The organism is Ruegeria sp. D6 (assembly GCF_056534365.1).
This window is the reverse complement of record NZ_JBQFPH010000006.1, coordinates 1-114,117: the sequence shown is the minus strand read 5'-3', so window position 1 is coordinate 114,117 and position 114,117 is coordinate 1. Positions and strand designations below refer to the sequence as shown.

108 protein-coding genes, 2 tRNA genes, 1 pseudogene and 1 riboswitch (1 of these 112 only partly in view) are annotated in these 114,117 nt (G+C 58.2%); of the genes and pseudogenes, 60 read left to right on the top strand and 51 right to left on the bottom strand.

Features of this window, described 5'->3' with window-relative positions:
* On the top strand, positions 1–545 hold the 3' portion of the coding sequence (locus tag ACR0A1_RS18400) for an NAD(P)-dependent oxidoreductase (protein WP_480459897.1). The gene continues 382 nt to the left of window position 1, outside the view; the window shows 545 of its 927 coding nt (coding positions 383–927); the start codon falls outside the window, past its left edge; it ends in the stop codon at positions 543–545.
* 104 nt (positions 546–649) lie between these two features.
* Entirely contained in the window at positions 650–3,715 is a 3,066-nt protein-coding gene (locus ACR0A1_RS18395; RefSeq protein WP_480868711.1) for an aminotransferase class III-fold pyridoxal phosphate-dependent enzyme, read from the top strand.
* Positions 3,716–3,761: 46 nt separating this feature from the next.
* Here the strand turns inward: ACR0A1_RS18395 and ACR0A1_RS18390 are convergent, their stop codons facing one another.
* Positions 3,762–4,238, bottom strand: a complete 477-nt coding sequence (locus ACR0A1_RS18390) for a hypothetical protein (RefSeq protein ID WP_170408198.1) — start codon at positions 4,236–4,238, stop codon at positions 3,762–3,764.
* The gene (hemP, locus tag ACR0A1_RS18385) at positions 4,235–4,402 is read right to left on the bottom strand and encodes a hemin uptake protein HemP (RefSeq protein ID WP_170398358.1); all 168 of its coding nucleotides are present in this window, start codon (positions 4,400–4,402) and stop codon (positions 4,235–4,237) included. The genes ACR0A1_RS18390 and hemP overlap by 4 nt, the downstream gene beginning before the upstream one ends.
* Positions 4,403–4,627: 225 nt before the next feature.
* Between hemP and gph the strand changes: the two genes are divergently transcribed.
* A complete protein-coding gene (gph, locus tag ACR0A1_RS18380; protein ID WP_170595145.1) occupies positions 4,628–5,290 on the top strand; it encodes a phosphoglycolate phosphatase in 663 nt (220 codons plus the stop codon).
* Between the two features lie 213 nt (positions 5,291–5,503).
* Here gph and ACR0A1_RS18375 read toward each other — a convergent pair whose 3' ends face one another.
* The 3 genes from ACR0A1_RS18375 to ACR0A1_RS18365 all read right to left on the bottom strand — a co-directional run bounded on the left by ACR0A1_RS18375 (position 5,504) and on the right by ACR0A1_RS18365 (position 9,405).
* Positions 5,504–6,676, bottom strand: a complete 1,173-nt coding sequence (locus ACR0A1_RS18375; protein ID WP_480868708.1) for an acetate/propionate family kinase — start codon at positions 6,674–6,676, stop codon at positions 5,504–5,506.
* Complete coding sequence (locus tag ACR0A1_RS18370) at positions 6,676–8,061, bottom strand: bifunctional enoyl-CoA hydratase/phosphate acetyltransferase (protein WP_480868707.1); 1,386 nt, start codon at positions 8,059–8,061, stop codon at positions 6,676–6,678. The genes ACR0A1_RS18375 and ACR0A1_RS18370 overlap by 1 nt, the downstream gene beginning before the upstream one ends.
* 75 nt (positions 8,062–8,136) lie before the next feature.
* Positions 8,137–9,405: a cytochrome-c peroxidase gene (locus ACR0A1_RS18365; RefSeq protein WP_480868705.1), complete on the bottom strand. Its 1,269-nt coding sequence runs from the start codon at positions 9,403–9,405 to the stop codon at positions 8,137–8,139.
* A gap of 15 nt (positions 9,406–9,420) precedes the next feature.
* On the opposite strand from ACR0A1_RS18365, the gene ACR0A1_RS18360 reads away from it, so the two are divergent.
* Complete coding sequence (locus ACR0A1_RS18360) at positions 9,421–9,891, top strand: tetratricopeptide repeat protein (RefSeq protein WP_170513715.1); 471 nt, start codon at positions 9,421–9,423, stop codon at positions 9,889–9,891.
* A gap of 30 nt (positions 9,892–9,921) precedes the next feature.
* On the opposite strand, the gene ACR0A1_RS18355 is transcribed toward ACR0A1_RS18360, so the two are convergent.
* Genes ACR0A1_RS18355 through ACR0A1_RS18330 form a run of 6 tightly spaced genes read right to left on the bottom strand, consistent with a single transcriptional unit; the run spans position 9,922 to position 15,499 of the window.
* Positions 9,922–10,983 carry a TRAP transporter substrate-binding protein gene (locus ACR0A1_RS18355; RefSeq protein WP_170408182.1) on the bottom strand — a complete coding sequence of 354 codons (1,062 nt, stop codon included), beginning with the start codon at positions 10,981–10,983 and terminating at the stop codon, positions 9,922–9,924.
* A gap of 25 nt (positions 10,984–11,008) precedes the next feature.
* On the bottom strand, positions 11,009–12,298 hold the full coding sequence (locus ACR0A1_RS18350; RefSeq protein WP_170398321.1) for a TRAP transporter large permease: 1,290 nt from the start codon (positions 12,296–12,298) through the stop codon (positions 11,009–11,011).
* Positions 12,299–12,886 carry a TRAP transporter small permease gene (locus ACR0A1_RS18345; protein ID WP_170398319.1) on the bottom strand — a complete coding sequence of 196 codons (588 nt, stop codon included), beginning with the start codon at positions 12,884–12,886 and terminating at the stop codon, positions 12,299–12,301. It abuts the gene before it with no gap.
* Between the two features lie 53 nt (positions 12,887–12,939).
* A complete protein-coding gene (locus ACR0A1_RS18340) occupies positions 12,940–13,455 on the bottom strand; it encodes a flavin reductase family protein (protein ID WP_170408253.1) in 516 nt (171 codons plus the stop codon).
* Positions 13,455–14,345 (bottom strand): aldo/keto reductase, encoded by an 891-nt coding sequence (locus ACR0A1_RS18335; protein ID WP_480868703.1) that lies wholly within the window; start codon positions 14,343–14,345, stop codon positions 13,455–13,457. Before ACR0A1_RS18335 ends, ACR0A1_RS18340 begins: the two co-directional genes overlap by 1 nt.
* Positions 14,345–15,499, bottom strand: coding sequence for an LLM class flavin-dependent oxidoreductase (locus tag ACR0A1_RS18330; protein WP_480761925.1), 1,155 nt, complete (start codon positions 15,497–15,499; stop codon positions 14,345–14,347). The genes ACR0A1_RS18335 and ACR0A1_RS18330 overlap by 1 nt, the downstream gene beginning before the upstream one ends.
* Positions 15,500–15,604: 105 nt before the next feature.
* On the opposite strand from ACR0A1_RS18330, the gene ACR0A1_RS18325 reads away from it, so the two are divergent.
* Positions 15,605–16,315, top strand: coding sequence for a GntR family transcriptional regulator (locus tag ACR0A1_RS18325; RefSeq protein WP_170398311.1), 711 nt, complete (start codon positions 15,605–15,607; stop codon positions 16,313–16,315).
* A 12-nt stretch (positions 16,316–16,327) separates the two neighbouring features.
* Positions 16,328–17,428: a Gfo/Idh/MocA family protein gene (locus ACR0A1_RS18320; RefSeq protein WP_480868701.1), complete on the top strand. Its 1,101-nt coding sequence runs from the start codon at positions 16,328–16,330 to the stop codon at positions 17,426–17,428.
* A 9-nt stretch (positions 17,429–17,437) separates the two neighbouring features.
* Here ACR0A1_RS18320 and ACR0A1_RS18315 read toward each other — a convergent pair whose 3' ends face one another.
* From ACR0A1_RS18315 to ACR0A1_RS18305, 3 genes and pseudogenes are all read right to left on the bottom strand, one after another.
* Entirely contained in the window at positions 17,438–19,294 is a 1,857-nt protein-coding gene (locus ACR0A1_RS18315; protein WP_170398548.1) for an SLC13 family permease, read from the bottom strand.
* A 131-nt stretch (positions 19,295–19,425) separates the two neighbouring features.
* Positions 19,426–19,893: pseudogene (locus ACR0A1_RS18310) on the bottom strand (cephalosporin hydroxylase family protein); the annotation flags it as partial.
* Between the two features lie 460 nt (positions 19,894–20,353).
* A tRNA-Lys gene (locus tag ACR0A1_RS18305) sits at positions 20,354–20,429 on the bottom strand.
* Between the two features lie 209 nt (positions 20,430–20,638).
* On the opposite strand from ACR0A1_RS18305, the gene dapF reads away from it, so the two are divergent.
* Both dapF and mtaB read left to right on the top strand, forming a co-directional pair.
* Positions 20,639–21,481, top strand: coding sequence for a diaminopimelate epimerase (gene dapF / locus ACR0A1_RS18300; RefSeq protein WP_480868700.1), 843 nt, complete (start codon positions 20,639–20,641; stop codon positions 21,479–21,481).
* The gene (mtaB, locus tag ACR0A1_RS18295) at positions 21,478–22,734 is read left to right on the top strand and encodes a tRNA (N(6)-L-threonylcarbamoyladenosine(37)-C(2))-methylthiotransferase MtaB (RefSeq protein WP_480868698.1); all 1,257 of its coding nucleotides are present in this window, start codon (positions 21,478–21,480) and stop codon (positions 22,732–22,734) included. Before dapF ends, mtaB begins: the two co-directional genes overlap by 4 nt.
* A 144-nt stretch (positions 22,735–22,878) precedes the next feature.
* Here mtaB and ACR0A1_RS18290 read toward each other — a convergent pair whose 3' ends face one another.
* From ACR0A1_RS18290 to petA, 3 genes are read right to left on the bottom strand one after another with little or no spacing between them, the layout of a single operon-like run.
* Complete coding sequence (locus tag ACR0A1_RS18290; RefSeq protein WP_480868696.1) at positions 22,879–23,664, bottom strand: cytochrome c1; 786 nt, start codon at positions 23,662–23,664, stop codon at positions 22,879–22,881.
* A gap of 17 nt (positions 23,665–23,681) precedes the next feature.
* Entirely contained in the window at positions 23,682–25,013 is a 1,332-nt protein-coding gene (gene petB / locus ACR0A1_RS18285; RefSeq protein ID WP_170398296.1) for a cytochrome b, read from the bottom strand.
* 14 nt (positions 25,014–25,027) lie between these two features.
* Positions 25,028–25,612: a ubiquinol-cytochrome c reductase iron-sulfur subunit gene (gene petA / locus ACR0A1_RS18280; protein WP_170398293.1), complete on the bottom strand. Its 585-nt coding sequence runs from the start codon at positions 25,610–25,612 to the stop codon at positions 25,028–25,030.
* Positions 25,613–26,097: 485 nt separating this feature from the next.
* Here petA and ACR0A1_RS18275 point away from each other — a divergent pair, with 485 nt between their 5' ends.
* On the top strand, positions 26,098–26,544 hold the full coding sequence (locus ACR0A1_RS18275) for a c-type cytochrome (protein WP_170425585.1): 447 nt from the start codon (positions 26,098–26,100) through the stop codon (positions 26,542–26,544).
* 22 nt (positions 26,545–26,566) lie between these two features.
* On the opposite strand, the gene ACR0A1_RS18270 is transcribed toward ACR0A1_RS18275, so the two are convergent.
* The gene (locus ACR0A1_RS18270) at positions 26,567–27,181 is read right to left on the bottom strand and encodes an FMN-binding negative transcriptional regulator (protein WP_170425582.1); all 615 of its coding nucleotides are present in this window, start codon (positions 27,179–27,181) and stop codon (positions 26,567–26,569) included.
* A 55-nt stretch (positions 27,182–27,236) separates the two neighbouring features.
* Positions 27,237–27,383: riboswitch (FMN riboswitch) on the top strand.
* 72 nt (positions 27,384–27,455) lie between these two features.
* Between ACR0A1_RS18270 and ACR0A1_RS18265 the strand changes: the two genes are divergently transcribed.
* The 5 genes from ACR0A1_RS18265 (at position 27,456) to cobO (ending at position 31,402) form a co-directional block, all read left to right on the top strand.
* Entirely contained in the window at positions 27,456–27,896 is a 441-nt protein-coding gene (locus ACR0A1_RS18265) for a 6,7-dimethyl-8-ribityllumazine synthase (RefSeq protein ID WP_170613155.1), read from the top strand.
* A 111-nt stretch (positions 27,897–28,007) separates the two neighbouring features.
* On the top strand, positions 28,008–29,108 hold the full coding sequence (aroC, locus tag ACR0A1_RS18260) for a chorismate synthase (RefSeq protein WP_170636649.1): 1,101 nt from the start codon (positions 28,008–28,010) through the stop codon (positions 29,106–29,108).
* Positions 29,092–29,754 carry an HD domain-containing protein gene (locus ACR0A1_RS18255; protein ID WP_170636648.1) on the top strand — a complete coding sequence of 221 codons (663 nt, stop codon included), beginning with the start codon at positions 29,092–29,094 and terminating at the stop codon, positions 29,752–29,754. Before aroC ends, ACR0A1_RS18255 begins: the two co-directional genes overlap by 17 nt.
* 54 nt (positions 29,755–29,808) lie before the next feature.
* On the top strand, positions 29,809–30,744 hold the full coding sequence (locus tag ACR0A1_RS18250; protein WP_170398226.1) for a DMT family transporter: 936 nt from the start codon (positions 29,809–29,811) through the stop codon (positions 30,742–30,744).
* 58 nt (positions 30,745–30,802) lie between these two features.
* Positions 30,803–31,402: a cob(I)yrinic acid a,c-diamide adenosyltransferase gene (gene cobO, locus ACR0A1_RS18245; protein WP_170398223.1), complete on the top strand. Its 600-nt coding sequence runs from the start codon at positions 30,803–30,805 to the stop codon at positions 31,400–31,402.
* On the opposite strand, the gene ACR0A1_RS18240 is transcribed toward cobO, so the two are convergent.
* From ACR0A1_RS18240 to ACR0A1_RS18225, 4 genes are all read right to left on the bottom strand, one after another.
* Entirely contained in the window at positions 31,399–31,608 is a 210-nt protein-coding gene (locus ACR0A1_RS18240; RefSeq protein ID WP_480868692.1) for a hypothetical protein, read from the bottom strand. The genes cobO and ACR0A1_RS18240 overlap by 4 nt on opposite strands.
* A 268-nt stretch (positions 31,609–31,876) precedes the next feature.
* Positions 31,877–32,242, bottom strand: a complete 366-nt coding sequence (locus ACR0A1_RS18235; RefSeq protein ID WP_170408134.1) for an SPW repeat domain-containing protein — start codon at positions 32,240–32,242, stop codon at positions 31,877–31,879.
* A gap of 111 nt (positions 32,243–32,353) precedes the next feature.
* On the bottom strand, positions 32,354–33,304 hold the full coding sequence (locus ACR0A1_RS18230; RefSeq protein ID WP_170408132.1) for an AraC family transcriptional regulator: 951 nt from the start codon (positions 33,302–33,304) through the stop codon (positions 32,354–32,356).
* A gap of 116 nt (positions 33,305–33,420) precedes the next feature.
* The gene (locus ACR0A1_RS18225; RefSeq protein ID WP_170398212.1) at positions 33,421–34,287 is read right to left on the bottom strand and encodes a branched-chain amino acid aminotransferase; all 867 of its coding nucleotides are present in this window, start codon (positions 34,285–34,287) and stop codon (positions 33,421–33,423) included.
* 158 nt (positions 34,288–34,445) lie between these two features.
* Here ACR0A1_RS18225 and ACR0A1_RS18220 point away from each other — a divergent pair, with 158 nt between their 5' ends.
* The 14 genes from ACR0A1_RS18220 (at position 34,446) to ACR0A1_RS18155 (ending at position 46,321) form a co-directional block, all read left to right on the top strand.
* Positions 34,446–34,958 carry a MarR family winged helix-turn-helix transcriptional regulator gene (locus ACR0A1_RS18220; protein ID WP_170398209.1) on the top strand — a complete coding sequence of 171 codons (513 nt, stop codon included), beginning with the start codon at positions 34,446–34,448 and terminating at the stop codon, positions 34,956–34,958.
* A complete protein-coding gene (locus ACR0A1_RS18215) occupies positions 34,955–35,656 on the top strand; it encodes a response regulator (protein ID WP_170513633.1) in 702 nt (233 codons plus the stop codon). The genes ACR0A1_RS18220 and ACR0A1_RS18215 overlap by 4 nt, the downstream gene beginning before the upstream one ends.
* A 69-nt stretch (positions 35,657–35,725) precedes the next feature.
* Positions 35,726–36,652: a histone deacetylase family protein gene (locus ACR0A1_RS18210; protein WP_480868690.1), complete on the top strand. Its 927-nt coding sequence runs from the start codon at positions 35,726–35,728 to the stop codon at positions 36,650–36,652.
* On the top strand, positions 36,649–36,891 hold the full coding sequence (locus ACR0A1_RS18205; RefSeq protein ID WP_170613140.1) for an exodeoxyribonuclease VII small subunit: 243 nt from the start codon (positions 36,649–36,651) through the stop codon (positions 36,889–36,891). Before ACR0A1_RS18210 ends, ACR0A1_RS18205 begins: the two co-directional genes overlap by 4 nt.
* Complete coding sequence (locus ACR0A1_RS18200) at positions 36,892–37,758, top strand: polyprenyl synthetase family protein (RefSeq protein WP_480868688.1); 867 nt, start codon at positions 36,892–36,894, stop codon at positions 37,756–37,758.
* 14 nt (positions 37,759–37,772) lie between these two features.
* Positions 37,773–39,701 carry a 1-deoxy-D-xylulose-5-phosphate synthase gene (gene dxs, locus ACR0A1_RS18195; protein ID WP_170819095.1) on the top strand — a complete coding sequence of 643 codons (1,929 nt, stop codon included), beginning with the start codon at positions 37,773–37,775 and terminating at the stop codon, positions 39,699–39,701.
* A gap of 140 nt (positions 39,702–39,841) precedes the next feature.
* Positions 39,842–40,351, top strand: a complete 510-nt coding sequence (gene napF, locus ACR0A1_RS18190; RefSeq protein WP_480868686.1) for a ferredoxin-type protein NapF — start codon at positions 39,842–39,844, stop codon at positions 40,349–40,351.
* The gene (locus ACR0A1_RS18185; protein ID WP_480868684.1) at positions 40,348–40,620 is read left to right on the top strand and encodes a chaperone NapD; all 273 of its coding nucleotides are present in this window, start codon (positions 40,348–40,350) and stop codon (positions 40,618–40,620) included. Before napF ends, ACR0A1_RS18185 begins: the two co-directional genes overlap by 4 nt.
* A 17-nt stretch (positions 40,621–40,637) precedes the next feature.
* Positions 40,638–43,130 carry a nitrate reductase catalytic subunit NapA gene (gene napA, locus ACR0A1_RS18180; protein ID WP_170636638.1) on the top strand — a complete coding sequence of 831 codons (2,493 nt, stop codon included), beginning with the start codon at positions 40,638–40,640 and terminating at the stop codon, positions 43,128–43,130.
* A 27-nt stretch (positions 43,131–43,157) separates the two neighbouring features.
* Complete coding sequence (gene napG, locus ACR0A1_RS18175; protein WP_480868682.1) at positions 43,158–43,976, top strand: ferredoxin-type protein NapG; 819 nt, start codon at positions 43,158–43,160, stop codon at positions 43,974–43,976.
* On the top strand, positions 43,973–44,884 hold the full coding sequence (gene napH / locus ACR0A1_RS18170; RefSeq protein WP_480754795.1) for a quinol dehydrogenase ferredoxin subunit NapH: 912 nt from the start codon (positions 43,973–43,975) through the stop codon (positions 44,882–44,884). Before napG ends, napH begins: the two co-directional genes overlap by 4 nt.
* A 12-nt stretch (positions 44,885–44,896) precedes the next feature.
* Positions 44,897–45,331 (top strand): nitrate reductase cytochrome c-type subunit, encoded by a 435-nt coding sequence (locus ACR0A1_RS18165; RefSeq protein WP_170398181.1) that lies wholly within the window; start codon positions 44,897–44,899, stop codon positions 45,329–45,331.
* 26 nt (positions 45,332–45,357) lie between these two features.
* Positions 45,358–46,062, top strand: a complete 705-nt coding sequence (locus tag ACR0A1_RS18160; protein WP_170398176.1) for a NapC/NirT family cytochrome c — start codon at positions 45,358–45,360, stop codon at positions 46,060–46,062.
* Between the two features lies 1 nt (position 46,063).
* Positions 46,064–46,321: a hypothetical protein gene (locus ACR0A1_RS18155; RefSeq protein WP_170408114.1), complete on the top strand. Its 258-nt coding sequence runs from the start codon at positions 46,064–46,066 to the stop codon at positions 46,319–46,321.
* A gap of 33 nt (positions 46,322–46,354) precedes the next feature.
* Here the strand turns inward: ACR0A1_RS18155 and ACR0A1_RS18150 are convergent, their stop codons facing one another.
* Positions 46,355–47,056, bottom strand: a complete 702-nt coding sequence (locus tag ACR0A1_RS18150) for a Crp/Fnr family transcriptional regulator (RefSeq protein WP_170398170.1) — start codon at positions 47,054–47,056, stop codon at positions 46,355–46,357.
* Between the two features lie 185 nt (positions 47,057–47,241).
* Between ACR0A1_RS18150 and hemA the strand changes: the two genes are divergently transcribed.
* Positions 47,242–48,465 carry a 5-aminolevulinate synthase gene (hemA, locus tag ACR0A1_RS18145; RefSeq protein WP_170425552.1) on the top strand — a complete coding sequence of 408 codons (1,224 nt, stop codon included), beginning with the start codon at positions 47,242–47,244 and terminating at the stop codon, positions 48,463–48,465.
* 60 nt (positions 48,466–48,525) lie between these two features.
* Here the strand turns inward: hemA and ACR0A1_RS18140 are convergent, their stop codons facing one another.
* The 6 genes from ACR0A1_RS18140 to ACR0A1_RS18115 are packed head-to-tail and all read right to left on the bottom strand — an operon-like array spanning position 48,526 to position 53,944.
* Positions 48,526–48,813: a cytochrome C oxidase subunit IV family protein gene (locus ACR0A1_RS18140; protein WP_480459885.1), complete on the bottom strand. Its 288-nt coding sequence runs from the start codon at positions 48,811–48,813 to the stop codon at positions 48,526–48,528.
* 5 nt (positions 48,814–48,818) lie between these two features.
* Positions 48,819–49,367, bottom strand: coding sequence for a cytochrome c oxidase subunit 3 (locus ACR0A1_RS18135; protein ID WP_480868679.1), 549 nt, complete (start codon positions 49,365–49,367; stop codon positions 48,819–48,821).
* Positions 49,364–51,286, bottom strand: a complete 1,923-nt coding sequence (locus ACR0A1_RS18130) for a nitric oxide reductase activation protein NorD (protein ID WP_480868677.1) — start codon at positions 51,284–51,286, stop codon at positions 49,364–49,366. The genes ACR0A1_RS18135 and ACR0A1_RS18130 overlap by 4 nt, the downstream gene beginning before the upstream one ends.
* A 9-nt stretch (positions 51,287–51,295) precedes the next feature.
* Entirely contained in the window at positions 51,296–52,105 is an 810-nt protein-coding gene (locus ACR0A1_RS18125) for a CbbQ/NirQ/NorQ/GpvN family protein (protein WP_170398158.1), read from the bottom strand.
* Between the two features lie 5 nt (positions 52,106–52,110).
* Positions 52,111–53,478, bottom strand: a complete 1,368-nt coding sequence (locus tag ACR0A1_RS18120; RefSeq protein ID WP_170398155.1) for a cbb3-type cytochrome c oxidase subunit I — start codon at positions 53,476–53,478, stop codon at positions 52,111–52,113.
* Positions 53,479–53,494: 16 nt separating this feature from the next.
* Positions 53,495–53,944, bottom strand: a complete 450-nt coding sequence (locus tag ACR0A1_RS18115) for a c-type cytochrome (RefSeq protein WP_170398152.1) — start codon at positions 53,942–53,944, stop codon at positions 53,495–53,497.
* A gap of 272 nt (positions 53,945–54,216) precedes the next feature.
* On the opposite strand from ACR0A1_RS18115, the gene ACR0A1_RS18110 reads away from it, so the two are divergent.
* Positions 54,217–55,329, top strand: a complete 1,113-nt coding sequence (locus tag ACR0A1_RS18110; protein ID WP_480754806.1) for a Hint domain-containing protein — start codon at positions 54,217–54,219, stop codon at positions 55,327–55,329.
* A gap of 15 nt (positions 55,330–55,344) precedes the next feature.
* Here ACR0A1_RS18110 and ACR0A1_RS18105 read toward each other — a convergent pair whose 3' ends face one another.
* On the bottom strand, positions 55,345–56,535 hold the full coding sequence (locus tag ACR0A1_RS18105) for an NnrS family protein (RefSeq protein ID WP_170398149.1): 1,191 nt from the start codon (positions 56,533–56,535) through the stop codon (positions 55,345–55,347).
* 242 nt (positions 56,536–56,777) lie between these two features.
* Here ACR0A1_RS18105 and ACR0A1_RS18100 point away from each other — a divergent pair, with 242 nt between their 5' ends.
* From ACR0A1_RS18100 to ACR0A1_RS18005, 20 genes are all read left to right on the top strand, one after another.
* Positions 56,778–58,454 (top strand): cytochrome D1 domain-containing protein, encoded by a 1,677-nt coding sequence (locus tag ACR0A1_RS18100; RefSeq protein WP_170398146.1) that lies wholly within the window; start codon positions 56,778–56,780, stop codon positions 58,452–58,454.
* A 125-nt stretch (positions 58,455–58,579) separates the two neighbouring features.
* Positions 58,580–60,364 (top strand): NapC/NirT family cytochrome c, encoded by a 1,785-nt coding sequence (locus ACR0A1_RS18095; RefSeq protein WP_170398143.1) that lies wholly within the window; start codon positions 58,580–58,582, stop codon positions 60,362–60,364.
* Positions 60,365–60,418: 54 nt separating this feature from the next.
* Complete coding sequence (locus ACR0A1_RS18090; protein ID WP_170733819.1) at positions 60,419–60,820, top strand: plastocyanin/azurin family copper-binding protein; 402 nt, start codon at positions 60,419–60,421, stop codon at positions 60,818–60,820.
* A gap of 189 nt (positions 60,821–61,009) precedes the next feature.
* Positions 61,010–61,771, top strand: coding sequence for a uroporphyrinogen-III C-methyltransferase (cobA, locus tag ACR0A1_RS18085; protein WP_170566650.1), 762 nt, complete (start codon positions 61,010–61,012; stop codon positions 61,769–61,771).
* Positions 61,764–62,135 (top strand): c-type cytochrome, encoded by a 372-nt coding sequence (locus tag ACR0A1_RS18080; protein ID WP_170566648.1) that lies wholly within the window; start codon positions 61,764–61,766, stop codon positions 62,133–62,135. The genes cobA and ACR0A1_RS18080 overlap by 8 nt, the downstream gene beginning before the upstream one ends.
* Positions 62,132–63,277, top strand: a complete 1,146-nt coding sequence (locus ACR0A1_RS18075; protein ID WP_480868673.1) for a cytochrome D1 domain-containing protein — start codon at positions 62,132–62,134, stop codon at positions 63,275–63,277. The genes ACR0A1_RS18080 and ACR0A1_RS18075 overlap by 4 nt, the downstream gene beginning before the upstream one ends.
* Before the next feature lies 1 nt (position 63,278).
* Complete coding sequence (gene ahbB, locus ACR0A1_RS18070; RefSeq protein WP_170398130.1) at positions 63,279–64,268, top strand: siroheme decarboxylase subunit beta; 990 nt, start codon at positions 63,279–63,281, stop codon at positions 64,266–64,268.
* Complete coding sequence (locus tag ACR0A1_RS18065) at positions 64,265–64,714, top strand: AsnC family transcriptional regulator (RefSeq protein WP_170648296.1); 450 nt, start codon at positions 64,265–64,267, stop codon at positions 64,712–64,714. The genes ahbB (ACR0A1_RS18070) and ACR0A1_RS18065 overlap by 4 nt, the downstream gene beginning before the upstream one ends.
* On the top strand, positions 64,711–65,193 hold the full coding sequence (gene ahbB, locus ACR0A1_RS18060; protein ID WP_170513573.1) for a siroheme decarboxylase subunit beta: 483 nt from the start codon (positions 64,711–64,713) through the stop codon (positions 65,191–65,193). The genes ACR0A1_RS18065 and ahbB (ACR0A1_RS18060) overlap by 4 nt, the downstream gene beginning before the upstream one ends.
* A 3-nt stretch (positions 65,194–65,196) precedes the next feature.
* Positions 65,197–66,411 carry a heme d1 biosynthesis radical SAM protein NirJ gene (gene nirJ / locus ACR0A1_RS18055; RefSeq protein WP_480868671.1) on the top strand — a complete coding sequence of 405 codons (1,215 nt, stop codon included), beginning with the start codon at positions 65,197–65,199 and terminating at the stop codon, positions 66,409–66,411.
* Positions 66,386–67,939 carry a cytochrome D1 domain-containing protein gene (locus tag ACR0A1_RS18050; protein WP_480868669.1) on the top strand — a complete coding sequence of 518 codons (1,554 nt, stop codon included), beginning with the start codon at positions 66,386–66,388 and terminating at the stop codon, positions 67,937–67,939. Before nirJ ends, ACR0A1_RS18050 begins: the two co-directional genes overlap by 26 nt.
* The gene (locus ACR0A1_RS18045; RefSeq protein WP_170398115.1) at positions 67,896–68,159 is read left to right on the top strand and encodes a hypothetical protein; all 264 of its coding nucleotides are present in this window, start codon (positions 67,896–67,898) and stop codon (positions 68,157–68,159) included. The genes ACR0A1_RS18050 and ACR0A1_RS18045 overlap by 44 nt, the downstream gene beginning before the upstream one ends.
* 102 nt (positions 68,160–68,261) lie before the next feature.
* The gene (locus ACR0A1_RS18040) at positions 68,262–68,726 is read left to right on the top strand and encodes a DUF2946 family protein (RefSeq protein WP_170398112.1); all 465 of its coding nucleotides are present in this window, start codon (positions 68,262–68,264) and stop codon (positions 68,724–68,726) included.
* Between the two features lie 17 nt (positions 68,727–68,743).
* Positions 68,744–70,894, top strand: coding sequence for a 4Fe-4S binding protein (locus tag ACR0A1_RS18035; protein WP_480868768.1), 2,151 nt, complete (start codon positions 68,744–68,746; stop codon positions 70,892–70,894).
* A 15-nt stretch (positions 70,895–70,909) separates the two neighbouring features.
* The gene (gene nosZ, locus ACR0A1_RS18030; RefSeq protein ID WP_170466506.1) at positions 70,910–72,817 is read left to right on the top strand and encodes a TAT-dependent nitrous-oxide reductase; all 1,908 of its coding nucleotides are present in this window, start codon (positions 70,910–70,912) and stop codon (positions 72,815–72,817) included.
* Between the two features lie 2 nt (positions 72,818–72,819).
* Positions 72,820–74,076, top strand: a complete 1,257-nt coding sequence (locus tag ACR0A1_RS18025; protein ID WP_170466503.1) for a nitrous oxide reductase family maturation protein NosD — start codon at positions 72,820–72,822, stop codon at positions 74,074–74,076.
* A complete protein-coding gene (locus tag ACR0A1_RS18020) occupies positions 74,066–74,959 on the top strand; it encodes an ABC transporter ATP-binding protein (protein WP_170398101.1) in 894 nt (297 codons plus the stop codon). Before ACR0A1_RS18025 ends, ACR0A1_RS18020 begins: the two co-directional genes overlap by 11 nt.
* Positions 74,956–75,777: an ABC transporter permease gene (locus ACR0A1_RS18015; RefSeq protein WP_480868667.1), complete on the top strand. Its 822-nt coding sequence runs from the start codon at positions 74,956–74,958 to the stop codon at positions 75,775–75,777. The genes ACR0A1_RS18020 and ACR0A1_RS18015 overlap by 4 nt, the downstream gene beginning before the upstream one ends.
* Complete coding sequence (locus ACR0A1_RS18010) at positions 75,774–76,289, top strand: nitrous oxide reductase accessory protein NosL (RefSeq protein WP_170595018.1); 516 nt, start codon at positions 75,774–75,776, stop codon at positions 76,287–76,289. Before ACR0A1_RS18015 ends, ACR0A1_RS18010 begins: the two co-directional genes overlap by 4 nt.
* On the top strand, positions 76,286–77,182 hold the full coding sequence (locus ACR0A1_RS18005) for an FAD:protein FMN transferase (protein ID WP_480868664.1): 897 nt from the start codon (positions 76,286–76,288) through the stop codon (positions 77,180–77,182). The genes ACR0A1_RS18010 and ACR0A1_RS18005 overlap by 4 nt, the downstream gene beginning before the upstream one ends.
* Before the next feature lie 27 nt (positions 77,183–77,209).
* Here the strand turns inward: ACR0A1_RS18005 and ACR0A1_RS18000 are convergent.
* A tRNA-Thr gene (locus ACR0A1_RS18000) sits at positions 77,210–77,285 on the bottom strand.
* A 160-nt stretch (positions 77,286–77,445) separates the two neighbouring features.
* Between ACR0A1_RS18000 and ACR0A1_RS17995 the strand changes: the two genes are divergently transcribed.
* From ACR0A1_RS17995 to ACR0A1_RS17980, 4 genes are all read left to right on the top strand, one after another.
* Positions 77,446–78,639, top strand: a complete 1,194-nt coding sequence (locus ACR0A1_RS17995) for a YcaO-like family protein (protein WP_170514659.1) — start codon at positions 77,446–77,448, stop codon at positions 78,637–78,639.
* On the top strand, positions 78,636–79,973 hold the full coding sequence (locus ACR0A1_RS17990; RefSeq protein ID WP_480868663.1) for a TfuA-like protein: 1,338 nt from the start codon (positions 78,636–78,638) through the stop codon (positions 79,971–79,973). Before ACR0A1_RS17995 ends, ACR0A1_RS17990 begins: the two co-directional genes overlap by 4 nt.
* 12 nt (positions 79,974–79,985) lie before the next feature.
* On the top strand, positions 79,986–81,296 hold the full coding sequence (locus tag ACR0A1_RS17985) for a gluzincin family metallopeptidase (protein WP_170397993.1): 1,311 nt from the start codon (positions 79,986–79,988) through the stop codon (positions 81,294–81,296).
* 137 nt (positions 81,297–81,433) lie between these two features.
* Complete coding sequence (locus ACR0A1_RS17980; protein WP_170397991.1) at positions 81,434–82,354, top strand: pentapeptide repeat-containing protein; 921 nt, start codon at positions 81,434–81,436, stop codon at positions 82,352–82,354.
* A 101-nt stretch (positions 82,355–82,455) separates the two neighbouring features.
* Here ACR0A1_RS17980 and ACR0A1_RS17975 read toward each other — a convergent pair whose 3' ends face one another.
* Positions 82,456–83,220, bottom strand: coding sequence for a nuclear transport factor 2 family protein (locus ACR0A1_RS17975; protein ID WP_170425438.1), 765 nt, complete (start codon positions 83,218–83,220; stop codon positions 82,456–82,458).
* Between the two features lie 85 nt (positions 83,221–83,305).
* Here ACR0A1_RS17975 and ACR0A1_RS17970 point away from each other — a divergent pair, with 85 nt between their 5' ends.
* Complete coding sequence (locus ACR0A1_RS17970) at positions 83,306–83,779, top strand: winged helix-turn-helix transcriptional regulator (protein ID WP_480868661.1); 474 nt, start codon at positions 83,306–83,308, stop codon at positions 83,777–83,779.
* A gap of 27 nt (positions 83,780–83,806) precedes the next feature.
* Here the strand turns inward: ACR0A1_RS17970 and ACR0A1_RS17965 are convergent, their stop codons facing one another.
* The 12 genes from ACR0A1_RS17965 to ACR0A1_RS17910 form a co-directional block, all read right to left on the bottom strand.
* The gene (locus ACR0A1_RS17965) at positions 83,807–85,576 is read right to left on the bottom strand and encodes an adenylate/guanylate cyclase domain-containing protein (RefSeq protein ID WP_170407986.1); all 1,770 of its coding nucleotides are present in this window, start codon (positions 85,574–85,576) and stop codon (positions 83,807–83,809) included.
* Between the two features lie 78 nt (positions 85,577–85,654).
* Positions 85,655–86,290, bottom strand: a complete 636-nt coding sequence (locus ACR0A1_RS17960; protein WP_170514276.1) for a GNAT family N-acetyltransferase — start codon at positions 86,288–86,290, stop codon at positions 85,655–85,657.
* 175 nt (positions 86,291–86,465) lie between these two features.
* On the bottom strand, positions 86,466–86,765 hold the full coding sequence (locus ACR0A1_RS17955; RefSeq protein ID WP_039542759.1) for a lipid-A-disaccharide synthase N-terminal domain-containing protein: 300 nt from the start codon (positions 86,763–86,765) through the stop codon (positions 86,466–86,468).
* Positions 86,762–87,523, bottom strand: a complete 762-nt coding sequence (locus ACR0A1_RS17950; protein WP_170407982.1) for a glycosyltransferase family 2 protein — start codon at positions 87,521–87,523, stop codon at positions 86,762–86,764. Before ACR0A1_RS17950 ends, ACR0A1_RS17955 begins: the two co-directional genes overlap by 4 nt.
* Positions 87,524–87,664: 141 nt before the next feature.
* Entirely contained in the window at positions 87,665–89,149 is a 1,485-nt protein-coding gene (locus tag ACR0A1_RS17945; RefSeq protein ID WP_480868658.1) for an ArnT family glycosyltransferase, read from the bottom strand.
* Positions 89,150–89,287: 138 nt separating this feature from the next.
* On the bottom strand, positions 89,288–90,277 hold the full coding sequence (locus tag ACR0A1_RS17940) for a C45 family autoproteolytic acyltransferase/hydolase (protein ID WP_480754841.1): 990 nt from the start codon (positions 90,275–90,277) through the stop codon (positions 89,288–89,290).
* Positions 90,278–90,285: 8 nt separating this feature from the next.
* On the bottom strand, positions 90,286–91,734 hold the full coding sequence (locus ACR0A1_RS17935) for a biotin carboxylase (protein ID WP_480868657.1): 1,449 nt from the start codon (positions 91,732–91,734) through the stop codon (positions 90,286–90,288).
* Positions 91,735–91,756: 22 nt separating this feature from the next.
* Complete coding sequence (locus ACR0A1_RS17930; protein ID WP_480868655.1) at positions 91,757–94,489, bottom strand: aminotransferase class I/II-fold pyridoxal phosphate-dependent enzyme; 2,733 nt, start codon at positions 94,487–94,489, stop codon at positions 91,757–91,759.
* A gap of 42 nt (positions 94,490–94,531) precedes the next feature.
* Positions 94,532–95,500: a carbon-nitrogen hydrolase family protein gene (locus ACR0A1_RS17925; RefSeq protein WP_170407972.1), complete on the bottom strand. Its 969-nt coding sequence runs from the start codon at positions 95,498–95,500 to the stop codon at positions 94,532–94,534.
* 130 nt (positions 95,501–95,630) lie between these two features.
* Positions 95,631–95,981, bottom strand: a complete 351-nt coding sequence (locus ACR0A1_RS17920) for a hypothetical protein (protein ID WP_170397963.1) — start codon at positions 95,979–95,981, stop codon at positions 95,631–95,633.
* Entirely contained in the window at positions 95,978–96,451 is a 474-nt protein-coding gene (locus ACR0A1_RS17915; protein WP_480868653.1) for a VOC family protein, read from the bottom strand. The genes ACR0A1_RS17920 and ACR0A1_RS17915 overlap by 4 nt, the downstream gene beginning before the upstream one ends.
* 137 nt (positions 96,452–96,588) lie before the next feature.
* Positions 96,589–97,155, bottom strand: a complete 567-nt coding sequence (locus ACR0A1_RS17910; RefSeq protein WP_170425413.1) for a cupin domain-containing protein — start codon at positions 97,153–97,155, stop codon at positions 96,589–96,591.
* Positions 97,156–97,304: 149 nt separating this feature from the next.
* Here ACR0A1_RS17910 and ACR0A1_RS17905 point away from each other — a divergent pair, with 149 nt between their 5' ends.
* On the top strand, positions 97,305–98,582 hold the full coding sequence (locus tag ACR0A1_RS17905; RefSeq protein ID WP_480868651.1) for a 4-aminobutyrate--2-oxoglutarate transaminase: 1,278 nt from the start codon (positions 97,305–97,307) through the stop codon (positions 98,580–98,582).
* Positions 98,583–98,584: 2 nt separating this feature from the next.
* On the top strand, positions 98,585–100,060 hold the full coding sequence (locus ACR0A1_RS17900) for an NAD-dependent succinate-semialdehyde dehydrogenase (RefSeq protein WP_170609187.1): 1,476 nt from the start codon (positions 98,585–98,587) through the stop codon (positions 100,058–100,060).
* Between the two features lie 59 nt (positions 100,061–100,119).
* Here the strand turns inward: ACR0A1_RS17900 and ACR0A1_RS17895 are convergent, their stop codons facing one another.
* From ACR0A1_RS17895 to ACR0A1_RS17875, 5 genes are all read right to left on the bottom strand, one after another.
* The gene (locus ACR0A1_RS17895; RefSeq protein WP_480868649.1) at positions 100,120–101,325 is read right to left on the bottom strand and encodes an MFS transporter; all 1,206 of its coding nucleotides are present in this window, start codon (positions 101,323–101,325) and stop codon (positions 100,120–100,122) included.
* An 86-nt stretch (positions 101,326–101,411) separates the two neighbouring features.
* Positions 101,412–103,163: a gamma-glutamyltransferase gene (gene ggt, locus ACR0A1_RS17890; protein WP_480868647.1), complete on the bottom strand. Its 1,752-nt coding sequence runs from the start codon at positions 103,161–103,163 to the stop codon at positions 101,412–101,414.
* 84 nt (positions 103,164–103,247) lie between these two features.
* On the bottom strand, positions 103,248–103,679 hold the full coding sequence (locus tag ACR0A1_RS17885) for a universal stress protein (RefSeq protein ID WP_480615813.1): 432 nt from the start codon (positions 103,677–103,679) through the stop codon (positions 103,248–103,250).
* On the bottom strand, positions 103,676–106,285 hold the full coding sequence (locus ACR0A1_RS17880; protein WP_170397940.1) for a TRAP transporter permease: 2,610 nt from the start codon (positions 106,283–106,285) through the stop codon (positions 103,676–103,678). Before ACR0A1_RS17880 ends, ACR0A1_RS17885 begins: the two co-directional genes overlap by 4 nt.
* A 107-nt stretch (positions 106,286–106,392) precedes the next feature.
* A complete protein-coding gene (locus ACR0A1_RS17875) occupies positions 106,393–107,355 on the bottom strand; it encodes a TAXI family TRAP transporter solute-binding subunit (RefSeq protein ID WP_170397937.1) in 963 nt (320 codons plus the stop codon).
* Positions 107,356–107,597: 242 nt separating this feature from the next.
* Here ACR0A1_RS17875 and ACR0A1_RS17870 point away from each other — a divergent pair, with 242 nt between their 5' ends.
* Genes ACR0A1_RS17870 through ACR0A1_RS17860 form a run of 3 tightly spaced genes read left to right on the top strand, consistent with a single transcriptional unit; the run spans position 107,598 to position 111,348 of the window.
* Positions 107,598–109,988, top strand: coding sequence for an ATP-binding protein (locus ACR0A1_RS17870; protein WP_170397935.1), 2,391 nt, complete (start codon positions 107,598–107,600; stop codon positions 109,986–109,988).
* A complete protein-coding gene (locus tag ACR0A1_RS17865; RefSeq protein WP_170397932.1) occupies positions 109,985–110,602 on the top strand; it encodes a response regulator transcription factor in 618 nt (205 codons plus the stop codon). The genes ACR0A1_RS17870 and ACR0A1_RS17865 overlap by 4 nt, the downstream gene beginning before the upstream one ends.
* Positions 110,599–111,348 carry a phosphate/phosphite/phosphonate ABC transporter substrate-binding protein gene (locus tag ACR0A1_RS17860; RefSeq protein ID WP_480763820.1) on the top strand — a complete coding sequence of 250 codons (750 nt, stop codon included), beginning with the start codon at positions 110,599–110,601 and terminating at the stop codon, positions 111,346–111,348. Before ACR0A1_RS17865 ends, ACR0A1_RS17860 begins: the two co-directional genes overlap by 4 nt.
* Positions 111,349–111,475: 127 nt before the next feature.
* Here ACR0A1_RS17860 and ACR0A1_RS17855 read toward each other — a convergent pair whose 3' ends face one another.
* Together ACR0A1_RS17855 and ACR0A1_RS17850 are read right to left on the bottom strand one after the other, a co-directional pair.
* On the bottom strand, positions 111,476–112,987 hold the full coding sequence (locus tag ACR0A1_RS17855; protein WP_480868644.1) for a heme biosynthesis HemY N-terminal domain-containing protein: 1,512 nt from the start codon (positions 112,985–112,987) through the stop codon (positions 111,476–111,478).
* A gap of 10 nt (positions 112,988–112,997) precedes the next feature.
* A partial coding sequence (locus tag ACR0A1_RS17850) for a COG4223 family protein (protein WP_480868642.1) occupies positions 112,998–114,117 on the bottom strand: 1,120 nt, incomplete at its 5' end.

Below are 114,117 nucleotides of genomic sequence, written 5' to 3'. Positions count from 1 at the left end.
GCAAGACACAGGGGGTTGCTTTTGTGGACGCCCCGATCTCGGGCGGTCAGGCGGGAGCCGAAAATGGTGTGCTATCGATCATGTGCGGCGGTGACATGGACGCTTATCGTGCTGCTGAGCCGGTGATGCAGGTCTATTCCAAAATCTGCCGCCGCATTGGAGACAGCGGCGCGGGTCAAATGACCAAAATGTGCAACCAGATCGCGATTGCCGGGCTGGTGCAGGGCCTGAGCGAAGCATTACATTTTGCCGAGAAGGCCGGGCTTGATGGCCGAGCTGTGGTCGAAGTGATCAGTCAGGGCGCGGCTGGCAGCTGGCAGATGGCCAACCGGTATGAAACCATGCTGGATGACCATTTTGAGCATGGCTTTGCAGTCGACTGGATGCGCAAGGATCTGGGAATCTGTCTGGATACCGCCAATGAGACCGGGGCTTCACTGCCAGTGACGGCGCTGGTCGACCAGTTCTACAAAGACGTGCAGAAACTTGGCGGGGGCCGGTGGGATACGTCCTCGTTGTTCAAACGGTTGCGAGCACTGGACTGAGCAAAGGGGGGGCTGTCTGCCCCATCGCGCCAGGGCGCGACTCCGCCCGAAGATATTTTTGGCCAGATGAAGAGGATCACCGTGGCAGTTGCAAGAGATAGCGCATGAGCGACATGAACACTTTCTGGGCTGGTCGCCTGCGTGAACACTGGGGTCTGGACGCCCGTCTGACGCGTCTGGATGGGGAGTACGACCTCAACTTTCTGGTCAAAGCCACCAACGGGCAGGATTATGTGCTCAAGGTGATGCGCGCGGGGTGCGATGCGGCATTGGTCGATCTGCAGATCAAGACGCTGGAACATCTCAGCGCAGCAGCGCCCGGATTGCCCTTTCCTGCTGTTTATCCCGATTTGAACGGGATGATGTTGCCTGAGATTGCCGACGCGCATGGGCAACCGCGACAGGTCTGGCTGCAGGAACGACTGCCGGGGGCATGCTATGCAAGCAGCGCGCCCAAGACCGAAGACCTGATACTAAAACTGGGCCGTGTTCTGGGCGCAACCGACCGGGCGCTGGAGGGGTTCACCCACGAGGGCTTGCATCGCGCGGATTTCAAATGGGATTTGACGCGGGCGAGTTGGATCGTCGACCAACTAGAGGCCATCTCTGATCCGGCAAGACGCGCGCGCGTTCAACAAATCGCTGAGGATTTTGAGGCAATCTCTGATCAACTGGGTGCATTGCCAAAGCAGGCGATTCACAATGATGCCAATGATTACAATATCCTTGTCGAAGGCAATCTGGGCGAACGACGCAGCATCTCGGGTCTGATCGATCTTGGCGACATGTGCGCGGCGCCGCGTGTTTGCGATCTGGCTATTGCCGGGGCCTATGTCGTTCTGGACCACCCTAAACCCGAGCGCGCATTGGCTGCGCTGGTACGCGGTTATCACGCCGCCAATCGGTTGCGCCCGGATGAGATCGACCTGATCTGGCCTTTGTTGCAAGCACGTTTGGCGGTGTCCGTGGTGAATTCGACCCTGATGGCGATTGAGAACCCGGATGATCCGTATGTCACGATCAGCCAGGCCCCGGCGTGGCGGTTGATCGAAAATGGGGCAATCAATGGCGCGCTCATGCCCGCACGATTGCGCGCAGCGTGTGGCTTGCCCGTTGTGGACGGGGCCGAGCGCATTCACGCCTACCTGTCCGGCCATCGCGGACAATTCGCGCAGATGTTCGGGCAGAATCTGAGCGACGCACCGATGGGCTCACTGTCGGTGGAAAACTCAACCTGGCCTCAAAACCCGTTCCAAATGCCGCTGGACGAGGCGGCGCGGGTTGGTGAGGAGTTTGGGGATGGTCCCTGGCTTGGGTATTACAGCGAGCCACGCCTGATCTATGCTGAGCCGGGGTTTCGCATGGGACCGTGGAAAGCGTCGGATCGGCGCACAGTGCATCTGGCCGTGGATGTGTTTGCACCCGCCGGAACAGTGCTGCATGCACCTCTCAGCGGTCGGGTCGAAGCGGTTGAAAACAGGGACGCGCATCTCGACTATGGCGGGGTTGTGATCCTGCACCACGAAACGCCCGAAGGGGATGCATTCTACACGCTTTATGGCCATCTGGACCCTGAGGTGAGTGAGCGTTTGAAACCAGGTGACCCGGTGGCTCAGGGTGCAGCTTTTGCCCGTCTGGGCGATGCCAGTCAGAATGGCGGATGGGCCCCGCATGTGCATTTCCAACTGGCGCTGACGACCGACGGTATGCAGGCCGACTGGCCGGGCGTAGCGGATCCTGATGAGCTCGAGCTTTGGCACGCGGTCTGCCCCAACCCCGCAGCACTGTTGAACTTGCCTGATGAAAAGGTTTTCTATCGACCAACCGACAAGCAGGCGATTCTACAGGACAGGCGCGAACACTTCGGCGGCAATCTCAGCCTGACATACGACGACCCGGTCATGCTGGTGCGTGGCTGGAGGCATCACCTGTTCGATGAATGGGGGCGACCCTATCTGGATGCCTACAACAACGTTCCGCATGTAGGCCATGCGCATCCGCGTATTCAGGCGGTTGCAGCGGATCAGCTGAAGCGCATGAATTCGAACACACGCTATCTGCACCCGGCGCAAACCGCTTTTGCCGACAAGGTATTGTCGAAACTGCCGGATCACCTTGAAGTCTGTTTCTTCGTCAACTCAGGGACAGAGGCCAACGAATTGGCTCTGCGTCTGGCGCGCGCGCACACCGGGGCAAAAGGGATCGTGACGCCCGATCACGGCTATCACGGCAACACAAACGCTGCGGTGGCGATCTCGGCCTACAAATTCAACAAACCTGGCGGTATTGGGCAGGCAGATTGGGTGGAACTGATTGAGGTCGCGGATGACTATCGCGGCTCGTTCCGGCGTGATGACCCCGAGCGCGCACGGAAGTTTGCTGACCTGATTGATCCGGCGATTTCGGCATTACAGGCAAAAGGGCAAGGCCTAGCTGGGTTCATCGCTGAAACATTCCCCTCGGTCGGGGGACAGATCATTCCACCAGAAGGCTATCTGTCTGCGGTCTATGAAAAAATCCGCGCCGCCGGAGGGGTCTGCATTGCCGATGAAGTCCAGACCGGCCTCGGGCGCCTGGGCGACTATTACTTCGGCTTTGAACATCAGGGCGCGCTGCCTGATATAGTGGTAATGGGGAAGCCCATCGGCAACGGCCACCCGCTGGGTGTGCTGGTCACTACCAAAGAGATCGCCGAAAGCTTCGACAACGGGATCGAGTTTTTCTCGACCTTCGGCGGCTCAACCCTGTCCTGCAGAATCGGGAAAGAGGTGTTGGACATCGTCGATGATGAAGGTTTGCAAGAGAACGCCCGTGTGATGGGGGCTCACCTGCTGGATGGCCTCAAACAGATCGAAGCTGACTTTGGCTGTGTCGGCGATGTGCGCGGTATCGGCCTCTTCTTGGGTGTGGAACTGATTAACCCGGATGGCTCGGAAAGCAGTGAGGTTTGCAGCTACGTCAAGAATCGGATGCGCGATCATCGCATTCTGATCGGTAGCGAGGGACCCAAGGACAATATCCTGAAAATCCGGCCACCGCTAACCATCGAAGCAGAGGACGTCGACATGATTCTTTGGGCGATGCGGGAGGTTCTTGGCGAAGTGGGTGACTACAGCCCTGCCCCCATGTGCGATCACGATCATCATCATGCGGGCTGCGGCTGCTGCTAAGAAACACAAAACCCCAGCGAAATTGCTGGGGTTTTGTCGCCGTCGATCAGTGGAGCACTGAATGTGGGGGGTGGTGCCCGGTCGTCGGCAAAGGGATCGAAACGGTCATCCGGCGTAACGCCAAGCCCAGTTCCTCGGACAACGAGGCCAGTGCCGGGGCGAAATCGGGCCGTACGATCAGCGAGGCCATCATCATTGCATCTTCACGCGCCCCTTCAGAGGCGGCACCAATCATCTGGGCAAAACAATTCTCATCAGCGCCCAGACATGCACATCCCAGCCCATGACGCACCAGCGGACGGCGACCGTGATGTGCACAAAGTGAACACAGCCGGTCCAGCGTCAGCATCGTGGCGCGTCCCTGATCTGCACCCAGCGCGATGTCAAAATCGCTTGCGGCATTTGCCCGGCCTTCGACCCCATCACCCCAAAGCCGCAGATACATGACGGCTCCGGCCTCAATGGGGTTCAGGTCAGCCAGACGGCCAACAGCCGCCCCGCCACGCGAAGAAGGTGCGCTCATTTTGTCAGGATCAGTTTGCCTGCGCGGGTGATACGCAGCGTATAAAGCTGATCGCCCAGCTCGATATGGGCCAAATTGCCGCCATTGGTGAGGTCTTCCGCCTTGTGGGCCGGAAGCATCGAAACAGCGTAGCTAAGGGTCGAGGTAGGGGTTTGCGCGTTCATTGGGGCATCTCCAGAGCATCTGTGGCACTTGGCCTTGTCTGTCTTCGTTTCGCTTGATCTGGCTGACCCTGTTTTGGGCTGGCTATCTGTTCGTGTGATTAATCTGATAAAAATAGTAAGGTTTGTCAAGCTGCTGTTTTTTCAATCGCTCCCACGGGTCTCTATTGCGCCGTCGCACAGCACGACCTAGGCATTGGACATCAACAAACAAAGGCGGATTCGCAGATGGCAGCAGTTGTCGTATTTGATCTGGATGGCACCCTGATAGACAGCCTTGCCGACCTTGCAGCTGCGGTAAACCGAATGCTGCACGATCAGGGGCACCCCGCCTTGCCTCAGGATACGATCCGGGGATTCGTCGGGAACGGATTACCCAAGCTGGTCGAGCGGGCGATGATGCATTGCGGGCTGGAGCCAACGCTTCACAAGGACCTGACACAGCTTACTCTGAAGCACTACAATGCAGGCGCCTGCGATCAGACCGTAGTTTATCCCGGCGTGATCCAGGCGCTGGATGAGCTTCGCGATATGGGCTGTGCGCTTGGGGTCTGCACCAACAAACCCGAAGCCCCTGCCCGGCATGTGCTGGGCGAACTTGGCCTGCTACCCTATTTCAACACGGTCTTTGGTGGAGACACGCTGGATATACGCAAACCCGATCCAGAGCACTTGCACGCCTGTTTCAAGACCCTTCAAGCCGCAGGCCCACAGATCTTCGTTGGCGACAGTGAGGTTGATGCCGAAACTGCGCAACGGGCTCAGGTTCCGTTTTTGCTGTTTGAACAGGGATATCGAAAGTCGCCGGTTTCGGACATGCCGCACACGCTCAGCTATGATAACAGTACCGCACTGCCTGCACTTGTTCGGAAAATCCTGACGCAGGCATAGACCCCAAAAAAGGTCGAGGGGCCGGCCAAGGGGGTAAGAAGCCAGCCCCTCATCGGGGGAAATTAGTGAAAGTGGATTGGGCGCACTGGCCCGGTAGTTAGTGAAAAGTTAACGCACCTGCGCGGATCGCGAAATTGGGGGATTCCCGTAGTGCTGCGATTTTTTTCCCGATCCCCCAAATTATTTTGCGCGCAGAAGCCTAAAAACTGGGATTTATGCGGCTTTCTCAGCCGCGGCACGCGCGATCACCAGTTCCTCGTTCGTCGGAATGACCATCAGTTTCACACGTGACAGGTCGGTCGAGATGACGCGCAGATTGTCCGCGTTTGCATCGTGGTCCAGCTCAAGACCCAACCACCCCATGTCAGTGCAGATACGGTCGCGGATATAGGTCGAGTTCTCACCGATCCCGCCGGTAAACACGACGGCGTCCAGACCTCCCAACACGGCGGCCAAAGCGCCCAGCTCGCGGCGTATCCGGAACGTGTAGTAGTTGATGGCATTGCGTGCACCCGGCGTATTCGAGGCCTCAAGCGTACGCATATCATTGGTCATTCCGGAAAGGCCAAGCAACCCGGATTTACAATACAGAAGATCCGAAATCTCATCCGCATTCATGCCTTGCTGATCCATCAGATACAGCACAACGCCCGGATCCAGCTGGCCACAACGCGTTCCCATCGGCAAACCATCCATGGCCGAGAACCCCATGCTTGAACCGACCGAGCGACCTCCGATCATGGCGCACATCGAGGCACCGTTGCCAAGATGCGCCACAACCACCCGTCCGCCATGTATCAGCGGCGCAGTCTTGGCCAGATGGTCCGAGATGTAATCATAGCTCAGACCGTGGAAGCCATAGCGCCGAACGCCCATATCGTAATACTCGGTCGGCAATGCGAAGGTGTCATTGACCCAAGGGTGGTGGCGGTGAAAAGCGGTATCGAAACAGGCAACCTGCTTGGCATTGGGGAACCTGTCCATCGCAGTACGTGCGCCCTGCAGATTGTAAGGTTGGTGCAAGGGCGCAAAAGGCTCGAGTTTTTCCAGCATCTGCAAGCTTTCGGGGGTCAGCAGAATGGGCCTGTCATTATCCGGGCCGCCATGCACGATGCGGTGTCCAACCGCGGTCACGCCCGCCGACGGAAACTGCCGTTCCAGCAAATCCAAAATATAGTCCAAGGCGCTGGCCTGATCGCACAGCGCTTCAGAAGCGGTATCGGCAAGCACGCGGCCATCCGTGGTCTCTGCTTTGATGCGCGCCGCGCGGCTGCCGATGCGTTCCACCTCTCCCGAACAGACCAGGATCGGATCTGCTTCGCCTGCGGAGAACAACCCAAACTTCAGCGAGGACGAGCCTGAATTCAGTGTGATGATATGGTCCATCAGATCTTACCCGACATCCGCGCCGCATGCAGGGCCGCGACGGCACAGGAAACGAGCCGTGCCTTTTCGCCATCTGCGCGACTGGTCAGAATAATCGGTACGCGCGCGCCCAGCACCACCCCGGCAGCCTCGGCGTGCGCGATATACGTCAGTTGCTTGGCTAGCATGTTGCCTGCGTCCAGATTGGGTACGACAAGAATGTCTGCCCGTCCGGCCACCTCGGACACGATCCCTTTGGTGCGCGCCGCGGCCAGGCTGACCGCGTTGTCCATGGCAAGCGGCCCATCGACCAAGCCACCCCTGATCTGTCCCCGCTCGGCCATCTTCGACAGCAATGCGGCATCAATCGACGACCGGATTGCTGGATTCACCGTCTCGACCGCCGACAGAACACCCACTTTCGGAGCGCCAATTCCGATTGAGATTGCCAGATCGATCGCGTTCTGCGTGATGTCGATCTTGGTTTCCAGATCCGGCTCGATATTGATGGCCGCATCGGTCACCAGCAAGGGATGCGGCTGGCCGGGTATATCCATGACGAAGACATGAGTAAAACGGCGCCCCGCGCGAAGTCCACGATCCCGCCGCAACGCCGCCCGTAGCAGTTCGTCCGTATGAAGATGCCCCTTCATCAATGCTTCAGCATGTCCTTCGACAACCAGATCAACCGCTTTGTTAGCGGCGTCCAGATGGTCCTTAACAGGAACGATCTCAACGTCACCCAAGGGCAACTCAATCTCACGCGCTGCTGCAGCAATCTTGTCGGGGTCACCTATCAGGACCGGCTTGATGATGGTTTCACGCGCCGCCAATAAGGCCCCCCCCAGCGAGTTGGGCTCTTCTGGGGCGACAACTGCCGTGGGGATCGGAGGCAGCGGGCGCGAGCGATCGAGCAGTGCATCAAAATGCCGGTGCCGCTCGACGACCAGACCAGGCACTTCAATCTCATTGAATGACAGTTCTTTCTCCGGAGCGATCACGACCGCGATGCCGGACACGATCAGCGCCTCATCACTAGGGCGCATCACCTGAGTTTTCAGAACTACCTCGCGGTTATCGCGTTTTTCGATAACCGTAACTCTGGCCAGCAGTTCTTCACCCGCATATGCCCGGGCGCAAAAATCCAAGCTTTGCGACTTATACAGCGTACCCGCGCCCGGCAGGATATTCCCCAAAACGGCCGAGATCAGAGCCCCAAGAAACATCTCGGGCGCGATCGCCTCGTTTATGTTATCACCGTCCCCATCTTCGTCGGCCAGGTTCAAAGGGTTATGGTTGCCGGAATTCGATGCGAAGACATAAAAATCATCCTCTGTGCAGAACCGGGTCAACTCGGCGGTTTCTCCGATCTGAAGCTGATCAAAGGGCTTGTTGTGATACTGCATTGAAACTCTCGGCGGCTGTTTTGCACCGATCATTATGAGATTTCAGGTAAATTTCCAATGACGTTCGGTGGGTTTCTAGGGCTCAAACCCATCTGGCACACCAAACAGTGGCGCATCCAGTGTGGTCCCGGTCAATGCACCCATGAACGCCACCAGATCTGCGACCTGGGCATCGGTCAGTTCCAGCGGTTCGATGTCAATTTTCTGGCGATGACGCTCCATCTCGAACCGGTCCTGCCAGACGATGAAATCAACATTCTCAAGCCACGGCACGTTGGGCAGCCCGGCCAAATCAGGGGTCCAGGCAGCGAGGCTCTGAGATGGGTTCAAGTGGTGGCGAATAATGCCTTCCAGATCGGGAAAGGCACCGTTGTGACCATAGGGCGCCGTCTCTGTCACATTGCGCAGCATCGGTGTGCGGAAACGATAGGCGTCCTCAAGACGGTTGCTTTCACCCATATGACCCACGTCGCGGGCATAGGGGTCCCATTGGCGGGTCTTGCCCGGTCCAAATGGCGGCAGGCTCAGCGAGTGGAATTTTTGATCCGATAGCAACGGGCCGGAATGGCAGTTTGCGCAACCTGCCTCACCATAAAACAGGGTCATGCCGTCCTTTTGCCGAGGCGTCAGGGCGGTGTTATCTCCGGCCAGATATTGATCGAACGGGCTGTCCATGCTGCGCCATTCCAGCGCCATGAATGCCGCCAGCGCGTTGGCTACTTGGGTGATCGTGATGTCCTCGGTCGTGTCGATGTCATCGAATGCCTTGACCATGGCAGGCCCATAGCGCGGATCAGTGCGCACGCGTTTGGCGAGGATCGGCCAGCCCTTGTCGATGCGGTCATGCACCGCGCCGGTGACTTGATTTTCGGCCACATTTCCGGCCATCTCGAATTGCGAGGTCAGCGGGAAAAGTGCCTGCGCGGCCAGCAGTGAATTCAACCCCTCCGGCAGCCATTCCTGCGCGGGCGAATTGAAGCCGTTACCGTAGACGTCAGAGATACTTAGGCGACCGTCATGGAAGACCGTGTGAAGATCCTTTGCCCCAAGGTTCCAAAGCCCCGGCGAATTGCGGGGAATACGCTTGCGGATTTTGTCCGCTCCGGTGCCCGGCGTGCGATCTGGGCCAAGCCCCTGCCCGCCCTCGCCAATGCCCAGCGACAACCCGTCCGAGGTGCCAAAATCCGGGTGGTGGCAGTGGGCACAGCTGATGTTCTGGTTGCCCGACAAGATCGGATCGTAAAACAGTTGATGACCGATGGCGGCCTGTTCCATATCAAAGGGGATGAAATCGTCATCCGTCAGCGGGCGCGGCAGATCCTGAGCTGCCGCAGCCCCTGCCAAAAGGAAAGCAACCCCATGCGCCAGTTTGTATTTGCCCTTTGCCTTCTCGCGACCCCAGCGCTGGCTGAACTGGAACAAGCACGCGATCTGATGGAGGCCGGAGAGTTTGAGGCTGCGCGCGAAGAGTTGATGCCAGCAGCGCGGTCCGGCAATGCCGAAGCCGAGGAATTGATCGGTGTGATGTACGGGTTGGGACTTGGAGTCGAACAGGACTATGAACGCGCGTTTGAATGGTACTTGCGCGCCTCGATGAAAGGTCATCCCGGGGCGCAATCCGGTATCGGTTGGTACTACGAGCTGGGTCTGGGCATGCCCGCGCCTGATCTGGTTCGAGCGTACATGTGGTACACGCTCAGCGCCATTGGCGGCGATCCCGATGCGGCGATCAGCCTTGAAGAAGTGGTCAAAAAAATGTCGCCGGAGCAGATCGAGAAGGCGCATGTTCTGGTCAACGACTACAAAGGGTGGATGTATCCGTTTCGGTGAGGGCCGGACCCCACGGCCCGGCCCAGCAATTCAGTTCAGATCCGCATCACGTGAGGCATTAACATCCGCCTCGGCTGCTGCCACAGCGTCAGTCAACGCTACAAAGATCTCATCACCACGTGCCACATTGGACTGGAACCAGTCATAGACCGGGGTTGCGGCTTCTTTGAAAGCAGCTTTCTGGTCGGGTGTAAGGACATAAAGGTCACCACCGCCGGCAACGAAATCCTCATACGCCTGGATCGACTTGCGCTTGGGTGAGGCAAAGGTCGCCTGCTGCAGCGCATAAAACCCGTCGACTACCACGCGGCGCATATCTTCTGGCATCTCCTGGAACTTGGCGTTGTTCATCCACCACAGCGCACCCATATAAGCGTGCCCGTCCAGCGTTACATATTGCAGGCCTGCATCCGGGAACTTCATGCCCATGATGTCCGTGATGCCGTTTTTCGAGCCCTCAACCACGCCGGTCTGGAAGCTGGTGAACAGTTCTGGCCACGGGATCGGGGTCGGTGATGCACCCAGTGCTTTGACCAGCTCCTGCGGCAGGTCGGCAACCACGGTGCGGATTTTCAGACCTTCCATGTCAGCCGGCTCAGCAACACGGCGTTGTGTATTGGCGAAGTTGCGCCAGCCACCTGTATTGCCGATTGTCATCAGACGGATCGCACCGCCGGAATCCTCCAGCGCCATGTCGCGCATCTGCCGGGTGAAATCACCAGATAGGACATGTTCGGCAATGCGGTCATCGGCCATCAGGTAAGGCAGGTCCAGAACCTGCACGTAAGGGAAGATGCCCGAGGCCCCTCCAGAGGTTGAGATGTAGATGTCGATCGTACCGTCTGCCACGCCCTGCAGACACTCAGCACCGTTCGAGCAGAGCTGCGTACCTATGAACAGCTCAACCTCAATGGCTCCGTTCGAGGCCGCCTCAACGTAGTTCTTGAAAACGACCAGACCGTCATAATCTTCGTCGTTTTCATTCGAGTTTGCTGTGGCGCGTAGCGTGTAGTCGGCGGCTGCCGCGGCAATCGCAGACGCGGCCACTAGCGACGTGGCCACCGCTGCGGTTTTGATAAATCTTCTGAGCATGCGTTTCCTCCCTGTGATACTCAGTTCAGTTTGCAAATCCCGTTATCCTCGGGATCGTCATGGATAGTGCGGGGATGTATGTGATCAAGAAGATCACGATGATTTCGACCGCCAGAAACGGCAGGATTGCCTTGGCGATGGTTTCAACCCGTTCCCGAGACACGGCGGCGGCTACGAACAGCACCAGCCCCATGGGCGGGGTGGCCAGACCGACAGTCAGGTTGACGCTCATGATAATGGCAAAATGGATCGGGTCTACACCGAGGCTGGTGAAGATCGGACCGAGGATCGGGCCAAGGATGATAATAGCGGGGCCTGCATCCAGGAACATTCCGACGATGAACAGCAGCAGGTTGATCAGGAACAGCAGGATCAGCGGGTTTTCCGACAGGCTGAGGATTAGCGAGGCCAGCTGCTCCGGCGCATGGCTGAGGCTGACCACCGTCTTGAAAGCCATTGCCGCCCCGACCAACAACAGGACGACAGCGGAGGTCATACCTGCATTACTGAGCACCTCGGGGACTTCTTTCCACGTCAATGTGCGCAGGACGAAGAAACCGATGATAAAGGCATACCCTACGGCGACAGCGGCCGCTTCGGTCGGGGTAAAGATGCCACCCAGTATTCCGCCCAAGATGATCACAGGGGTCATCAGTGGGAAGAACGCTTTTAGGCTGGCCTGACGGCGTTCTGGCCAAGTATATTTACGGCTGGCGACCGGGAAGTCGTATCGATCCGCCATAAGCTTGATCATGAGCATCAAACCGACACCGACCATGACCCCAGGCACGATGCCAGCGAGAAAGAGTGCAGCCACACTTTCACCCATGACATAGGCATAGATGATCATGATGCCCGAGGGCGGGATGATCGGCCCGATCACCGAACTGGCTGCCGTGATCGCTGCGGCAAATTTGCGGGTATAGCCTTGCTTCTCCATCGCCGGGATCAGCATCGACCCAAGCGCCGAAGTATCAGCGACAGCGGACCCTGAAAGGCCCGCGAACAGGATCGAGCTGAGGACGTTCACATGCGCAAGGCCGCCCCGCAGGTGGCCCATCAGGGCCTGGCTGAACTCCACAAGTCGGATGGTGATGCCGCCCCGGTTCATCAGTTCTCCGGCCAGCATGAAGAAAGGGATCGCCATCAGCGGGAAGCTATCCATACCGTTATAGACATTGCGATAGAGCAGCGTAATGTCGTTGGTCTGACCGCTGAGCCATAGCAGAATGCCGGGCGCTGCCAGCAGTGCGAAAAAGACCGGCAGGCCGATCAGCAGGAAAATCAGGAAGGTGGGCAGGAACCAAATCAGCATTTATTCAGCCCCCACCGCAGCTTCGGGAATTTCAGGCAAAAGATGTGCTCCGCCCAACATGGTTACTATCGACCGCAAGATCAGTTCGATATTGACCGAGATCAGCAAGATGATCCCAACCAGCAGCGAGGCCATCATCCAACTGCGCGGAATACGGTACCATTCATCGAACCCGAAAGAGGTAGGCAGGTACAACGCCGCAGTGGCGAACCGGCCACCAAAGCCCGTAACCTCAGACCAGCCGATATTGACCGCAACAAGCAGCACGGCCAGCGAGATCAGCAGTAGGAACAAATTGAGCGATTGACCAAGCACGCGCGGCAGGAAACGTGCAAGCATATCGATAGCGACGAACCCTCCGCGACGGAAAGCTGTGGGGGCCATCAGGCCCGTCATCCAGAGCATGCAGAACCGGGCAGCCTCATCCGGCCATGGCAGGGCGTTGCCCAAGACATATCGGAAGAACACCTGAATCAGGATCGCGATAACCATAACTGCAATCGCAACAACACCGACCGCGCGGCCCAGACGCAGCACGGTTTCGTTCACGAATGCAATCGGCGTCAACGCCGATGCCAGTCCGCCCATGCGGATCCTCCCACTGTCAGCTGCGGGTTTGACCCGCAGTCTTCATATCGCGCTTAGCTCTGCGCGAATTGGCCGAGTTTTCCGGCAAAGAACGTCAGCGCGTCTCCATCCGCCATGCTGACTTTCAGAACTTTGCCCACCACGATCACATGATCGCCTGCATCGTGATAAGCATGCTGCTCGCATTCGAACCGGGCAAGACTACCCGGCAACAACGGGGTGCCGTTTTCACAACGGTCATGTTCGATATCACGCAGCGCATGGGCGTCTTTTGAACAGCCAAAGCACAGCTCGGCCTGTTCAGCAGACAGAACATGCACACTGAAATGACGCGCCGCGTGAAAATAACGAAACCGGCGCGAATTGCGGTCGCCCGCCCACATCACCAGCGGCGGATCCAGCGACAGGGACGAAAAGCTGTTGGCGGTAATGCAGATTGGCCCATCCTCACTGTCGCAGGTCACGACAGTAACTCCGGTGGCAAAACGGCCAAAAGCATCGCGCAGGGTTCGCGTGTCGTCCTTATGCGGGACGAATGTATGGTTCATATCGCGCGAGATTGCGTTCATCATGGCACCTCATGTCCCAGCGCCGCCTCATACAGGCGGTACCAGCTTTCACGATCCAGCTTGACCTTCAACGCATCCGAGGCGCGTTTGATACGGCCCAGATTATTTGTGCCCAGAACAGGCAGTATGCTTGCTGGATGCGCGAGCAGGAAGGCAACGGCCACAGCGGCGCGATCCACCCCGAATTCTGCGGCGATCTCATCCGCTACAACGCCGACCGGTGGATTCCCGGCCATCAAAAGGCCTCCACCCAGTGGAGACCACGCCATAAGCGAGTGACCATGCTGTTGATGGAACGCCAGATCACCGTTGGTGAACGGGCTGATCTCGCCCAGAGATATCTCGATTTGATTGGTGACCAACTGGGTTTTCATCGCCGACTGCAGCAAAGACCAGTCCCAAGGGCGGAAGTTGGACACACCAACCGCGCCGACCTTGCCACTGGCAACCACCTCATCCAGCGCCTCACCGGTTTCATGGTGATCCATCATTGGATCCGGGCGGTGGATCAGAAGCAAGTCGATGTGGTCGATCGCCATTTCCGACAGAGATGTATCGACCGATTTCAGAATATGCGCACGCGACGTGTCGTAATATTTGACCTTGGCCTCGGCATAACGCCCCATCGGCGCGACGATGTCACATTTGGTGACGATCTCCATTTTCTGGCGCAGGCTGGGATTGGTGCGCAAGGCATTGCCCAGAACGGCTTCGGCCGCGTATCCGCCATAAATGTCGGCCTGATCGAAGGTGGTGATGCCCTGATCCAGACAGGCCTGAATCTTGGCCTCAACATGCGCAGTCGAGGTGTCACTGTCATCACCCAAGCGCCACATGCCATAGACAAGACGGCTCATTTCCAGCGTGTCAGATAGTTTCACACGTTGCATCAGCGACGAACTCCGTTGCCCAGCGGGGTTGCCGGGGTGGTTGCTGGCACGCGCCCGTAGGCTTCGGGAAGCGAGCAGGTTTTCAGGTTGGGCATCACACGGGCGCCAAAATGCTTGGCCTCGTCCATGTGCGGGTAGCCCGAGAAGATGAAAGCGCGAATGCCCATCTTCTGATACTCTTCGATCTTAGACATAACTTGATCGGTCGAACCGACCAGCGCAGCGCCACAGCCCGAACGTGCACGTCCGACGCCGGTCCAAAGGCCGGGTTCGACATAGCCATACTCATCCGCCAGATCGCGGTTCTTGGATTGATGCGCCACGCCCAAGGATGTCGCGTCCAGTGCCCGCTCGCGGATCGCACGACCATATTCGTCATCCAGTTTCGAGACGATGTAGTCGGCGTACTCCTGTGCCTCAGCCTCGGTATCGCGAACAATCATGTGGACGCGCAGACCGTAGTCCAGAGTACGATTGTAATTCTCGGCAACCGCATGAACGGCTTTCATCCGCTCGGCCAACTGATCCTTTGTTTCCGGCCACATCAGGTAGACATCGCAATGCTCGCCGCACAGGTCCAAAGCAGACGGCGAGTAGCCGCCGAAATACAGCAGTGGGCCACCGGTCTGGTAAGGCCGAGCCGGGTCGGTGGTCAGGCCTGAAAAGTTATAGACCTCGCCCGCATGGTTGATTTCGTCCTGCGTCCAGGCCTGTTTCAGGATCTCGACCACTTCGCGCGAACGCTGATAGCGGTACGCACTGTCGGCTTTCTCGCCCGGGAAATCGGACGAGATGATGTTGACTGTCAACCGCCCCTTAAGCATGTGGTCCAGCGTCGCGATGGTACGGGCCAGCATGATGGGCTGCATCTCGCCACAGCGCACGGCGGCCAGCAGGTTGATGTTTTCGGTAATCGGCGCGCAACCTGCAACAAAGCTCAGGGTGTCCTGTCCGACCTGATAAGACGATGGGCACAGGATATTGCGAAAGCCTTGCGCCTCGGCCTCTTTCACGATGCCTGAACAATGCTCCCAGCTGGATCGCAGTTCACCATCGGGCACACCCAGAAACTGGTAGTCATCCGAGCAAAGCGCTGCAAACCACGAAACCTCGGCCGCATCCAGGTCGGGGGATGTGATGGGGACGATGGTCATTTGATTCACGCTCCGTACATCTTTGACTTTCCTCTTGCGTAGCAAGCGCATTGATGTAGATCAATAGTGTATCAATTTTTCCTGCGACCGAGTGAAGCGCCCTCAATGTCCGCCAACAGCCGCAATCCAAATGCCCTGCCGATCTATGTCCAGATCTCAGAGCTTCTGATCCGCGATATTGCTGCGGGCCGTCTGATTGATGGTGAGCGCCTTCCACCTGAACGGGACATGGCTTCGAACCTAAATGTCTCGGTCGGGACCTTGCGAAAATCGCTCGCCGAGCTTGAGAAAAAAGGCATGTTGGAGCGTATTCAGGGCTCGGGCAACTACATCCGCGAGACCGGAACGCAGAACAGCGTCTATGCCATGTTCCGGCTGGAACTGCCCGAGGGCGGCGGGTTACCGCGTGCCGATATTCTGTCAGTTGATCATCTTAAGAAGCCTGCGAAACTGCCGAAGTTCGGCCTGTCTGATAGCGGTTCGCGTGTACGCCGGATGCGTTATCTGAATGACACAATCATCGCGGTCGAAGAAATCTGGCTGGACGAATCAGCCGGGACCATCGACCAGAACCTGCTGTCCGACTCGCTTTATCGCTATTACCAGCAACAACTTGGCTTCTGGATCACACGGGCAGAGGATCGCGTTTCTGTCAGTGCCTTGCCCGACTGGACACCTGAAGGCTTCACCAAACCTGCGGGCCAAGCCGCAGGGTATATCGAACGGTTCAGTTGGTCTGAGAAAGCTGAACCTATCGAGTTTTCAAAAACATGGTTTGATCCAGATCGAGCCACATACGTTCAACGCCTGAAATAAAAGGAACTGCGCATGACCCGGACCACCAATTACGGGCTGATCGGATGCGGCATGATGGGGCAGGAACACCTGCACAACATTGCTCTGCTTGCGGGCACACGAGTCGCCGCAATCTTCGAACCCGACCCGGAGATGGCGCATAAGGCGCAGGCGATTGCACCCGACGCGCAGATGGTGTCTTCCCTTCAGGACCTTCTGACGGTCAATGATCTGGACTGTCTGGTCATCGCCAGCCCCAACCACCTGCATGTTGATCAACTGGCCGAGATTGCGGAAACCCGCCCACTGCCACTGTTGATCGAGAAACCGTTGTTCACTGATCCCGCCGATCTTGCACGGCTTGAAGAGTTAGAGCGCAATTTTCCGCACCCGATCTGGGTCGCGATGGAATATCGCTATATGCCCCCGATCACGGCGCTGATCGATGAAGCAGCGACCGCAGGTGGTGAGATCAAGATGCTCACGATCCGCGAACACCGCTTTCCGTTTCTCGAAAAGGTCGGCAATTGGAACCGGTTCAACCGTAACACTGGCGGTACATTCGTCGAAAAATGTTGCCACTTCTTCGACCTCATGCGCCTGATCCTGCAATCAGACCCGGTTCGCGTTTCCGCAAGCGGTGGCCAAGCCGTCAATCATTTGGACGAAGTTTATGACGGCGATACTCCAGATATTCTGGACCACGGCTATGTCATTGTCGATTTTGCTTCGGGCGCGCGCGCGCTGCTCGAGCTTTGCATGTTTGCCGAGGGTTCGCGGTATCAAGAAGAAATCTCGGCCATTGGGCGCGATACCAAAATCGAAGCGCTTGTGCCCGGCCCGGGCCGCTTCTGGCCCGAACATCTGGGCGACGCGCCTGTACCACAGCTGATCATCAGCCCTCGTGCACCGAAAGGCCCAATCCAGCGCGACATCCCCGTTGATCCCGAGTTGCTGGCGGCTGGCGACCACAATGGCTCGACTTATTACCAGCACAAAGGCTTTCTGGAGCTGGTCAGGGGCGAGCGCGCCAAACCCGAGGTCTCACTGCGTGATGGGATCTGGGCTGTGCGTATCGGCCTTGCCGCACAACAGGCGTCAGAGCAGGGCCAAACGATCAGCCTAGCTGGGTAATTAACAGGGTCAGAAAATCACATTCAGCATCAACAGTGAGACGATCAAGAAGATGATCGTCATGATCCCGCCCGAACGGACGAAATCGGTCACTTTGTACCCAGCTGGCCCCATGATCAGCGCATTTACCTGATGGGTCGGGATAATGAAACTGTTCGAGGTCGAAATCGCGACGGTTAATGCAAAGACCGCCGGGTTGGCACCCGCCGCAACCGCAATTGAAACCGCAAGGGGCACCAACAGAACCGTCGCGCCGACGTTTGACATGACCAGAGAAAATGCCGTCGCCAGAATGGCGACGCCCGCCTGTAGCGCCCAATTCGGCCATCCATCCAAGATGATCATGATCTGTTGCGCAATCCATGCCGCAGTCCCGGTATTCTGCACCGCCTGACCCAACGGGATCAGACACGCCAGCAGAAAGACCGTGTTCCATCCAACTGCTCGATACGCCTCGTCAACACTGAGCACCCGGGTCAACATCATTCCTGCGGCTCCGGTCAGCAAGCAGAGCGACAACCGCACATCCGTGAACAGGATCAGCGACAATGAGATCAAGAAGAACAAGAGCGCCCAGCCTACTTTCTGCGGGCGCAATTCATCCTGCGGGAAGTCCGAGGTGACCACAACAAAATCCGGATCACGCTTTATCCGCATCAGGTTGTCCCAGCGGGTATGAGCAACCAACATGTCGCCAGCCTTGAACTTCTCAAGCCCGATCTGGGTGGATTCATGCGTCTCAGTCTCGACATGACTCAGCGTCTCTTCACCCCTGTGGATGGCGAGCAAAGACATTCCGTAGGTTTTGCGGAATAGCAATTCGCGAGGGCATTTGCCGATCAGTTTGCTGTCAGGCGTCACGACCACCTCTGCGACCCCAGCATTCGTGGGTGCGAACTCTTCGACAAACACATCCAGATCAGGCAGCACCGTCAGCCCGTACTTTTCGGCAAACTCTTCGACAACCCAGCGCCGACCCACAATCGCTAATCGACAGGGTGCGGCAATCTCGGCTGTTAACACCTGAACCATCGAGGTCTTGCCACGATAAAAGGTCGAGATGATATAGAGGTGATTTTCAAAGTTGATATCTGCCAGAATCTGCCCAACCAGCGGGCTGTCGGCCGGAACCACAACCTCGAACACATCGGCCTTCAGCCCGTAGACCCGCTGAAGATATTCCTGAGTCCCGCGCCCGGTACCCGTACTCTCCGACCCTGAATCGCCCGGCAGCACCCAACGTCCCAGCAGCAGGAAATATGCGATCCCCGTCAGGATCAGCACCGCACCGATGGGGGTAACGGAAAACAAACCAAAGGGTTCCATCTTCTGGGCTTCGGGCAGCCCTTCGTTTGCAGTTTGGATCAGGTCATTCAACAGAATAAGCGGCGAGGACCCGACCATTGTCATTGTCCCCCCCAGAATGGCACAAAACCCCATGGGCATAAGCAAACGTGACAACGGAATACCCGATCGCGATGAGATACGGCTAACCACCGGTAGGAACAACGCCGCCGCCCCGACATTTTGCATGAATGATGAGATAACACCGACTGTGCCCGAAACGATCGGCAGCACTCGGTTTTCAGACTTACCACCATATTTCAAAATGACGGACGCGACCTTGTTCATCAGCCCCGTTTTATCCAAACCCGCCCCTACGATCATGACCGCAATGATCGAAATCACGGCATTGGACGCAAACCCGTCAAACAGATGAGGAACATTTGCCAGATTTTCGAGACCCGGTGCATAACTCAACAGACCCACAATGACCAACACCAGGATGGCCGAAAGATCGATCCTGACAATCTCGGACACAAACAAGAACACCGTGAAGGCCAAAAGCGCCGAGACCACACCCATTTCGTATGTAAACGCCAATTGCTCCACTGGGATCACCTGGTTCCAAAAGCAAATCTAATAGGCATTTCTAGGCAATCAGCGCGGGCCTGTCATGGACTTTGTCTGTTTGGTCGAAATCCACCGTGACAAAACTACCGGCGTCGTAAGAAGCCGTCCGGTGCCACCGAAATTTGCAGCTTGTGATCGATACTCTTGTCGATCTCGAAATCAGGATTGACTTTCAACCAATCATGAACTGCAGTCTTTGGGTTGTCTCCAGGTCCCCATGGACGATCAGTGAACATAGTGGGAGGCATATCCTCAACGATTGTATCTAACACAATGCAATAGCTACCCGAAGAAACAAGCGGGGCATACGCATTTAACTCGGCAAGCACATGATCGTGTGTATGATTGCTGTCGAGACAAACAAGTACCTTTTGGTAATCTTCAGCAGCAGTTCGAACCTGGTCCACAATGTCTTCGTCGATAGATGAGCCTTGAATCATCTCGATTCTGGAGGCCATCGGATGCTCTTCTATGGCTGCACGATTGTGGGCGCGAATATCAATGTCAATGCCAAGCACTTTGCGTTTGGGACTGGCGGGGTCAAGCGTCGTGCTCGCATAAGCGGCGTGAACATGTCATGGACTTGGACCACACCCCGCCGCGTGTGGTCAGGAAGACAGGCTGGAACCACTGCCTGAACTGTACGAAACCGTTATGGAGCTTGGTTGCAATAGGGATTCGCATCCGCGATAACTGCAAGACGCCGACCCGATTGCAAAGTCATTCACGATAGCCGTTGCCGCAGGAGATGGCAGAGTAACGGCAAGCTGTTTCGCCAGCCGCGCAAGGCATTGGAGACCGTCCCTCGTAAATCCAACAGAGCAAACCTCGGCAGTGTCTCCTTGCTGCCTGCATCGGTGAAGCGCCTCGGGGGCATGAGTTCCGGGGCGCTTTTGCTGAGCGAGTCACCACAGCAAGCCGCATTGCTTGTATTGTACTGGTTTGGGCAAACACACCACCCCGCAGGGCGGGCACCACCTACTCTAAGCTTTTGTATTTGCTTGGCTTAAGTGGTGAGCCGTGCAGGATTCGAACCTGCGACCCACTGATTAAAAGTCAGTTGCTCTACCAACTGAGCTAACGGCCCACTCTTTTTAGGATCTCTTCGATCCGCAGCACTCTGTAAGGTAAATACCCGACCGGGTTCAAGACCTTATTTCGCACTTCAGTTCACCGACATTCGTATTAGTTCAGCGCCCCGATAGGCGGCCTAATTAGGCAGGTGGAACTGGGGGGTCAACCCCTTTTTTCAGGAATCTTTGCGACAGGGTGGATTCACATCCGGACCGGGGTTATATGCCCGCCATGCAACAGATACTCGACACCGGTTTGGCCTTTATGAAGATGCACGGGTTGGGCAACGACTTTGTCGTTGTCGATGCGCGCGCGCATGCCGTGCCGGTCACCCCGGCCCTTGCCACGGGAATCGGGCACCGGCAGTTCGGCGTGGGGTTCGATCAGTTGGCGGTTATCGAACGCGGTGAAGCGGATGCGCATCTGGTGTTTTACAATGCCGACGGGTCGACTTCGGCTGCGTGTGGCAACGCCACGCGCTGTATCGCCCGGTTTTTGATGAACGAAACAGGCAAATCCGAGCTCACGCTCACAACTGAACGCGGCACACTGCAGGCCCGCGACGCTGGCGATGGACTGACGTCGGTGAATATGGGGCACCCCCAGCTTCTTTGGAACGAGATCCCCCTGGCGGAGGAGATGGACACGCTTGAACTGCCGATCGAAGGTGGCCCAACGGCGACCGGCATGGGCAACCCGCACTGCACTTTCTTTGTCGACAACGCCGAAGCCATCCCGTTGGAAGAGTTCGGCGCGCGTTACGAATACCATCCTCTCTATCCCGAACGCACCAATGTTCAGGTCGCACAGATAGTCGCACCCGACCACATCCGCATGCGGGTGTGGGAGCGGGGTGTGGGGATCACTCTGGCCTCGGGGTCATCGTCTTGTGCCACGGCCGTCGCTGCAGCACGCAGAGGACTCACTGGGCGCAAAGTACAAGTTGACCTGGATGGCGGCACAATCTGGATCGACTGGCGCGAGGATGGGGTCTGGATGACGGGTTCCACAGCCCATGTGTTTTCGGGTACGCTGACGCCTGAATACCTGAGGTCACTGGAATGAACCCGCCCAAGTTCAGCACTTTGGGCTGCCGCCTGAACGCCTATGAAACCGAGGCAATGAAAGAGCTGTCGCAGCATGCGGGGCTAACGGATGCTGTGATCGTGAACACTTGCGCGGTTACGGCCGAGGCAGTCCGCAAGGCGCGGCAGGAGATTCGCAAGCTGCGCCGCGAAAACCCCTCGGCACGTCTGATCGTCACCGGGTGCGCGGCGCAAACCGAGCCGCAGACCTTTGCTGCCATGGACGAAGTAGACGCAGTCATCGGCAACACCGAAAAGATGAAACCGGATACCTGGAAAGGCATGGCCGCCGATTTCATCGGTCAGACCGAGGCGGTTCAGGTCGACGACATCATGTCTGTCACGGAAACCGCCGGGCATCTGATTGATGGCTTCGGAACCCGCTCACGCGCCTATGTACAGGTTCAGAATGGCTGCGATCATCGCTGCACCTTCTGTATTATCCCTTACGGCCGGGGCAATTCTCGCAGCGTCCCTGCGGGCGTAGTGGTGGATCAGATCAAACGATTGGTCGATAGGGGCTACAACGAAGTTGTCCTGACCGGGGTCGATCTGACCTCATGGGGCGCGGATCTGCCCGCTCAGCCGAAACTGGGCGATCTCGTGATGCGCATCCTCAAACTGGTGCCAGACCTGTCGCGCCTGCGCATCAGCTCAATCGACTCGATCGAAGTCGACGAGAACCTGATGCATGCCATCGCGACCGAGCCGCGCCTGATGCCCCATTTACATCTGTCCTTGCAGCATGGCGACGATCTGATCCTGAAGCGCATGAAACGCCGCCACCTGCGCGAAGATGCGATTCGTTTCACTGAAGACGCCATCAAACTACGACCCGACATGACTTTTGGCGCGGACATCATCGCTGGCTTCCCGACCGAGTCCGAGGCTCATTTCGAGAATTCCCTCAAGCTCGTCACCGAGTGCAACCTGACCTGGCTGCATGTATTCCCCTATTCCAAACGCGAAGGCACTCCGGCAGCCCGCATACCGCAACAGATCAACGGCAATGTCATCAAAGAACGCGCCGCGCGCCTGCGTGCAGCCGGCGATGCACAGGTCATCAAGCATCTGACGGCACAGATCGGCAAAACCCACAATATCCTGATGGAAAATCCCACAATGGGCCGCACCGAACAATTCACCGAAGTAACCTTCGGCAACGCCCAACCCGAAGGAGAGATCGTAATCGCGACGATCCGGGGGCTCAGCAAAGCTCAATTACAAGTGTGATCCGTTCTTCATCTGGCCCAAAATACCTCGGGGATGAATTGGCCGCAGGCCAAGAAGGGGCTGGCCCCTTCCACACCATCGCAACAAAAAAAACCCCCGTCACCGTGATGGCGCGGGGGTTTAGTTTTTAGTTATACGTCGACCTTAGTCCAGACGTTTGCCCTTTATCGGTGCCCACAGGCGCTTGTTCACAAGGTACAGCAGAACAGACAGAACTGTCAGGAACAGAACACCGACGAAACCGGCATTTTTGCGCTCCATCATTTTCGGCTCGGCGCTCCACATCAAGAAGGCTGCTATGTCTTCGGACATTGCCTCAACGGTTGCAGGATGTCCGTCGGCAAATTCAACCTGATCTTCTGCCAGCGGCGGAGCCATGGAAATCCAACCACCGGGGAAGGCCTTGTTCTCATAGAGAACAGTACCGGCTTCTTCCTTTTCTTCACCGGTATAACCATCCAGAAGCGAGGCAATATATTCCGCGCCCCCCATGCCTTTGACCAGCTGGTTGATGCCCAGACCGTAAGGACCATGGAAACCGGCACGGGCCTTCGCCATCAGGCTCAGGTCAGGCGCGCCGACACCGTTGTTGGCCGGGAAGTGGTCGGTCGGGATTGCCGGGCGGAAATCGTCCAGCTCGGGATCGAACACCTCGAAGTTGTCGGCCGCGTAGGTGATGACTTGCTCTTCCGAATACCCCAAATCTTCAAGGGTCCGAAGAGGTACATATTGCAGACCATGGCAGGCTGCGCAGACCTCGGTATAGATCTGTAGGCCGCGCTGAAGCTGGTTTTGATCCCAGGTTCCAAACGGTCCCTCGAACGAGAAGTCGAAATCTTCGATGTGCTGCTCACCGCCACCTGCCGCAAAAGTCGAGGCGGGCGCAAGGGCCAAAGCGAACGTGGCACCGATTGCAAGTTTCTTGAACATGTTTCCGGTCCCTCTTCTTACTCGGCCGGCGTGGCGTCGGCGTTTGCCTTGCCATAATGCGCGTTGAAGTCTTCTTCGATGGTTTCCGGCTGCGCCTCGGGTTTTTCGATGACACCCAGGATCGGCAGGATCACGAAGAAATAGGCGAACCAGTAAGCCGAAGCGATCAGCGAGAAGGTCGCATAGGGCTCTTCCGCGGGCATCGCACCCAGCCACATCAAAGCAAAGAAGTCGATGATCAAAAGGTAGAACCACCATTTGAACATCGGACGATACTTGCCCGAACGCACGGTCGAGGTGTCCAGCCAAGGGGCTAGGGCCATGGCCAGGATCGCACCAAACATCGCAATCACACCAAAGAACTTGGCGTCGATGATGCCGCCGGTGATGAAGCTGGCGAACTGAACGACCCAGACTTCGCCAGTGAACGCACGCAGGATCGCGTAGAATGGCAGGAAGTACCATTCAGGGACGATGTGCGCAGGAGTAACCAGCGGGTTGGCTTCGATGTAGTTATCCGGGTGACCCAAGTAGTTCGGCATGTAGCCCACGATGGCCCAGAACACGACCAGAATGACCGCCAGAGCGAACAGGTCCTTGATCACGAAATAGGGCCAGAACGGCAGCGTGTCTTTCTCTGCCTCGGCTTTCGAGCCACGGCGAACCTCAACACCTGTCGGGTTGTTGTTGCCTGTGGTGTGGAAGGCCCAGATATGCACGATCACAAGCGCCGCGATAACAAACGGCAGAAGGTAGTGCAGCGAGAAAAAGCGGTTCAGAGTGGCGTTGTCCACCGCAGGTCCGCCCAGCAACCAGGTCTGGATCGCATCACCAACAAACGGGATCGCACCGAACAGGCCGGTGATCACGGTCGCACCCCAGAAGGACATCTGACCCCAGGGCAGAACGTAGCCCATGAACGCAGTGCCCATCATCATCAGGTAAATGAGCATCCCGATGATCCACGTAATCTCACGCGGGGCTTTGTACGAGCCGTAGAACAGGCCGCGGAAGATGTGGATGTAGACTGCTACAAAGAACAGCGATGCGCCGTTCATGTGCAGATAGCGCAGCATATAGCCGCCGTTCACGTTGCGCATGATGTGTTCGATGCTGGCAAAGGCCAGATCAACATGCGGGGTGTAGTGCATCACCAGAACGATACCGGTGACGATCTGCAACGCCAGGCAGAATGCCAGGACGATGCCCCAGATCCACCACCAGTTCAGGTTCTTGGGGGTTGGGATCATCAGGGTGTCGTAAAGCAGGCCGACGATGGGCAGACGGCTGTTCAGCCACTTCTCGCCATTTGTCTTCGGCTCGTAATGATCGTGGGGAATTCCGGACATAAGTTAGGTCTCCCTTAGCCGAGCTTGATGGTGGTGGCGTCCACCCATTCAACGGGCGGAATGGGCAGGTTTTCAGGCGCGGGGCCTTTGCGGATACGACCGGCAAGATCGTAGTGCGAGCCGTGGCAGGGGCAGAACCAACCGCCAAAGTCGCCAGCATCGCCAAGCGGCACACAACCCAGGTGTGTACAAACACCCATCTGAACGATCCACGCCCCTTCTCCTTCGCCTTCGGGCGAAGGCATGACGCGATTGGCATCGGTCGCTGGTGCGTCGGCGTTCAAGTTGAAGTTACGAGCCAGCGGGTCAGGCAGCGCGTCGACACCTTCAGCGTCCTGCTCCTGAGCTTCCTGAATCTCGGCACCTGTGCGGTGACGGATGAAAACAGGCTTACCCAACCACTTTGCAGTCAGCTGCGTACCCGGCTCTACCCCGCTCACATCCACACGGATCGAGGACAGCGCCTGAACGTCTGCCGATGGGTTCATTTGATTTACCAGGGGCCAAACGGCAGCCCCGGTGGCAACGACACCTGCGCCGCCAGCGACGTAGTAGAGGAAATCTCTGCGGGTGCCTTCGTGGTCTTCAGCTTGGGACACGAGGTTATCTCCGATTATCTGGCGCCCGCGAACGGGCATAAAGCTCGCGCACCGCACAAGTGCGGCGTCTTAAACGGGGTATCTATCGGGGAGAATAGAGTTCGTCCAGCGCTCTTAAACGCGCAATACGCCGCATCTAAGCATTCATGTCACGGTGAAAGGGCAAAATTTCAATCTCAAATGCAGATTTTAACCCTCAGAGCGGCGAATTTGCGCCAGGCAGATGGGACGTGATTCGGCATCGACCCGCGCTGGTAGATCCCCAAATTGAAATCTCCTCACCCTATGCGAACGCCGCCGATTTCACGTGCAGCTCTACCTTAAGAACACTGTATTCCTTCTATTTTAGCGCGATACGATTTCTCTTAAATTATTAATATAAAATAGATATTTCAAACACGTGATTATCTACCAGAATTCGATTGCACTCTAAACGGGAATGCGTGAAAGGCCACAGGCGCAATATTCCCAGCCGGAGATGTTCAATGCTCAAGATAGCAGCAACCGTAGTTTTTGTTTCGTTTCTGACTTCAGTACAGGCGATCGCAGCCGGCGATCCGGCGAAAGGCGAACAGCTCTATAACAGATGCTCTTCGTGCCATGCGATCATCAAAAATGGCGAGGTTCTGGTCAAAGGCGGCATCACCGGGCCGAATCTCTTTGGCGTAGTTGGCCGCACCGCCGGAACTGAAAACGATTATCTTTATGGAAGTGAACGTTTGCCCATCGGGATGTTCACCGACGACATGATCCGCGCCGGGCAAGAAGGGCTTGTGTGGACTGAAGAAAACATCGCCGCCTATTCTCGGGATCCGATCGGGTTCATCAAGGAATATCTGGATGATGACACCGCCCGCCCGAACATGAGCGTCAAGCTGAAAAAAGGCGCAGATGACATCGCTGCTTATCTCGCCACATTCAGCGCTCAATGAATGGAAGGCGAGAACGCGTGCCTCAGGCCTTGCGCATCAACGAGGCCAAGCGCGCCACCTCGCTGCCAAGTCCTGCTGAGTGCACGTGATCAGCCGCGCGATGTCGCGCCTCATCGGGCTTATTCTGATTCAGCTTCCAAGTGCCGTCGATATCCGAGATCATGAGTCGGCAGGGAACGATCATGCGCATCATTCTATCCAGCGCGTCTGGTGTCATCTTGGACGCCAACCATGGCGGCTTTGGCAGCAGGCGATTTTCAAAGTCTGCCGCCTGCCGGTCGAGCAGATTTCGCAGGTCGTCCGTTGGCCGCATCTCAAGCACACCAGTCAGATGCACCGCTACATAGTTCCAGGTCGGCACCTGATCATCGACTTCGTACCAGTCAGGCGAGATATACCCATCCGGCCCCAACACAGCGATCTTCGCAGGTTGCGGCTGTTTCAGCGCCCTAACAATCGGATTTGACCGGACCAGATGCAGGTCAGCCGATGAAGCATCCTCGTTCAGAAGAAAGGGAACGTGGCTTAACAACGGTGCATCCGATGTCGACACCGCCAGAACACCAAAGGCGCGGTCACGCGCAAACTCGATGTGACGCTCGCGCGTCTCGGCGCGAAAGGTGGGATTGGGATGCATATTCGTCCTCCTGCCAATTTCTCTTGCAGAAGCGATATCTCCTTGGCAAGGTCCCACTCGTTCTCAGGGCGGGGCGAAATTCCCCACCGGCGGTATGCGGGCATGACCCGTAAGCCCGCGAGCGGCCCCGGTCTCCGGGGTGTCAGCAGATCTGGTGAGAAGCCAGAGCCGACGGTTACAGTCCGGATGAAAGAGAACGTGCAGCACGCCGGTAATGCGGTGTGCCTGCTCGTGATCGCCTTGGGTGACGTGTCTGTTACGAAAGGAGATCATGATGACACACACCCGCTATGCTTTTGTCAAAGCCAACTGGCATTCAGATATCGTGGATCGCGCGCTGGATGGGTTTCTCGAACTAATTCCAGCCGATCAGGTTGATGTATTCGACGTTCCGGGCGCTTTCGAGATGCCCCTGCTGGCCCGTGACCTGGCGCAAACGGGGCGCTACGCCGCCGTAGCCTGCGCTGCCTTTGTAGTGGATGGCGGCATCTACCGGCATGACTTCGTCGCACAAGCGGTTGTCGATGGCTTGATGCGGGCCGGGCTCGATTCAGGTGTTCCGGTCCTGTCGGTCTCGCTGACACCGCATCAGTATCAGGAAACGGATCACCACAACGCCATCTATCGCGCGCATTTCATCGAGAAAGGGCGCGAGGCGGCACTTGCAGCGCTTAAGATCAACGCAACCCGCGCCGCGGTGGCTCAAGCCGCCTGATTTATTCCAATCGCGCCGCCCACAGGGCGGCGCTTGCTTCTCTGCAAATGCAAATCCGCTTGAGGACCAAGGCACTCCCCGCTAATCACGTCGCTCAAAGGAGCATGCCCCATGTCGATGAACAGTTTTGGCCACCTCTTCCGCGTTACCACCTGGGGTGAAAGCCACGGGCCCGCTTTGGGTGCGACCATTGATGGCTGCCCTCCGGGCGTCACGATCGATGAGGGCATGATTCAGCATTGGCTGGACAAGCGCAAACCAGGTCAGAACAAATTCACCACACAGCGGCGCGAACCCGATCAGGTTAAAATCCTGTCCGGTGTGTTCGAAGGCCAGACCACGGGCACACCGGTGCAGTTGATGATAGAGAACACCGATCAGCGCTCAAAAGACTACGGCGACATCATGGACAAGTTCCGTCCGGGACACGCCGACATCACATATTGGCAGAAGTACGGGATCCGTGACTATCGCGGCGGCGGGCGCAGTTCGGCGAGGGAAACGGCATCACGTGTGGCGGCCGGAGGACTCGCGCGTGAGGCTATCAAACAGATCGCTCCGAATGTTCAAATCACCGGTTATATGACCCAGATCGGTCCGCACAAGATCGACCGTGCCAATTTCGACTGGTCGCAGATCGAACAGAATCCATTCTGGACGCCCGACGCCAAAGCAGCCGAAGATTGGGCCGCTTATCTGGACGATCTGCGCAAATCCGGCAACTCGGTCGGCGCAGTGGTCGAAGTGGTCGCGCGCGGCGTTCCGGCGGGGCTCGGCGCGCCGGTTTATGCCAAGTTAGACACTGATCTGGCTGCAGCCATGATGTCGATAAACGCCGTTAAAGGGGTCGAAATCGGTGAAGGCATGGCCGCCGCCGAACTGACCGGCGAGGCCAATGCCGACGAGATTTTCATGGGGCAGGACGGCCCTCAATACAGCTCGAACCACGCAGGCGGTATTCTGGGCGGCATTTCGACCGGCCAGGATGTTGTGGTGCGCTTTGCGGTCAAGCCAACCTCGTCCATTCTGACCACCCGCAAGACCATCACCAAATCCGGCGAAGAGACCGAGATCATTACCAAAGGCCGCCACGACCCCTGCGTCGGCATCCGCGCCGTTCCGGTAGGTGAGGCAATGATGGCTTGCGTGATCCTCGATCACCTGCTCCTGCATCGTGGTCAAATCGGCGAGAACCGTGGACGGATTGGCTGATCTGCGCGCTTCGCTGCGCGCTGTCGTCAGGCAACGGATGCAGACGGATCCGGCGCATGATCTGGCGCACCTGGATCGGGTTTGGGTTAATGCGCAGGCGATTGCGGATGATGAAGCCAACCCGCGTGTCTTGCTGGCGGCGTGTTATCTGCATGATCTGATCAACCTGTCAAAAGATGATCCGGATCGGCATCTGGCCTCGATGCGATCCGCCGCTGAATCAGAGCCTATTCTTGAAGAATTCGGCTATTCCACCACTGAAATTGGAGCCGTGCAGCACGCGATTGCCGCCCATAGCTTTTCGGCTAACATCCCGCCCGAAACACCCGAAGCGCGAGTATTACGGGATGCCGATCGTCTGGATGCGTTGGGTGCTATCGGTATCGCCCGCAACTTTTCAGTATCGGGCGCCCTGGGACGCACCCTTTATGACCCGTCAGATCCGTTTGCCGAAAACCGTTTGCCGAATGACCTGATTTTTTCAATCGATCACTGGCAAATAAAATTGCTGCGCTTACCCAATGATATGCTGACGGAAAAAGGCAGGGCCATCGCGCAGGACCGAGCCGCGCGGATGATGAGGTTTCTAAAGGACCTGTCAGAGGAAATTGGAGCTCAGCTTCCACTAGACTGGTCCAATCTCTGATCCGGCAACTTTGGCCAGTTGATCTTTCCGCCTCAAAGGCGCAGGTTCGCGACCATGGCGAAATCCTTAACATCGCATCGTCCGGCATTGGCCGTGGCGCTCAAGCTCAGTGCGCTCGTGCTGTTCACGACGATGTCTGCATTGGTCAAGGCTTTGTCAGATGATTTCCCGCCGGGAGAGATGGTGTTTTTCCGCTCGCTTTTCGCGATTCCGGTTATCATCGCCTGGCTGGTCTGGCGAGGAGAGCTGGTGCATGGCTTTGTTGTCAAGAAGCCGATGGGCCATTTCTGGCGCGGGGTTCTGGGAACCTCGGCCATGGGACTGACCTTTACTGGTCTTAGCCTGTTGCCGCTGCCCGAGGTAACCGCCATCGGATATGCAACCCCGATCTTCACGCTGATTCTGGCTGCAATCATGTTGGGCGAGCGGATACGAATGATTCGTATCGGGGCCGTCGCGCTTGGCCTTGTCGGCGTTCTGATCATGATCTGGCCCCGGCTGGGTTCAGGTACTGCCGAAACCGCCGCAACAATAGGTGCGCTTTGCGTGCTGGCTGCAACCGTTGCCCGTGCCTTTGTGCAGATACATATTCGCCAACTGGTACAGGTGGATCATCCCGCCGCAATCGTGTTCTATTTCTCTCTCACAGCGACCTTGCTTTCGGGTCTCACAGTGTTTTGGGGCTGGGTTATCCCGACATGGGAGCAAGCCGCATTGCTGGTGACAATCGGCCTGATCGGCGGAGTGGCGCAGATTCTGGTGACCTCGTCCTACAAGTTTGGACAAGCGTCAATGCTGGCACCTTATGACTACACCACAATGCTGTTCGCCATTGTCATTGGTTATTTCTGGTTCGATGAGTTGCCAACCCTGGTGATGCTGGGCGGCGCGGCGTTGGTGATTGCAGGCAACGTCGTGGTGATCCTGCGTGAACGACAACTTGGCCTTGATCGGACCAAAGCGCGATCAGCAACGGATCCCAAAGCCTGACTTTACCTTTCGCAATCTTTCCCTAGTTTGGGTCGCGATACACCTATGAGGTTTCCCGATGAGCGACGCACAGAACCACAAAGAAAAGATGCAAGAGGTGCAAGCCAAGCACCGCAAGAAAGTCTCGGAAGCGGTCGATCCCGGCCGGGGACTGGTGCTGATCAATACAGGTAAGGGCAAGGGAAAATCCTCGGCTGCGTTTGGCGTGGTGATCCGGGCATTGGGCTGGGGCCAGAAAGTGGCTGTGGTTCAGTTCATCAAGGGCAAGTGGAAAACCGGTGAGCGCAGGTTCTTTGAGGAACGCGACCTGGTCACCTGGCACACGATGGGCGAAGGGTTTACCTGGGATACACAAGACCGCGAGCGCGACATCGCGGCTGCGACTTCGGCCTTCAACAAGGCCTGTGATCTGATGAAAAGCGGCGACTACGATCTGGTTGTTCTCGACGAGATCAATATCGCCCTGCGCTACGAATACCTTTCAGTAGACACTGTTATTGAGGGGCTTCAGACCCGATCAGACAAAACCAGCGTGTTCCTGACTGGCCGGGATGCCCCTCAAGCCCTCAGGGACTATGCGGATCTGGTAACCGAGATGACCGAAGAAAAACACCCGTTCCAAGCCGGCATCAAAGCCCAACGTGGTGTGGATTTCTAGGCCCGCGCACCACCCTCATTCAGCGCGCGCGTCGAATCGCGCCTGACTGCGTACATCGTTGCGGCTGAGCGTTCTTCGAGCGCCCGGCAGCGCTCGGCGTTGCAGGTCTTGTGATCGAGATAGGCCGCGACTTCTGAGGTTAGCGCGTCGCAATCACACGATGCACAGCAGGGGTCGGCCATCAGTTCTTCAAATCGATCACGCAATCGCGGGCTCCTTTGGTCGTTCCCGGGGCGATGGCGGGCTTTCACATCTGCTTTTGCTGAGCCCACAGATCGCCCCGGAACCAGTTGCTTGATGGTGTCATCTGGCGTTGCGTTATATCTGATGGTTTTTGTCGGAAAATTCAAGCCTGAAAATCTGATGCAAAAGGGGCGACCTATTGGGCAAATTTGGCCTTATTAGTGTCTAAAACAAAAAAGGGCCATCCGGATGCCCGCATGGCCCAGCTGATCGCTACGGTTCTGACTCACTTCAAGCAATAGCGCTCTGTTCGGGCGCGCTGAGCGAGATCACCACAACGACTGCGGCCCCGTTCACCCAGTAGAACAACGCATCAAGCCCAGAAAACCCAAACAGGCTGGGTGCCAAAAGGAACGTGACGCCGACAAGCAGATCAACAGCCAAGTGAAACTTGTATGGCAGAACCCGCCAAATCCCAAGGTGATGGTCTGTCAGAACGGTCAGTACGAATGCGGCAATGCCGGTCACAACGGACAGCCAGAGTGCCAGCGGGTTGGACTGGCCCAACCCCAGTACAAAAGGCAAAACCATCAGCGCAATCGCAACCGGGTAGTCAAGATAGGCATGGACAGAGCGGGTGACAAAACGCAGGGACATGTGAACTTCCTTTCTTCAATCAGTGATGATCAAAGATTAGGGGCGCGCGATTGAACGCAACATCCCAGTTCGTTTTGCATTTATTGCAGATCGTTCAATTGATCAGTACGATTAGTGCATCGCACGGTACGCGGCGGGCGACAGTCCGACCTGCTTCTTGAACACGCGTGAAAACGCAGCCTCGGACGCGTATCCCACTTCTGCTGCAGCATCCGCAACGTTCCAGCGATTTTCGGTCAACCCATGGCACGCGATCTGCATCCGCCAGTCCGTCAGGTACTGCATCGGGGTAGTCCCCATCTTTTGTGAGAAAAGCTGCGCAAATGCAGTGCGTGACATTGCTGCTTCTCGCGCGAGCATCGCAACGCTCCACTCCTGCGCCGGAGACTGGTGAAATGCTGTCAGCGCCCGCGAGATGCGCGGATCGGCAAATCCGGCAAGTGCGGCATCATGAGGACTTTGATGTTCAAGGTATGCCCGGATCGCTTGCGCAAACAGCACTTCGGACAGTTTCAGCGCGATCAGGTCACCGCCGATACGAGCACCGGACACTTCAGATCCGATCATACGCAATGTCGCCTCGATCCAGGCACCCGCTTCTTCACCGTAATTCTCGATCAGTATAAAAGGTGGCAACCGGTCGATCAGCATATGACCGGTTCCGTTTCGCCCGGCTGGCCCGGTGAATGAGAAATGTCCGCAAATCAGTTGCGTATCGCGCTCGTCTTCCTCACCGCCATAGACCAGGACACCATCGCCTTTGTAGCCTGACAGCTCTAACACCCGCTCAAGGGGCAAGGCATCATAGGGTTTGACTTCATTACACAGCAGCGCATGCGGCGCACCGTGGGGAATAAGAATCAGATCACCCTGCCGCAACCGCAAGGTCTCGCCGGTTGTTGGCAGGTGCACCTTCAATTCACCGCGTTGCACAAAGTGAAACCGGGCCACGTTCTCGAAGCCCGGCACCTGTATCCCAAACGGCGGAGTAAAGGATGTGCGGAAATAAAATGTGCCACGCAGAGAAAGGCGTGTAAGGATATCGCTGAGAAGATCTAACATGAGCCAACGATACGGCTTGGCCCGGCAGCGTCCATACCTTCGAACAATCTGCATGCATATTTGCATGATCTGCAATCAAAACCCCCGCCTGAGCGGGGGTTCAATACGGTGTTAACTTACGCGCGGACCAATTTCTCATAATCTTCGGCGATTTCGCGGGTCAGATCGCCAACCTCGAAGGTATAATCGCCGATCTGCCCGACAGGTGTAACCTCGGCTGCAGTGCCAGTCAGCCAGCATTGCTCGAAATCGGCCATCTCCTCGGGACGGATCCGACGTTCATGAACAGTGATGCCCTTGTCTTTCAGCATCTGGATCACCGTCTGACGAGTGATGCCGTTGAGGAAGCAATCGGCCAGCGGGGTGTGCACTTCGCCATCCTTAACGAAGAAGACATTTGCCCCCGTCGCCTCGGCGACGTTGCCATTATAATCCATGAACAAAGCGTCCGAGCAGCCTTTGGCCTCAGCTTTGTGTTTGGAAATGGTGCAGATCATGTAAAGACCTGCTGCCTTGGCATGGACTGGAATGGTTTCCGGGCTTGGTCGTTTCCACTCGGCGATGTCCAACTTGGCGCCTTGCATCTTAGCGTCACCGTAATAGGCACCCCAAGGCCAAACAGCGATGGCCATCCGAACCGGGTTCTTGGCGGACGCCACACCCATATCCTCGCCCGAACCGCGCCAGACCAGCGCACGTACATACGCATCTTGAAGACCACTGGCTTTGAGCGCTTCTTCCTTGGCGGCCTCGATCTCATCGACCGAGTATGGCATCGGCATATCCAGCGCCTCTGCCGACGCGATCAGGCGTTCGGAATGTTCGCGGCTTTTGAAGATCTTGCCGTTGTAAGCGCGCTCACCCTCGAACACCGAAGACGCATAATGCATCGCGTGGGACAGGATGTGCACATTGGCCTCACGCCAGGGCACCAATTCGCCATCCATCCAGATGACACCGTCGCGATCGTCATATCCAGCCATGCGAAACCTCCTGAACCGGTCGATATTTCCGAATGTTGCGCCGTTTAGGTCCGTATCGGACACAATGTTGCGCAAAAACTGCGATTCGATACCTGTGCGCTCTTGGAATGTCAATAAGGCTGACATAAAGTCAGGTTATATTGCGAATGAGGCCCAACATGACCGACATCCGTCCCGCCCCGGTCTTTGGCGGAGAGAGCCTGTTGTTTCTGACAGATGAACAACTGAGGCAGGGCATCGAGGCCATGTTTTTTGCCTATCGCGGCTTTACCGCTGATCCTGATCGCATCCTGACTGAATTGGCCTATGGCCGGGCGCATCACCGGGCCATCCACTTTATCAACCGAGCGCCGGGAACGACGGTGAACAATCTGCTGGCCATATTGGGTGTCACGAAGCAATCGCTGAATCGCGTCTTGCGCAGCCTGATTGAAGATGGGTTGGTCGAAAGCCGGGTCGGAACAGTGGACAAACGCGAACGCCACCTATTTTTGACGGATAAGGGAAAGGCACTCGAGGCCAAACTATCTGACGCCCAGCGCGCCCGGATGCGTGCGGCCTACAAAGATGCGGGCCCCGAAGCGGTGGCCGGGTTTCGCAAAGTGCTTGAAGCGATGATGGATGCTGATATGCGTCGTGCATATACGAAACTGCGGGATACGACTTCATGAGCGAAATGGACGCCCATCTTCTGATCGTCGACGATGACGAGCGTATTCGTGATTTGCTCAAGAAATTCCTGATGCGCAGCGGTTTTCTTGTAACCGCGGCGCGGGATGCAGCGCACGCACGGCGGGTTTTGTCGGGGCTCGATTTCGACTTGATTGTACTGGATGTGATGATGCCCGGCGAAGACGGCGTTAGCCTGACCCGATCCCTGCGCGACACCCATTCCACCCCGATCCTGCTTTTGACGGCCAAGGGCGAGACCGAGCATCGGATTGCCGGGCTTGAGGCGGGTGCGGATGACTATCTGGCCAAGCCATTCGAGCCGAAAGAGTTGCTGCTGAGGATCAACGCCATTCTGCGTCGGATGCCAGAGACACCTGCACAGGACACGGCGGCGAAGATTCTACATCTTGGGCCCATTCGCTATGATATCGAACGCGGTGAGATGTGGCAGGGCGAAGACCCGGTGCGCCTAACCGCGACCGAAAGCCAGTTGATGAAAATATTCTCGGCTCAACCCGGCGAACCGATCAGCCGAGCCAAGCTGGTCGAAGATCTGGGGCGTGACAAAGGTCAGGCACAGGAGCGCGCTGTGGACGTACAGATCACCCGCTTGCGTCGGAAGCTTGAGCAAGATCCGAAGCAACCCCGGTATCTGCAGACCGTACGGGGTGCAGGGTATATGTTGGCACCGGATTGATTTTACCGCTGCGCGACGATTTTAAGCCTTCGGCGAAGGTATTATTAGCCAGATGAAGATGGGATCCTGATGAAAACCGCCCTATTGACCCATGCAGATTGTTTGAACCATGTGACACCTGAGGGACATCCGGAACGGGTTGCGCGGTTGGAGCATATCCTGCATGGGCTTGAGAGGCTGGATCTTCAGCGTGTGACGGCGCCGTTGGCGGCGGATGATGATCTGCTAAGGGTGCATCCGCAGAACCATATCAGCGATATTCTCGACCATAGGCCCCCGGATGGGTTCAAGCAGATTGATGGGGATACGTTCATGTCTCCGGGATCTGTTGATGCGGCCTATCGTGCGGCGGGCGCGGTGGTGCGGGCCGTTGATTTGGTACTGACCGGCGAAGCGCCGAACGCGTTTTGCGCTATTCGGCCTCCGGGGCATCATGCCGAGACCGAGACGGCCATGGGGTTCTGCCTGTTTGGTAATGCCGCGCTGGCTGCAAAGCACGCGTTGGATCATCACGGGTTGAACCGCGTGGCAGTGGTGGATTTCGACGTGCATCATGGCAACGGCACGCAAGACCTGCTGTGGGATGAGAAACGCGCTTTGGTGATTACCAGCCAGCAGATGCCCTTGTGGCCCGGCTCGGGCCGCCCGGATGAGACCGGTGCTTATGAGACTGTTTTGAACATACCATTGGCTCCGGGCACGGGTGGGGCCGAGATGCGGGCAGCCTATGAGGCGCAAGCCTTTCCGCGTCTGCGGGCGTTCAGGCCGGAACTGATCATTATCTCCGCTGGGTTTGATGCGCATCAGGATGATCCGTTGGCCAATCTCAATTGGTCCACGGGCGATTTCGCCTGGATCACGGCGGAGCTGTGCAAGATTGCCGATGAAGTGTGTGATGGCCGTATCGTCTCGACTCTGGAAGGCGGTTATGATCTGAACGCATTGGCCGAGGCGACACGCGCCCATGTGGAAGAACTGATAAAGGCAGCACGATGACCGATACCCCAGTTGAACAGATGACGTTCGAACAAGCGATGAAAGAGCTTGAGGCCGTGGTTGGCCAGTTGGAACGTGGTGATGTGGCGCTGGATCAATCGATTGCGCTGTACGAACGTGGCGCCGCATTGAAGAAGCGCTGCGAGGATGAGCTGAAGCGTGCCGAGGAAAAAGTGGCCGCGATCACTCTGGACGCAGGTGGCCAGCCAACCGGGACGACGCCTGTCGAAGGTCAGTAAATGTTTCGTGAAAAGCTGGCACAGGATGCCGCGCTGATTCAGAGCCATTTCGATCTGGTTCTGAGCGCGCTGGATGAACTGGATGTGACCCGCGCGATGACCTATGCCACGCAAGGCGGCAAACGTCTGCGAGGGTTTCTGGTACTGGAAAGCGCGCGGCTGCTTGGCGTCGGTACAGCTCGGGCAATCTGGCCAGCGACGGGTATCGAAGCGCTGCATGCATACTCTCTGGTCCATGACGACCTGCCTTGCATGGATGATGACGACCTGAGGCGTGGACGCCCGACGGTGCACGTGAAATGGGATGAGGGCACCGCCGTTCTGGCCGGGGATGCGCTGCAGACACTTGCGTTTGAGCTTTGCGCTCGACCAGAGGTTGGAAACGCTGAAATACGCGCTGAACTGGCTCTAACGCTGGCAAAAGCGAGCGGCGCACAGGGTATGGTTCTGGGTCAGGCGCTGGATATCGCCGCTGAGACGGCGGCGGAGCCGCTGACACTGGATGAGATTACACATCTGCAAGCGGGCAAGACCGGTGCGTTGATCGAATGGTCCGCCTGTACGGGTGCGCGATTGGCGCAGGCCGATCCCACCCCCTTGCGCCAATATGCCCAGGCGCTTGGGCTTGCCTTTCAGATCGCGGATGACATTTTGGATGTCGAAGGAGATGCCGAAAAGGCCGGAAAGCGGCTGCAGAAAGACGCTGAGGCGGGCAAGGCGACCTTTGTCTCGCTACTGGGTTTGGACGCCGCCAGATCCCGTGCAATTGAGCTTGTGGATCAGGCTTGTGCTGCGCTGGACGAACATGGCTCCGCTGCAGAAACCTTGAAGCAGGCTGCCCGCTTCGTTATTGCCCGGGACAGCTAAGCCAGGAACGCCAAATGTCTGACCGCCCGAATACGCCCTTGTTGGACCTTGTGAGCCGCCCAGCGGATCTGAAGCAGTTTTCAGATGCGCAGTTGCATCAGGTCGCACATGAGTTGCGGGCCGAGACGATTTCAGCAGTTTCGGTGACCGGAGGGCATCTGGGCGCGGGTCTGGGTGTCGTCGAGCTGACCACGGCGCTGCACGCGGTATTCGACACGCCACGAGACAAGATCATCTGGGACGTAGGTCACCAGTGTTATCCGCACAAGATTCTGACAGAACGCCGGGACCGAATTCGCACCCTGCGCACAAAAGACGGCCTAAGCGGATTCACCAAGCGCAGTGAAAGCGCCTATGATCCATTTGGCGCTGCACATTCCAGTACCTCGATCAGTGCCGCGCTAGGCTTTGCTGTCGCGCGTGATCTGGGCGGCGTTACGCCTGAAGGGCTGGGCGATGCGATCGCTGTGATCGGCGATGGCTCTATGTCCGCCGGCATGGCCTTTGAGGCGATGAATAATGCAGGCCATCTGAAGAAACGCTTGATCGTAATTCTCAATGACAATGAGATGAGCATTGCACCGCCGGTGGGTGCCCTATCGAATTATCTATCGCGCATTTATGCCGAAGAACCGTTTCACGATCTGAAAGCTGCTGCCAAAGGTGCAGTGTCGTTGCTGCCGGAACCCTTCCGCGAAGGGGCAAAGCGCGCCAAGGATATGCTGAAGGGCATGGCCATGGGCGGGACGCTATTTGAAGAGCTCGGCTTTTCCTATCTCGGCCCCATCGACGGGCATGATCTGGACCAGTTGCTGCCGGTTCTGCGTGCGGTCAAGGCGAAGGCAAGCGGACCGATCCTGATCCATGTGCTGACCAAGAAAGGCAAGGGGTATGCCCCCGCCGAACAGGCCCGCGACAAGGGCCACGCGACCGCCAAGTTCGACGTGGTGACGGGCGAGCAGAAAAAGGCGCCCTCCAACGCGCCTTCCTATACCTCGGTCTTTGGCAAGACACTGGTCGATGAAGCAGCGCGGGATGACAAGATCGTCGCGGTTACAGCCGCGATGCCGGACGGGACCGGGCTGAACCTGTTTGCCGAGCGCTATCCGTCGCGCTGTTTCGACGTAGCGATTGCCGAACAGCATGGCGTGACCTTCTCGGCTGCGTTGGCCGCCGGGGGGATGAAGCCTTTCTGTGCGATGTATTCAACCTTCCTGCAGCGTGGTTACGATCAGGTTGTGCATGATGTGGCGATCCAACGCCTGCCGGTGCGATTTGCCATCGACCGTGCGGGTCTGGTTGGGGCAGACGGTGCGACCCATGCGGGGTCGTTTGATATTGCTTACATGGCCAACCTTCCGGGTATGGTTGTCATGGCGGCCGCAGATGAGGCCGAATTGATGCACATGGTCGCCACTGCGGTGGCACATGACGATGGCCCGATCGCTTTCCGGTATCCTCGCGGCGAAGGAGCGGGCGTTGATCTGCCCGAGCGCGGAGAAGTATTGGAGATCGGCAAGGGCCGGTTGATCCAGAAAGGTGCCCGGGTGGCGCTGCTGTCTTTCGGTACGCGGCTGGCCGAAGTGCAGAAAGCAGCAGAGGCGCTATCGGCGCGCGGGATCAAGCCCACCATCGCCGATGCACGCTTTGCCAAACCGCTGGATCGGGACCTGATCCTTGATCTGGCTGCCAATCACGAGGCACTGATCACCATCGAGGAAGGTGCCATCGGCGGCTTTGGCAGCCATGTTGCGCAATTGCTTGCGGATGAGGGCGTGTTTGACGAAGGGTTGAAGTATCGCTCGATGGTGCTGCCGGATATCTTCATCGATCAGGCGAGCCCGGCGGATATGTACGCCGTCGCAGGAATGAACGCAGAACAGATCGAGGCAAAGGTTCTCTCGGTTCTTGGCGTTGCTACAATCGGTGAGAAACGCGCCTGATATTCGGGTGTTGCCGCCCATGGATGCTGAAAAAATAAGCAGTTCAAAAATGATCTAGGTCAATTCCTTACACGCTGTGCTACGCTAACACCCGAGTCAGGCAGGCCAACCCCTGTCGATCACTCAAAGGTCGCGAGCGAATGAACAAGCTAGCCAGCCGACGCGCATTCCTGAAAGGGAAAATGCTGCGCGAGAATACATCAGCCATCCACCCACCGGGTGCGGTGACCGAGTTTCTTGAGCTTTGCACTCAATGCGACGAATGCCGCGAGGCCTGCCCTGAAGATATCATCCGTTTCGACGCGCAAGGCTGGCCTGTTGTGCAATTGGACGCGGGCCCATGCACATTTTGCGGTGATTGCGCCAATGCTTGCCCGACCGGGGCGCTGAATCCTGAACACGTGGCTGATTGGCCTTGGCGCGCTGCGGTGTCGGCCTCTTGCCTGTCGATGAATGGTGTCAGCTGTCGGGTTTGTCAGGATGTCTGCGACCACAATGCGATCCGCTTTCGGCTGCAAACCGGTGGTCGTGCAGAACCCCAACTCGACACCGATATTTGCACCGGCTGTGGCGCTTGTGCCAGCGCCTGTCCTGCCGGTTCTGTCAGCTTTGAACGCCACACCCCGCCCACTCAGGAGGTAGCCTTATGAATATCTGTGGATGCCTCGTCCATGTAGCCCCCGAAACCACGCAGAGTGCACAGGCCGCGATTGCAGGTACAAACGGGGCAGAAGTTCACGCGGCATCCGAGGATGGCCGCATTGTTGTTGTGGTCGAGGATACGCCGGAAAAAATGGCGTCCGAGACGATCATGGATCTGCACCAGATCCCGGGTGTGATCTCTCTGACCCTGACCTACCACCATTTCGAAGACCTCGCGGAGACCCGTCCGCACCTTAACGCTTCTCGCCAGATCTAAAGCCGGAGACCCATGTCATGACCATCTCTGAATCCCGCCGGACCTTTTTGAAATCAACCGCCGCCGCTGCGACAGCATCAGCCGCAGGACTTCCCCTTGCGACCGGACAAGCCAGCGCTCAGGTCGGCAACCCTGATATCCGTTGGGACAAAGCCGCCTGCCGGTTCTGCGGCACCGGATGCTCGGTTCTGGTTGGCACCAAAGACGGGCGCGTGGTCGCCACGCAAGGCGACCCGGATGCGCCGGTGAACCGCGGTCTGAACTGTATCAAGGGCTATTTCCTGTCCAAGATCATGTACGGCAAAGACCGCCTGACCACGCCGATGCTGCGCAAAACCAACGGCGAATATGACAAGAATGGTGAGTTCGAACCCGTCAGCTGGGACGAAGCCTTCGACGTCATGGCTGCCAAGTGGAAAGAGGCCCTTGCCAAGAAAGGCCCGACCAGTGTCGGCATGTTCGGTTCGGGCCAGTGGACCGTTTGGGAAGGCTACGCCGCTGCCAAACTGATGAAGGCTGGTTTCCGGTCCAACAACATCGACCCGAACGCGCGCCACTGTATGGCCTCGGCGGTTGTCGGCTTCATGCGCACTTTCGGCATTGATGAACCAATGGGCTGCTATGACGATTTCGAGCACGCAGACACATTCGTGCTCTGGGGCTCGAACATGGCCGAGATGCACCCGATTCTGTGGTCACGCCTGACCGACACACGTCTGACCAAACCAGGATCCGAAGTGCATGTACTGTCGACCTATGAACACCGCTCGTTCGAGTTGGCCGACAATGGAATGGTCTTTGCGCCGCAGACCGATCTGGCGATCCTGAACTATATCGCCAACTACATTATCCAGAACGGCGCGGTGAACGAAGAGTTCGTCAACAAACACGTCAACATCACCAAGACCGCCACCGATATTGGCTATGGACTGCGCGATAACAACCCGCTGCAGGAAGAGGCAGAGAATCCAAACTCTGGCAAGATGGAGCCGATCAGCTTCGAAGAATATGCCGAAGCGGTATCGGAATACACGCTGGAATACACATCGGAACTCTCAGGTGTTCCTGCCGCTCAGCTTGAGCGTCTGGCCCAGCAATATGCCGACCCCAACCGCAAAGTGATGAGTCTGTGGACCATGGGCTTCAACCAGCACACTCGCGGATCGTGGGTGAACTCGCTGATGTACAATGTGCATCTGCTGGTGGGTAAGATTTCCGAACCCGGAAACTCGCCCTTCTCGCTGACCGGTCAACCTTCGGCCTGTGGTACGGCACGTGAGGTCGGAACCTTCGCTCACCGTCTGCCGGCTGATATGGTTGTGGCAAACGACAAGCACCGCGAGATTTGCGAGACCGCGTGGAAAATTCCTGCGGGCACCATCCCACCCAAACCCGGGTTCCACGCCGTTTTGCAGCACCGCAAGCTGAAGGACGGCGATCTGAATGCCTATTGGGTGCAGTGCACCAACAACATGCAGGCCGCGCCCAATATCAACGAAGAAGGCTATCCCGGCTATCGCAACCCGGAGAACTTCATTGCCGTCTCCGATCCCTATCCTACTGTAACAGCCCTGTCGGCTGACCTGATCCTGCCTACCGCCATGTGGGTCGAGAAGGAAGGCGCCTATGGCAACGCCGAGCGTCGCACCCAATTCTGGCGGCAACAGGTCAAAGCTCCGGGCGAAGCGAAATCCGATCTGTGGCAGTTGATGGAGTTCTCCAAACGCTTCACCGTTGAAGAGGTTTGGGGCGAGGAACTGCTGGCCACCATGCCAGAACATCGTGGTAAGACCATGTATGACGTGCTGTTCGCCAATGGCACGATCGACAAGTTCCCGCTGTCAGAGACCGCAGAAGGATTCGACAACGACGAGTCCGAGCACTTTGGCTACTACGTGCAAAAGGGCCTGTTCGAGGAATATGCCGAGTTTGGGCGCGGCCACGCGCACGATCTGGCCCCATTCGAAACCTACCACCAGGCGCGTGGCCTGCGCTGGCCAGTCGTGGATGGTAAGGAAACACTGTACCGCTTCCGAGAAGGCTATGATCCGTATGTGCCTGAAGGCGAAGACGTGAAATTCTATGGCCATAAGGACGGCAAGGCCAAGATCATCTTCGCGCCATACGAACCCGCCCCCGAGGTACCGGATGAGGAATTCAACCTGTGGCTCTGCACCGGGCGTGTGCTGGAACATTGGCATTCAGGTTCGATGACCCGCCGCGTGCCCGAATTGCACCGCTCCTATCCCGCCGCCGTTGTCTACATGCACCCGGATGATGCGCGCGAGCGTGGTCTGCGGCGCGGACAGGAGATCGTTCTGTCTACCCGCCGCGGCGAGGTCAACAGCCGTGTCGAAACCCGAGGCCGGAACAAAGTACCGCGTGGTCTGGTGTTCATGCCGTGGTTCGACGAAGGCCAGCTAACCAACAAGCTGACGCTAGACGCAACCTGCCCGCTGTCGAAAGAGACCGACTTCAAGAAATGCGCCTGTAAGGTCGAGCGCGCGTAAAAGGCTGGCAAGGCAAAGGTCGTCCCCATGTCTCGTGTTGGCACACCCCTTTCGCCGCAGCGGCGCCGGTTCCTGCAGGACTCGGCGCGCGCAGCGGGTGGCTGCGTCGCAGCAGGGTCCTTGCTGGCCTGGCTGGCGCGGGACGCACGGGCGTTGCCGGCCGAAGCATTGCGACCTCCCGGTGCCTTGCCGGAAAAAGACTTTCTATCAGCCTGCATTCGCTGCGGTTTGTGCGTGCGGGAATGTCCCTATGACACGCTGAAACTGGCCGAGCTGGGTGTCGATGCGGTGGCCACCGGCACGCCGTATTTCACCGCCCGTGATATCCCTTGCGAAATGTGTGACGACATCCCCTGCGTCGCTGCCTGCCCGACCGGGGCGCTGGATCCCGGACTGGACAATATCGACGACGCCAAGATGGGTGTCGCCGTTCTGGTCGATCAGGAAAACTGCCTGAACTTCTTCGGCCTGCGCTGCGATGTCTGTTACCGCGTCTGCCCCGTCATCGACGAGGCCATTACGCTGGAGACCGAACACAACGCCCGCTCGGGCAGTCATGCAATCTTCATTCCAACCGTTCACGCCGATCATTGCACCGGCTGCGGCGTTTGCGAGAAAAGCTGCGTTCTGCCCGAAGCGGCGATCAAAGTTCTTCCCGCCCGATTGGCTCGGGGCAGAAGCGCCGATCACTACCGCAAGGGCTGGGAAGAGAAAGAAGCCAAAGGCGCGCCCGTCGTCGAAGGTATCATCGATTTGCCTGATCGCCTGCCGGGGCCGGGCACCGATAACCTTGTCGCACCGGGCGGGTTTGAGCCCAGCTTCAAATTGCCGGAGGTCACTCAATGACCGTCCGCACAAACATGCCGCTGGGGCATGAAGCTATCGCCGCCAAAGGTTGGCTGAGTGCCCATAAATACCTGCTGCTGCGCCGCGCCAGCCAAGTGTTCTTCCTGGTACTGTTCCTGTTGGGCCCGTGGTTCGGCCTCTGGATCGTGCAGGGCACTCTGGCCGGGTCGCTGACCCTAGGCGTACTGCCCCTGACCGATCCGTTTGTCTTTCTGCAAAGTCTGATCGCAGGGCACTGGCCCGAGCTGACCGCCGCCATTGGTGCCGTCATCGTTCTGGCGACCTACGCGTTGGTCGGAGGCCGCGTCTATTGCTCGTGGGTCTGCCCGATCAACCCTGTAACCGACGGCGCGCACTGGCTGCACCGCAAGCTGGGCCTGCAAAAAGGCTGGCAGCCCAAACGCGGAACGCGGCTGTGGATCATGGCCACCGTGCTGGTCGTGTCCGGCCTGACCGGCGCAATTGCATGGGAACTGGTCAACCCGATCACCATGCTGCATCGCGGACTGATCTTTGGCATGGGCTTCGTCTGGGCGATGGTCGCCGCGATCTTCCTGTTTGACTTGCTTGTCTCGCGCCATGGATGGTGCGGCCATGTCTGCCCCGTAGGCGCATTCTACGGACTGGTGGGCAGCAAGGCGATGCTGCGGGTCAGCGCCGCCAATCGCAACGCCTGTGACGATTGCATGGACTGCTACGCGGTTTGCCCGGAAAACCATGTGATCTCTCCGGCGCTGAAAGGCAAAGACAACCCGCTGATCCTGTCGCCCGACTGCACCAATTGCGGTCGCTGCATCGATGTCTGCGCTGAAGACGTTTTCAAATTCACCCATCGGTTCGACGCCCTGACCGTCGCGCCACCGGAATCAACCGCCGCGCCCCAGCCGCGCGCCTCAAGACCTTTTTGAAGGAGTGAGAAGATGAAAAAGCCGATCCTAGTGGGCCTTGCCCTGATCCCGCCGCTGCTCCTCGGTGGCCTGGCCCTCGCGCAGTCTGCCGGAGTTAACAGCCTACGCGGTGCCGAAGTCGATGAACCCGCCGTCCTGGATCAGGTGCATCGGACAGTCGAAGGCCGTATGCAGCGCAATTATCGCCAGCAGCCGCCGCTGATCCCACATTCGATCGAACAGTACCAGATCGACCTGCGTACCAATCAGTGCCTCTCCTGCCATGACTGGACCAAGGCTGGTGAACGCAACGCTCCGACGTTGTCGATGACTCACTATCTGGACCGCGAAGGGCGAGAGTTGGATCAGATCGCCGGCACACGGTATTTCTGCAATCAGTGCCACGTACCACAGGCCGATGCGCTGCCTCTGGTCGATAACACTTTTGAACCTTCCTCCGGAAATTGAACACAGGTCGAAAAGGAGAGCGCGACATGTCCGACTCCCAAGAAAAACAAGGACTCATCCGGCGCCTCTGGACCTGGTTCTGGAGCCCGATCGCCGTCCTCAGTGTCGGCTTTACACTACTGGCCGGGTTTCTGGCAGGCATCCTGTTCTGGGGTGGGTTCCACTGGGCACTGGAATTGACCAACACGGAAGAGTTCTGCGTATCCTGCCACACGATGGAAACCAATCTGGGCGAATATCGGGAAACGGTCCATTACAATAACGATTCCGGCGTGCGGGCCATCTGTTCCGATTGCCACGTTCCGGACGAGTGGAACCACAAGATCAAGGCCAAGATCATGGCCGTGAAGGACGTCTACCACGAACTGGCAGGCACCATCAGCACGAAAGAGAAGTATGAGGACCATCGTCTTTCCATGGCGTCGGCCGTATGGAAGAAGATGAAGGAATCCGACAGCCGGGAATGCCGCAACTGCCACAACTTTGACTATATGGACTTCACCCTTCAGGAAACCCGCGCAGCCAGCGAACACCAGCGCGCAATCGACACCGGCATGACCTGCATCGATTGCCACCAGGGCATCGCACACAGTCTCCCACCCAACTATTTGGAAACGTATGAGAAGATTGCGAAAGAGGTAGATGGTGAGGTTCTGCAGGAACACGCTGCAGCATCAGGGGACGACATCCGCGCGTTCCTGAACAAAAGCTCGGAACAAGGTGGGGACTGAGATGTTAGAGATACTTGGAACCATCGGCGGTAACGTACTGGGTCTGCCCGGCATTCTGGGTCTGGCACTGGGAATGATGACGCGCCAATACTGGTTGGGTGCACTGATGGGTGGATTGGTTGGCCTAATCGCGCCTCTGCTCTTTGCCGGTTGGCAGATTTCCCACGTTGGAACGATAGCGCTGCTGATCGCAATTATCGTTGGTCTCTGCGCCGGAAGTCTGGGCACCGCCATTCGCCGCAAGGGCGCAACCGTCTGAAGTGGTTGGTCGGGCCCGGCGGCAATTCCGGGGTCACCGCCCCCAGTTTTCCGCCGGATCGCTTTCCGCATAGTCCCGCAAAAGCGCGATATCCGAGATTTCGGCGTGGTTGCGGTTGATCTTCACACCCACCGCCTTGAGCCGCGAAAACGCCCGGCTCAGGCTTTCCGGCTTCATCCCCAGACGGCCTGCGATGAGCATCTTGTCGTAGGGCAGCAAAACCTCGCATCCGCCTTTGTCGCTGTCGCAGAGATTCAACAAAAACTCGGCCACGCGTTGCGCTCCGGTCTGAGCCTTGAGTTGCTCTAGCTGCGCCACCAACGAGTGAAGATGGGTAAAGGTCGCGGCCAGAATAGAAATACCGATCTCAGGGTCCTCTCTCATCAAAGAGATCAGGATCGGACTGGGGATATGCATGACATCACAGGCCGATACGGCCTCGGCGGATACAGGATAGGGAACGTTACGCAGAGCTACGGCCTCACCAAAGCTGTCACCACGTTTGAAGACGCTCACGACGGCTTCGGCCCCGGTGGGGGTCATGCGGAACAGCTTGACCCAACCCTCAAGCACGACGTGGATGGCCTGCGCTTTTTCCTCCTGCAGGAATATTGTCTCACCACGGTCATACTGGCGCCAGATCGCGTGGCTCAGCAGTGTTTCCACATGCTGTTCCGGTAAACTGCGCAGCAGCAGCGACTGACGTGCGATCGCTTTTTGTGCTTCGTGAGACAAGAGAATACCCCTGTTAATTCCTGCCGGCGCATGGGCGCGGTCGGTCCATCCCTGTTCCACGCTATGCCAGAGCCGGCAGTTGTGCACCATAGTTTTATGTTGTCTAAACTTGACTATTGTCATGTTGCGGCTTGGTTCGCTGCCCTATTCTCGGCTCAAAGCCAGTATTCCGGGGAGCACGTAACATGGACTACGAGCGTTATTTCAGTCAAAGCCTCAGTGACCTTCGGGATGAAGGGAACTATCGTGTTTTCATAGACTTGCAACGTCGCTGTGGTTCTTTCCCGAACGCACGTCAGACGGATGGATCTGTCCAGCGAAATGTGCGGATCTGGTGTTCGAATGACTATCTTGGCATGGGTCAGCACCCATCTGTTATCGATGCAATGCATGACGCATTGGATCGCTGTGGCGCGGGGGCCGGGGGCACGCGAAACATATCAGGCACCACTCACGACCACGTGCTGCTTGAGGCCGAACTGGCCGATCTGCATGGAAAGGAAGCCGCGCTTCTGTTTACTTCCGGGTATGTTTCGAATTGGGCAGCCCTTGGCACTCTCGCCGCGAAAATCCCCGGCCTGATCGTATTCTCTGATGCACTGAACCATGCCTCGATGATCGAAGGCATCCGCCACTCGCGGGCGCAGAAGGTGATCTGGAAACACAACGATTTGGATGACCTTGAAGCCAAACTGGCCGCAGCTGATCCCGATGCGCCGAAGATGATCGCGTTCGAGTCGGTCTATTCGATGGATGGTGACATCGCCCCCATCAAAGAGATTTGCGATCTCGCCGACAAATACGGCGCGATGACCTATCTGGATGAGGTTCATGCCGTTGGCCTCTATGGGCCACGCGGCGGTGGTATCGCTGAACGCGAAGGTCTGATGGATCGCTTGACGGTGATCGAAGGCACGCTTGGTAAAGCGTTCGGTGTGGTGGGCGGGTATATTGCTGCCTCGGCTGCGCTGTGCGATTTCGTGCGCAGCTTCGCCAGCGGGTTTATTTTTACCACCGCCCTGCCACCATCGATCGCGGCCGGGGCCGCGGCCTCGATCCGGCATTTGAAACAATCGAATGCTGAACGCGACCTGCAGAAAGCCCGTGTAGCTCAGGTTCGGGCCCGTTTGGATGCGGAAGGAATTCCTCATATTCCTAACCCCAGCCACATCATCCCGGTGATGGTTGGCGATCCGGTGAAGTGCAAGTTCATCTCGGACACGCTGCTGGAAGAGTTCGGCATCTACATTCAGCCGATCAATTATCCCACCGTACCAAAAGGGACCGAGCGTCTGCGGATCACGCCGTCTCCGGTACATACGGATGAGGATATCGAGCATCTGGTTGGCGCGCTGTCCACACTCTGGCAACGCTGTCAGATTGCGCGCATGCCGATGGCAGCCCAGTAACCAAGAAGCGCCCCCTAGCGTAAAACTTCGCCGTCTCCCCGGAGGCGGCGTTTTTTTGAGTCAGATCAGGTAGAGGGCAAAGACAATGATGGCAAAGCCCGTCAGCACCATGGTGAAACCTCGCAGCCAGGCCGGGCTGTTTACGAGATCAAGATAACAAGCCAGGATAACGCGACATTTCGCCAGTGCGAGGACCAGAATACACCCCGCCAGAACGGCTGGCGGGATGGGCAGCACAGTCAGCAGTGCAGATGCAACGCTGAGCGCCAGAAGGCTGAGCCATGCGCGCGTGAGCGTATTCGGGAGCCTCCGGCGGGAGTATTTGGGAAAAGATGAAGCTGCGGGCATCCGTATTATCCCAACAGGTAGATCACGGGGAAAAGCAGGATCCAGACCAGATCGACCATGTGCCAGAACTGCGCACCTGCCTCAATGTTGCGTGGATCGTCACGCCAGGCGACCAGCAGCAGGATACCGACCCCTGCCAACACATGTGCGGCGTGAAACCCGGTCAGCAGATAATAGAACAGGAAAAATGGGTGGGTCTCATAGGTGATCCCATGTGCAGCTTTGCCCGCGTATTCCGCACCTTTGATGATCAAGAACACGACACCCAGCACGGCGGCAGTGATCAAGGCCATTCGAGCCACGCCCCGGCGCGCGATTTTTCGCCACTGCAGCGCCTGAGCCGCCAGATAGCCCGAGGTGACCAGCACCACCGTGTTGAGCGCCGCCCCTGTCCGGTAAAGGTGCGATTGAGCCTCGGCAAATCCTGTCGGGTCGGTCAGGCGCACGCCCATGAAGGCAATCAGGCCCGCGCCGAAAACCAGCAATTCCGAGATGATCAGAACCCACATCAGCAGCTCGCCCGGAAGCTCATCGATCAAAGAGGCGTCGCTCATGCTCCAACCAGTTGGCGGTAGATCTGAGGCAGGGCCATGATCAGCCGGTGCGGGTCGGGGATGACGGCGAAGCCGCCTTGACCGAACATGCGCGGGAACCAGCTTTTGCCGGTTTTGTCGATGGTAACGCCAAAGACCGATTGCCCTGCCCTACGCGCCTCGCGCACGGCCATGCAGGTGTCTTCGATACCGTGGCGACCCTCGTAATGGTCCAGGTCGTTGGGTTTGCCGTCAGTGATGATCAATAGCAACCGGCGTTTGCGCGATTGGCTGGCCAGATCGGCGGAACAATGGCGTATTGCGGCGCCGAGGCGGGTATAGTGGCCGGGGCGCAGCGAGGCGATGCGCTGTTCCACCAAACTACCCATCGGCTCATCGAAGCGTTTACAGCGCTGCACGTAAACCCGCTGGCGTTTCAGCGAGCTGAAGGCGTGGATGGCGAAATCGTCGCCGCAGGCGTTCAGACCCCAGGCGAGTGCCGCAAGAGCCTCGCGTTCAATGTCGATTACGGCGCGGCCTGTGACGGCGCTTTCGGTCGAGCGGCTGACATCCAGCAGGATAGACACCGCCAGATCGCGCGCCTCGGGGCGCGATTGCATCCAAATGCGTTCGGTGCCTTCGCCATTGGCACAACGGTCTACCTGCGCCCGAACGGCTGCCTCGATATCCAATTGGTCACCATCCAGATGACCACGCGTCATCACGCGGCCCGGGCGCAGCGCCTCGAACTGGCGTTTCACGGCGCGGATGCGGCGGGCAGTGGCGGGGTCTTTGCCGAACTCGGCGGCATCTTCGCGAATCTCGGCATCCGAGGTCAGAACGTTGACATGATCGGGCAAGTATTGGCCGATGCGCACGTCCCATTCGGGATACAAAACCCGTCCCGACAGGCGTTCGCGGTTCACGTCCTCCGGAGCGAGGTCCAGATGAAGTTTCAGTTTGGTCGGCGGCGCCTTCGAGATCTGACCCAAGCCAATCTCTTCCTGATCATCGGCGGCTTTCTTGGCGTTATCAGGATCGTCATCGTCGATGCGCCGGTTGATGTTCAGGAACTCAGCCCAACTGAGGATCGCTTCGAACTTGTGCAGGATGAAACTGTCGCTGCGGTTGGCCTGATCCGATTTGCGGCGGCGGGCACGGTGGGTTTTTTCGCCGGATTCCTCGGGCGGTCCTTCGGTTTCGGGGTTCTCCACTTCGTTATGTTCGGAGAACCCGACCGGGCGCAACTCGGGCCACAGCGGGACAGGCCGGAAATGCTGATAGCCGCGCGGGGCGGTGAGGTCGTCATCCAACGCTAGAAGATGTTCAGCCTTTGGCGACAAAGGCGCGGGGTCGCCCAGCATGTGGCGGACCAGTTCTTCAACCGCTGCCTCGACGGGTGGCAGCCCGGAAATGTCGCGTTGATACAGAACGCCCTTGCACAGCTCGGTATAAAGCGGGCGCAGGCCGGGGGCGTTGTGCAACGCCGCCTCGACCATCTGTCGGGCGGCGACAAGCGCATGCAGGTCGGCGCGCAACGGGTCGTCTTCGTCGATACGAGTTCCGGCATGTGCAGCGGCGGCGGCCAGCCAGACATAAAGCGCACCGTTGGCTTCACGCGCGGGAAACACCGCCAGCCGATCCGGCAAACGCAGAACTTCGCCATCGAAAGACGCACGCGGCATCATCTCGGCCTCGATTGCCAGACGACGACGCCACCCCAGACGGTGGCGCGAAATCTCGGGCGAGACCGGGCGCAATTCTACGCCCGGACTACCCCCAAGTCCTCGAAAGAGGACTGCCAGCCGCCCTGCGACCTCTGAGAGGTCGACCGCGGCTCCATCATGCACTTCAGGTGCATCAAGGCGACTGGCAAGGGTGTGCCACAGTTTCCCGATCGTTTCTTCGGGTTCCCATGGCTCAAAATCGATCCTGACCATCGGCCGGCCTCACCCAAAGACAGCCGTGACAAGATCGAGGAGCCCGCGTTTGATATCCTCATCATCAGTCAGAGGTTCGATCATTGCGGCGAGGATGGCGCGGTCGGTGGACATGCCCTGTGCGATCAGCGTCGCGGCATAAACGACCAGCCGGGTGGACACGCCTTCCTCAAGGTCCTGACCCTTAAGCCCGCGCAACTTACCTGCAAGGCGTACCAGCGGTTTACAGCGTTCAAGCGGCAGACCGCTTTCTTGCGCGACGACTTCGGCCTCCATCTCGGGCGAAGGAAAGTCGAACTCCAGCGAGATGAACCGCTGCCTGGTCGAGGGTTTCAGGGTTTTCAGGATATTCTGGTATCCGGGGTTGTACGAGGCCACCAGCATGAAGCCGGGCGCGGCCTCAAGCTCTTCACCGGTGCGGTCGATCGGCAGGATGCGCCGGTCATCGGTCAGCGGGTGCAGCACAACGGTGACGTCCTTGCGGGCTTCGACCACCTCATCAAGGTAGCAGATCGCGCCTTCGCGCACCGCACGAGTCAGAGGGCCATCAACCCAGACGGTTTCGCCGCCCTTCAACAGGTAGCGACCGATCAGGTCGGCGGCGGCGAGGTCATCGTGGCAGGCCACGGTGTAAAGCGGGCGGCCAAGCTTGGCGGCCATATGGGCCACAAAGCGGGTCTTACCGCAACCTGTTGGACCTTTCAGCAAAACCGGCAGGTCGTTGTTGTAGGCGGCGGTGAACACATCGCATTCATCGCTTTGGGCGAGGTAGAAGGGGGCGTTCGCCGCCCCCTCATTCAGTTTCATGGAGCCATCCATATCCATTACTCCGCCGGGGTTTCAGAGGCACCGGGTTCAATCACCTCTTTCCGGGGCACCCAGATCGAGTAGATGAACAGCAGCGCACCAAGGACCACGACCACACCAGAGCCAAGACGCATCCAGTAGAAGATCGCGATCTGGTCCTGCACGTCCATGAAGTAGTCACCGACCACACGTTGCATGTGAGTCTGCACGGTACCACCGAAGGTCAGGACGAAGGTCATGAAGACCATGCCGCTGGTCATAAGCCAGAACGAGCCCATGTTCAGAACCTGATTGTAGGGATCACGGTTCTTCAGGATCGGCATCGCATAGCTGAAGATCGCCAGGTTGAGGCAGACATAAGCACCGTAGAAAGCCAGGTGACCGTGGGCTGCGGTGATCTGCGTGCCATGGGTATAGTAGTTCACCCCGTGCAGCGTGTGCAGGAAGCCCCAGACACCGGCACCGAAGAAGGCAAGCGTTGCACAGCCCAGTGACCACAGCAGAGCAGCCTTGTTAGGGTGGTCACGACGGCCCTTCCAGACCATGACGAAGGCAAAGGCCATCATCGCGAAGAACGGGATCACCTCGAGGCTTGAGAAGATCGAACCGATCCACTGCCAATAGCCGGGTGTACCGATCCAATAGTAGTGGTGACCTGTCCCAAGGATGCCCGAGAACAGCGCGGCGGCGACGATGACATAGAGCCATTTCTCGACCACCTCACGGTCAACGCCCGTTAGCTTCAGCATCAGGTAGGCCAGGATCGAGGCCATAATCAGCTCCCATACGCCTTCGACCCATAGGTGGACGACATACCACCAGTATTGCTTGTCCAAGGACAGGTTGCCCGGGTTGTAGAAAGCAAACAGGAACAGCAGCGCCAGACCCCAGAGGCCCAGAACAAGGATGCTCGAAATCGCCGTCTTCTTGCCCTTCAGAACGGTCAGTGACACGTTGTAAAGGAACATCAGCGCGGCCACGACGATGCCCGCCTTGACCCATTTGGGTTGTTCAAGGAACTCGCGCCCCTCTTTGCCCAGCAGCCAGTTGCCTTCGAACAGGTTGAAGACATAGGTCACGACCACGCCCAGTGTGCCAACCACAAGAATAATCAACTGCAGATAGGCCAGCTTGGTCGAATGGATCTCGCGCTCGGTCTCTTCGGGGATCAGGAAGTAGGCCGCACCGAAGAAGCCCAGCAGCAGCCAGACGATCAGAGAGTTGGTGTGCAGCATCCGTACGATATTGAACGGCAGAAGCTCACTCAGGAAGTTCGGGAATACATAGATGAAACCGGCCAGCAGGCCGCCGATTACCTGTACCGCGAACAGGGCCATCGCTACTGCGAAGTAGGCGTAGGCGATTTTTTGGGATTCGTATTTCATTGCTCCGTTCCCTTTCTCAGCCTGCCTCGTTGGGCGGCCAGCCCTGCGCATCGATGTTGTCCGTCCAGATCAAGAAGTTGGTCAGATCGCGGATCTCTTCGTCGCTGAGGTTGAAATTGGGCATCTGCCGACGACCGGGAATGCCGGTCGGTTGCGCCTCCATCCAGCCCTTGAGCGCTTCAAAGGCCGATTCCGGGTCGTCCAGCACACCCCAGCGGGTCATCACATTCCCGACTTCCGGCGCGTAGTAGGCGCCCTCGCCCAGGATCGTGTGACAGTTGATGCAGGCATGTTTTTCCCAGACATGTTTGCCCCGAACCACACTGTCATCAAGCTTCGCCGAATTCTCGGAGTTGACGATGTACCAGTGCGAGTGGGCCGACAGGGCCAGGAAGATGAGGATGAAGAACAGTGACCCGCCATAGAATATGTTGCGAGCCATGCTCTTTGTCATGACTTCTCGCATTGCGCTCTCCTTTGCGCAGATTAGCTAGTCTGATGACAATGGCGGGTGGGTCGCAGGGCTGCCTTAACGAAAGTCAAGCATGCCAAAGTAAGCGCGGAATTGGACACCTGTGGTCATAATTGCGTCAGTATCACTAAAATGCCCTCAGATTGCCTTGAAAAATAGTACTTAGAACAGCATGTTTCCGGACGTTCGAAAAGTTGAAGCGAGCGTTCTCGATTTATTGGTGAATAGAGGTGCTTAGATGGCACCTGAAGCGTGGTGGTTAAAGAATGGCGAACTACTCATACATCGGATACGCACCCGGCGTCATTACGGTGAATACAATTGGGCCTGATACGATCACCCTGGACGCAAGCTATGACCCTGCGACGGACCGAAGGGTATTCAATGTTGAGGACGAGGCCGGTGGTTTCATTCGAAATGGGTTTGGCCCGCCAGTTCCCGATACCGGGGATGTTTTCAACGGCGACAGATTCAACAACGAAAATGGCGACGACGATACACAGACCGGAACGGTAACAAACCTTGATGGTTCGACAACGTTTCTGAGCGGCGACATCTATCTGGAAGAATCCTACATTCTGACGAATCCCGGCGGTGGGACAATCACTGTGTACCTTGTCGAGGTTGAAGGAACCAACGCTGGCTACATAACCTCTGAGCCCCTAGATCCCGGGGTGACGTATTCGATGAGCGTCGTCAACGTTACACCGAGCAACGCACCGGACACGACTGACCCCGGTTCCATCGTTGATGTTCCTTGTTTCTCAGCCGGAACGCTTATTGCGACGCCTGATGGTGATGTCGCGATAGAAACGCTTTCCGCTGGTGACAAGGTTGTCACCTTGGATCATGGACCACAACCAATTCGCTGGATCGGCGCGCGCGCTCTGGATAGGTCTGAATTTGCGCTCAATCCCAAGCTGCGCCCGATCCGAATCGCAGCGGGCAGCCTGGGAAGCAACCTGCCGCGACGTGATCTGTTGGTCTCGCCGCAGCATCGCATGTTGATCCGTTCGAGTATCGCCGTTCGCATGTTCGACAGCGAGGAGGTTCTGGTCCCAGCCCATAAGCTGGTCGGCATACCCGGCATAACCGTCGACGAGACAGCTCAGGGCGTGGTGTATTTCCATATTCTGTTCGACCGGCATGAGATCGTGCTGGCGGAAGGCGCGCCGTCAGAAAGCCTATTCACAGGCAAGCAAGCCTTGAAAGGAATACAGCCCGAGGCGCTGGCCGAAATTGTTGCGCTCTTCCCAGAGTTAGCTTTGCCAGACCATCAACCAATCGCAGCCCGCCAGATTCCAAAACGCGGAAGACAAATCCATACTTTGCTGCAACGACATATTAAGAATGACAGGGCGTTGCTCCGACCTTCTTGATCTAAGAACCGTTGCTCAGGCCGCTAGACGTGGCCCGGTCAACGCGGGCCACATCGCCACCAGATACAAGACGATGGCGCATATCCACAGCCCATCTGAGGCCAGCATCGCAACCAGATATCCCTGGCCAAACGCCGACCCGACCCAGCGCAAAACTGCGGCTGCCGCCATCAAACCGTAAGCGATCGCCATGGGTGGCGGGGCCACGAGGGCACGGCCACTATGGCCGAGGGCGGCCCGACTCATCACGGCAAGGGTCATGCCGCCGACGCAACCAATGCCCAGAACATGCAGCGCCCCGATCTCGCTGCCGAACCCCTGCACAGCCAGCCCCCACAGGATCAGGCCCAGCGCCAGCATGCCCAGCCCCAGATGCAACGCGATCAGGATCGGCTGCCGCAGTGCCCAGCGTGCGCGCCAACGTGCCATGCGCAGGATCTGAGCAACGCCAAGCATTAGCGCGATAGCGCCTGATACAGGTGCGATTCCAAAGACGAGTACGCTCAGCGGCAGTGACAGTGCAAGCCCCATGGCGGCTTTATCAAACGCTCCTACCGAAATAGGCCAGTTGGATTCGGGCTCTCCCGCGCGTTTCATCGCATTTCGGGTGAAAGCTGGCGTAATGCGCCCGCCAAGTATCGCGATTAGGCTACAGAGCGTCAGCAACCCCGCCCGCAATCCGATGTCCAGCGTATCGCTGGTCACACCGATCCACTCTAAATGGGTTAACAAGTTGGCAATCCAGATCGCACTGAGCAGCAAAAGGAATACCATGTTCTGCGGTTTGGGGCGTCGGATCAGCTGAGTAGCAATCTTTGCCGCCAGAATTGGAACAAAGACCAGATCGAACACAGCGACCAGAACAGGCGGCAGCGCACCGGAGAACCACATCGCTACCCGCCCGGCCAACCAGAGACCTGCGGCCAGCATGATGAACCTGGCGCGCGCCTCTGGGGTCCCGGTCCAGTTGGGAACAGCCGTCAGAAAGAACCCGCCCAGAGCTGCTGTGGCATAGCCAAAGATCATCTCATGCGCGTGCCACATTGGGGGACTCATGGAATAGGTTGGGTCTTCGTATCCGACCAACCCGGTCTGCGTCATCAACCAAAAACCCCACGCGCCTCCCGCGAACAGACCAAAAAGTCCGGCGGACAGGAAAAAGATGCGAAACCCCTCGCCCAATACGCGCGCGATCACTGCCGACATGCCTGTTCTCCTCGGCCTCAATGGCTGTTGGAACAGGTTTAGCAAGGCCGACCAGTGATGGACTTAACCGAAATCAAGCATCCGAAAAACATGTCCCTGAAACTCAGGTTTTCCCTTTGTTTTATGGCTCATTATAGCCCGTCAATTTCCAATTTGCGCGCGCTCCGTTGACTTTCGTCAAGGATGACAAACGCGTGATGTTTCACCCTAGGACCTGCCTCACCAGCAAATGGAGAGTGATCATGTCACTTGGAATCAGCTACAACAGAACTGGCCGCGCCTTAGGGGTCGGTTTGGCAATGTTGCTGGGCAGCGTCGCTGCGCCAGTCTTTGCCGAAGAGCCAACCCTGAGCAAGGAAGCCTTTGAATCATCAAAACAACTTTACTTTGAACGCTGCGCCGGTTGTCACGGTGTGTTGCGCAAAGGGGCAACCGGCAAAAGCCTTGAGCCGCTGGTTGAAACGAAGAATGACGATGGTACCGTAACCGAGTCGGGCACCCTGAAACTGGGGCAGGAGCGGCTGGAAAAAATCATCGCATGGGGCACCGAAGGCGGGATGAACAACTTCTCGGACGTGATGTCCGAAGAAGAAATCCGCGATATGGCGACCTACATCCAGATGGAGCCACCCCAACCGCCAGAAATGTCGCTTGAGCAGATGATGGCGACCCGCAAGGTCTATGTCGAACCCGAAGACTACCCGACCGAACCTCTGCATGGCCGCAACTGGGAAAACTTCTTTGTCGTCATCGAACGTGACGTGGGCAAGGTGGCCGTGATTGATGGTGACACCAAGGAAGTGCTGGCGCATATCCCGACCGGTTATGCGGTGCACGTTCTGAAAGCCTCGGAACACCACAAATTGGAAGAACCGGAAAACCCAGGCCGCTTCTGGTACACCATGGGCCGCGACGGGAAGATGACCAAGATCGACCTGTGGCAGAACCCCGAGAACATGCTGGTTGCCGAGGTTACCATTGGTTATGACGCTCGCGACGTGGCGGTATCGGGTGACGGTAAATACGTCATCGGTGGCGCCTATTGGCCCCCTCATTTCGCCATCGTCGACGCCGAAACCATGGAGCCGAAAAAGGTTGTCTCGACCCGTGGCTACAACGTGGACGGGGATTATGTAGAAGAGGCCCGTGTGGCCGCCATCTACACCACCCCGAACGAGCCCACATGGATCGTCGCCGTCAAGGAGCTCGGTCAGCTTTGGCAGGTGGACTACTCCGATCTGGACAACCTGCGGATCGACAAGATCGACAGCGCCAAGTTCCTGCATGACGGGTTCTTTGATCCGACCGGCCGTTATTTCCAGATCGCCGCAAACGCGTCGAACAAGATGGTCGTGGTCGATACCGAGACTCACAAGCTGGAAGCTATGATCGATACCGCGCCGCTGCCGCACCCCGGCCCGGGCGCCAACTGGGATGACCCGAATTGCGGTCCTGTTGCCGGTACGACCCACTTGGGCGAAGGCACGGTTACCGTTTGGGGCAACGACCCCGAAGGCCGCCCGGACGATGCCTGGAAAGTCTGCTACGAGGTGGAAACCGACGGACCCGGTCTGTTCATCCGGACCCATCCGAACTCGGACTACATCTGGGCCGACCAAACCAAGCACCCCGAGCCTGAGATCCAGCAATCGGTGCAGGTCATCGACAAGGCAACCGGTGAGATCGTGAAAACGATCCAGATCACAGAAGAGGAAGGCAACGTCGCCGTTCACTTCGAGTTCAACCAAGACGGATCCGAGGTTTGGGTGTCCAAGTGGAACCGCTCGACCTCGAAAGAGCCAAATGGAGAGATCGTGATCTTCGACGCCAAGACGCTGGAAGAGATCGGCCGCGTGAAGGGACTGTTTGCACCCACCGGCAAGTTCAACGTCTACAACCGTTCGAACCACGTCACCTGACGGGTTTTGTACTCAGCACCGGAAAGGGCGGGCCCCTCGCCCGCCCTTTCCTCGTTTGACTCATCAGCCAAATCCACAGGCCTGACATCCAGGGCCAGCAAAAGAAGCCAAAACGGAGACCGGATATGACCTCCGAACCGGAAAAGAAAAAACCAATCTGGCGCCGATATTTCCTGTGGGGAATGCCCGTGGCCGGGATCGCTGCGGCCTTTGCCGCCGGCATCATCTTCTGGGGCGGGTTCAACACCGCTATGGAAGCTACCAACACCAAGGAATTCTGCGTCTCGTGCCACGAGATGCGAGACTTCGTTTACGAAGAATACACCGGCACAATCCACGACGTGAACCGTTCGGGCGTAGGCGCGGTCTGTTCCGACTGTCACGTGCCCAAGGATTGGACTCACAAGATCATCCGCAAGATCAAGGCGTCCAAAGAGCTGTATGGCAAGGTGGTCGGCACCATAAACACGCGCGAGAAATTCGAAGCCAAGCGCGTGCATCTGGCTATGAATGAATGGGAGCGGATGAAATCCACGGACTCGCGCGAGTGCCGCAACTGCCATGACTTCGAGTCGATGATGCCCGAGTTCCAGAAACCCCGCGCCCGTCAGCAGCACCTAAACGCGATGACTGTCGGTCAGACCTGTATTGACTGCCACAAGGGGATTGCGCACTCGGACGCCCGCGACCGGGCCGACGAAGAGTATCTGGAAAAGCTTGAAGCGCCGAACCCAGATTTCATTCGCGAAATCCCGGCCGAATACCTGGCAAGTCTCGAACGCATCGAAGCCAAGGAAGCTGCCGATGCCGAGGCTGAGAAAGCCGCGCGTGTAGCCCAGCAAGAGGCCGTACAGGCCCAGATCGCAGCAGCGGTTGACGCAGCCGTCGCGGAAGAGCGTGCCAAAGCTTCTGGCGAAGATGCCGCAGCCCCGGCAGGTGGCGGCAGCGATGTTGGCACAAATATCGATTGGGCCGCTGTCCCCGGTGCAGATATGAAACTGTTCTATCCTGGTCAGGCCTCGTTTGAATGGGTTCAGAACGGCAGATCCCACGGCGGAGCACGTCCTTTGACCAAGGGCGGAGACAAGTGCACCACCTGTCACGCTGCCGAACTGGACGCGATCGGCAACAAGATCGTGGCCGGTGGGGATCTGGAACCAACCCCGATCCCGGGCAAACGCGGCGTGATAGACGCCACCGTTCAAGCCGCGCATGATGATGAGACCCTCTATATCCGTCTGCAATGGCCGGATGCGGGCCACAACCCCGCCCCCTTTGTCGATGGCGGCAAGATGGACCCGGACAACCAGATCAAGGTGGCCATGATGATCACCGGCACTGGGATTGAGCTGGGCGATCAGGTCGGCTGCTGGGCCTCGTGCCATGCAGACAACAGCTACATGCCCTTTGACCCGGGTGCCGAGGCGATTGCCGCAAATGGCGATGTCTCGGGTCGGCTGAGCACGCAGGACACTGTGACCAAATACATCAGCGAAAGCCGCACCGAGGTCGAGATCAAAGGCCGCCGCGGTAAGGCGCTGGGTGGCTGGGACAAGCTGCAGGCCGCCGATCAGATCGAGCAGTATTTGGCCGATGGCACCTATCTGGATCTGATGCGCGTCTACGCGGACGGCAGCGCCACCAACGGCTATCTGCTGGAACAGCGCGTGGTCAATGACGGTGAGATCGCCGCCTCGGCCAGCCTTGATGCAGGTATGTGGACCGTGGTCTTCACGCGCCCATTGAACTCGGGCGCAGCTGGTGACGTGCCGCTGGAGGCCGGTCAGACCTATACGGTGGGCTTTGCCATCCACGATGACTTTGCCGCCGCACGGTTCCACCACGTGACGCTGGATACCAGCCTGGCATTGGACGACGACAACGCCTTTATCAACGTCGTCAAACAATAAGGAAGAGGGGCCGGGCGATCCGGCCCCTTCCGCTTAAAAGAGGAGACTTGGACAATGAAACCCAAACACCTTCTCCCTGCGCTGCTGCTTCTGGCCGCGCCCGCATGGGCAGAGGACACCGCCGCGCTTTGTGCCGAAGCCGAAGAGCGCTATGTCGAGCTGTTCGACCAGCCCTCCTCCGCCGTTGAGGATGCCGATGTGGTGCTGATGTACAAATACACGTTCTGCCCAGCCGAGCTAACCGTGAAACCGGGCACAACCGTGCGCTGGGTGAATGTCGATAAGCGCACCAGTCACTCGGTCCTGCTGAAAGACGGCAGCGAGCCCGAAAGCGACCGTTTGTTTCCTGAGGAGACGGTTGACCTGACCTTCCTCACCCCGGGTCCACAGGACTATCTGTGTGGCCCACATTGGGAGACACAGAACATGATCGGCATGATCACCGTCGAACCCTGAGCCGAGGCAATCATACAGGCAAGCCGAAAGGAGCGCGGGGCAATTCCCGCGCTCCTTAACTTTAGTCAAGGAGGTTCCTTTCCGATTACGCCAGTCTGGCCGCATGACACGCCCGGCTCACCCAGCAACGTCCCCTGATCGCGCAGGAATTCCGGGCTCCGAAGACATTCAGACCAAGCGAGTTTGCACATGAGCGGTAAGGTTTTTCTGATTGGCGCAGGCCCCGGTGACCCCGAACTGATGACCCTGCGTGCGCTGCGGATGCTGCAAGAGGCGGACGTGGTGGTCTATGACCGTCTGGTCTCGGCCGATATCCTCAATCTGCACGCTGATGGCGCACGGCTGATCCCGGTTGGGAAGGCCCCCAAGTGTCATACCGTGCCGCAGGATCGCATCAACGAAATCCTCGTCGAGGAAGCCAGCGCCGGTCACACCGTTGCTCGCCTCAAGGGGGGTGACCCGATGATCTTCGGACGCGGCTCGGAAGAGGCCGCGCACCTGATGGCAAACGGAATCCCAGTCGAATACGCGCCAGGCATTACCGCAGCGCAGGGGGCATCCTGTTCGACAGGCGTGCCGCTGACCCATCGCGGGTTGGCGACATCGGTGCAATATGTCACCGGGCACCGACAGGCCGACAAGGTGCTGGATCTGGATTGGAAACGTCTGGCCGACCCGGACTCGACCTTAGTCGTCTATATGGGCGTCGCCAATATCGGCCAGATCGCCATGGGACTGATGACCGAGAACCTGCCCGGCTCAACTCCGGTTTTGGCGGTTGGCAAAGCGACCACACCTGATGAGCGCCGGATGGTATCCCGGCTGGATCGGCTGGCCGCTGATGTGCGCAAGGCCGGGCTAAAGGCGCCCACGCTGTTCATCATCGGCAAGGTAGTTTCACTTTACGCAGAACGGCCTTTGGCCGACCTTTTGGAGCAGGCGCATGGCTAAGTTCGGTTCCAGAAGGCCGGCACAGCAACCGGCTGTGAGAGGACGCAAAGGATGGGCGGCACGTGCTGTTCTCACTTCCGCAGTGCTTGTTGCCACCACGGCCTTCGCTGCTGACACACTTGACCCCAACGCACTGAAACGCCTTGTCCATCAGGATTGCGGCTCATGCCATGGGTTATCGCTGAAAGGCGGCCTCGGCCCCGATCTGCGGTCCAAAACACTGGAACACTACGATGCCGAGGTACTGACCGGCGTGATCCTCGACGGCATCCCCGACACCGCGATGCCCCCATGGCGGCCCTTGATCAGCGAAGAAGAGGCCGAATGGATCGCCCGTTACCTGCTGGCACAGGAGGCACAATGAAACAGCTCATCCTTACCCTCGCCGCCACCCTTATGATGACCACCGCCCAGGCTGAACCCACGGCGACCGGCGACCTAGGACTTGTGATCGAACGCGCCAAGGGCTCGGTTCTTCTGGTGGACCAATCCGACCGCGCAGCGCTGGCGCGGATCGAAGGTCTGGGCGATCTGTCCCATGCCTCGCTGGTCTATTCACCCGATGAACGCTTTGCCTATGTATTTGGACGAGACGGCGGCCTGACTAAGGTGGATATCGTCACCCGCCAGATCGTGAACCGGGTCGTGCAGGCGGGCAACGCCATTGGCGGTGCCATTTCGGATGACGGCGAGCTGGTCGCTGTATCGAATTATGAACCTGGCGGTGTGCGCGTCTTCGATGCGGACACGCTGGAGATGGTCGCGGACATTCCTACCGACAGCAAAACCATCGGATTGGTCGATGCACCCGGCCGCCGGTTTGTTTTTACCATGTGGGACACGGGCGAGACCTGGATTGCTGATTTCTCCAACGGCGCACCCGCGATCACCAAGATCCTCGAAATGGGCAAGAACCCATATGACGCGCTGATCACCGCCAATGGCCGCACCTATATCACCGGCTTGTTTGGCGAAGATGGCCTGACCGCGCTGGACCTTTGGGCCGAGACGCCCGAACCCATCCGAGTGCTGCCCAACTATGGGCGCGGGCAAGAGGAGATGCCGGTCTACAAGATGCCTCACCTCGAAGGCTGGGCGCTGACCGGGCGCGAGTTCGTACTGCCTGCCGTCGGCCATCACGAGGTGCTGTGGATCGATGCTGAATCACTGACCGAGACCGGGCGCACCAAAACCTATGGTCAGCCAGTCTTTGCCATGGCGCGTCCTGACGGGCGGCAGGTTTGGGTGAACTTTGCCCACCCTCTGAACGACACCATTCAGGTTATTGATTCTGTGACCAAGGAGATCATTCACGAATTCAAACCCGGCCCTGCCGTACTGCATATGGAGTTCACTCCGCGAGGGCATGAGGTCTGGATCAGCGTGCGCGACGCCAACAAGGTTATGGTCTACGACACGCAAACGTTTGAAAAACTGCGCGAGATCGACGCCGACAGCCCATCCGGCATCTTCTTCACCGCTCGGGCGCACAGAATGGGGCTTTGACATGCAACACATCACCGATCCCATCGACCGCCGTTTGCTGGACGAGTTTCAGCGCGACTTTCCGATAACAGAGCGTCCGTTTCAGGTGTTGGCGTCTTTGCTAGGGCTGGACGAAGCCGAGGTGATTGATCGCCTAACTCGCATGCAGGCCACCGGGCGGATTACACGCGTGGGTGCCACCATCGCTCCGGGCGCGGTTTCGGCCAGCACCTTGGCCGCTGTTGCGGCCCCCGAACATCGGTTGGAAGAGATTGCAGCCCTGATCGACGCCGAACCGGGCGTGAACCACAACTACCAGCGGGAGGATGACTGGAACCTCTGGTTCGTCGCAACCGGCCCGGATCGCACCCATGTCGATGACACCCTTGCACGGATATCGCAGCGTTCCGGACTGCGGGTTCTGGACCTGCGCCTCGTACGTCCATTCAACGTCGATTTGGGCTTTCGTATGTCGGGAAAAACACGCAATGTTCCTGGCCTTCGTAAGGTGGATCGCTCAGCCATGCAGCCCGGAGATCGCGAGTTGCTGCAGGCGCTCAGCTCGGGCCTGACCCTGACAGAGATTCCTTATGCCGCCTTGGCACAAACGCTGGGCAGAGATGATTCCGACGTAATGGGGCGTATCGAAGCGCTGCAAACAGCAGGCATAATCTCTCGTCTCGGGGTTATCGTGCGCCACCGGGCGCTCGGCTGGTCAGCCAATGCGATGGTTGTTTGGGACATGCCGCCCGAACAGGTGGACACGGCTGGACCGGCGCTGGCGGCCTATCCCGGCGTGACGCTTTGCTATGAGCGCAACCCGGTCAAGGATGTCTGGCCCTATCGCCTCTATTCCATGATCCATGCACGCTCGCGCCCCGAAGCGATGGAGGTTCTGGCCGCAGCCGCCGCTCTGCCCGAACTGGCAGGCGCACGGAACAAAGTGCTGTTTTCGACCCGTTGTTTCAAACAGACCGGCGCGTTGATCCAACCGAAAGAGGCAGCCGCATGACTATGGACGCGACCGACCGCGTAATCCTGAACCGGATGCAGGATGACCTGCCGCTGACCGCGCATCCCTTTGCCAGTGTAGCCCAGGAACTTGGGATTCCCGAAGACGAACTCCTAACCCGTCTCGCACGAATGAAAGAGCAGCGGATCATCACACGTTTCGGCCCGTTTTTCGACGCCGCTGCAATGGGTGGAGCGTTCTGCCTGTGCGCCATGGCCGTGCCAGAGGATGAATTCGACACCGTCCTGACCAAAGTCAATGCGCACGCCGAGGTTGCCCATAATTATGAGCGTACGCACCGGCTGAACATGTGGTTCGTGCTGGCTACCGAAACGCCTGAAGGGATCGAGGCCGCCGCTGATGCGATCGAACGGGAAACGGGGATCGAAGTTCTCCGTTTCCCCAAACTACAGGAATTTTTCATCGGCTTCCGGGTGGCAGCATGATCGACGTTCAGGACAGAGAAATAATCGAAGCGCTGCAAAGCGGCCTGCCGCTTGTGCCAGCGCCTTATGCAGCCGTTGCCGAAAAGCTTGGGTTGGACGAGGATGCCCTTTTGTATCGTCTGGCAGAGCTGAAATCCCATGGTGTTATCCGCCGTATCGCCGCCGCTCCGAACCACTACAAGCTGGGGATGACGGCAAACGGGATGACTGTTTGGGATGTAGACGACAGCCAGATTGCGGAATTGGGCACTCAGATCGGGGCGCTGCCCTTTGTCACCCACTGCTACGAACGTCCCCGCGCCCTGCCCGATTGGCCCTATAACCTGTTCGCCATGGTTCACGGTTCTGACCGGGACGAAGTCGAGAAAAAACGCGCCGAGATCTTCGCAATTCTGGGCGATGCCTGCCGGGCCAAGGACATCCTCTATTCCACGCGCATCCTGAAGAAGACAGGGCTGCGGTTGAAAAAGAAAGGCTGAGACATGTTCCGCCTGACCGAATACATGCAGCAGCTCGTCAAACCGACACCGGTGCGCAGACGCCGTCCCGGCCCGGTGAAGCCGGTAGTGATCTGGAACTTGACGCGGCGCTGCAATCTGAAATGCCGCCACTGTTACACCGTTTCAGCAGATGTCGCGTTCCCCGGTGAGCTCAGTCACGAGCAAGCCATGGTAACCCTTGAGGATCTGGGCCAATTCCGCGTCCCGGCCCTGATCCTCTCGGGTGGGGAACCGCTGGACCGGTTCGATTTCTTCGACATCGCCAAACGCGCCCGCGATCTGGTGCCGATGCTGGCACTGTCGACCAACGGTACGCGGATTTACGACGAAACCGCCGACATGATCGCCGACGTGGGCTTCAACTATGTCGGCATTTCGCTAGACGGGATCGGGGCCACGAATGACTGGTTCCGGGGCGTCGAAGGGGCTTTTGCCGATGCTCTGCGCGGCGTACGCGAATGTAAGAAACGCGGTATCAAGGTGGGCCTGCGGTTCTGCCTGACCGAAGGTACGCAACATCACCTGCCTGACCTGCTGCAACTGTGCGACGATGAGGGTGTCGACAAGTTCTACCTGTCTCACCTCGTCTATGCCGGGCGCGGTGACAAGAACCGAGGCGAGGATGCCGAGCATTTGCGCACCCGTAAGGGTTTGGATTTGTTGTTGGAACGTGCGTGGGAAGCCGTCTCGGGCGGCCGTCCGCTGGATATCGTGACTGGCAATAACGATGCCGATGCCGGGTATTTCCTGAACTGGGTTCGGTCGCATTTCGACCATGACAAAGCTGCCAATGTGCGGGAACATCTTGCGGCGTGGGGTGGCAACTCTAGCGGTTTGGGCGTGGCCAATATCGACAACCTCGGCCGCGTGCATCCCGATACCTATTGGTCCGATTACAATGTTGGCAATGTGAAGACCAAATCGTTTTCGGAACTCTGGACCAGCGATGACCCGATGCTCGCCATGCTGCGTACCCGTCCGCGTCCTTTGAAGGGGCGTTGCGGGGCCTGTCAGTTAAAGGATGTCTGCGGTGGCAACACCCGCATCCGTGCCTTGCAACTGACCGGCGACCCGTGGGCCGAGGACCCGGCCTGCTATCTATCAAACGAAGAAATCGGCGTGCAGGGGGCAGGCGAGCGTCTGCAGGTCACGCCGTTCCGAGGGAAAAGCCATGATCCGGCGCATCAATTCTTTTGACACCTTGAAAATCGGCACATTCTGCTCGCTGCTGCTGACTGGCGCAGCTTGGGCTGATGCACCTTCGGATTATGCCGAATTCTGTGCCTCATGCCATGGTGAAAACCGTCTGGGTGGGGTCGGTCCGGCACTGATCCCCGAGACGTTGAAACGGATGCGTGGGCCACGCGTGGCGGAGGTGATTGCCGAAGGGCGTACGGCCACCCAGATGCCTGCGTTTTCGCACGAGTTGGACGCGTTGCAGATCGAGGAACTGGCGGGATGGTTGAAATCTCCGCTGGAGACCGATCCCGAATGGGGCGAGGCCGATATCATGGCCAGCCGGACTCTGGATGATGAGTACGTATCGGTTGACGCGCCTGTCTGGGACAGCGACCCGATGAACATAACGCTGGTGGTGGAAACAGGCGATCATCATGTCAGTGTGCTGGACGGCGATACGTTCGAGGTTCTGGATCGGTTCGAAACCCCGTTCGCCGTGCATGGTGGGCCGAAGTTCAGCCCCGATGGGCGCTATGTCTTCATCATGTCGCGCGATGGCTGGGTGCAGAAATATGATATCTGGGCGCTGAAACAGGTGGGCCGCGTGCGTGCGGGGTTGAACAGCCGCAACATCGCCATGTCGGGTGACGGCAAATGGGTGGCAGTAGCGAACTATTTACCTAACTCACTAACCCTGCTGTCGACAGAGGACTTGTCGGTCGCGAAAGTCATTGAAGTCAAAAGCAAAAAGGGCGTTCCCAGCCGTGTTTCCGCCGTTTATCAGGCACCACCGCGCGAAAGCTTTGTTCTGGCGCTGAAGGATGTCCCCGAGATTTGGGAGGTGTTCTACGGGGCCAACCCGCCGCAATCCGGTATTGGCCACGATTTCCGCATTGAGGGGCAGTTCAAGAATCCTGACCCGTTCCCCGTGCGCAAGATCACCACGCCTGATTATCTGGACGATTTCTTTTTCGATCAGAGTTATGAATACGTTATGGGCGCCTCGCGTGATGGCAAGGGCGGGCAGGTGATTGATCTGGTGATCGGTCATAAGATCGCAGATCTGGACCTGCCGGGGATGCCTCACTTAGGTTCGGGGATCACCTGGCAGCAGGGCGACACCACCGTGATGGCTACGCCGCATCTGACCGATGGCACGGTCTCGGTGATTGACATGGGAACATGGGAAACCGTCAAGCGGATCAAAACCGAAGGGCCAGGATTTTTCATGCGCAGCCATGAGAACTCGCCTTACGTCTGGGCCGATGTGTTCTTTGGCCCGAACAAGGATGCCATACACGTGATCGACAAGCAAAGCCTTGAAATCGTGAAAACTTTGCGCCCCGCCCCAGGCAAGACCGTGGCGCATGTAGAATTCACCAAGGATGGTAGTCACGCGCTGGTTTCGATCTGGGAAGATGACGGCGCGGTGATCGTCTATGACGCGCAAACGCTGGAAGAGGTCCGCCGCCTGCCGATGCGCAAACCGTCTGGGAAGTACAATGTCTGGAACAAAATCACCTTCTCGGAAGGCACCAGCCACTGAAGGCAAATGGCCGGTCTGGAAGCTGGCCATCCTGCTTTATCCTGCCACGGCTCTGACCGTGGCCATCAACCTGTTTCTGGCTGGGCTGATCCTGCACAGCGCGGGGTTTGGTGCCATTGAACCAGTACCTGCGATCTTATGGTCCATCCCCTTGGGCGTGCCCGCCTCATGGCTGGCAGGGCGCTGGGTGCGTGGCCTGATGGATGAGGCAGACGATTGATTTGAAAAGAAAATCAGAAATTTGCTTCACCTAACCTAAGTCAAGTCGCGACTCGGTAGAATCCAATACCCCAAAGGCATAGCTTTCCGAGTCGGAGACTCCATGCCTGCCCTGATCCCTCTGCACAATCTCCCTGTACGCGCAACTCGCGCGGCATGTGGGTTGGCAGGCATATTCCTTCTGTTGTTGCAGGCCTTTGGACCGGTGCTGGCGAGTCCCGGTGAAAGTGTCTGGATGGAGATCTGCTCGGAAGGCGGCGCGGTCTGGGTTGAAGTTGATCTTGAGGAGGACACCGAAGACCCGACCGCGTACTGCCCAAAATGCGCCGATTGCGCGCTGTGCGCTGTCACCAGTGCAGCGCCCGCACCCGAGCTGGTGCAGATACCGCAAATCGGAAACTTCCGTGTTGTACAGCTTCAGAACAGCAAATCTTCCATGTTGTACAAGTCGCATAAGCTGTGGCCCGAAACCCGGGGACCTCCGCGCCCGACCCAAGAAACTGCTGAACGCACCCTGCGCGCGTCCATGGCGTCCACCCTAAGTATCGGAGGTGCGCCGTGGTCGTAAGTCGCGCAATCCACATAATGCTGGCCCTTGCCCTGTCCTGCCTGATGGCGATCAGTGCCCATGCCGACAGCCTCGCCAGCTTCCTGCCCGAGATTGAACCCGCCGATCTGGCCCCCGGTGCTGATGCCATTGGGCCGGTCCGCGATGACGTTCCGGTTGCACCCGTTCTGAAGGCCGGCGAGACCGTTGCCTGGGCCTTCCTAACCTCTGACTTCGTTGGCACCACCGGCTATTCCGGCAAACCGATCCATGTGGTCGCCGCCATCGATGATCAAGCGGTGCTAACGGGTGTGCAACTGGTCAAACACTCGGAGCCCATCGTTCTGATTGGCATCCCCAACGCGCGCATGGTTGAGCTGACCGAAGGCTATGCCGGTCTGGACTTGAAGGTTGAGGCTGAAACCGGCGGTGAGGGGCATGACCTCGATATCATCTCGGGGGCCACCGTCACGATCATGGTGATTGATGACAGTCTTGTGCGCGGCGGCATCAAGGTGGCGCGGGCGCTGGGGTTGGGCGGTTTGTCTCCGCTGCAGGCCGATGGGCCGAAACGTGAAGTCGATCTGGCGCAGGATGCGGTATACGACTGGACCACCCTGTCCGGCGACGGCTCGGTCCGGCGACTAACGCTGGATATCGGGCAGGTCAACGCTGCGTTCGAAGCCACCGGAGATCAGCGCGCCATCAAACGCCCTGAACCCGGCGAACCCGATGACACCTATATTGATATGCATATGGCGTTGGTATCCGTGCCGTCGATCGGCAAGTCGCTGCTGGGTGAGGCCGAATATCAAAACATGGTCGACTGGCTGGACGAAGGCGAGCAGGCCATTCTGGTGCTGGGGCGTGGGGCCTACAGCTTCAAGGGCTCGGGCTATGTGCGGGGCGGTATCTTTGACCGGATACAGCTGATCCAAGGCGACAATTCGGTCCGGTTCTTTGACAAGCAACAGCGCCGGTTGGGCAAGGTTGCGGCAGCGGATGCGCCCACCTTTACCGAGTTGGACATCTTCAAAATCCCCGCTGAGGCCGAGTTCGACCCGGCCGAGCCCTTCCGCATGCAACTGTTGGCGCAGCGGGCTGTGGGCGCGGTTGAGAAGACCTTTCTGACCTTCGATCTGGGCTACAAACTGCCCGAGCAGTATCTGCTGCCCGTTACGGCCCCTGTAGTCGTCGATGACGCCACCGGCGAGGCAGCAGCCAAGGCCGCGCTTTGGAAGCGCATCTGGAAGGATCGCACGATTGAGATCGGGGTGCTGGGCGTCATGCTTTTGGTGCTGACAGCGACATTCTTCTTCCAGTTCCACGCCACCATGAACGCCCGCGTCTTCTATTGGTTCCGCATCGGATACCTGACCATGACGCTGTTCTTCATCGGCTGGTACGCCAATGCGCAGCTGAGCGTGGTGAACCTGATGGCGCTGGCAGGCAGCTTGCGCACCGGCTTCTCCTGGGATGCCTTCTTGCTGGACCCGTTGGTCTTCATCCAATGGTTCGCTGTCGCTGCCGCGCTGCTGTTCTGGGGTCGGGGTGCTTATTGCGGCTGGCTGTGCCCGTTTGGCGCGCTGCAGGAACTGACCAACAAGATCGCGCGGGCCTTCAAGGTGCCGCAATGGACACTGCCCTGGGGCCTGAATGAGCGGCTCTGGCCCGCGAAATACATGATCTTCCTCGTGCTGTTCGGGATCAGTTTTGTCTCGATCCCGCTGGCTGAAACCTATGCCGAGGTCGAGCCGTTCAAGACCGCGATCATTCTGAAGTTCATGCGCGACTGGCCCTTCGTGGTCTTTGCGCTGACCCTGCTGGGGATCGGGCTGTTCATCGAACGGTTCTATTGCCGCTATCTCTGCCCCTTGGGTGGTGCGCTGGCGATCCCTGCCCGTATCCGCATGTTCGACTGGCTGCGCCGCTACAAGGATTGCGGCACCCCCTGTCAGACCTGCGCCAACGAATGCCCCGTTCAGGCGATCCACCCCACCGGTGAGATCAATCCGAACGAGTGCGTCACCTGCCTGCATTGTCAGGTGCTCTACCAGTCCGAGGACAAATGTCCCGTCGTTATCCGCCAGTTGAAACGGCGGGCCAAGACAGGGTCGGTTCAACCGAAAACCCCCCTCGGACAACCACCGGCGAACCATCCGAACGCCAAACCGCAAACCGTTTCCTAAAAAGGAGGAACGATCATGTCGGAACACGATAAGAAACTGAACGTCACACGCCGCGGACTGCTGGGTGCATCTGCAACCGGCGCCGTGTTGGCCGGAACCGGTCTGGGCAGCACCCTGATGACCGCGAAAGAGGCCAGCGCCGCCGCCAATGCCGCGCTGGAGCCCGGCGAGTTGGACGAATATTACGGCTTCTGGTCCTCGGGTCAAACCGGCGAGGTGCGTATCCTCGGCGTGCCGTCGATGCGCGAGTTGATGCGCATTCCGGTATTCAACCGCTGCTCGGCCACCGGCTGGGGCCAGACCAACGAGTCGCTGAAGATCCTGACCGAAGGGCTGCTGCCAGAGACCAAGCAGTACCTGGCCGCCAATGGCAAAGTCACCTACGACAATGGCGACCTGCACCACCCGCACATGTCCTTCACCGATGGCACCTATGATGGCCGCTATTTGTTCATGAATGACAAGGCCAACACACGCGTCGCGCGCATCCGCTGCGACGTGATGAAATGCGACAAGATCATCGAAATCCCGAACGCGCATGACATCCACGGTCTGCGTCCGCAGAAATACCCGCGCACCGGCTATATCTTCGCCAATGGCGAACACGAGGCCCCGCTGGTCAATGATGGCGAGATCCTCGATGATCCGTCGCAATATGTGAACATCTTCACTGCCATTGATGGTGATACGATGGAGATCGCATGGCAGGTGATGGTGTCGGGCAACCTCGACAACACTGACTGCGACTATCAGGGCAAATACGCATTCTCGACCTCGTATAACTCGGAAATGGGTATGAACCTGGCCGAGATGACCGAGAATGAGCTGGACCACGTGGTCGTGTTCAACCTGAAAGGCATCGAAGACGCGATTGCTGCTGGCAACTATCAGGAGCTGAACGGCGTCAAGGTCGTGGACGGGCGCAAAGAGGCGGGCGGTAACCTGACCCGTTACATCCCGATCCCGAACTCGCCGCACGGAGTGAACGCAGCACCCGACAAGAAACACATCATGATCAACGGCAAGCTGTCCCCGACCGTATCCGTGATCGATGTGGAAAAGGTCGATGCGCTGTTTGCCGACAATGCCGATCCACGCTCGGCCATTGTGGCGGAACCGCAGCTGGGTCTTGGCCCGCTTCACACCGCGTTTGATGGCAAAGGCAACGCCTACACCACCCTTTTCCTGGACAGCCAGGTGGTGAAGTGGGACATCGCCAAGGCCATCGAAGCCTACGGTGGTGCGGATGTTGATCCAATCCTCGACAAAGTGGATGTGCATTATCAGCCGGGCCACAATTCGACCTCGATGGGCGAAACGGCTGAGGCTGATGGCAAGTGGCTGATTTCGATGAACAAGTTCTCGAAAGACCGCTTCCTGAACGTCGGGCCACTGAAGCCGGAAAACGAGCAGTTGATCGATATCTCGGGTGATAAGATGAAGGTGGTCCATGACGGCCCGACCTTCGCGGAACCGCATGACTCGATCCTCGTGCACCGGTCCAAGGTGAACCCGGTCAATGTCTGGGATCGCAACGATCCGATGTGGGAAGAAGCGCGCCAGCAGGCTGCCGCCGATGGTGTGGACCTTGAAGAGGGCGCCGAGGAGCCGATCCGCGATGGCAACAAGGTGCGGGTCTACATGACCTCGACCGCGCCGGTGTTCAGCCTTGAGAAGTTCACCGTCAAACAGGGTGACGAGGTAACGTTGTATGTCACCAACCTGGATGACGTGGATGACGTGACCCACGGGTTGTGTCTGTCGAACTTCGGCATCGCGATGGAGGTTGCGCCGCAGGCCACCGCCTCGGTCACCTTCATTGCCGACCGTCCGGGCGTGCACTGGTTCTATTGCCAGTGGTTCTGCCACGCGCTGCACATGGAGATGCGCGGCCGGATGTTCGTTGAGCCGCGGAGCGCATAACCATGCGTTGGTCCCTGCTCATACCGCTCCTGCTCGGCTCGCCCCTTTGGGCGGCGGATTGGGATGTGCCCAACCGGGCAGGGGCCATCAACGAGATACTGGCGCAGGCGGCGGATGGGGACACCCTCCGCCTGAGCCCCGGCGTTTATGCCGAACGACTGGTACTGGACCGGCCCATCACAATTGATGGGCTGGGACAGGCCACCATCGACGGCCAAGGCCAAGGCAGCGTCATCACCGTGACCGGGCCGGGCGTGACTGTGCGCGGACTGACGGTGATCGGCTCAGGCTCGGACCATGACGGGATCGATAGCGGTATCCAGCTGACCAAAACGGCCCATGCGCCGGTGGTTGAGGATAACGTGCTGCTGGGCAATCTCTATGGCGTCGATATTCACGGTGCCAAGGACAGCATCGTGCGCCGCAACCGGATCGAAGGGCGGCAAGACCAGCGCATGAACGAGCGTGGCAATGGCGTCTATGTCTGGAACGCGCCGGGTGCGGTGGTTGAGGACAACGATATTCGCTATGGCCGCGACGGAATCTTTGTAAACTCGTCGAAGAAGAACACCTTCACCGGCAACCTGTTTCGCGATCTGCGTTTTGCCGTGCATTACATGTATGCCGACAATTCGGTGGTCAGCGACAACGTCTCGATCGGCAATGATCTGGGCTACGCGGTGATGTTCACGACCAATGTGACCGTGGCCAATAACGTCTCGATCGGCGACCGCGAACATGGCGTCATGCTGAACTACGCCAACAAAAGCACCATCACCGGAAACGTTGTGAAAGGTGCGAAAGAGAAATGCACCTTCCTCTATAACTCGAACAAGAACGAGTTCACTGATAACTGGTTTGAGGGGTGCGGCATCGGAATCCACTTTACCGCTGGCAGCGAGCGCAACCGCATCGTTGGCAATTCATTCATCGGAAACCGGACGCAGGTGAAATATGTCTCGACCAAATGGGTCGAGTGGTCCGAAGACGGACGCGGCAACTACTGGTCCGATTTCGCCGCTTATGATGTGGATGGCAACGGCATTGCCGATGCCCCCTATCGCCCCAATGACAGTATGGACCATGTGCTGTGGACCCAACCCTCAGCCAAATTGTTGCTCGGCTCCCCTGCCGTGCAACTGGTGCGCTGGTCGCAATCGGCCTTCCCGGCGTTGTTGCCGGGGGGCGTGATGGACAGCAACCCATTGATGCAAGCCCCTGAACCCCCAGCTATGAAAAAGGTGCCTCATGACGGATAAGGCCCTGTCAATCGACCATGTTCTCAAGGACCGAGGGAAAACCCGCGTTCTTGACGATATCACCCTCTCTCTTGCCCCCGGTCAGCGCGTTGCGCTGCTGGGCCATAACGGCGCGGGCAAGTCGACGCTGATCAAATCCATCCTCGGCCTGACGCCGATCCATGGCGGAGCCATTCGGATCGGAGATGCCACCCCCGGCAGCGCGCAGGCGCGTCGCGAGACGGCCTATCTGCCCGAAGCGGTGTCGTTTCATCCCGCTTTGACAGGGCGCGAGCAGTTGACCCTGTTTGCGCAGCTTTCAGGCGCAAAGGCCGACGTGCTTGGCCTGTTGGAGCGCGTTGGTCTCAGCGACGCATTGGACCGCCGGATCGGTACCTATTCCAAAGGCATGCGGCAACGTCTGGGTCTGGCGCAGGTGCTGTTGGGTCAACCGAAAGTGGCTTTGCTGGATGAGCCGACAAGCGGGCTGGACCCGATCTCGCGGCAGGACCTTTATGCCATCATCGACGAGCTGGCTGCCCAAGGCACAGCCGTTCTAATTGCCAGCCATGCGCTGACTGAGGTCGAGGCCCGTACTGATCGCATCGCCATCATGCGCAAGGGCCGGATGGTCGCTGATGACACGCTGAACAATCTGTCGGCTCTGGCCGGTCTGCCGATCCGCCTGAAGGTGCGCGCCAGTGCCAATCCTGATGTGCTGGCCGCCGAACTGGGTGGCAACCGGATCAATGGGGCATCCGTTGAATTGCTCTGCGCACCCGAAGACAAGATGGAGGCGCTGCGCCGGATCGCCGGATTGGGCGACGCTGTGGCGGATGTGGAAATGACCCCGCCCAAGCTGGAAGACCTCTATCGCCACTACGCACAGGAGGATTTGCAATGACCCGCTTCCTCGCCATCACCCGCACAGAAATGCTGATCCTGCGTCGCAACCGCTGGCTGCTGGTCGCAACACTGATCATGGTTCTGTTCGCCTTGGCGCTGACCTTTGCAGGCAGCGCACCAACGGGCACTTTAGGCGTCGACATGCTGACCGTTTCGGTGGCCTCGATGACCACGCTGTCGGTCTATCTTGCGCCGCTGCTGGCGCTGATGATCGCCTTTGACGCCATCGCCGGCGACGTGGATCGCGGCAGCCTGTCGCTGCTGCTGTCCTACCCGGCGGGGCGCGGAGAAATCCTGCTCGGCAAGTTCACCGCCCATCTGGCCGCTTTGGCCTTCGCCATGATCGTCGGTTTCGGCACCGCAGGCGCAGTGGCCGCCTTCTTTGGCGGCGCGGGTCCGGAAAGCCTGATGGCTCTGGTCCGCCTGATCCTCACATCTATCCTGCTGGGCGCTGTCTTTCTGGCGCTTGGATACTTGCTGTCCGCCCTGGCAAAGGGGGCCACGGCGGCGGCAGGTTTGTCGGCCGGGCTCTGGCTGGTTTTTGTCGTCCTCTATGATTTGGGCCTGTTGGGGGCCGTCGTCATGGACAAGGGCGGCACCTTCACCCAATCCGTCTTTCCATGGGTGATGGTGGCCAACCCGGCCGACGCATTCCGTTTGTGGAACATCGCCGCAACCGAGGGCGTTGCCATGGCCTCCGGCATGACCGGGGCGGCGCAAGCTCTGCCCGTTTGGGCCGCGCCTGCCTCGCTGCTGATCTGGCCGGTGCTGGGCTTTGCCCTTGCGCGTCTCGCATTTCGGAGAGTTGAGCCATGAGATACCTTGCCCTGATCGCTCTGGTCGCGTTGACGGCCTGCAAAGAAGAGGTGGCCGAGGCCCCCGACCCGGTTGATCTCACCCCGGATGCGCTGAGTTATTTCTGCCAGATGAACATCGCGGAACATGGCGGGCCCAAAGGGCAGATCCATCTGGAAGGCTATCCCGCGCCTTTGTTCTTTGCGCAGGTGCGCGACATGCTGGCCTATCTGAAAAGCCCCGAACGTGACGCCAAGATCACGGCCGCCTATGTCAGTGACATGAGCGTCGCGCCCAGCTGGCGGCAACCGGGGATTTCCAACTGGATCGCAGCCGATGGCGCGACCTTTGTCGTTGGCGCCGATGTGGCCGGCGGCATGGGTGCGCGCGAAGTCGTGCCCTTTGGCGACCCCGCCGCGGCAGAGGCGTTCATTGCCGAATATGGCGGCGCCGCCCTACCACTATCTGATATTCCCGATGCCGAAGTGCTGGGCCCCGTCGATCTGGACCTCGCGCTGGAGACCCCCGCATGACCCTTCTGACCCGCCGCCGTTTCCTGGCAATCTCAGCCGCCTGCGCCGCCGTACCCGCCGCTGCTGGCAACGTCGCCCAATGGCGCGGTATTGCGCTGGGCGCACCCGCCAGCCTGAGGCTGGAAGGCTCGACGGACGCACAGGCCGCGCCGATCTTTGCTGCGGTCGAGGCAGAGCTGAATCGGCTGGAGGATATATTCAGCCTCTACCGGACGCACTCGCAGATCAGTCAGCTTAACCGGATCGGCCACCTGGTCACCCCGGCGCCTGAGCTGCTGGAGGTGCTGAGCCTGTGTTCCACGCTTCACGACGCTTCGGGCGGGGTGTTTGATCCGACGATCCAGCCTCTGTGGCTAGCGCTCGCCAGTGGCGCGGCGGGGTCGCAAGTGGAACACGCGCGCCAGACGATTGGTTGGGACAAGGTTCACGTAAGCGCCGGTGAGATCCGCCTGCCGCAACCCGGACGCTCGGCGATTACCCTGAACGGGATTGCTCAAGGTGCGATCACTGACCGGATTGCCGCTTTGATGCGATCCTTCGATCTGCGCGATGTGCTGGTGGATATGGGCGAGGTCGCCGCCCTTGGCCAGCGGAGCAATGGCGAGCCGTGGCGCGTCGGGCTGGCCAAGCCCGACGGTGCTGTCGCCAAACGGATCACACTGCAGGACCGCGCCGTCGCAACCTCGGCCCCCGAAGGCACCATGCTGCAGGGCGATCAGGGGCATATCCTGAACCCGAAAGGGTTGGGTGCGCCCTATCAGGCTGTATCAATCTCAGCCTCGCAGGCAGCATTGGCAGACGGGCTCTCAACCGCCCTATGCGTAACCCCGCGTGCCAAAACAAACGCGCTGATATCGCGTTTTCCGGGCGCGCGTATCGAGATGAGTATCTGAGCGCGGGTAAGACTTGTCGTAAGAGGATGGTGCCTCAAGAGGGACTCGAACCCCCGACCTTGTCCTTACGAAGGACCTGCTCTACCAGCTGAGCTATTGAGGCGATGCGGAAGCTCGTTTAACGGCAGCGCGCGGGTCATGCAAGCGTGGATTGCCGGGCCGGTGCGCGGTTGACCACTACGCATTCATCCCGCATCCTGACGCCAACATGATCCGCCCGGCGGGTTACGGTGGTTTATCAGATATTTGGCAAGGTCATTTGGATGTCCGGGAATTCGCAGAAGTCTTATGTGCTAGACACCCACCGGCTGCGCGACCCGGAAGAGACCCTGGCCATCGTCAAACCGTTTCTCAAGCAGATGGGCATAACCCGGATCGCCAACCTGACGGGGCTGGACCGGGTTGGATTGCCGACAGTGATGGTGACGCGGCCAAACTCGCGCTCGGTCGCGGTGTCGCTGGGCAAGGGGCTGTCGCTGAGCGCAGCCCGGGCTTCGGGCGTGATGGAAGCGATTGAATCCTGGCACGCAGAGCGGATCGAACTGCCGCTACGGCTGTCCAGCTTTGCTGATCTGGCGGTGGAGTATGTGATCGATGCCGACCGTCTGCCCAGCGTCACCGGCGGGCAGTTCGACCCTCATCAGGCGATACTGTGGGTGCTGGGGCGCGATCTGCCCTCGGGCCAGCCCTGCTGGGTGCCGTATGAGATGGTGGACACCGATTATACCACCTCGCCCGTGGCTGGGCAGCGGGCGTTTCCGCGAACGACAAACGGGCTGGCGTCCGGTAACAACGTGACCGAAGCCAGTTGCCACGCGATCTGCGAGTTGATCGAGCGTGACGCCACAACGCTGTGGCACCACCGGGGCGCAACCCCGCGTGTTGATCCCCGTACAGTGGACGACCCGCGTTGCCTTGAGGCGATGGAACAGATTACTGCGGCGGGGCTGGATTTGGGAATCTGGGAAACGACCTCGGACATCGGCATCGCCAGCTTTCGCTGCGCGATCTGTGAGGGCGGAAGCACGACGGGCCATATCGGCATCGGCGACGGCTGCCACCCGGATCGCGCCATTGCCCTGCTGCGGGCGCTGACCGAGGCGGCGCAAACACGGTTGACCTATATCTCGGGCGCGCGGGATGATCTGGACCCGGAAGAGTTCTCGGACACTGCCCGGAACTGGCGCAGCGGATACATCCGCGAACTGATCGATGGCTCGGCGCCTATCGGTGATTTCACCGAATGCCCAACCTACGTGACCGGATCTTTCACGGATGACCTGTCTTTGTTGCTGGCGCGCCTGTCCGAGGCAGGCATAGATCAGGTGGTCACTGTTGATCTGTCGCGACCCGAAATTGACATCGCAGTGGTGCGCGCGGTGATACCGGGCTTGGAAGCGCCCCATGACGATCCCGACTTTGTCGCAGGCCCCCGTGCGCGAGCGGTGATGTCATGAGTGTGGTTGTTTTTGTCGGGCCGACGCTACGGGCCGAAGCCGTGCGCGAACATCTGAACGCCACTATCCTACCCCCGGTTCAGCAGGGCGATGTGTATCGGGCAGTGCGGGAAAAGCCGCGTGCGATCGGGATTATAGACGGGTATTTCGACGGGGTGCCCTCGGTCTGGCACAAGGAAATCCTGTGGGCCTTGGAGCAAGGTATACCGGTCTTTGGCAGTGCCAGCATGGGTGCGCTGCGCGCGGCAGAGCTGGCGGATTTCGGGATGATCGGGATCGGCCAGATTTTTGAGGGTTACCTGAATGGTGCCATCGAAGATGATGACGAGGTGGCGGTGCTGCACGGCCCTGCCGAGCTTGGCTTTCCACCGCTGAGCGAGCCTATGGTCTCGATCCGCGCCACCATTGCGCAAGCCAAGACAGCGGGTGTGTTGTCGTCAGAGACGGGCGACGCGTTGCAGCAAAAGGCGAAAAACCTGCACTACCGTGACCGGGTTTGGGATCGCATCCTTGAGGGCACTTCTGACCCGCAACCCTTTCTACGATGGTTGCCCGAGGGGCAGGTGGATGCGAAAGGGGACGACGCCCGCACGATGCTGGCTGAGATGGCCCGCTTTCTGAATGCTGGAACGAATGTGTCAGACGCACATCGCACCGAACGGACGCTGGTCTGGCGTGACCTCTGCGCCCGTGTGGATGGGGAAGCCGCACAACAGGATAGCGAGGCGCGGGCGTTGGTGGATGAGCTGCGGCTTGATCCGGTTCTCTACGCGCATCTGCGTGATCGCGCAGCGTTAGGCTTGCTGTCCAAGGACGAGACCCTCCGACAGGGGTTGGACCCGGATAAAGACGCCGTGGTCAAGCAGATGACCGAACATCGGCTGGAGGCCCGGCTACCCCGCCACGCGGATTTGCTTGAATGGCTGGAAGAAAATGACCTGACCCTTACGCAGTACGAGGCGATGCTGGCCGACAAATCCCGTGTCGATATCGCAATCCAAACGCTGGCCGAGACAATGGATGCCGCTTTGCTAGCCGAGCTTCGACGCTCGGGCGACTACAGCGCGTTGCGCGACCGGGCCCAGCGCAAAGCGGCGTTGCCGCCGGACCAAAGCAACGCTGCTATTCGAACGCGCGCCTTGATCTGGTATTTTGAAACACGTCTTGACCAGAGGGTGCCGGATGATCTTGACTCCTACGCGATCGGGCTTGGCCTTGAGGGGCGCGATGCCTTGGTTGATTTGATTGCCGCCGAGTTCATGTTTTGCCAAGCTGGTGGCGATCCGGTTGACCAAGAGCCCGGATTGGCAGCCGGTCTGCACGCCGGCGGATAACGGGAGGGAAAATTGGCAATCTGGCCCGACTATTCAGAGAATGACCCCCCCGGCACGCGGTTCTTACTATATCCGCAATCGCCCTTTTTAGAGCCGAATTCCAAGCCCGAACTGGTTGAAATATCGGCCCCGCAAGGGACCATAGGCCCAGGCCCATCGGGCCCCCGCATGTATGCGATGTACCCGGTCGACAAAACGACCCCCTATGGCGCGATGATCGAGGGTGAAGACGGCCCCGAGATGTATCTGCCCGCCTGGGACGGCTATATCCTGCCGCCGCCCGAGCCCGATGAGTTTGGCAATTTCATCCATATCGATCCCGAGGACCCGGCCTTTGAAGCCGCCCATCTGTTCGGAGCGGCCCATTTCACCATGGATGTGTGGGAGGGCTATTTTAATCGCCCGATCCCCTGGCATTTCGCGCGTGATTTCGAGCGGCTTGAGCTATCGTTGCTGCCAAGTCTAGATAACGCGCATATCGGTTGGGGATTTCTGGAAACCGGTGGCACTCGCGATATCGGTGACGAATACCGCCCCTACAGCCTGAACTTCGATGTGGTCGCGCATGAGATCGGCCATGCCATCATCTACAGCGTGGTCGGCATGCCGTCCGAAGAGGATGCGACCGGCGAGTATTACGGGTTCCATGAATCGGCGGCCGATATGGTGGCGCTGTTGGCGTCGCTGCATTTCGGCTCGGTCGTGGATGAATTGCTGAAAAACACGCGCGGCAACCTTTATACCTATAACCGGCTGAGCCGCTTTGCCGAGCTGTCGCAGAACTCGCAAATTCGGATCGCCGCCAATGACCGGACGCTTTCTGAATTCTCGCATGGATGGTCCAGCGAACACGCCCTGTCGGAACCACTGACCGGGGCGATGTTCGATATTCTGGTCGATATCTACCACGAACGACTGGTAGCACATGACGTGATCGACCCGGAGATGGAGGAGCTCTCGGACGAGTTGGAAGGGACCGACGAATACAACGCGATCATGCAGGACCTGTTCGACGAACATTACGCAGCCGACCCCGAAGGCTTTCGGGTCGCCCTGATCGAAGCGCGTGATTTGCTGGGGTCCTATCTTGCAGATGCGTGGGAGAAACTGGACCCCGATATGCTGAGCTACTTCGGCGTTGAACGCGCCTTGGTCATGGTCGATCACGAGGTCACCGGCGGCGCATTCCGGCAGATTATCGAAGGCAATTTCCGCATGCGCCACATCGGTTTGACAGCGCCCGGCCCCCGTTTGACCAAGCCCGACGGCACGAGCCATGCCGCGTCGGTTCGTACGCTGTCACCCGAGGTGAATGAACCTTAAAGTCTTTGTTTTTCCCCCGCTATTGTGGCAGGTTACGCGCACGGGGTGATAATAGTGACATTCAACGCGCACTGAATGCGCAAACCGGGACAGGCGAGGCAATCGGCAGCGTCGACCCCCGATAGGGAGAAAGTGATATGTCTGAGTCCTTACTCAGTTTTTCCGAGGTATTACTGTTTGGGCGAGAGTTAAGTGATTTAAAACTGAAACAACGCTCGGTCCGGTTGGCCGAAGAGGTTGAGGAAGACTACGACTTCAGTAAGAAATTCACCAAAATCGACGGCGTACATGTCCGGGAAGACGATCGTGTTCTGGTCCAGGTCGGGGATGCGGCAAACGAAAAGTCCGGCATCTACAAGGTCATCAAGGACGGCGACAAGTTCAAGTTCGACAAGCGGAAGAAGGTTCCGCACGACTCGTTTGTCTACATCCGTCGTGGACGTCAGTTCAAACATACCCACTGGCAGCAGATCGCCAACCGTCACTCGGAGCAGCTGTTCATCGAACAGGATGGCCGCCGGAGGGGTCGTGGCGTCAATAATTTCATCGGGGACCAGTTCGGAGGCGATGCACGACTGGCCCGGATTTACGGCTTCGCCTATGACGGCACCTATTACGAGATGCCGGAACCCACGATCTTTCTGGTGCATGGCGAAGGCGAGAGCGCGACGGGTGGCAACCTGCCCCATGGCTTCAAGCTGCAGACCAGCAATGACGCTAACGCGCCGGACACCACGCAACAGGCCGCACGCGCGCCGATGAACCCCTCGGTTTCGGGCGTCGCGGCAGCGGATTACCAGATGGCCAATGACATCCGCGTCTGGAACTACGATCAGGCCGATTACACCATCCGCATGGATATCGCAGCCGGTCAGATCGAAGACGTGCTGCTGGACGTCTATTTTGAGTATGACGCACCCATGATGTCCGGAGCCAAGGTCTCGGGCGCCAAGGTGAGCGGGGCCAAGGTCTCGGGCGCCAAGGTCAGCGGGGCCAAGGTGTCCGGTGCTAAGGTGTCAGGTGCCAAAGTCAGCGGCGCAAAGGCACGTGGTGAATAGGAAGGTTGAAATGATCCTGACCGATTGACGTTTGGTTTTATTCCAACGTCTGCTTTGGGTTGGCGGGCCATTTATGCCTGACCCGCCATCCCTTTCGAAGATCAGAACTTGCCGTTTTCGTGCGCCATTTCGGCTGGCGTAGGCGAAACGACGTCCCAATGTTCAACGATCTTTCCATCTTCGACGCGCCATAGGTCGAAGAAGGCCCAAGGGTTCCCGCTGACGGTGGCATCTGAGGCGACAAAGACAAAGTTGCCTTCGGCCACCACAATCTGCGGCTCGAATTTGGTGATCACATTCCCCTGCTCTGCCCAGGCTTTGGTGCCCTCGATCAGGCCATCGATCCCATCGGCAAGCATTGGATTGTGCTGCATATAGACCTCGGAATACATCGGAGCTTTCTCGGGCGCGGCACCGCCCAGAACGTCACGCACAAACCCCAGAACCAGCGCCTTGTTTTCTTCTGTTTTCTCAAGATCGGTGATCTCGGTCGGCCCATCTGTCATGCCACGGCCCGACACTGTTGTTTCAGGAACGGGCTGCAAATTGTCCCAATGTTCAGCAACTTTGCCATTCTCGACGCGGAATATGTCAAAGGCGGCGAGGGTCGGTGCACCAAAAGCGTCCGCGTTGTCGAACGTGCTGTGCAATACAACCATATCGCCCTCGGCGATGACCCGGTGGGTAGTTGCAGTCATCCCGGATTGTTCGACCAAAGGGATCAGGCCGGCCAGGCCTTCGGCTCCGGTCGGGACTTGCGGGTTGTGCTGAATATAGTCCGGGGTAACGAGCTGTAGCGCTGCTTGCGGGTCATGTTCAGCAAAGGCAGCCGTAAAAAGTGCGATTACAAGTTCTTTGGGGGACATGTTGAGTTCCTGTGATTCGTATCTACTGGATACGTGGTAGCAAATCCATACTACATTTCAATTACGTACTTTAAAATGACCTGGTATGCTTGAGGCTACTGTCCGAATTTTCAGGGAGTTGTACCGAAGCCAACGTGACGCTATTGTGCGATTAAGTTTTGAAACAATACCAGAGATTGATATGCTACCAATTGGTGTTGCCAACAAGGCAGAAGCTTCCAACTGCTCAATCCGTTCCGTACTGTCCAATGTGACGGGCAAATGGCGGATGATCATCATCCTTGCGCTGGAGGATGAGCCGAAACGCTTTGGCGATCTCAAGCGCTGTATCGGAGACATCACACAAAGTGTGTTGACCGAAAACCTGCGCGGGTTGCAACGTGATGGTTATTTGACCCGCACCGTCGATCCCGGACCGCCAGTGGCAGTGTCTTATGAATTGACACCTTTGGGCAGAAGCTTGCTTGAAATGCTGAAACCGCTCGTCTTCTGGTCGCATGAACAAATGGATGAAGTCAGGCGGTTACGCATGCAGTTCGACCGCGAACAGGCGAGTTGATTTTTATAGGCGAGATCGGGCAGCAGCTCAGAACCCGGCCTTTTTGAGTCCCTCGACAAAATGCTGCGTGTCGTCGGACAGGCGGTCTGGCTGAACCTTGGCCCAGCGCGACAATGAGAAATTGGGATGCGCTGCGCGGTGTTTGTCGGCGATCTGGCGGGCCATTTCCAGCTCGCCCTTATGGGCATAGCTGGCGGCCAGCACGCGCTGCCCCTCGGTCGGGTTGTTCATCTTGTTCACGCATGAGATCACGTCGTCATAGCGTTTGAGATTGTAATAGGCCCCGCCCAGATGCCACAGGTACTGATCGGGGAAATAGGGGTTCAGGCGCATCGCCTGCTGCAGATGTTTGATGGCGGTTTCGTTGTCGCCCCAATGGGCCAGCGCATCGGCGTAGTCCGAATGCATGTCCGCATCGTTGGGGTTAAGCTGCAGGGCGCGTTTGTAGGATTCGATCGCCGAGTCATGCTCTTTACGATAAAGCTGCACATAGCCCAGCTCTCCAAACCCGCGCGCGTCTGTGGGGTCAAGCTCCACCGCGCGCTGAGCCAGCGACAGGGCCTTGTCCAGCGCGCTGTTTGGGTCTTCGGTCCAGGAATAGCGCCAATCGATGTTGAGCGTGCGTGACAGCGCCGCCGCGGCCCGTGCATACCCGCCGTCGCGCTCAAGCGCGGATTCGTAGCAATGCTGCGCCTTGCGGTTGTCGTTGCGGGTGTATTTGAAAATATGGTGCTGCCCCTGCAGAACCGAACCATAAGCCCGCAGGTCTGACGGGATTGCCTGCACCATGCGCAGCTTTTCATGCGACTCGATCATGACTGCAGTGGCGGCAACGATGCACTCGGTCACCTCATCCAGGATGTCGAAGATATCATCGAGCTTACGGTCGAACCGTTCACCCCAGATGGTGCGTTCGGTGTTGGCGTCGATTAGCTCGGCCGTGATCCGGATACGACTGGACGAGCGGCGCACACTGCCGCGCGCGATATAGCGCACGTTCAGACGCCGAGCGGCCTCTTGCGGCGACATCGACTGGGTCTTGAAGAAGAACGAGGAATTCCGGGCAATGATGAACAGGTTCCGGAACTTGGACAGGTTCATGATGATGTCGTCGGTCAGCCCTTCGGCGACCCAGCTGTCATCTTCATCCCCGCCTTGGCTGGTAAAGGGCAGCACCGCAACCGACGGGTTATCGGGCCTTTCAAGCACTTCCAGCTGCATCTCAGGACGTAGGGTTGCGGCCATTGTTGCACCCTCGACCTCGGTTCGGACACAGTAGGTCGCGACCGGAGACATGATGTTCTTGAGCTGCTTGGGACCGAGGAATTCATAGCCATAGCGCAGGCGGTTACGGATCTGTTCATAGACGGCTGCGCTGACATAAACCCGTTCTGGCTCGGCAATCTCCTGCAGGCGGGCAGCGATATTGACGTTGTCACCATGGATGCCGCGTTCGTCCATCAGAACTTCGCCCATGTGAACGCCAGCGCGAAATTTGATGTTGTGCTCGTCATCCCGCGCCTGATTATGTTCCGCAGCGATCCGATGCAGTTCGATGCTGAACTCTACTGCACTGGTCGCCGTGTCGAATAAGGCAAGGATGCCGTCACCGCGCACTTCGATGATTTTGCCCTGATACTTTGAGCAAGCCGATTCAAGCTGCGAAAGCAAAGACTTCAACGCGTTATACGTATCCATCTCGTTCTCGCTCATCAGGCGGGAATAGCCGACAACGTCGGCAAAAAGCACCGCGCCTAGTTTCTGTTTTATTGATGCGTCCGAACCGGTCGTGTTCACTGGCAATACTCAATTGTGTTGTCATGTCGAATCCGACAGGACTGTTTTAGCAAAAAATGACTCAGAATACGTAACATTTTAGGTATCTGCACCGGAATCGGGGGGCCAAGACCACCCAGAGGCATCAAAACTGACCACTGTTTGGGTGCCTAACTCCTGCGCGAGCACCTCTCGACGCGCGATCCAGTCCTGCTGCAACATGCCGACGACAACCATGTCATGGAACTGCCCATCCGCGAACCAGGCTTGACGCATCGTGCCCTCGATCTCGCAGCCGATTCGCTGGATCAGATCGCGGCTGCTGTGATTGTCGGCCCGGTAATACGAGGTGATACGGTTCAGCCCCAATTGCCGGAATGCGAAATCCAGCATCAGCGCAACCGAACGCACCGCCACGCCATGTCGACGGATGGATTTGTCGACAAAAACCGGAACCACCGCATCCCTGTTGACGCTGGAAATTGCTTCAAGCCCGGTCATCCCCACCAGATCACCACTGTCAGATTCGATTGCGAACCAGCATTTGCAGCAGTCCTTTGAGGCGTTTATCGCGTCTTCCCAATTTTGCTCGGTCTGTACCAGGTTCTGCGGAATGCGCGACGTACGGTCGAACAGGGCCAGGTCATGGATATCCTGAAACCAGCGCGCAACTGTTCCCAGATCCGCCTTTTCCAAAGGGCGCAATCTGAACAACCGGGGTGAGCTATCGGGCAAGAGAAAATATCCTCCGAGTACAATTCTGAAAATCTATTCGCGGGATACTAGCACGAAAATTTCAGAAACAATAAGAGGTTGTTCACACAACGCAGCCGTAGGCCGCTACCCGCTGAACGGGTGCCGCCGACAAACTTGTAATGGGTGGCAGGTCGTAAAGAAGCGTTACGATCAATCAGCGGTTTTCAGCGCGAATAAGGAAGATGTTGCGCAGGTAGATGGACAGGCCCATCGACTGACCCAGAATAAAGACCGGGTCACGGCGATAGATCGCATAGCTCAGCAGGATAAGCCCGCCGCCGATCGAAAGGTACCAGAACGCCATCGGGATGACGGATTTCTTGGCGCGCTCGGACGTGATCCATTGCACGATAAACCGGGCGCTGAACATCAGCTGACCGGCCAGACCGATAAAGACCCAGAGCGCCTCGGTCGGGCTGTCGACGTGCAGGATTTCCAGAATGGTTTCTTTCATGACCGGGACGCCTCGGTTGCGGAAACGGATTTGGCGCGGCGGGTCAGCCAGACGACGCCGAACAGATCCCAGATGCCGACCATGGCCCGCCCGAAATTGGTGTATTTGGATTCGCCCGACAAACGCTGCTGATGCGCCACATCCACCAGCGCGATATTCCAGCCATAGGCCTTAAACAGGGCGGGCAGATAACGGTGCATATGATTGAAAAAGGGCAGATCAAGGAAAGCCTGCCGTCGGAACGCTTTGAAACCGCAGCCGGTGTCGCGGGTGCCGTCTTTCAGCATCCAGCCCCGCAGTGCATTGGCAAAGCGCGAGGCAAGCTTCTTTGACGCAGTGTCTTGCCGGCCAACCCGTTGCCCCGCCACCAGGCCAATCGAGGCATCACCACCCGACACCAGCGGCGCCCAAATCTTTGGCAGCTCTTCCGGCGGGTTCTGTCCGTCGCCATCCAGCGTACAGCAGATATCCGCGCGTGCTTCCTTGACGCCGGAATGCACGGCAGCACTTTGGCCACCGGCCGTTTTGTGCTGCAGGATGCGCAGTTGCGGACAGTCTTTCTGCATCTGTTGCAGCGCCGCAAAAGTGCCATCGGTCGATCCGTCATCAACCGCGACAATCTCGAACGCGGGCAATTCGGTCGCAGCAGTGCAGATGCCCTGGATAAGACCAGGAACAGCCCCCTGTTCGTTATGCATGGGAATCACGATCGACACAGTGGGTCGATTGTCAGCGTTGGCATCATGATCAGCATGCATAGTGGATAGCTTTACTTGTTTCAGTCTCAGGGCTTTTGCGGGATCAACGGCGAAAATTCAAGTGGCCACCGCATCGCAGGCCAACATCTGCGCAACTTGTTGGGGCATTGTTCAGCGATGGGGCGGATTGCACCGTGTCTCCTATTCAGGGGCGGGCGTGACACCGGTTGCTGACCAATAGACCAAACCGTCAACCGCAGTTGGCTGCGTCTCGAGCCCGATCAGGTCAGGTGCCAGCTCAGACAACTCACCCTCCGAACAGAGCCCTCGCAGCGGGCCGGTGGTATAGCCGAACCTGTCGAGGTATTTGTGCAGCTCCAGCCGTCTGAGATAGACAAAGCGCCTACCGTTGGAAGCAAAGACCGATGCGGCCCCGGGCGGTACGCGCAACTTGCGGTCATAGGCGCAGAGCAGCAGGGTTTCATCCGGTTGCAGCATTGCACCCAAAGGGGTCAGAATCTCGGCCTCGGGCACGCCCAAACGCACGCGACCCTTGCCCAGATCGGTGGCATCGCGGTCATAGAACAGGCCGCCTGCAACAAAGACCAGACCCAGCGCGGCCACCATCCCGGCCCAGTGCAGGCGCTTGACCGAAAACAACAAACCGGTTGCCGCGACCATCAGCATCGGCAGGATCAGCAGGGTGTAGCGTGCATAAACCTTGCCGGCTGCGGCCCACATCATGATAATGAAGAACGCGGCTATCCCTGTTGCAGCAAGAAGTCTGGGCCGCTTTTGCAGAAATGGCAGAGCGCAGATGCCGACAAAACCCAGCAGCCGCAACCACGGCTCGCCCGAGATGATCAGATCATAGAGCTTCCCGAAGCCGCGATCGCTGAGCGATGGGCGAAAACGATCCAGCATCTCGCCTTTGATGTTGCCATCAAGCGAGTCGCCAAAGAGGAACCGAAGCTCTTGCAGGATCGGCCAGGCGAAGGCCAGCGGGATCGCAATCTTGAGCGTCCGGCGAAACGTTCTGTTCTGCCAGATCTCGCTGAACGGTTCCGTCTGCCATCTGTTGGTCAACTTCAGCGTCACTAGTGCCAGCGCCAGAAAGGCCAGCGGGGTTGGGCTTTTCTGCAAAGCGGCCAACACCAGAGTTACGCCGAAATAAGGCCAGTATTTCGGCTTTTCCAATGCTGCCAGCAGGGCTGCAATTCCAAGGGTCGAAAAGAAAACCGCACCGGTATCAAGCATCGCGGATGTGGCGTGTTGCCAGAACTGAAGCGACGTGGCCACCAGCAGGACCGAAGGCAGCATGGCCCAGGGGCTGTCCGGGATCATCACCCGCGCCAGTACGGCCGTTGCCATCAGCGCGCCCAGCGCAAAGATCATCGACGGCAGGCGCAAGGCCAGAATATCAGATACGCCAAACTCCATCAGCAGTGCAGACATCCAATACTGCATGGGCGGTTTTTTTAGGCTAGGTTCGTTGTTGGAATAAACCGCCAGCCAGTCCCCATTGCGCGCAAAGCCTGTACTGCGGTCATAAGTGTAGAATTCATCGTAGTGATAGATATTCCCAACACCCAGATCAGTCAGATACCAGGACCAGACCAGGACCATCACCAATGCGGTGACGAAGTAAGGAAGCAATCTTAGCCAATTTGGGGAGGTACCGGTCATGCTTTCCGTGGTCCTATCGCGTCATAGAAATATGTGGTGTTGATCCCGCCGGGCCTTGTTTGAAACTGCCGCGCGTCGCGCTCCCATTATTGCGTCGCCCGTCCAAGAGCAAGAAGTTTAGAAGGGCGACCGCGCTTGTCAGACTGCAGGCTCGGCCTCGTCGGGCAACATCAGGCTCAGCTCACCCTCTTTGAAGCCATCGAAGGACAAGTCCCAGCTGGCACCGGGCCAAAGCAGTTGCAACTGCTTCTTCGCAGGCCGATAGACCGCAGTATAGAGCGTGCCGAAACCTGATCTGAAAGCCGTTGAATAAAGCGGCGGACGCAGGAACGCATCGATAAACCGCTTCTCGCTTTCCGGGTGCTGGTTGAGACGGTTGAGCAAGAATCTTTCGCGTTCCACGGTGGCCGTAAAGCGCGCATGCGTGGACCATTCGACATGGCCCTGATGGTTGGTCGCGACCGGCTGGTCCGAGATTTGCGGGTGCCGGTCTGGGGCTAGATAAACCGTGCTGTGGTTATACTTGGCATCCAGAACGGTGACGTTATAGCTCATGTGGCAGGGGATGCGGCACAGGCAGTCGACCGCCTCGGCCGTTGTCTCGCAGGTTTGAAGGACATAGCGCAGGATCAGCGGCACGCCAAAGCCGTCGCCGACCTCGCGCCGCCCGCCAAAGGTGAGCGAGACCGTCAGACCGGCATCGTTGATGCCATCAAGCAGACCCAGAACGCCGTCGCTCATCCCGATGACCCCGCGCCCGCCCCATTGGGTTTTCAGCAGAGCGGCGTCAAAGGTTTTTGGATGGTAGTCGTAATTGCGCACCAGAAACGGTGTTTTGCCACGCCAAATCGCCTGGCTGCAGCCCGAAAGATATTTCGGCGGGCAGTAAAAGCTGAGAAACCGTGCCTGGCTGTCGCTGCCGCCGACCAGTTCGACGATCTCTTCGTACAGCGGCAAAATCTCGGGCATGTGTTTTTGCAGGGCGCGTAGACATTCGCGATAGGTGGGGCGGGCCGAATACCCCTCTTGCGCCCACCATTTGCGGTAGGCGGGCCAGTATTCGGCAAACAGCCCGGCCAGCTTGGGACCGGGCTGTTCCTCGTCGATTGAGCGAAAAACAAGCGCCATAGGGCTTTCTACATAATTTTGAACGCGGGGTCTTCCATCGGCTGTGCCGCGGGCAGCGGTTCAGCCGTATAAGCCGAAGTGATCCCATGAATCCACTTCTTCGATTTGTCCGTCAGTTTAAAGCCCTTGGTCATTGACCGCCCGCGAGTCACGAGGATACCCAAATCAGCGCCCTCATAGCGGTAATCACCGACATTCGAGATACGCAGGAAGAACGCTTCGTTCTCGCCCACCGCGCGGCGGTGATAGTCGAACCGGTCGAACACGACGCGGCCATCTTCCAGCATCTTGTAGATGCCCGATTGTGGGGCCTGCGTGATCCGGTCGACACTGTCATCGGTGTGTTTGATTACCATTTGCGACCAGCTGTCGATCATGTCCGGATCCGCCCAGCGGGCATTCAGTTCCTCGACATCCAGATCGAAGGGCTTCTTTGAAAACTCAAGTAGATGGAACAGAAACAGTGGCGCATCAGCGTGCGCAAAGGCCGCGTGGTTGGTCATCGAGCTGGCGCCAGTGATACGGGGGTTCAATTCGCCCAACCACAGTTCGTCGGTTTTCTTATCGATCAGGAAGTCGAGTTCGAAATAGCCGCGATAGCCTGATTTGCGCAGCTCTTCCCCGAATTGGAAGGTCAATTGCCGCGCCTGTTCACGTGCTTTCGGTGGAAAGGCGGTTGAGAAAATCTCATTCCCGCACCAGCCGCCGCGATAAGGCGTGAGTTCCTTGAAGCCCACAAGCTCAGTCATCAGCGGGCCAACGATGGTACCCTCCGAGGTCGCACAAGCCTCGATCGCCGCCCCGCGACAGTCGATCCGCTTCATGATCTTGATCTCGCCTTCGCCGATGATCTCGTCTTTGTGCTTGTTGAAATCGGCCTCGGACTTGATGAAAAACGTCGTATGGCCACTGTCGCCGAAGGCGGATTGTAGCACCAGATCATTCCCCAATCCGGCCTTTTCGCAGATATTTTTCAGGTGATCATAGCTTTTGACAACGCTCAGCGTGTTGGGCACCGAAGGCACACCCGCCTTATTGCCGATACGGACAGTTTCGATCTTGTTGTCACATTTGGTGCGCAGCTTGGCTTTGGGGAACCACAGCTGACCGCCCAGCTCCTTGACCAGCTTCTCGGTCGTCTCGTCGAACATCAGGAAGACAAACTTGGGCTTGCCACCGCGCCGCTTGACCAGGTCGATGACCTCTTTGTGCTGCAGCAGATAATTGTTGATGTCTTCGATGGACTGAAACTCATCATGCGGCATTTCCGAAGGCACAAACACGTTCGGATGTCGCCCGTCAAAGCAATCCATGTAGCAGATATAGGTGAAGTTCATCACCCATTCATCCAGCCCCAACAGGTTGAAATTGGTTGCCGATACGAAATAGATCGGGTCCTTGTTGGTATGGAAATACCGGCGGATTTCCGAGATGTTTTTCAGCACCTTCTTTGGCATGATTGTTGTCCTCCCTGACCCCTTAGGGGTTCTTTACTGACTTCAAAGCGTCTTCGGTAAAAATGCGCAGGCCCAGATCGGCACGGAACCCATGGATTTCCGAGACGTCCAGTTCCTGCATGAATTTGAGAATTTCAGGGCTGATCACCTGCCCCGGTACCAAAATGGGAAAGCCCGGCGGATAGGGGATCACGAAGGTGGCCGAGACCATCTCTTCCCCGGCTTCGAGCCGTTCCAACATCTCCTTGTCGGGTTCGACATAGTCGCAATTGTCTTCGTCATAGGACAGGAAAAACGCCGTACGGATGTCACCGGCTTCGGTACCTGCCTCACAGCGGAACGCATCGTGGAACCGACTAAAATCGGGCAGAGGTGGGACGTGTTCGCTCAGATTCCTGACGCGCTTTTCAAAGGCCCGTTTTTCCATCTTCGAGGCATCGTCCATCAGATCGTCCAACTCCTTGGCGATCTCGACCAGAACCTCGATCAGATAAGCGACCGAGCTGCGTGTGGTGCCGATATTGGTCATGAACAACACGGTATTGCGCGAGGTCTTGTTGATCTGGATGCCGTATTTATCCATCAGGATTTTGGTCTTGAACGTATCCCCATCCCAGCCCGTCGCGCCTACATGCAGCGTGATGCGGGTGGCATCCAGAACAAACTCGTCCTTGGCCCAGCAATCCCAAACATCGGCCCAGCCCTGATCGGGATCGAAATAGCTGGTCATGCCGCTTTCGCGGTACTGTTCGGGGATCATGTCGCCCGCCGTGACCAGCTTGAAATACTTCCTGAGCAGCGGATGCGTTGTCACCGCCCGGCGGATTGCCATCGCGCTTTCGACCTGCCGCTGGACGAACTCGTACCCTTCGATCTCGACCTGTCTGCGCCCAACATCCAAAGAGGCGATGATCTGGTAATTGGGCGAGGTCGAGGTGTGGGTCATATAGGCCTCGTGAAACGCCTCTTCGACCGCACCTTTGAACTGCTGGTCATTGACATGGATCATCGAACCCTGCCGCAGCGCAGTTAGCGTTTTATGCGTCGACTGCGTGGCATAGACCCTAACGCGTGCATCGGGCGGTGCGAATAGGCGGGTGTTCAGAAGGGTTTCATCATCCGCGCCCTTCAGTTCCTCCTGCTGTTTGGCATAAGCCTCGGCATGTTCTGGGGTGCGGAATTGTTCGCGCAGGATATTGGCCGATCGCATCGCGGTACGTACGCGCGAATTCGGGGCAAAGCGCGCGTAACCGAACCACGCCTCATCCCACAGGAATACAAGGTCCTTTTTGATCGCCAGACATTCCTGCATCACCCGCTGCACGTTGTAGACGATGCCGTCGAATGTGCAGTTGGTCAGCAGCACCATACGAACCTGATCCAGCTTGCCTTCGGCCTTCAGGGTCAAAAGCTTGTGCTTGATCTCTCGGATCGGCACCGCGCCATACATCGAGTAATCGTGCAGCGGATAGCTGTCCATATAGACGACGCTCGCCCCCGCCAGCACCATGCCGTAGTGGTGCGATTTGTGGCAATCGCGGTCGATCAGCACGATATCTCCGGGCCGTACCAGCGCCTGCACAACGATTTTGTTGCAGGTCGAGGTGCCGTTAGTCGCAAAAAACGTCTGTTTAGAGCCGAATGCGCGGGCTGCGGCTTCCTGCGCCTCTTTGATCGGACCTTTGGGTTCCAGCAGCGAATCCAGCCCGCCAGACGTGGCCGAAGTTTCCGCCATGAAGATATTTGATCCGTAGAATGCCCCCATGTCCTGAATCCAGTGGCTTCGACTGATCGATTTACCCCGGCTGATCGGCATTGCGTGGAACACGCCCGTGGGCTGTTTTGAGTATTCCTTGAGCGCCGTGAAGAACGGCGTCTTATAGCGCCGCTGCACTCCGCGCAGGATGTTCAGGTGCAATTCCAGAAAGTCTTCCTGATTGTAGAACACCCGCCGGCACAGGCCCAGATCGAGACCGGCAATATCTTCCGCCGAACGGTCGGTGATTAGATAAGCGTCCAGCTCGGGGCGCAGCATGCCGATCCTGCGGCAGGTTTCAGGGCCGTATTCCGAGGGGGACAGCGCATCAAGATCGGCGCCCTCGCCATAGAGGCTGATATAGCGGCCCAAAACATTGGTTTCGTTCTTGGACTTCAGGCTAAGGCCCGGACGAACGATGACCGCCTGTACATTCTGGTTGAACAGGACCCCGATCAGAGCATCCTCGACGCTGGGGACCACAACGGTTTCATAGATGAACGGATCTTCGCTGCGGCGCATCCGTTGCAGGCTGGTTTGCAGGAACCGTTCCTGATGTTCGTTGACCTTGTCAACGATCATCACCTCGAAATATGGGCGGCCCAGCGCGCGGGCTTCATGGCTTTGGGTGGACTCGTCCTCAAACTCATCAACCTCGGTCTCATCCGCGATCAGCGGGATCGAGCGGCGACGATACGCCCCTGAGGTCAGCGCCCGCGACACCCGGCGCACGGCGGTTGAGAAATCGCCAAAGTTGCCATGGTCCAGCAAACGGCGCAGATAGTCGAACGCCGATCCGCCCGGAAAAGCGAAATACATCTCGATCGGGGCCAGCGCCTGCAGCAACTGCCGTGCCCGGTCCCGATCTTTTTCGTTACCGCCCTGATCCAGAGACTCGGCCGTTTCCCGCAGCGCGCTCCATCGGTCTGCCCTCAATTGTGAGGCGCTGTAGTAGTCCGAGATAGTGTGGAGCTTTTCGCTATCGGAAATGCCGTGCATGAAATTTTTCCTTTCTGCCGATACCGAAAAGCTGAGCCGGTATCAGTCTGTGCCAGAGCGCCCTTTGTAGAGATACAGATTGTCGGGCTTGGTCGCGGCGTCTTCAGTATATCCCAGCGCCGTTCTGGGGTCGGATGCAGCGACGCCCGCAACGTCGCCTTTCTGCGGAATGCGCAGCGGGCCGAGCGTGTGCAGATAGGCATCCGCCCCGCTAGTACGGTCATAGACCGGGAACTCCGCCTCGCGGTCGCGGAAGCTTTTGAGAACCTGCCCCAGACCTTTCAGTCCGACCTCGCGTTGGCGGCGGACCTGATCAAGATCGATCTCGATAGGGAAGATATCCTCCTGTCCCGCAGACTGGTGCAGCACGGTGGCCGAGGGATCAACGACCAGTGAGCGGCCCACGCCCCCGGCGGCCAGCCCGTTCACGTCAAACACGTAGCATTGGAACTGCGCAGCGGTCGCCTTGGCGATCGACAGCTCGGCCTCGCGGTCGGTTGTGCCGGTCAGAACCGGGTGCAGAAGAACCTCGACCCCTTGGCTGGTCAGGTGGCGGGTGGTTTCGGGGAACCAGATGTCGTAGCAGATCGACAGGCCAAACCGGCCCACATCCGGCACATCAAAGATGCAGAATTCGGTACCCGAGGCGATGTTCTGTTCATAAGGTTTGAACGGGAACATCTTGGAGTATTTTGAGACGATCTCACCTTCGGGGTTGATCACCACCGAGGTGTTAAAAATCCGTCCATCTTCGTGCTTTTCGAACATCGAGCCGGGGATCAGCCAGATCCCATAACGCCGAGCGGCATCCTGAAAGCGCGACAGGTCGTCATTGGGAAAGGGCTGGGCAAACCGGTCGAGCGGACCATGAGGCGCCAGTTCGCTGAACAGGGCCATCTGGGTCCAGGGGAACCGTGCCATCATAATGTCGATCCGGTGCAGCATCGCGTCGACATTCGACTGCAACGCACCGACATGCATCTGGATTCCGGTTATCGCAAAAGGGGTCATTTTTCGTTTCTTCTCATTTTCTTGCCGATTGCGACCGCCGATTTGATCCGGCGTTCTTCATCGGAACATAAAACCGTGTGGTCACGCAAGCCTGCTGTCCTCAGGCTATGGTTTTCCGAGGCGACTGCCCTCATACTGCGGCTTCCTCGGCGGTATCTTCTGCCTGCGGTTCCACAAAATCGATGTCGTTGCGAACCCAGAAGAACCGGAATCCGCAACTGCGCAGCCATTTCTCAAGCCGATCAAGGCTGGACCACTCCCGCCGCAGCCCGCGCGTGGATTCGACCAGCGCCCATTGGCCATCGACCAGAAAGTATACAGTCCAGGTATTGGGATGCGCCGAGTGGTTGGCAAAGCCACCGCTGATCACCTCACGCGCCGTGCGAACGGCGACCGGATAGTCGCCGATGCGACCCTCAGCCGCGAGAATGGCCAGATCGTTTTGACGGATCGTGAATGTGGGAAGGGGGGCGTCGTTCATGCAGCCTCGATCTGCGCCGCGTCCAGCAGCGCTTTGCGCCGTTCACTGATATCCGCTGGCTTCAGGTTTTCGACGCGGGTCGCCAACGTCCAGACATGACCGAACGGATCGGCAATCGTGGCGCAGCGTTCGCCCCAATAGGTGTCCGCCGCCTCAGCCATCAGGCTGGCACCGCTTTCCAACGCGGCTGCAAGGGCAGTGTCCACATCTTCGACATACATATGATGCCCAATTGATGTAACTGTGCCCGGAATGGCGGGGCCGTGCGCACCCCATCCGGCGGTGACAAACAGCATCGAGTTGCCGATCTTGATCGAGGCAAAGCCGGGGGCCTCATCCGCGTCATAGGCCTGTATCTTCGCATCAAAGGCACTTTCGTAGAAAGTTAGCGCGGCATCGACGTCGGCGACGGCAAGCGATGCGGTGCAGGTGCGATAGCCACGTGGCAGAGTGGCAGGTTTCTTTTTCATTCCGGTACTCTCTGAATTGGGCGGCGGACACCCTGGATTATCTGCAGGAATTTCCCGCACTATGCATCATACTGTGGATCAAACCAGGAGATACTGCAACACTATGATGCATAGTGCTGAAATTTCTGCCGTGATGCTTAGAATGTAGGCGGAGTGCAGGCGCTGATGACCCGGCAAACTTCGGGGCCGACCTGCCTGAACCGGTGCGGGGTGCGGCTGTCGAAATAATAAGCATCGCCCGGTCCCAGTACCTTGCGCTTATCGCCCACGGTCACCTCCACCCGACCCGAGATGACAATACCGCCCTCTTCCGCCTCATGCCCGTACATCACGCGACCGGTGTCAGCCCCTAACTCGTAAGTTTCCTGCAAGATCATCATCGCGCGACCATGCAGGTTTGATCCTACCTGCCGCAGAGACAGCCCACCCTTTCCGATCTCAGTAAGTTCTTCTGAGGCATAAAACACGGTCTGCTCAGGTTCGATTTCGAAGGAAAAGAAATCGGACATGCCAATCGGTATGCCTTGCAGAATACGCCGTAACGCACCAACCGATGGATTCATCTTGCCCGACTCGATCAGCGAGATGGTTGAGTTCGGCACATCCGACTTCTTGGCCAGCGCCCGCTGAGATAAGCCTGCACGCTCTCGCAAGGTTCGCAGGCGCAATCCGAGGGTCAAATCCTCTTGGCTGGTGTTCTTCATGTTCAGTATCCGCAACACTTGATCCTGCCGGGACGGTAAATCAATGGCTTATGAATCACAAGAAACAGGCTTTCGCTTGCAGGCGCAGATACTACAGTCGCGCAGTCAAACATACGGGCACCGCGCCCGGAAACGGGAAAGGACGCAAGATGCTGAACGCTCAGATTGCTGAACGCCGGAATACCTCGATCGCGCAGGGCGTGGGGATGCAAACGCAAGTCTATGTGGACCGTGCCGTGAATTCCGAGGTCTGGGATGTCGAAGGCAAACGCTATATCGATTTCGCCGCAGGCATCGCCGTTGTGAACACCGGGCATTGCCACCCCAAGGTGATGGAGGCTGTTCAGAAACAGGCCGCAAACTTCACCCATACCTGCCATCAGGTTCTGCCTTATGAGAATTACATCCGTCTGGCCGAGCGCCTGAACGAGAAAGTGCCCGGCGACTTCACCAAGAAAACCGTCTTTGTCACTACAGGTGCCGAGGCGGTCGAGAATGCCGTCAAGATCGCGCGTGCTGCCACTGGCCGCCCGGCTGTAGTGGCCTTTGGCGGCGCTTTTCACGGCCGCACCTTCATGGGCATGTCGCTGACCGGCAAGGTTCAGCCCTATAAAGCGGGCTTCGGCGCGATGATGCCCGATACTTATCACGTCCCGTTCCCGATCGATCTGCATGGCATCTCGACCGAAGATTCGCTGGGTGCTTTGACTAAACTGTTCAAGGCCGATCTTGATCCGGGCCGGGTGGCCGCGATCATCATCGAACCGGTTCAGGGCGAAGGTGGCTTCTACCCCGCTCCGGCTGAGTTGATGCGTGGTCTGCGCGCGCTTTGCGACGAACATGGCATCGTTCTGATTGCCGATGAGGTACAGACCGGCTTTGCGCGCACTGGCAACCTGTTCGCGATGGACGCTTATGACGTCTCTGCTGATATCACCACCATGGCCAAAGGTCTGGCCGGTGGTCTGCCGCTGGCCGCCGTCACCGGTCGTGCCGAGCTGATGGACGCCGCGCACCCGGGTGGTTTGGGCGGAACCTATGGCGGCAACCCGCTGGGGATCGCCGCCGCCCATGCTGTGATGGATGTGATCGAGGAAGAAGACCTGTGCACGCGCGCCAATGAGCTGGGCTCGCGCTTGAAACAGCGTCTGGAATCGATCCGTTCCCGCACGCCCGAGATCGTAGATATTCGTGGTCCGGGCCTTATGGTTGCGGCCGAGTTCAACACGACCGACGGCAGCGCCCCGAATCCCGATATGGCAAACACCATACGGGTCGAGGCATTGAAGCGTGGATTGATCCTGCTGACATGTGGCGTATATGGGAACGTAATTCGTTTCCTCGCGCCGTTGACGGTGCAGGACGAAATCTTCGCCGAGGCCATGGATATCCTCGAAGCCTCGATCGACGCTGCCAAAGGAGCCTGAACATGCTGGATACCAAAGTGACCAAGCTGGAGCTGAAAGATCCCAGCCTTCTGGAACCCCGCGCCTATATCAACGGTGAATGGGTCGAAGGTGAGGCAACGTTCCCTGTCTACAACCCTGCAACCGGTGATCTGATCGCCAATGTGACAGATGTCAGCATCGAAGGCACAACACAGACCATCGATGCAGCTTACGCTGCGAAGAAGGAATGGGCTGCTCAGACTGGCAAGGAACGCGCCGCCATTCTGCGCAAATGGTTCGACCTGATGGTCGAAAACGCAGACGATCTGGCAACCATCCTGACCGCCGAGATGGGTAAACCCTGGCCCGAGGCGCGCGGTGAAATCCTATATGGCGCGTCCTTTATCGAGTGGTTCTCGGAAGAGGCCAAGCGTGTTTACGGCGACGTCATCCCCGGCCACCAGCGCGACAAGCGCATCGTGGTGCTGAAGCAGCCCGTGGGCGTAGTGGGATCAATCACGCCTTGGAATTTCCCCAACGCGATGATCGCGCGCAAAGTTGGCCCGGCGCTGGCCGTGGGCTGTACTTTTGTGGCGCGCCCAGCGACGTTGACGCCGCTGTCGGCGACGGCGATGGCGGTTTTGGGTGAACGTGCAGGTATACCGGCGGGCGTGTTCAACGTGATCCCGGGCACCGACAGCTCAGGCGTCGGTAATGAGCTTTGCACCAATGACAAGGTCGCCAAGATCACCTTCACCGGCTCGACCCGTGTAGGACAGATCCTGATGCGTCAGGCGGCGGGCACCATCAAGAAGATGTCGCTGGAACTGGGCGGTAACGCACCATTCATCGTCTTTGACGATGCCGACGTGGATGCCGCCGTGGATGGCGCGATGATCGCGAAGTTCCGCAACAATGGCCAGACCTGCGTCTGTGCCAACCGCATCTATGTGCAGGCGGGCGTCTATGACGAGTTTGCTGCCAAGCTGGCCGAGAAGACAAAATCTTTGAATGTCGGCGACGGCTTTGGCGACGGCATCACCACAGGTCCCCTGATCAATCAGGCGGCGGTCGACAAAGTTGAAGAACATATCTCGGACGCGGTTTCCAAAGGGGCGACTGTAACGCTGGGCGGCAAACGCTCGGATCTGGGTGGGACATTCTTTGAACCCACCGTTCTGACTGGCGTAACCCGCGACATGGTTGTGGCAAAGGACGAAACCTTCGGCCCCGTCGCTCCGCTGTTCAAATTCGAGGAAGAAGACGACGTCGTCAGCATGGCCAATGACAGCGAGTTCGGCCTGGCCTCGTATTTCTACAGCCGCGATCTGGCGCGCGTCTGGCGTGTGGCCGAGGCGCTGGAATCGGGCATGGTGGGCATCAACACTGGCCTGATCTCGACCGAAGTCGCCCCGTTCGGCGGTGTCAAACAATCCGGTCTGGGCCGTGAGGGTTCGAAATACGGGATCGAGGATTTCCTTGAGATGAAGTATCTCTGCATGGGTGAAATTCAGTAAGCGCCTCGTGCCTTGAAAATTCAACGCACTCGCAGTCCGCTGCGGGTGCGTTTTTCGTTTCAGACCGATGCGTGCCCGCGCAGACGGAACACCAACGGCATCATCACCAAGACCAGAGCCGCCGAGAAAAAGAACGGTGCGCCGGGCAGATAAGTGCCTTCGCCATCGACCGACGCCTGAAAGATGCCGGTCATCACCAAAGGCGACAGAACCGCAGCGACAGAAGACAGTGACGCAATGACTCCCTGCACCAAGCCCTGCCGGTCTTCGTCCGCCTGGTTTGAGGCCATAGCCGTGATCAAGGCAGGCACGAGGTCGGACAGCGCGGCAAGCAGAATAAAGATGACAAGGGCCGTAACCGTTACGGTAAACCCAAAGCCGATCATTCCGACCAATGCCGATACCATCCCCAGCAGCAGGGTCCGGTAATCGCCGATCCAGCGAATGAAGACCGGCATCAATCCGGCTTGGACGAAGGCCAACAGCACGCCGTATGCGGCCAGCGACAGGCCGATATACAGCGTGGACCAGCCAAACACCTCTCGTATCCAGAAGGCCCAGAGGGTGGGGTAGACCATGTTGGCAAATTCAAAGATGAAAATGCACAGCAGCGGCACTGCCAGCCCCGGAAAGCGGAAGGCGTCAAAGATCGATTTGAACGGGTTCAGGTCACGCTTGCCAAAGGGGCGGCGTTTTTCTGGATTCAGGCTCTCGGGCAGGACGAAGACTCCGAACAGGGCGTTGGCGGCGGACAAAACCGCGGCAATCCAGAACGGCGCAGTAATGCTGATCCCGGCAGCGATGCCGCCGATGGCTGGGCCAAGCACAAACCCAATCCCGAAGGCCGCCCCGATCAGACCGAAATTCGCCGCCTTCTCGGTCGGTGAGGATATGTCAGCGATGTAAGCCGTTGCGGTAATATAGGTCGCCCCCGCAAGCCCCGCGAGCGTTCGCCCCAGAAGAAGCAGCCAGAATGTTTCGGCCAGCGCCATGATCACATAATCCAGCGCCAACATGGTCAGCGCTGCGATCAGGATCGGCCTGCGGCCAACCGCATCCGAAATGCTACCCACGATAGGTCCGCACAGGAACAGCGCCCCGGCATAGGCTGCCATCAGCAGCCCGCCCCAAAATGCCCCCTGCCCGGTATCGCCCGCACCGACGCGATCCATCAGGTCGGGCATGATCGGGAACACGATGCCGATACCGATGGCATCAATCATCAGCGTGATCAGGATAAAGGTTATCGCGCGGCTTTTGAACATACCGCCCTATCGGACGAGTACGCTGTTAAAGCAAGAGAAAAGGGCTGCGTGGTACAATTGTCCAAAAGCCCTTTTGCGGTTCGCCTTTATTGGCCTAGTGCCACGCCTTCGCGGCGCGGATCAGCCGCTCCGATCAGCTGGCCATCCTTGATCAGGATGGCGTGAAGCCCACTGTTGAGATCGACCTGTTTGACCTCATGCCCCTTGGCTGTCAGAGCATCAGCGAATTCAGCAGCGGATGTCCCCTGCTCCAGATCCATCGCAGACCCGTTGCGATGCACAAAATGCCCGGTTTCGATGGCATCCTGCGGGTCCATTTCCCAATCCAGGATCGCAATGATCGTTTTGGCCACATAGTTGATGATGCGGCTACCACCGGGTGAGCCGATCAGCAGATAGGGCTCACCATCCTTCATCACGATGGTTGGTGACATCGAGCTGCGCGGGCGTTTGCCACCCTCAACGCGGTTGGCCACCAGACGGTCGCCATCCTTTGGTGCGCGGTCGAAATCGGTGAGTTCGTTGTTCAGCAGGAAACCCCTCACAAAAACCCGGCTGCCAAAGGCGGTCTCAATAGTGGTCGTCATCGACAGCGCGTTGCCGTACTGATCTCGGATCACGATATGGCTGGTGCCGGGACGACCCGGGTTTTGCGAGGGCGCAAACAGGGCGGTGTGATCACGTGGCGGCTCACCTGCCTGACGCTTCTCGCTGGCTGCAGCAGGGTCGATCATCTCCGAGCGCAGCTTTAGATAGTCCGTGTCCAGCAGACCCTTGACCGGTACATCGATAAAATCGCTGTCGGCCATGTAAAGCGCGCGGTCGGCATAGGCCAGCTTGGCGGCCTCGGCATAGAGATGCGCCATCTCGGCGTTCCACCCAGTGCCTTCGAGGTCAAAGTTGCTGAGTATCCCCAGAATCTGGCCCACGGTCAGACCACCCGAGGTGGGCGGACCCATTCCGCAGACATCGTAGCCGCGATAATCGGCGCAGACGGCGGGGCGGATTTTGACGCGGTAGTCGGCCAGATCTTCAAGCGTGATGTTGTTTTCCACCTTGGATGTGGCATCCACTGCCGCCACGATATCTTCGGCGATGGGGCCGCTATAGAAGGCGCCTGCGCCCTGAGCGGCCAGAATGCGCAGGGTTTCGGCAAACTCGGGGTTCCGTAGTAAGGTTCCAGCCTGCAGCGGCGTGTCATCTTCGTTGAAGAAATACGCTTTGCCCGCCGGGAACACACCGACTGAGCGCTCACGTTCAATCGTGCTTTGGATCGAGTTTGCCATGCGGGGCGAAACCTCAAACCCCTGCTCGGCCTGATCGATGGTAGACTGGAACAGCGAGGCCCAGTCTTTCTTGCCATAGAGGTTATGGGTCACTTCCATCAGGCGCAGAATGCCCGGAACGCCAACAGATTGTCCGCCTACAACAGCTTCGGGCCACGGCATCTTTTCACCGTCCGGTAACAGAAACCGTTCAGGCGTGGCTTTCGCAGGGGCTTTTTCACGCGCATCAAAGGTGGTCAGAGTTTTAGCCGACGCATCCCAATACAGCATGAACGCACCACCGCCGATGCCCGATGATTGCGGTTCAACCAGATTGAGCATCAGCTGCACGGCAATCATCGCATCTGCGGCTGTGCCACCTGCGGCCAGCACATCATATCCGGCTTTGGCAGCAATGGGATTGGCGGCCGAGACCATGAACTCGGTGCCAGTCACCGAGTTTTTGTCCTCCCAACCATAGCCATATTCCGGCGCAGGGTCCTGCGCATTGGCCGCGCAAGCGACAACACCCAACGCCAGAACGGCGCCGGTTTTCATGAATGTCTTCATCATAGAAATCTCCCGGTAAGGATCTGCGAGATTGGCTACTGAGTAACAAACTTCAAATGGCAGATTCTCAGCTTAAATCCGATCGATTTACCGCACAACATATACTGACGTGTGCGAATGCCTCACGACCCGCGCCGCATTCGGACCAAGCAAATAGTCTTTCAAGTCAGGCTTATGCGCGCCGATCACGATCAAGTCCGAGCCCGCGCCTTCCGCGGTTTTGAGGATCTCCTGATAGGCGCTGCCAGTTGCCACCACATGACGGACTTTGGCGTTGCGCTCTTCCCCCAGCGTGGCGGCGCAGAGGGCGACCAGCTTTTCATGAGCCTCTTCAATCACCTTTTCGTGGTGGTGGGGCTCAAAAAAACTGCTGACGAAACCTTCGCCATAGTCGGGTGTCACGGTCACGACATCCAGCCGCGCGCCATCCATTTCGGCCAGCGCTGCGGCGCGTTCTAGGACAGCAACATCAAGATCGCCATTGCTGATATCCACGGCGCACAGAATAGCTTTGGTCATGCGGGTTCTCCCTGTTTTGCGGCACGGCCGCGCTGGAGGAAGGCGACAAGACCCAACAGGATCAGCGCCGGGATAAAGATCAGCTCTTTCGCGGGCTGGCTTTGCGGGGCCTGAATGCTGGTGATGCGAACGGCATCGTCAGCATAATAGTCGAACATGTCCAGCTCATCCGCGACCGGCGTACCGAACATCGGCTCGTCGAGCTTGACCAGACCATCCTCTTCCAGCGTCATCAGGCCCAAAGCGTCAACGCGTGCTGTACCGTCGGCTCCTTCCGGAATGTCCAGAACAACGGTGGTTTCGGTCATGTTGCCGGTGTCAAAATCCGGGCCCGCGACTTCGATCCGCATGGTGCTACCTGGCGCGGCCTCACCCACGGCCTGCGTCAGCTGTGCCGGTTCGATCTGCGCAAAGGGCGGTGCGATGCGGTTCATGAAGAAATCCGGACGGAACAGCGCAAAGGCGATCAGAATCAGCGCCACGCTTTCATAGATGCGGTTCTTGGTCAGGAACCAGCCCATGGTGCCGGCAGTGAAGATCAGGATCGCGATGGTCGCAGAGACGGCCACCAAGATTCCCTGTACCCAGCCCACATCGATCAGCAACAGGTCAGTGTTGAAGATGAACACGAAAGGCAGTGCCACCGTGCGCAAGCTGTAGAAGAAGGCGGTAAAGCCCGTCTTGATCGCGTCCCCGCCCGAAACGGCGGCGGCGGCAAAGCTCGCCAGACCAACCGGCGGTGTCACATCAGCCATGATACCGAAGTAGAACACGAACAGGTGCACCGCGATCAGCGGCACGATCAGCCCATCCTGCGCGCCCAATTCCACGACCACACCCGCCATCAGCGAGCTGACCACGATATAGTTCGCCGTGGTCGGCAATCCCATCCCGAGGATCAGGCTGAGCAGACCCACCAACGCCAGCATGGCGATCAGGTTACCGCCTGACAGGAACTCGACCAGATCGGCCATCACTTGGCCCACGCCGGTCAGCGTCACGGTGCCCACGATCACACCCGCAGTGGCGGTGGCCAGCGCGATACCAATCATGTTGCGCGCGCCGTCGATCAGCCCGTTCCACAGGTCGACGACACCGGCCTTGAAGGCATTCGCCGTGTCACTTTCACCCCGGAAGATCGACTTGAGCGGTTTCTGCGTCAGCAGGATCACGAACAACAGCGAAGTCGCCCAGAAGGCTGATAGGCCCGGTGATTTCTGTTCGATCATCAGGAAATAGACCAACACGATGATCGGTAGCAGGTAATGCAGACCGGCCTTGTAGATTTCGGCAATTACCGGCAGTTCAACCTCTTTGGCATTAGGATCGTCAGGCACCAAGTCCTCTACTCCGGAAGCCAGCCAAAGCAGGATCAGATAGGCCAAAACGATCAGCGCCGACAGGACCAGACCCGACGCATCGGGCATGAGCGCGACAATCGCTTTGATCGGGTACTGGATGCCATAGCACAGCCCGGCAAAGCCCACGAAGAACAGCGCCATTCCACCGATTGTGCGCCCCATCGAAACGACGCGGTCGCCCAGCGTCGGCATGTTCCGCTTCACCGCTTCAAGATGCACAATGTAGACCAGCGCGATGTAGGAAATCGCAGCAGGCAGGAAGGCGTGGGTGATCACCTCAACGTATGAGATGCCCACATATTCCACCATCAGGAAGGCAGCAGCGCCCATCACAGGTGGCATGATCTGGCCGTTCACGGATGAGGCAACCTCGACCGAGCCCGCTTGTTCGCTGGAAAAGCCCACACGCTTCATCAGTGGGATAGTGAAGGTGCCGGTCGTGACAACGTTCGCAATGGACGAGCCCGAGATCAGGCCGGTCGCCGCAGAACCAACAACAGCCGCTTTGGCCGGGCCACCGCGCAGGTGCCCCAGCGCGCCAAAGGCCATCTTGATAAAGTAGTTGCCCGCGCCCGCCTTATCCAAAAGCGCGCCGAACAGCACGAACAGGAAGACGAACTTGGTCGACACGCCCAGCGCGATGCCAAAGACACCTTCGGACGTGATCCACATATGGCTCATCGCCTTTTGCAGGCTGGCACCTTTCCAGCGGATCACCTCGGGCACCCACTCGGAGGAACCAAAGAAGACGTAGGCCAGAAAGATCGTGGCGATGATCGCCATTGCCGGGCCAAGCGCGCGACGCGCGGCCTCGAACAACAGCAGCAGGCCAACAAGGGCAAACCACTTGTCCGTATCGTCTGCCAGCCCCCCGGCATCGACGATCTTTTGATAGAAGAAATAACCATAAAGCGCCAGAAATGCGCCCACGATCCCCATGATCCAATCCTGAATCGGGATGTAGTTCCGCGGGCTGGATTTCAGTGCCGGATAGGCCGAAAAGGCCAGGAACATCGCAAAGGCCAGATGAATCTGGCGTGAGTTGTTCACTACACTGCCCGGCAGCAGATAATTCGATAGGGGAGAGGCCAGAACGACCTGAAACACCGACCACAAAACCGCAACGATCGCCAGAAACAGCCCGACATTACCCGCCGGATCACGCGCGCCTGCGTCTGATGAGGCAACCAGTTCCTGAAGCTCTTCTTCGGAAAGAGGGCGATTGCCCTGTGTGTCGGAACTCATGTTGGTATCTCCCTGTCCTTCGGCCTTGGTTTTTACGGCCGTCTTGTCTCCGGTTTAGCCCGGATATGAATCGGGGCGCCCCGAAAGGCGCCCCGTGTCAGGTCTGGTTACTGAATCCAGCCTTTTTCTTTGTAGTACTTCTCAGCGCCCGGATGCAGCGGTGCCGACAGGCCATCCGCAATCATTTCTTCCGGTTTCAGGTTGGCAAATGCCGGGTGCAGCTTTTTGAAGTCATCGAAATTCTCGAAGACCGAGCTGACAACCGCGTAAACCGCGTCTTCCGACACATCTGCCGAAGTCACGAAGGTCGCGCCCACACCAAAGGTCGATGTGTCACCATCCGAACCGCGGTACATGCCACCGGGGATGGTTGCGGTACGGTAGAACGAGTTGTCGCCCACCAGCTTGTCAACCGCGTCACCACTGACATTCACCAGAACCGAGTCGCACGCGGTGGTGGCTTCCTGGATCGAACCCGAGGGGTGACCAACGGTGTAAACCATCGCGTCGATCTGGTTGTCGCACAGGGCAGCCGACTGTTCAGCCGCCTTCAGCTCGGTCGCCAGTTCGAAATCGTCTGTGGTCCAACCCATTTCGCCCAGCAGCACTTCCATGGTGCCGCGCTGACCGGAACCGGGGTTGCCGATGTTGACGCGCTTGCCCTTCAGGTCTTCGAAATTCGAGATACCCGCGTCGGCACGCGCCACAACCGTGAACGGCTCTGGGTGTACCGAGAACACGGCACGCAGGTTCTCAAACGGGCCGGCTTCTTCGAATTTCGAGCTGCCGTTGAATGCGTGGTACTGCCAGTCCGACTGTGCCACCCCAAACTCAAGCTCGCCTTCGCGAATGGTGTTGATGTTGTAAACCGACCCCCCAGTCGACTCCACCGAACACCGGACCCCGTGCTCTTTCCGGCCCTTGTTGACCAGACGGCAGATCGCGCCACCCGTCGGGTAATAGACACCCGTAACGCCGCCAGTTCCGATCGTGATAAATTCTTCAGCATATGCCGCTGGTGCCATCAGGGCCGCCGCGGCAAATGCGGTGATTGAGGTTTTCTTGAACACTTTGACACTCCTGTTGTCAGTCTTTTTTGATCTGTGGGGTGCCTGAAACCTTTCAGAACACAACAGAAAAAATCGCACTGGAATCAGGCCCCCCGATGATAAAGAGGAAAGCGAAACCAAACAGCAGGTGTCTATACGGTAGATTACGTATAGGCTTGGATTCAGATATAGGGGAAAGAGGGTAACTGATCACATTCTGTGACTGTGATACCGACCCGTGCAGAAGGTCGTTTGGACAAGAATTGAACTACGCAGGGCAACAAGAAATACGCCAGGACCACACTGAGCCAGCCCGCAGGCGAAGATCGCTGCGCGCCACGCTTGCGCTGTGTTTGGGTGGGCTGCAGTTCATCGCCATCCTTTCGGTGATCCTGTCGACCTTTGTCAGCTCGGAGAACGCGCTGTTGCGGCAATCCCGAACATCGCTCAACGAAGTCAGTGTCAATGTCATCGGCCAAGTCAAAAGTTTTCTGAACCCCGCCCGGCAGGCCTTGGATGCAACTCGGCGACTTGCTGAAAATGACGTACTGGATATCAGCGATCCTGGCGTATTGGAAAGCCATTTTTTTCAGCAGCTACAGGTCGCGCCTCAACTCGCAGGGATGTATCTGGCCGATGCGACGGGCAGGTTTGTCTATGTCATGCGCGCGGAAGAGCCCGGACGTTATCGCACCAAGTTCGTTCCGCCATTCCTGCCCGGCACCGCGGAACATCCCGCCGATTTCCAATGGCGCAACGATCAGTTCACATTGCTGGAAACGGCCACTACCCAGACTGACACCTATGAAGCGCGCACCCGGCCTTGGTTCAGAATGGTGACCGAAGCCAAAGCACCGATCTGGACAGAGCCTTATATCTTCTTCACCACGCGCCAGCCGGGGATCACTTATAGTGTCCCCATATTGGACGATACCGGAGCTATCCGTGCCATTTTGGGTGTCGATATCCAGATCGACGCCCTGTCGGGGTTCCTGCTGGACATCTGGTCGGAACGACGCGGTGCCGCGCTGGTTCTGAACGAAAATGGCGCGGTGCTGGCGCATCCAACGCTGGTGCTGATCCGGCAGGAAGCACATATGGAAGCGCCCGAGCTGACGCGTGTGGACCAAATCGCAGACCCCATCGCGCAAAAGGCGTTCGGAGATGTCGTGCAAACCGGTCTGAGCGACACGGAAGGACCGGTTCATACCGATTTCCAGCTGAACGGTCAGGACTATGTGGCGATGCTTATCGAGGTGTCCGAGCCGGGGCTGCGTTGGTTGATCGGGCTTTATGCGGCCGAGGACAACTTTATTGGCGAGATCAAGAAGAACCGGACGCAAGGCGTCTGGATCGCGCTTGCCATTGCCATTCTGACGGGCGCAATTGGTTTGGCCATGGCCGACCGGATCTATGCCCCTGTGCGCACCTTTGCCAGCCAGAGCCAGCAATTGCGCAGCGGAGAGATCACCACCGAAGAAGGCCTGCACAGCCCCTATCGCGAGCTGGAAGATACCGGTGCGGCTCTGACACAGGAAGTTCGACAACGGCAACGGTTCGAAACCGCCTATGGCCGCACCTTCGATCTGGCCTCGCGCGGGATGGCGCAGATCTCGCCCGAAACGGGGCGGTTTCTGCGGACCAACGAACAGCTGTGCGATATCATGGGATATCAGCCGGATGAATTGGAGAGGATGACGCTGGCCGACATCCTGCCGGAAGACGAACAGCAGATCGCGGTCAAGTTCCGCGAAACCCTGCTGCAGGATTCCGAGTTCATCGCCGAGAACCAGTTTATCCGAAAAGACGGATCCCCCATCTGGTTGCGGGTCAATGCCATCCTCATCCGCGATGAAAGCGGGACCCCTGATCATGCGGTTGCCATTATCGACAACGTCAGCGATCGAAAGCAGGCCGAGGATGAAGTAAGCCGCCTCAGCCGCGATCTGTCCCATGTGGCACGGGTCAACCTGATGGGCGAGATGGCCTCGGGGCTGGCGCATGAGCTGAACCAACCGCTAAGCGCGATTTCCTATAATGTCGACGCCGCGAAGATCACGCTGGATGAAATCGGCGATCCCGATCCTGAGGTTATAGAAATCCTTTCGGATATCGACCGACAGTCGCGCCGTGCGGGCGACATCATCCGCGCCCTGCGTGATGTGGTGCGTAAGGATCGCGGACGTCAGACTCCGTTTGAACTGAACGGGTTGATCCGGCAAACCGTCAGCCTGATGGACGCCGAGGCGAAGTTACACGAGATCAAGCTGCTTTATGAAGAAACCGACCTTCCTCTTGTCATCGGAAACCGGACGCAGATCGCTCAGGTTCTGGTTAACCTGTTGCGCAACGCGATCGACGCCTTGGCCCTGGATCCGGATGGCAAGGGTAAAATCACCATCACTACAAAGACTAGCGATGAACTGGTCGAGGTGCGGGTTGAGGATAACGGGCCCGGGATTAGCGATGGTGTCACCTTGTTCAACTCGTTTGACACCCAGAAGACCGACGGGATGGGGCTGGGCCTGTCCATTTGTCGGACCATCGTCAAAGCCAATGACGGAGCCATTTGGTACGAGCCTACTGAGACGTCCGGGGCGCGCTTCTGTTTCACCCTGCAGCGCCGCGATCAGCCCAAGGAGGATCACGCATGACCTTTGAGCCGCTGGTCGTCTATATCGTCGATGACGATGAAGATGTGCGCGTCGCCTTATCACGCTCGCTCAGCAAACGCGGACTAAGGGTCGAGCATTTTGCCGATGCGCAGACATTTCTGAATCAGGTGCATGAGGACGCAAAAGGTTGCCTGATCCTGGACTATGGCATGCCCGGCATGGACGGGCTGGAATTGCAGGAACATCTGAACCGGCGCGAGTCGACCATACCGGTCATTTTCATCTCGGGTCATGGCGGCATTCCGGAATCCGTGCGGGCCACCAAGGCGGGTGCAATTGATTTTCTGGAAAAACCCTTTGACCTGCAGGTGCTGATCGAACGGATACAGGCCGCGTTTGAAATAGGCGACCGTCTGCGCGCCGAGAAATCGCGACGTCAGATGCTTGCGGATAAGCGCAGACTTTTGACCGACCGCGAGGAGCAGGTCCTGCAACATATTCTGACCCACCCCGCGCGCACGTCGAGCAAGGAGATCGCAACTGCCTTGGGTATCAGCCCCCGCACGGTAGAAATTCATCGCGGGCGCATCCAGCAGAAGGTCGGCGTGAAAACCACGATAGAGCTGTATGAACTGTTCGGGCAGATGCAATGATCGCAAGCCTGATGATGTATGCCCGCCCTCAGCTTGATGAGGCACATCTGCGATACTGGAGCCTCATCCGTGACAATCTGAACCGCGCCGGGATCGAGAGCCCTGAGCATCTGTCGCAGGACGTCGAGGAATTCTCGGTCTGGCAGCACCCGGAACTGGTGCTGAGCCAGACTTGCGGCATGCCGTACCGGACATGGCTGCACGATAAGGTCGCGTTGGTTGGCACGCCAGACTATGGTCTCGACGGGTGCCCGCCCGGCTATTACCGCAGTGCTCTGGTCGTACGCGCCGATGATCCACGCACAAATCTGATGGCGTTTCGGGAAGCGGTGTTCGCTTACAACCAGACATTTTCGCAATCTGGCTACGCCGCGCCTTATTGGCATCTTGAGCCGCATGGCTTCTGGTTCAAGCACCGTGTGCAAACCGAAGGTCACCTGAGGTCGGCGCATGCCGTTGTGGAAGGTCACGCAGATATCGCCGCCCTTGATGCGGTTTCTTGGCGATTGATGGCTGAGTATGAAGAGTTTGCCGCATCTCTGCGGGTGTTAGAGTGGACGGACCCGACGCCTGGCCTGCCATTGATCACTGCGGAGGGTAACGATCAGCAAGCGATTTTTACAGCGGTTGAACGGGCAATTGCGCAGTTGGATGATGCGGATCGTACTGCCTTGGGGATCAAAGGTCTCGTGAGGATTCCGGCCGAACGTTATCTGGACGTGCAAAACCCGCCGGGATCGGTTTAGTCGTCTTGTGTGCCGGTGTCGCCGGCGACAGCCGGTGTCATATAATGGCTTTGGTCGCCCTTAATCAAAATCGGTGGGCCGGGTTGTTTAAGCTGCGGAACGACGCTTTCAACGCCGAGACCGCGCGTTAGGTCTGTCGCGCGACTTCCTCCGTGACCGGCTCGGCCTTTCCCTCGATCAAGTCCTCTTCGACCGGCTCTTCAAGTGACTCTTCAGCACTTTCTTCAGGTTCCTCTGCCTCTTCAGCCTCTGATTGATCCTCAAGCGCGCCAACGATCAGAGGCAGCATGTGCACACCCGTCGCACTAGCAATCTCGGGCGTCTGAGGCGTCTGCCAGCTGAGCGTATCGAAGCTACCGCAGTTCTGGCATACCGGTCCCCATTCAGGCTGAATGTCGTGGCAATTGGTGCAGACCCATTGCGGCCCGCGCGGTGCGTTCAACGCCTTGGCCAGCCAACCCTGAACCACCGCGTCCGAGGCGCCCTCGCCCCGTTCAATCGCAGCCATCAGCGTGTAGGCCCGTGCATCCCCCTGCTTTTCGACAACATCACCCAGCGCGCGTCGCGCTTCGGGGAAGTCTTCGGCTACGATGTTCAGCTCGGCCAAAATCAGGCGTGTTTCCATATTATCTGAATGAATGCGGGTCAAAGCGGTGAACCGCTTGATCCGCTGTTCAGGTGTTTCGTCTGGCACAATCTCGGCAAAGGCATGGGCCAGATCGGGGTGAGGTTGCACTTCCCACGCCTTTTTCAGAATCTTGGTTGCTGCACGCGGTTTGCCCTTTTCGATATAGGCGCGCGCGGCCATGGCGGCTGCCGGGACAAGATCGGGTGAAAGGCGGTTTGCCTCAATCGCATGTTCCTGCTGTTCGACCGTCGCCGTGTCGTCCAGCAGCACTTTGGCCTCGGACAAAGCCAGGACTGCGTCGCGCCGCTTGAACACATCGCGCGGCAAATACCCGGCCTTCAGCTTCGAGGTCAACGTGGACCGCGCACCGGCCCAATCCTGCGCTTTGGTCTGCAGGTTCAACAGCACATCCTGCGTTTCTTCATGCCGGGGTTTGAGGGCCAGAGCCTTCTCGGCCAGCTTGCGCGCGGTTTCATCATCGCCTTCGGCCAGCTTTTGCTTCATGATCCCGCGCACACCGACAAATCGCGTGGCATTGTTGGTGACCAGCTTCTTGTAAGTCTCGGACGCTTTCTTGGTATCACCAGTCATCTCGGCTGCCTGCGCCACCAGCAAATTGGTCAGTTCCGGATTGTTCAGCAGCTTCTCGGCCTTATGGGCCTTGGTCATTGCCACGCGCCCCTCACCCGAGGCCAGCGCCATCAACCCGTCCGCCAGAGCCTGATATCCCCGCTTTTCCCGACTGCGATCGAAATACCGTGAAAGGGCGGTTTCATCACCATTTAGGAATTTCAGCGTGGCGATCAGCAGCGTAAGCAGCTTGAAGAACAGCCAGACCGCAAACACCAACACGCCCAGCGCGATCACCGATTGCAGCGGGCCCAGTGTGTATTCGGTGCCTGCGACGGTGATCTGCACGCCGCCGGATGATTCCATCAAGAACCCGGCACCCATGGCCAGCAGGCCGATAATCGCAACAAAAACGAGGATCTTTAACAATGACCACAGCATGGCAGGTCCTTCAGTTCGAGTTCAGGCTTGAAGCAAGCGTGTTTGCGGCCTCGACGGCAGAGGCCCGTGTCTGCGCCGCCTGCTCCCAATCCGCCAATGCGGTCTGCGCCGCTTCGGGCAAGGATTTCAGTTCGGTCAACGCCTTAGTGACATCACCATCCGCCAACGCCGCCTGAGCACGCGACAGGACCGCGTCCGGATCGTCGCCCTCTTGCGGGGTCACCGACCGCGCGCCTGTCTGGCGCTGCAAGAAAGCAACCAAGCCGGTGCCTTTATCAGCATCACGGGCATCCGCCAGTGCGGCGCGGGCTGCGGGGGCAAACGAGCTGCGCAGCGCGGAAAGCGTCTCAACTCCGTCCTTCGAAGATGCAGCCAAGGCATCGGGTACATCGACACCACCGGCTTTCAGTTCAGAGACCAAATCTTCATAGGGTTGACCGGCATCCAATTGACCATGCAAACGCGACAGGATGGCAGCGTTGGTCGCCGCGCGCGCTTCGGCCGAAGCTTTAGCCTCTAAAGCCTGCGCGTCTGAGACCATCTTTTCCACTTCGCTACGCTGAGCGGCCAGAGAATCCTGTAGTTTCTTCAATTCTGCCTCGAACGCGGCTGTGGCCTCGGGCGAGACATTTGCTTCAAGCGGCTGCTTCTCAAGCGCGGTCAGGCGTTCCTCAAGCGGGTCGACCTTACCGGTCAGGCCATCAACACTGCTCTTCACGGCAGTCAGATCGCTTTCGACCGGAGCAAGCTTATCCGACAACGCCTTGATCTGATCTGACAAGCCCGAGACATCGGGGCCTTCAGCAAGAGTTTTTGTCAGTTGGGCAATCTGATCGGATTGTTCCGCCAGCTTCGACTCGAGCGCGGAAATTGCGTCCGAGCTATCTGCTCCTTGAGACAATAACCCGCTGTTGCCTGCAGCAAATCCGAGGCCTGCAGCAATAACCCCGCCCAACAAAGCCGGAACAAACCCGCCGCGTTTTTCGACTGTGCGTTCGATCACCTTTTCTTCGGTCGGCTCGGCCCTGTTCAGGGCTTCGGCTTCGGCTTCGGCTTCGGCTTCGGCTTCGGCTTCGGCTTCGGCTTCGGCTTCGGCTTCGGCTTCGGCTTCGGCTTCGGCTTCGGCTTCG

What these genes read in the sequence shown, in the direction of transcription:
- ACR0A1_RS18395 (WP_480868711.1), top strand. Translation starts at nt 650, where the DNA reads ATGAGCGACATGAACACTTTCTGGGCTGGTCGCCTGCGTGAACACTGG.
- ACR0A1_RS18390 (WP_170408198.1), bottom strand. Translation starts at nt 4,238, where the DNA reads ATGAGCGCACCTTCTTCGCGTGGCGGGGCGGCTGTTGGCCGTCTGGCT.
- hemP (WP_170398358.1), bottom strand. Translation starts at nt 4,402, where the DNA reads ATGAACGCGCAAACCCCTACCTCGACCCTTAGCTACGCTGTTTCGATG.
- gph (WP_170595145.1), top strand. Translation starts at nt 4,628, where the DNA reads ATGGCAGCAGTTGTCGTATTTGATCTGGATGGCACCCTGATAGACAGC.
- ACR0A1_RS18375 (WP_480868708.1), bottom strand. Translation starts at nt 6,676, where the DNA reads ATGGACCATATCATCACACTGAATTCAGGCTCGTCCTCGCTGAAGTTT.
- ACR0A1_RS18370 (WP_480868707.1), bottom strand. Translation starts at nt 8,061, where the DNA reads ATGCAGTATCACAACAAGCCCTTTGATCAGCTTCAGATCGGAGAAACC.
- ACR0A1_RS18360 (WP_170513715.1), top strand. Translation starts at nt 9,421, where the DNA reads ATGCGCCAGTTTGTATTTGCCCTTTGCCTTCTCGCGACCCCAGCGCTG.
- ACR0A1_RS18355 (WP_170408182.1), bottom strand. Translation starts at nt 10,983, where the DNA reads ATGCTCAGAAGATTTATCAAAACCGCAGCGGTGGCCACGTCGCTAGTG.
- ACR0A1_RS18350 (WP_170398321.1), bottom strand. Translation starts at nt 12,298, where the DNA reads ATGCTGATTTGGTTCCTGCCCACCTTCCTGATTTTCCTGCTGATCGGC.
- ACR0A1_RS18345 (WP_170398319.1), bottom strand. Translation starts at nt 12,886, where the DNA reads ATGGGCGGACTGGCATCGGCGTTGACGCCGATTGCATTCGTGAACGAA.
- ACR0A1_RS18340 (WP_170408253.1), bottom strand. Translation starts at nt 13,455, where the DNA reads ATGAACGCAATCTCGCGCGATATGAACCATACATTCGTCCCGCATAAG.
- ACR0A1_RS18335 (WP_480868703.1), bottom strand. Translation starts at nt 14,345, where the DNA reads ATGCAACGTGTGAAACTATCTGACACGCTGGAAATGAGCCGTCTTGTC.
- ACR0A1_RS18330 (WP_480761925.1), bottom strand. Translation starts at nt 15,499, where the DNA reads ATGACCATCGTCCCCATCACATCCCCCGACCTGGATGCGGCCGAGGTT.
- ACR0A1_RS18325 (WP_170398311.1), top strand. Translation starts at nt 15,605, where the DNA reads ATGTCCGCCAACAGCCGCAATCCAAATGCCCTGCCGATCTATGTCCAG.
- ACR0A1_RS18320 (WP_480868701.1), top strand. Translation starts at nt 16,328, where the DNA reads ATGACCCGGACCACCAATTACGGGCTGATCGGATGCGGCATGATGGGG.
- ACR0A1_RS18315 (WP_170398548.1), bottom strand. Translation starts at nt 19,294, where the DNA reads ATGGGTGTGGTCTCGGCGCTTTTGGCCTTCACGGTGTTCTTGTTTGTG.
- dapF (WP_480868700.1), top strand. Translation starts at nt 20,639, where the DNA reads ATGCCCGCCATGCAACAGATACTCGACACCGGTTTGGCCTTTATGAAG.
- mtaB (WP_480868698.1), top strand. Translation starts at nt 21,478, where the DNA reads ATGAACCCGCCCAAGTTCAGCACTTTGGGCTGCCGCCTGAACGCCTAT.
- ACR0A1_RS18290 (WP_480868696.1), bottom strand. Translation starts at nt 23,664, where the DNA reads ATGTTCAAGAAACTTGCAATCGGTGCCACGTTCGCTTTGGCCCTTGCG.
- petB (WP_170398296.1), bottom strand. Translation starts at nt 25,013, where the DNA reads ATGTCCGGAATTCCCCACGATCATTACGAGCCGAAGACAAATGGCGAG.
- ACR0A1_RS18275 (WP_170425585.1), top strand. Translation starts at nt 26,098, where the DNA reads ATGCTCAAGATAGCAGCAACCGTAGTTTTTGTTTCGTTTCTGACTTCA.
- ACR0A1_RS18270 (WP_170425582.1), bottom strand. Translation starts at nt 27,181, where the DNA reads ATGCATCCCAATCCCACCTTTCGCGCCGAGACGCGCGAGCGTCACATC.
- ACR0A1_RS18265 (WP_170613155.1), top strand. Translation starts at nt 27,456, where the DNA reads ATGACACACACCCGCTATGCTTTTGTCAAAGCCAACTGGCATTCAGAT.
- aroC (WP_170636649.1), top strand. Translation starts at nt 28,008, where the DNA reads ATGTCGATGAACAGTTTTGGCCACCTCTTCCGCGTTACCACCTGGGGT.
- ACR0A1_RS18250 (WP_170398226.1), top strand. Translation starts at nt 29,809, where the DNA reads ATGGCGAAATCCTTAACATCGCATCGTCCGGCATTGGCCGTGGCGCTC.
- cobO (WP_170398223.1), top strand. Translation starts at nt 30,803, where the DNA reads ATGAGCGACGCACAGAACCACAAAGAAAAGATGCAAGAGGTGCAAGCC.
- ACR0A1_RS18235 (WP_170408134.1), bottom strand. Translation starts at nt 32,242, where the DNA reads ATGTCCCTGCGTTTTGTCACCCGCTCTGTCCATGCCTATCTTGACTAC.
- ACR0A1_RS18230 (WP_170408132.1), bottom strand. Translation starts at nt 33,304, where the DNA reads ATGTTAGATCTTCTCAGCGATATCCTTACACGCCTTTCTCTGCGTGGC.
- ACR0A1_RS18225 (WP_170398212.1), bottom strand. Translation starts at nt 34,287, where the DNA reads ATGGCTGGATATGACGATCGCGACGGTGTCATCTGGATGGATGGCGAA.
- ACR0A1_RS18220 (WP_170398209.1), top strand. Translation starts at nt 34,446, where the DNA reads ATGACCGACATCCGTCCCGCCCCGGTCTTTGGCGGAGAGAGCCTGTTG.
- ACR0A1_RS18215 (WP_170513633.1), top strand. Translation starts at nt 34,955, where the DNA reads ATGAGCGAAATGGACGCCCATCTTCTGATCGTCGACGATGACGAGCGT.
- ACR0A1_RS18210 (WP_480868690.1), top strand. Translation starts at nt 35,726, where the DNA reads ATGAAAACCGCCCTATTGACCCATGCAGATTGTTTGAACCATGTGACA.
- ACR0A1_RS18205 (WP_170613140.1), top strand. Translation starts at nt 36,649, where the DNA reads ATGACCGATACCCCAGTTGAACAGATGACGTTCGAACAAGCGATGAAA.
- ACR0A1_RS18200 (WP_480868688.1), top strand. Translation starts at nt 36,892, where the DNA reads ATGTTTCGTGAAAAGCTGGCACAGGATGCCGCGCTGATTCAGAGCCAT.
- dxs (WP_170819095.1), top strand. Translation starts at nt 37,773, where the DNA reads ATGTCTGACCGCCCGAATACGCCCTTGTTGGACCTTGTGAGCCGCCCA.
- napF (WP_480868686.1), top strand. Translation starts at nt 39,842, where the DNA reads ATGAACAAGCTAGCCAGCCGACGCGCATTCCTGAAAGGGAAAATGCTG.
- ACR0A1_RS18185 (WP_480868684.1), top strand. Translation starts at nt 40,348, where the DNA reads ATGAATATCTGTGGATGCCTCGTCCATGTAGCCCCCGAAACCACGCAG.
- napA (WP_170636638.1), top strand. Translation starts at nt 40,638, where the DNA reads ATGACCATCTCTGAATCCCGCCGGACCTTTTTGAAATCAACCGCCGCC.
- napG (WP_480868682.1), top strand. Translation starts at nt 43,158, where the DNA reads ATGTCTCGTGTTGGCACACCCCTTTCGCCGCAGCGGCGCCGGTTCCTG.
- napH (WP_480754795.1), top strand. Translation starts at nt 43,973, where the DNA reads ATGACCGTCCGCACAAACATGCCGCTGGGGCATGAAGCTATCGCCGCC.
- ACR0A1_RS18165 (WP_170398181.1), top strand. Translation starts at nt 44,897, where the DNA reads ATGAAAAAGCCGATCCTAGTGGGCCTTGCCCTGATCCCGCCGCTGCTC.
- ACR0A1_RS18160 (WP_170398176.1), top strand. Translation starts at nt 45,358, where the DNA reads ATGTCCGACTCCCAAGAAAAACAAGGACTCATCCGGCGCCTCTGGACC.
- ACR0A1_RS18155 (WP_170408114.1), top strand. Translation starts at nt 46,064, where the DNA reads ATGTTAGAGATACTTGGAACCATCGGCGGTAACGTACTGGGTCTGCCC.
- hemA (WP_170425552.1), top strand. Translation starts at nt 47,242, where the DNA reads ATGGACTACGAGCGTTATTTCAGTCAAAGCCTCAGTGACCTTCGGGAT.
- ACR0A1_RS18140 (WP_480459885.1), bottom strand. Translation starts at nt 48,813, where the DNA reads ATGCCCGCAGCTTCATCTTTTCCCAAATACTCCCGCCGGAGGCTCCCG.
- ACR0A1_RS18135 (WP_480868679.1), bottom strand. Translation starts at nt 49,367, where the DNA reads ATGAGCGACGCCTCTTTGATCGATGAGCTTCCGGGCGAGCTGCTGATG.
- ACR0A1_RS18130 (WP_480868677.1), bottom strand. Translation starts at nt 51,286, where the DNA reads ATGGTCAGGATCGATTTTGAGCCATGGGAACCCGAAGAAACGATCGGG.
- ACR0A1_RS18125 (WP_170398158.1), bottom strand. Translation starts at nt 52,105, where the DNA reads ATGGATGGCTCCATGAAACTGAATGAGGGGGCGGCGAACGCCCCCTTC.
- ACR0A1_RS18120 (WP_170398155.1), bottom strand. Translation starts at nt 53,478, where the DNA reads ATGAAATACGAATCCCAAAAAATCGCCTACGCCTACTTCGCAGTAGCG.
- ACR0A1_RS18115 (WP_170398152.1), bottom strand. Translation starts at nt 53,944, where the DNA reads ATGCGAGAAGTCATGACAAAGAGCATGGCTCGCAACATATTCTATGGC.
- ACR0A1_RS18110 (WP_480754806.1), top strand. Translation starts at nt 54,217, where the DNA reads ATGGCGAACTACTCATACATCGGATACGCACCCGGCGTCATTACGGTG.
- ACR0A1_RS18105 (WP_170398149.1), bottom strand. Translation starts at nt 56,535, where the DNA reads ATGTCGGCAGTGATCGCGCGCGTATTGGGCGAGGGGTTTCGCATCTTT.
- ACR0A1_RS18100 (WP_170398146.1), top strand. Translation starts at nt 56,778, where the DNA reads ATGTCACTTGGAATCAGCTACAACAGAACTGGCCGCGCCTTAGGGGTC.
- ACR0A1_RS18095 (WP_170398143.1), top strand. Translation starts at nt 58,580, where the DNA reads ATGACCTCCGAACCGGAAAAGAAAAAACCAATCTGGCGCCGATATTTC.
- ACR0A1_RS18090 (WP_170733819.1), top strand. Translation starts at nt 60,419, where the DNA reads ATGAAACCCAAACACCTTCTCCCTGCGCTGCTGCTTCTGGCCGCGCCC.
- cobA (WP_170566650.1), top strand. Translation starts at nt 61,010, where the DNA reads ATGAGCGGTAAGGTTTTTCTGATTGGCGCAGGCCCCGGTGACCCCGAA.
- ACR0A1_RS18080 (WP_170566648.1), top strand. Translation starts at nt 61,764, where the DNA reads ATGGCTAAGTTCGGTTCCAGAAGGCCGGCACAGCAACCGGCTGTGAGA.
- ACR0A1_RS18075 (WP_480868673.1), top strand. Translation starts at nt 62,132, where the DNA reads ATGAAACAGCTCATCCTTACCCTCGCCGCCACCCTTATGATGACCACC.
- ahbB (WP_170398130.1), top strand. Translation starts at nt 63,279, where the DNA reads ATGCAACACATCACCGATCCCATCGACCGCCGTTTGCTGGACGAGTTT.
- ACR0A1_RS18065 (WP_170648296.1), top strand. Translation starts at nt 64,265, where the DNA reads ATGACTATGGACGCGACCGACCGCGTAATCCTGAACCGGATGCAGGAT.
- ahbB (WP_170513573.1), top strand. Translation starts at nt 64,711, where the DNA reads ATGATCGACGTTCAGGACAGAGAAATAATCGAAGCGCTGCAAAGCGGC.
- nirJ (WP_480868671.1), top strand. Translation starts at nt 65,197, where the DNA reads ATGTTCCGCCTGACCGAATACATGCAGCAGCTCGTCAAACCGACACCG.
- ACR0A1_RS18050 (WP_480868669.1), top strand. Translation starts at nt 66,386, where the DNA reads ATGATCCGGCGCATCAATTCTTTTGACACCTTGAAAATCGGCACATTC.
- ACR0A1_RS18045 (WP_170398115.1), top strand. Translation starts at nt 67,896, where the DNA reads ATGTCTGGAACAAAATCACCTTCTCGGAAGGCACCAGCCACTGAAGGC.
- ACR0A1_RS18040 (WP_170398112.1), top strand. Translation starts at nt 68,262, where the DNA reads ATGCCTGCCCTGATCCCTCTGCACAATCTCCCTGTACGCGCAACTCGC.
- ACR0A1_RS18035 (WP_480868768.1), top strand. Translation starts at nt 68,744, where the DNA reads ATGCTGGCCCTTGCCCTGTCCTGCCTGATGGCGATCAGTGCCCATGCC.
- nosZ (WP_170466506.1), top strand. Translation starts at nt 70,910, where the DNA reads ATGTCGGAACACGATAAGAAACTGAACGTCACACGCCGCGGACTGCTG.
- ACR0A1_RS18025 (WP_170466503.1), top strand. Translation starts at nt 72,820, where the DNA reads ATGCGTTGGTCCCTGCTCATACCGCTCCTGCTCGGCTCGCCCCTTTGG.
- ACR0A1_RS18020 (WP_170398101.1), top strand. Translation starts at nt 74,066, where the DNA reads ATGACGGATAAGGCCCTGTCAATCGACCATGTTCTCAAGGACCGAGGG.
- ACR0A1_RS18015 (WP_480868667.1), top strand. Translation starts at nt 74,956, where the DNA reads ATGACCCGCTTCCTCGCCATCACCCGCACAGAAATGCTGATCCTGCGT.
- ACR0A1_RS18010 (WP_170595018.1), top strand. Translation starts at nt 75,774, where the DNA reads ATGAGATACCTTGCCCTGATCGCTCTGGTCGCGTTGACGGCCTGCAAA.
- ACR0A1_RS18005 (WP_480868664.1), top strand. Translation starts at nt 76,286, where the DNA reads ATGACCCTTCTGACCCGCCGCCGTTTCCTGGCAATCTCAGCCGCCTGC.
- ACR0A1_RS17995 (WP_170514659.1), top strand. Translation starts at nt 77,446, where the DNA reads ATGTCCGGGAATTCGCAGAAGTCTTATGTGCTAGACACCCACCGGCTG.
- ACR0A1_RS17990 (WP_480868663.1), top strand. Translation starts at nt 78,636, where the DNA reads ATGAGTGTGGTTGTTTTTGTCGGGCCGACGCTACGGGCCGAAGCCGTG.
- ACR0A1_RS17980 (WP_170397991.1), top strand. Translation starts at nt 81,434, where the DNA reads ATGTCTGAGTCCTTACTCAGTTTTTCCGAGGTATTACTGTTTGGGCGA.
- ACR0A1_RS17975 (WP_170425438.1), bottom strand. Translation starts at nt 83,220, where the DNA reads ATGTCCCCCAAAGAACTTGTAATCGCACTTTTTACGGCTGCCTTTGCT.
- ACR0A1_RS17970 (WP_480868661.1), top strand. Translation starts at nt 83,306, where the DNA reads ATGCTTGAGGCTACTGTCCGAATTTTCAGGGAGTTGTACCGAAGCCAA.
- ACR0A1_RS17955 (WP_039542759.1), bottom strand. Translation starts at nt 86,765, where the DNA reads ATGAAAGAAACCATTCTGGAAATCCTGCACGTCGACAGCCCGACCGAG.
- ACR0A1_RS17950 (WP_170407982.1), bottom strand. Translation starts at nt 87,523, where the DNA reads ATGCATGCTGATCATGATGCCAACGCTGACAATCGACCCACTGTGTCG.
- ACR0A1_RS17945 (WP_480868658.1), bottom strand. Translation starts at nt 89,149, where the DNA reads ATGACCGGTACCTCCCCAAATTGGCTAAGATTGCTTCCTTACTTCGTC.
- ACR0A1_RS17940 (WP_480754841.1), bottom strand. Translation starts at nt 90,277, where the DNA reads ATGGCGCTTGTTTTTCGCTCAATCGACGAGGAACAGCCCGGTCCCAAG.
- ACR0A1_RS17935 (WP_480868657.1), bottom strand. Translation starts at nt 91,734, where the DNA reads ATGCCAAAGAAGGTGCTGAAAAACATCTCGGAAATCCGCCGGTATTTC.
- ACR0A1_RS17930 (WP_480868655.1), bottom strand. Translation starts at nt 94,489, where the DNA reads ATGCACGGCATTTCCGATAGCGAAAAGCTCCACACTATCTCGGACTAC.
- ACR0A1_RS17925 (WP_170407972.1), bottom strand. Translation starts at nt 95,500, where the DNA reads ATGACCCCTTTTGCGATAACCGGAATCCAGATGCATGTCGGTGCGTTG.
- ACR0A1_RS17920 (WP_170397963.1), bottom strand. Translation starts at nt 95,981, where the DNA reads ATGAACGACGCCCCCCTTCCCACATTCACGATCCGTCAAAACGATCTG.
- ACR0A1_RS17915 (WP_480868653.1), bottom strand. Translation starts at nt 96,451, where the DNA reads ATGAAAAAGAAACCTGCCACTCTGCCACGTGGCTATCGCACCTGCACC.
- ACR0A1_RS17910 (WP_170425413.1), bottom strand. Translation starts at nt 97,155, where the DNA reads ATGAAGAACACCAGCCAAGAGGATTTGACCCTCGGATTGCGCCTGCGA.
- ACR0A1_RS17905 (WP_480868651.1), top strand. Translation starts at nt 97,305, where the DNA reads ATGCTGAACGCTCAGATTGCTGAACGCCGGAATACCTCGATCGCGCAG.
- ACR0A1_RS17900 (WP_170609187.1), top strand. Translation starts at nt 98,585, where the DNA reads ATGCTGGATACCAAAGTGACCAAGCTGGAGCTGAAAGATCCCAGCCTT.
- ACR0A1_RS17895 (WP_480868649.1), bottom strand. Translation starts at nt 101,325, where the DNA reads ATGTTCAAAAGCCGCGCGATAACCTTTATCCTGATCACGCTGATGATT.
- ggt (WP_480868647.1), bottom strand. Translation starts at nt 103,163, where the DNA reads ATGATGAAGACATTCATGAAAACCGGCGCCGTTCTGGCGTTGGGTGTT.
- ACR0A1_RS17885 (WP_480615813.1), bottom strand. Translation starts at nt 103,679, where the DNA reads ATGACCAAAGCTATTCTGTGCGCCGTGGATATCAGCAATGGCGATCTT.
- ACR0A1_RS17880 (WP_170397940.1), bottom strand. Translation starts at nt 106,285, where the DNA reads ATGAGTTCCGACACACAGGGCAATCGCCCTCTTTCCGAAGAAGAGCTT.
- ACR0A1_RS17865 (WP_170397932.1), top strand. Translation starts at nt 109,985, where the DNA reads ATGACCTTTGAGCCGCTGGTCGTCTATATCGTCGATGACGATGAAGAT.
- ACR0A1_RS17860 (WP_480763820.1), top strand. Translation starts at nt 110,599, where the DNA reads ATGATCGCAAGCCTGATGATGTATGCCCGCCCTCAGCTTGATGAGGCA.
- ACR0A1_RS17855 (WP_480868644.1), bottom strand. Translation starts at nt 112,987, where the DNA reads ATGCTGTGGTCATTGTTAAAGATCCTCGTTTTTGTTGCGATTATCGGC.